At 72.1% G+C, this 114326-nt stretch carries 100 protein-coding genes, 2 tRNA genes and 2 pseudogenes (1 of these 104 only partly in view); 42 read left to right on the top strand and 62 right to left on the bottom strand.

What is annotated here, in order from left to right:
* Positions 1-2076, bottom strand: the 5' portion of a protein-coding gene (gene mfd, locus CP984_RS24385) for a transcription-repair coupling factor (RefSeq protein WP_003986361.1). It extends 1461 nt beyond the left edge of the window; the window shows 2076 of its 3537 coding nt (coding positions 1-2076); its start codon is at positions 2074-2076; the stop codon falls past the left edge of the window.
* A gap of 620 nt (positions 2077-2696) precedes the next feature.
* Here mfd and CP984_RS24380 point away from each other — a divergent pair.
* A complete protein-coding gene (locus CP984_RS24380) occupies positions 2697-4208 on the top strand; it encodes an MFS transporter (RefSeq protein ID WP_003986363.1) in 1512 nt (503 codons plus the stop codon).
* An 84-nt stretch (positions 4209-4292) separates the two neighbouring features.
* Here CP984_RS24380 and CP984_RS24375 read toward each other — a convergent pair whose 3' ends face one another.
* The 4 genes from CP984_RS24375 to CP984_RS24360 form a co-directional block, all read right to left on the bottom strand.
* Positions 4293-5381 (bottom strand): coiled-coil domain-containing protein, encoded by a 1089-nt coding sequence (locus CP984_RS24375; RefSeq protein ID WP_003986364.1) that lies wholly within the window; start codon positions 5379-5381, stop codon positions 4293-4295.
* A gap of 174 nt (positions 5382-5555) precedes the next feature.
* Positions 5556-6515, bottom strand: coding sequence for an LCP family protein (locus tag CP984_RS24370; protein ID WP_003986365.1), 960 nt, complete (start codon positions 6513-6515; stop codon positions 5556-5558).
* Between the two features lie 174 nt (positions 6516-6689).
* Positions 6690-9425 carry an SUKH-4 family immunity protein gene (locus CP984_RS24365; protein WP_030181281.1) on the bottom strand — a complete coding sequence of 912 codons (2736 nt, stop codon included), beginning with the start codon at positions 9423-9425 and terminating at the stop codon, positions 6690-6692.
* Between the two features lie 6 nt (positions 9426-9431).
* Positions 9432-10439, bottom strand: coding sequence for an SMI1/KNR4 family protein (locus CP984_RS24360; RefSeq protein WP_030181283.1), 1008 nt, complete (start codon positions 10437-10439; stop codon positions 9432-9434).
* 343 nt (positions 10440-10782) lie between these two features.
* Between CP984_RS24360 and CP984_RS24355 the strand changes: the two genes are divergently transcribed.
* Both CP984_RS24355 and CP984_RS24350 read left to right on the top strand, forming a co-directional pair.
* Complete coding sequence (locus CP984_RS24355; RefSeq protein WP_003984393.1) at positions 10783-11295, top strand: YwqJ-related putative deaminase; 513 nt, start codon at positions 10783-10785, stop codon at positions 11293-11295.
* 8 nt (positions 11296-11303) lie between these two features.
* Entirely contained in the window at positions 11304-11888 is a 585-nt protein-coding gene (locus tag CP984_RS24350; RefSeq protein WP_003984392.1) for an SUKH-3 domain-containing protein, read from the top strand.
* 90 nt (positions 11889-11978) lie between these two features.
* Here CP984_RS24350 and CP984_RS24345 read toward each other — a convergent pair whose 3' ends face one another.
* Positions 11979-13475: a sensor histidine kinase gene (locus CP984_RS24345; protein WP_078575450.1), complete on the bottom strand. Its 1497-nt coding sequence runs from the start codon at positions 13473-13475 to the stop codon at positions 11979-11981.
* A gap of 156 nt (positions 13476-13631) precedes the next feature.
* On the opposite strand from CP984_RS24345, the gene CP984_RS24340 reads away from it, so the two are divergent.
* From CP984_RS24340 to CP984_RS24310, 7 genes are all read left to right on the top strand, one after another.
* The gene (locus CP984_RS24340) at positions 13632-14495 is read left to right on the top strand and encodes a hypothetical protein (RefSeq protein ID WP_030181286.1); all 864 of its coding nucleotides are present in this window, start codon (positions 13632-13634) and stop codon (positions 14493-14495) included.
* Between the two features lie 6 nt (positions 14496-14501).
* Positions 14502-14575, top strand: a tRNA-Gln gene (locus tag CP984_RS24335).
* A gap of 108 nt (positions 14576-14683) precedes the next feature.
* Complete coding sequence (glmU, locus tag CP984_RS24330) at positions 14684-16141, top strand: bifunctional UDP-N-acetylglucosamine diphosphorylase/glucosamine-1-phosphate N-acetyltransferase GlmU (protein ID WP_003984390.1); 1458 nt, start codon at positions 14684-14686, stop codon at positions 16139-16141.
* Positions 16142-16211: 70 nt separating this feature from the next.
* Positions 16212-17186: a ribose-phosphate diphosphokinase gene (locus CP984_RS24325; RefSeq protein ID WP_003984389.1), complete on the top strand. Its 975-nt coding sequence runs from the start codon at positions 16212-16214 to the stop codon at positions 17184-17186.
* Between the two features lie 221 nt (positions 17187-17407).
* Positions 17408-17992 carry a 50S ribosomal protein L25/general stress protein Ctc gene (locus CP984_RS24320; RefSeq protein ID WP_003984388.1) on the top strand — a complete coding sequence of 195 codons (585 nt, stop codon included), beginning with the start codon at positions 17408-17410 and terminating at the stop codon, positions 17990-17992.
* Between the two features lie 135 nt (positions 17993-18127).
* Positions 18128-18721, top strand: coding sequence for an aminoacyl-tRNA hydrolase (gene pth, locus CP984_RS24315; RefSeq protein WP_003984387.1), 594 nt, complete (start codon positions 18128-18130; stop codon positions 18719-18721).
* A gap of 76 nt (positions 18722-18797) precedes the next feature.
* Complete coding sequence (locus CP984_RS24310; RefSeq protein ID WP_003984386.1) at positions 18798-19346, top strand: hypothetical protein; 549 nt, start codon at positions 18798-18800, stop codon at positions 19344-19346.
* A 17-nt stretch (positions 19347-19363) separates the two neighbouring features.
* On the opposite strand, the gene CP984_RS24305 is transcribed toward CP984_RS24310, so the two are convergent.
* Together CP984_RS24305 and ppc are read right to left on the bottom strand one after the other, a co-directional pair.
* Positions 19364-19963 carry a hypothetical protein gene (locus tag CP984_RS24305; RefSeq protein WP_003984384.1) on the bottom strand — a complete coding sequence of 200 codons (600 nt, stop codon included), beginning with the start codon at positions 19961-19963 and terminating at the stop codon, positions 19364-19366.
* A gap of 58 nt (positions 19964-20021) precedes the next feature.
* On the bottom strand, positions 20022-22796 hold the full coding sequence (gene ppc / locus CP984_RS24300; RefSeq protein ID WP_003984383.1) for a phosphoenolpyruvate carboxylase: 2775 nt from the start codon (positions 22794-22796) through the stop codon (positions 20022-20024).
* A gap of 375 nt (positions 22797-23171) precedes the next feature.
* Here ppc and CP984_RS24295 point away from each other — a divergent pair, with 375 nt between their 5' ends.
* Together CP984_RS24295 and CP984_RS24290 are read left to right on the top strand one after the other, a co-directional pair.
* Positions 23172-24185, top strand: coding sequence for an acyl-CoA desaturase (locus CP984_RS24295; protein WP_003984382.1), 1014 nt, complete (start codon positions 23172-23174; stop codon positions 24183-24185).
* A gap of 7 nt (positions 24186-24192) precedes the next feature.
* A complete protein-coding gene (locus tag CP984_RS24290; RefSeq protein ID WP_003984381.1) occupies positions 24193-24879 on the top strand; it encodes a TetR/AcrR family transcriptional regulator in 687 nt (228 codons plus the stop codon).
* A 31-nt stretch (positions 24880-24910) separates the two neighbouring features.
* On the opposite strand, the gene CP984_RS24285 is transcribed toward CP984_RS24290, so the two are convergent.
* A complete protein-coding gene (locus CP984_RS24285) occupies positions 24911-25279 on the bottom strand; it encodes a VOC family protein (RefSeq protein WP_003984380.1) in 369 nt (122 codons plus the stop codon).
* Between the two features lie 16 nt (positions 25280-25295).
* Positions 25296-26114 carry a trans-aconitate 2-methyltransferase gene (locus CP984_RS24280; RefSeq protein ID WP_003984379.1) on the bottom strand — a complete coding sequence of 273 codons (819 nt, stop codon included), beginning with the start codon at positions 26112-26114 and terminating at the stop codon, positions 25296-25298.
* A 143-nt stretch (positions 26115-26257) separates the two neighbouring features.
* Here CP984_RS24280 and CP984_RS24275 point away from each other — a divergent pair, with 143 nt between their 5' ends.
* From CP984_RS24275 to CP984_RS24265, 3 genes are all read left to right on the top strand, one after another.
* A complete protein-coding gene (locus CP984_RS24275; RefSeq protein ID WP_003984378.1) occupies positions 26258-26755 on the top strand; it encodes a MarR family winged helix-turn-helix transcriptional regulator in 498 nt (165 codons plus the stop codon).
* 71 nt (positions 26756-26826) lie between these two features.
* A complete protein-coding gene (locus tag CP984_RS24270) occupies positions 26827-27732 on the top strand; it encodes an SDR family NAD(P)-dependent oxidoreductase (protein ID WP_003984377.1) in 906 nt (301 codons plus the stop codon).
* Positions 27733-27852: 120 nt separating this feature from the next.
* Entirely contained in the window at positions 27853-29937 is a 2085-nt protein-coding gene (locus CP984_RS24265; protein ID WP_003984376.1) for a beta-galactosidase, read from the top strand.
* A 40-nt stretch (positions 29938-29977) separates the two neighbouring features.
* On the opposite strand, the gene CP984_RS24260 is transcribed toward CP984_RS24265, so the two are convergent.
* The 4 genes from CP984_RS24260 to galT form a co-directional block, all read right to left on the bottom strand.
* Complete coding sequence (locus CP984_RS24260; protein ID WP_003984375.1) at positions 29978-30757, bottom strand: LuxR C-terminal-related transcriptional regulator; 780 nt, start codon at positions 30755-30757, stop codon at positions 29978-29980.
* Positions 30758-31084: 327 nt separating this feature from the next.
* On the bottom strand, positions 31085-32317 hold the full coding sequence (galK, locus tag CP984_RS24255; RefSeq protein ID WP_003984374.1) for a galactokinase: 1233 nt from the start codon (positions 32315-32317) through the stop codon (positions 31085-31087).
* Complete coding sequence (gene galE, locus CP984_RS24250) at positions 32314-33285, bottom strand: UDP-glucose 4-epimerase GalE (protein WP_003984373.1); 972 nt, start codon at positions 33283-33285, stop codon at positions 32314-32316. Before galE ends, galK begins: the two co-directional genes overlap by 4 nt.
* The gene (galT, locus tag CP984_RS24245) at positions 33282-34325 is read right to left on the bottom strand and encodes a galactose-1-phosphate uridylyltransferase (RefSeq protein ID WP_003984372.1); all 1044 of its coding nucleotides are present in this window, start codon (positions 34323-34325) and stop codon (positions 33282-33284) included. Before galT ends, galE begins: the two co-directional genes overlap by 4 nt.
* A gap of 245 nt (positions 34326-34570) precedes the next feature.
* Here galT and CP984_RS24240 point away from each other — a divergent pair, with 245 nt between their 5' ends.
* Together CP984_RS24240 and CP984_RS24235 are read left to right on the top strand one after the other, a co-directional pair.
* On the top strand, positions 34571-36241 hold the full coding sequence (locus CP984_RS24240; protein WP_003984371.1) for a sodium:solute symporter family protein: 1671 nt from the start codon (positions 34571-34573) through the stop codon (positions 36239-36241).
* A 28-nt stretch (positions 36242-36269) separates the two neighbouring features.
* On the top strand, positions 36270-36566 hold the full coding sequence (locus CP984_RS24235) for a hypothetical protein (RefSeq protein ID WP_030181291.1): 297 nt from the start codon (positions 36270-36272) through the stop codon (positions 36564-36566).
* Positions 36567-36576: 10 nt separating this feature from the next.
* On the opposite strand, the gene CP984_RS24230 is transcribed toward CP984_RS24235, so the two are convergent.
* Both CP984_RS24230 and CP984_RS24225 read right to left on the bottom strand, forming a co-directional pair.
* Positions 36577-37293, bottom strand: a complete 717-nt coding sequence (locus tag CP984_RS24230) for a helix-turn-helix transcriptional regulator (RefSeq protein ID WP_030181294.1) — start codon at positions 37291-37293, stop codon at positions 36577-36579.
* A 229-nt stretch (positions 37294-37522) separates the two neighbouring features.
* On the bottom strand, positions 37523-39322 hold the full coding sequence (locus CP984_RS24225) for an ABC-F family ATP-binding cassette domain-containing protein (RefSeq protein ID WP_003979667.1): 1800 nt from the start codon (positions 39320-39322) through the stop codon (positions 37523-37525).
* A gap of 80 nt (positions 39323-39402) precedes the next feature.
* Here CP984_RS24225 and CP984_RS24220 point away from each other — a divergent pair, with 80 nt between their 5' ends.
* Positions 39403-40107 (top strand): alpha/beta hydrolase, encoded by a 705-nt coding sequence (locus CP984_RS24220; protein WP_003979666.1) that lies wholly within the window; start codon positions 39403-39405, stop codon positions 40105-40107.
* A gap of 182 nt (positions 40108-40289) precedes the next feature.
* Here the strand turns inward: CP984_RS24220 and CP984_RS24215 are convergent, their stop codons facing one another.
* The 6 genes from CP984_RS24215 to rsmI form a co-directional block, all read right to left on the bottom strand.
* On the bottom strand, positions 40290-41195 hold the full coding sequence (locus tag CP984_RS24215; RefSeq protein ID WP_003979665.1) for a 4-(cytidine 5'-diphospho)-2-C-methyl-D-erythritol kinase: 906 nt from the start codon (positions 41193-41195) through the stop codon (positions 40290-40292).
* The gene (gene rsmA / locus CP984_RS24210) at positions 41192-42082 is read right to left on the bottom strand and encodes a 16S rRNA (adenine(1518)-N(6)/adenine(1519)-N(6))-dimethyltransferase RsmA (protein WP_003979664.1); all 891 of its coding nucleotides are present in this window, start codon (positions 42080-42082) and stop codon (positions 41192-41194) included. The genes CP984_RS24215 and rsmA overlap by 4 nt, the downstream gene beginning before the upstream one ends.
* 79 nt (positions 42083-42161) lie before the next feature.
* On the bottom strand, positions 42162-43826 hold the full coding sequence (locus CP984_RS24205) for a resuscitation-promoting factor (protein ID WP_003979663.1): 1665 nt from the start codon (positions 43824-43826) through the stop codon (positions 42162-42164).
* A 126-nt stretch (positions 43827-43952) separates the two neighbouring features.
* Positions 43953-44828, bottom strand: a complete 876-nt coding sequence (locus CP984_RS24200; RefSeq protein WP_003979662.1) for a TatD family hydrolase — start codon at positions 44826-44828, stop codon at positions 43953-43955.
* A 56-nt stretch (positions 44829-44884) separates the two neighbouring features.
* Positions 44885-45364 (bottom strand): hypothetical protein, encoded by a 480-nt coding sequence (locus tag CP984_RS24195; RefSeq protein ID WP_003979661.1) that lies wholly within the window; start codon positions 45362-45364, stop codon positions 44885-44887.
* Positions 45365-45534: 170 nt separating this feature from the next.
* Positions 45535-46404 carry a 16S rRNA (cytidine(1402)-2'-O)-methyltransferase gene (gene rsmI, locus CP984_RS24190; RefSeq protein ID WP_003979660.1) on the bottom strand — a complete coding sequence of 290 codons (870 nt, stop codon included), beginning with the start codon at positions 46402-46404 and terminating at the stop codon, positions 45535-45537.
* 114 nt (positions 46405-46518) lie between these two features.
* Between rsmI and CP984_RS24185 the strand changes: the two genes are divergently transcribed.
* From CP984_RS24185 to CP984_RS24170, 4 genes are all read left to right on the top strand, one after another.
* Positions 46519-48243, top strand: a complete 1725-nt coding sequence (locus tag CP984_RS24185) for a dolichyl-phosphate-mannose--protein mannosyltransferase (protein ID WP_003979659.1) — start codon at positions 46519-46521, stop codon at positions 48241-48243.
* Positions 48244-48380: 137 nt separating this feature from the next.
* Positions 48381-48728, top strand: a complete 348-nt coding sequence (locus CP984_RS24180) for a hypothetical protein (RefSeq protein ID WP_003979658.1) — start codon at positions 48381-48383, stop codon at positions 48726-48728.
* A 143-nt stretch (positions 48729-48871) separates the two neighbouring features.
* Complete coding sequence (locus CP984_RS24175; protein ID WP_003979657.1) at positions 48872-50524, top strand: penicillin-binding transpeptidase domain-containing protein; 1653 nt, start codon at positions 48872-48874, stop codon at positions 50522-50524.
* A 195-nt stretch (positions 50525-50719) separates the two neighbouring features.
* Positions 50720-51568 (top strand): EamA family transporter, encoded by an 849-nt coding sequence (locus CP984_RS24170; protein WP_003979656.1) that lies wholly within the window; start codon positions 50720-50722, stop codon positions 51566-51568.
* On the opposite strand, the gene CP984_RS24165 is transcribed toward CP984_RS24170, so the two are convergent.
* The 6 genes from CP984_RS24165 to CP984_RS24145 form a co-directional block, all read right to left on the bottom strand.
* Complete coding sequence (locus CP984_RS24165; protein WP_003979655.1) at positions 51565-52380, bottom strand: SDR family NAD(P)-dependent oxidoreductase; 816 nt, start codon at positions 52378-52380, stop codon at positions 51565-51567. The genes CP984_RS24170 and CP984_RS24165 overlap by 4 nt on opposite strands.
* Before the next feature lie 60 nt (positions 52381-52440).
* Positions 52441-52602 (bottom strand): hypothetical protein, encoded by a 162-nt coding sequence (locus CP984_RS41425; RefSeq protein ID WP_156100299.1) that lies wholly within the window; start codon positions 52600-52602, stop codon positions 52441-52443.
* A gap of 72 nt (positions 52603-52674) precedes the next feature.
* Positions 52675-53880: a serine hydrolase domain-containing protein gene (locus CP984_RS24160; RefSeq protein WP_078586925.1), complete on the bottom strand. Its 1206-nt coding sequence runs from the start codon at positions 53878-53880 to the stop codon at positions 52675-52677.
* Between the two features lie 89 nt (positions 53881-53969).
* Complete coding sequence (locus CP984_RS24155) at positions 53970-54800, bottom strand: energy-coupling factor ABC transporter ATP-binding protein (protein ID WP_078586928.1); 831 nt, start codon at positions 54798-54800, stop codon at positions 53970-53972.
* 77 nt (positions 54801-54877) lie between these two features.
* A complete protein-coding gene (cbiQ, locus tag CP984_RS24150) occupies positions 54878-55639 on the bottom strand; it encodes a cobalt ECF transporter T component CbiQ (protein WP_003979652.1) in 762 nt (253 codons plus the stop codon).
* Position 55640: 1 nt separating this feature from the next.
* On the bottom strand, positions 55641-56786 hold the full coding sequence (locus CP984_RS24145) for an energy-coupling factor ABC transporter permease (protein WP_003979651.1): 1146 nt from the start codon (positions 56784-56786) through the stop codon (positions 55641-55643).
* 150 nt (positions 56787-56936) lie between these two features.
* Between CP984_RS24145 and CP984_RS24140 the strand changes: the two genes are divergently transcribed.
* Together CP984_RS24140 and CP984_RS24135 are read left to right on the top strand one after the other, a co-directional pair.
* The gene (locus CP984_RS24140) at positions 56937-58979 is read left to right on the top strand and encodes an MDR family MFS transporter (protein WP_003979650.1); all 2043 of its coding nucleotides are present in this window, start codon (positions 56937-56939) and stop codon (positions 58977-58979) included.
* 105 nt (positions 58980-59084) lie between these two features.
* Positions 59085-60290, top strand: coding sequence for an EstA family serine hydrolase (locus CP984_RS24135; protein WP_003979649.1), 1206 nt, complete (start codon positions 59085-59087; stop codon positions 60288-60290).
* A 145-nt stretch (positions 60291-60435) separates the two neighbouring features.
* Here CP984_RS24135 and CP984_RS24130 read toward each other — a convergent pair whose 3' ends face one another.
* Together CP984_RS24130 and CP984_RS24125 are read right to left on the bottom strand one after the other, a co-directional pair.
* Entirely contained in the window at positions 60436-62646 is a 2211-nt protein-coding gene (locus CP984_RS24130; protein WP_003979648.1) for an MMPL family transporter, read from the bottom strand.
* A gap of 148 nt (positions 62647-62794) precedes the next feature.
* Positions 62795-63367, bottom strand: coding sequence for a TetR/AcrR family transcriptional regulator (locus CP984_RS24125; RefSeq protein ID WP_003979647.1), 573 nt, complete (start codon positions 63365-63367; stop codon positions 62795-62797).
* Between the two features lie 177 nt (positions 63368-63544).
* Here CP984_RS24125 and CP984_RS24120 point away from each other — a divergent pair, with 177 nt between their 5' ends.
* Positions 63545-66910 carry a S41 family peptidase gene (locus CP984_RS24120; RefSeq protein WP_003979646.1) on the top strand — a complete coding sequence of 1122 codons (3366 nt, stop codon included), beginning with the start codon at positions 63545-63547 and terminating at the stop codon, positions 66908-66910.
* Positions 66911-66941: 31 nt separating this feature from the next.
* Positions 66942-67550: a hypothetical protein gene (locus tag CP984_RS41420; RefSeq protein ID WP_030184231.1), complete on the top strand. Its 609-nt coding sequence runs from the start codon at positions 66942-66944 to the stop codon at positions 67548-67550.
* 79 nt (positions 67551-67629) lie between these two features.
* Here CP984_RS41420 and CP984_RS24115 read toward each other — a convergent pair whose 3' ends face one another.
* The 4 genes from CP984_RS24115 to CP984_RS24100 all read right to left on the bottom strand — a co-directional run bounded on the left by CP984_RS24115 (position 67630) and on the right by CP984_RS24100 (position 71343).
* Entirely contained in the window at positions 67630-67824 is a 195-nt protein-coding gene (locus tag CP984_RS24115; RefSeq protein WP_003979644.1) for a hypothetical protein, read from the bottom strand.
* A gap of 134 nt (positions 67825-67958) precedes the next feature.
* Entirely contained in the window at positions 67959-68840 is an 882-nt protein-coding gene (locus CP984_RS24110; protein WP_003979643.1) for an SDR family oxidoreductase, read from the bottom strand.
* A complete protein-coding gene (locus CP984_RS24105; protein ID WP_003979642.1) occupies positions 68837-69817 on the bottom strand; it encodes an alpha/beta fold hydrolase in 981 nt (326 codons plus the stop codon). Before CP984_RS24105 ends, CP984_RS24110 begins: the two co-directional genes overlap by 4 nt.
* The gene (locus CP984_RS24100) at positions 69817-71343 is read right to left on the bottom strand and encodes a flavin-containing monooxygenase (protein WP_003979641.1); all 1527 of its coding nucleotides are present in this window, start codon (positions 71341-71343) and stop codon (positions 69817-69819) included. Before CP984_RS24100 ends, CP984_RS24105 begins: the two co-directional genes overlap by 1 nt.
* A 362-nt stretch (positions 71344-71705) precedes the next feature.
* Here CP984_RS24100 and CP984_RS24095 point away from each other — a divergent pair, with 362 nt between their 5' ends.
* Positions 71706-72443: a MerR family transcriptional regulator gene (locus tag CP984_RS24095; RefSeq protein ID WP_030184226.1), complete on the top strand. Its 738-nt coding sequence runs from the start codon at positions 71706-71708 to the stop codon at positions 72441-72443.
* Between the two features lie 83 nt (positions 72444-72526).
* Positions 72527-73084 carry a cysteine hydrolase family protein gene (locus CP984_RS24090; protein WP_003979639.1) on the top strand — a complete coding sequence of 186 codons (558 nt, stop codon included), beginning with the start codon at positions 72527-72529 and terminating at the stop codon, positions 73082-73084.
* 17 nt (positions 73085-73101) lie between these two features.
* On the opposite strand, the pseudogene CP984_RS24085 reads toward CP984_RS24090, so the two are convergent.
* Positions 73102-73344 (bottom strand): annotated as a pseudogene (locus CP984_RS24085) (RidA family protein); the annotation flags it as partial.
* Positions 73345-73444: 100 nt separating this feature from the next.
* Here CP984_RS24085 and CP984_RS24080 point away from each other — a divergent pair.
* Both CP984_RS24080 and CP984_RS24075 read left to right on the top strand, forming a co-directional pair.
* Complete coding sequence (locus tag CP984_RS24080) at positions 73445-73846, top strand: winged helix-turn-helix transcriptional regulator (protein WP_003979637.1); 402 nt, start codon at positions 73445-73447, stop codon at positions 73844-73846.
* Between the two features lie 168 nt (positions 73847-74014).
* The gene (locus tag CP984_RS24075; protein WP_003979636.1) at positions 74015-74773 is read left to right on the top strand and encodes an ALF repeat-containing protein; all 759 of its coding nucleotides are present in this window, start codon (positions 74015-74017) and stop codon (positions 74771-74773) included.
* A gap of 58 nt (positions 74774-74831) precedes the next feature.
* Here CP984_RS24075 and CP984_RS24070 read toward each other — a convergent pair whose 3' ends face one another.
* Positions 74832-76010: a methyltransferase domain-containing protein gene (locus CP984_RS24070; protein WP_003979635.1), complete on the bottom strand. Its 1179-nt coding sequence runs from the start codon at positions 76008-76010 to the stop codon at positions 74832-74834.
* A 2-nt stretch (positions 76011-76012) separates the two neighbouring features.
* On the bottom strand, positions 76013-76294 hold the full coding sequence (locus CP984_RS24065) for a hypothetical protein (RefSeq protein ID WP_003979634.1): 282 nt from the start codon (positions 76292-76294) through the stop codon (positions 76013-76015).
* A gap of 389 nt (positions 76295-76683) precedes the next feature.
* Between CP984_RS24065 and CP984_RS24060 the strand changes: the two genes are divergently transcribed.
* Complete coding sequence (locus tag CP984_RS24060; protein WP_003979633.1) at positions 76684-77511, top strand: helix-turn-helix domain-containing protein; 828 nt, start codon at positions 76684-76686, stop codon at positions 77509-77511.
* On the top strand, positions 77508-77726 hold the full coding sequence (locus CP984_RS24055; RefSeq protein ID WP_003979632.1) for a DUF397 domain-containing protein: 219 nt from the start codon (positions 77508-77510) through the stop codon (positions 77724-77726). The genes CP984_RS24060 and CP984_RS24055 overlap by 4 nt, the downstream gene beginning before the upstream one ends.
* Positions 77727-77787: 61 nt before the next feature.
* Here CP984_RS24055 and CP984_RS24050 read toward each other — a convergent pair whose 3' ends face one another.
* On the bottom strand, positions 77788-78069 hold the full coding sequence (locus CP984_RS24050; protein WP_030184222.1) for a hypothetical protein: 282 nt from the start codon (positions 78067-78069) through the stop codon (positions 77788-77790).
* Between the two features lie 129 nt (positions 78070-78198).
* Entirely contained in the window at positions 78199-78549 is a 351-nt protein-coding gene (locus tag CP984_RS24045) for a barstar family protein (protein ID WP_030819483.1), read from the bottom strand.
* 190 nt (positions 78550-78739) lie between these two features.
* On the opposite strand from CP984_RS24045, the gene CP984_RS24040 reads away from it, so the two are divergent.
* Positions 78740-79273: a VOC family protein gene (locus CP984_RS24040; RefSeq protein ID WP_003979629.1), complete on the top strand. Its 534-nt coding sequence runs from the start codon at positions 78740-78742 to the stop codon at positions 79271-79273.
* Positions 79274-79424: 151 nt separating this feature from the next.
* Positions 79425-80189 carry an IS5 family transposase gene (locus CP984_RS24035; protein WP_030184220.1) on the top strand — a complete coding sequence of 255 codons (765 nt, stop codon included), beginning with the start codon at positions 79425-79427 and terminating at the stop codon, positions 80187-80189.
* 13 nt (positions 80190-80202) lie between these two features.
* On the opposite strand, the gene CP984_RS24030 is transcribed toward CP984_RS24035, so the two are convergent.
* From CP984_RS24030 to CP984_RS24010, 5 genes are all read right to left on the bottom strand, one after another.
* Positions 80203-80856: a hypothetical protein gene (locus tag CP984_RS24030; RefSeq protein ID WP_003979627.1), complete on the bottom strand. Its 654-nt coding sequence runs from the start codon at positions 80854-80856 to the stop codon at positions 80203-80205.
* 289 nt (positions 80857-81145) lie between these two features.
* The gene (locus tag CP984_RS42180; protein ID WP_003979626.1) at positions 81146-81289 is read right to left on the bottom strand and encodes a hypothetical protein; all 144 of its coding nucleotides are present in this window, start codon (positions 81287-81289) and stop codon (positions 81146-81148) included.
* Between the two features lie 98 nt (positions 81290-81387).
* Positions 81388-81735: a hypothetical protein gene (locus CP984_RS24020; protein WP_030184216.1), complete on the bottom strand. Its 348-nt coding sequence runs from the start codon at positions 81733-81735 to the stop codon at positions 81388-81390.
* Between the two features lie 192 nt (positions 81736-81927).
* Positions 81928-82731, bottom strand: a complete 804-nt coding sequence (locus tag CP984_RS24015) for an exodeoxyribonuclease III (RefSeq protein ID WP_030184214.1) — start codon at positions 82729-82731, stop codon at positions 81928-81930.
* Between the two features lie 129 nt (positions 82732-82860).
* Positions 82861-83181: a hypothetical protein gene (locus tag CP984_RS24010; protein WP_003979623.1), complete on the bottom strand. Its 321-nt coding sequence runs from the start codon at positions 83179-83181 to the stop codon at positions 82861-82863.
* A gap of 263 nt (positions 83182-83444) precedes the next feature.
* On the opposite strand from CP984_RS24010, the gene CP984_RS24005 reads away from it, so the two are divergent.
* Positions 83445-83981 (top strand): GNAT family N-acetyltransferase, encoded by a 537-nt coding sequence (locus CP984_RS24005; RefSeq protein ID WP_003979622.1) that lies wholly within the window; start codon positions 83445-83447, stop codon positions 83979-83981.
* 64 nt (positions 83982-84045) lie between these two features.
* On the opposite strand, the gene CP984_RS24000 is transcribed toward CP984_RS24005, so the two are convergent.
* The 3 genes from CP984_RS24000 to CP984_RS23990 form a co-directional block, all read right to left on the bottom strand.
* Positions 84046-84549 carry a DUF1269 domain-containing protein gene (locus CP984_RS24000; protein WP_003979621.1) on the bottom strand — a complete coding sequence of 168 codons (504 nt, stop codon included), beginning with the start codon at positions 84547-84549 and terminating at the stop codon, positions 84046-84048.
* A 105-nt stretch (positions 84550-84654) separates the two neighbouring features.
* Positions 84655-86016 (bottom strand): sensor histidine kinase, encoded by a 1362-nt coding sequence (locus tag CP984_RS23995; protein WP_003979620.1) that lies wholly within the window; start codon positions 86014-86016, stop codon positions 84655-84657.
* A 6-nt stretch (positions 86017-86022) separates the two neighbouring features.
* The gene (locus CP984_RS23990) at positions 86023-86496 is read right to left on the bottom strand and encodes a hypothetical protein (RefSeq protein WP_003979619.1); all 474 of its coding nucleotides are present in this window, start codon (positions 86494-86496) and stop codon (positions 86023-86025) included.
* A gap of 358 nt (positions 86497-86854) precedes the next feature.
* On the opposite strand from CP984_RS23990, the gene CP984_RS23985 reads away from it, so the two are divergent.
* Both CP984_RS23985 and CP984_RS23980 read left to right on the top strand, forming a co-directional pair.
* The gene (locus CP984_RS23985; RefSeq protein WP_003979618.1) at positions 86855-87700 is read left to right on the top strand and encodes a MerR family transcriptional regulator; all 846 of its coding nucleotides are present in this window, start codon (positions 86855-86857) and stop codon (positions 87698-87700) included.
* Positions 87697-88944, top strand: a complete 1248-nt coding sequence (locus tag CP984_RS23980) for a glycosyltransferase (protein WP_003979617.1) — start codon at positions 87697-87699, stop codon at positions 88942-88944. Before CP984_RS23985 ends, CP984_RS23980 begins: the two co-directional genes overlap by 4 nt.
* Positions 88945-88988: 44 nt before the next feature.
* Here the strand turns inward: CP984_RS23980 and CP984_RS23975 are convergent, their stop codons facing one another.
* The 6 genes from CP984_RS23975 to CP984_RS23950 all read right to left on the bottom strand — a co-directional run bounded on the left by CP984_RS23975 (position 88989) and on the right by CP984_RS23950 (position 97623).
* Entirely contained in the window at positions 88989-92054 is a 3066-nt protein-coding gene (locus CP984_RS23975) for an alpha-mannosidase (RefSeq protein WP_003979616.1), read from the bottom strand.
* 89 nt (positions 92055-92143) lie between these two features.
* The gene (locus tag CP984_RS23970; RefSeq protein ID WP_003979615.1) at positions 92144-92575 is read right to left on the bottom strand and encodes a hypothetical protein; all 432 of its coding nucleotides are present in this window, start codon (positions 92573-92575) and stop codon (positions 92144-92146) included.
* 172 nt (positions 92576-92747) lie between these two features.
* Positions 92748-93980 (bottom strand): glycoside hydrolase 5 family protein, encoded by a 1233-nt coding sequence (locus CP984_RS23965; RefSeq protein ID WP_003979614.1) that lies wholly within the window; start codon positions 93978-93980, stop codon positions 92748-92750.
* A 119-nt stretch (positions 93981-94099) separates the two neighbouring features.
* On the bottom strand, positions 94100-95035 hold the full coding sequence (locus tag CP984_RS23960) for a carbohydrate ABC transporter permease (RefSeq protein WP_003979613.1): 936 nt from the start codon (positions 95033-95035) through the stop codon (positions 94100-94102).
* Positions 95032-96063, bottom strand: coding sequence for a carbohydrate ABC transporter permease (locus CP984_RS23955; RefSeq protein ID WP_078575457.1), 1032 nt, complete (start codon positions 96061-96063; stop codon positions 95032-95034). Before CP984_RS23955 ends, CP984_RS23960 begins: the two co-directional genes overlap by 4 nt.
* 270 nt (positions 96064-96333) lie before the next feature.
* Positions 96334-97623, bottom strand: a complete 1290-nt coding sequence (locus tag CP984_RS23950) for an ABC transporter substrate-binding protein (RefSeq protein WP_003979611.1) — start codon at positions 97621-97623, stop codon at positions 96334-96336.
* 809 nt (positions 97624-98432) lie between these two features.
* Between CP984_RS23950 and CP984_RS23945 the strand changes: the two genes are divergently transcribed.
* Complete coding sequence (locus CP984_RS23945) at positions 98433-99521, top strand: LacI family DNA-binding transcriptional regulator (protein ID WP_033024540.1); 1089 nt, start codon at positions 98433-98435, stop codon at positions 99519-99521.
* Between the two features lie 117 nt (positions 99522-99638).
* A complete protein-coding gene (locus CP984_RS23940) occupies positions 99639-100172 on the top strand; it encodes a M23 family metallopeptidase (RefSeq protein ID WP_003979610.1) in 534 nt (177 codons plus the stop codon).
* A gap of 128 nt (positions 100173-100300) precedes the next feature.
* Here the strand turns inward: CP984_RS23940 and CP984_RS23935 are convergent, their stop codons facing one another.
* The 8 genes and pseudogenes from CP984_RS23935 to galU all read right to left on the bottom strand — a co-directional run bounded on the left by CP984_RS23935 (position 100301) and on the right by galU (position 107160).
* Positions 100301-101089 (bottom strand): hypothetical protein, encoded by a 789-nt coding sequence (locus tag CP984_RS23935; protein WP_030185844.1) that lies wholly within the window; start codon positions 101087-101089, stop codon positions 100301-100303.
* 242 nt (positions 101090-101331) lie between these two features.
* Positions 101332-101404 (bottom strand) — tRNA-Ala (locus tag CP984_RS23930).
* Between the two features lie 75 nt (positions 101405-101479).
* Positions 101480-102685: a divisome protein SepX/GlpR gene (gene sepX, locus CP984_RS23925; protein WP_003979609.1), complete on the bottom strand. Its 1206-nt coding sequence runs from the start codon at positions 102683-102685 to the stop codon at positions 101480-101482.
* A gap of 151 nt (positions 102686-102836) precedes the next feature.
* Positions 102837-103460: a GNAT family N-acetyltransferase gene (locus CP984_RS23920; protein ID WP_030185841.1), complete on the bottom strand. Its 624-nt coding sequence runs from the start codon at positions 103458-103460 to the stop codon at positions 102837-102839.
* A pseudogene (locus CP984_RS23915) lies at positions 103457-104011 on the bottom strand (MogA/MoaB family molybdenum cofactor biosynthesis protein); the annotation flags it as partial. The pseudogene CP984_RS23915 and the gene CP984_RS23920, both read right to left, overlap by 4 nt.
* Positions 104012-104331: 320 nt before the next feature.
* Positions 104332-104814: a cyclic pyranopterin monophosphate synthase MoaC gene (gene moaC / locus CP984_RS23910; RefSeq protein ID WP_003979606.1), complete on the bottom strand. Its 483-nt coding sequence runs from the start codon at positions 104812-104814 to the stop codon at positions 104332-104334.
* Between the two features lie 122 nt (positions 104815-104936).
* Positions 104937-106253, bottom strand: coding sequence for a molybdotransferase-like divisome protein Glp (gene glp / locus CP984_RS23905; protein WP_003979605.1), 1317 nt, complete (start codon positions 106251-106253; stop codon positions 104937-104939).
* Between the two features lie 4 nt (positions 106254-106257).
* Positions 106258-107160 carry a UTP--glucose-1-phosphate uridylyltransferase GalU gene (gene galU / locus CP984_RS23900; protein WP_003979604.1) on the bottom strand — a complete coding sequence of 301 codons (903 nt, stop codon included), beginning with the start codon at positions 107158-107160 and terminating at the stop codon, positions 106258-106260.
* A gap of 80 nt (positions 107161-107240) precedes the next feature.
* On the opposite strand from galU, the gene CP984_RS23895 reads away from it, so the two are divergent.
* Entirely contained in the window at positions 107241-107834 is a 594-nt protein-coding gene (locus tag CP984_RS23895; protein WP_003979603.1) for a 5-formyltetrahydrofolate cyclo-ligase, read from the top strand.
* Positions 107835-107978: 144 nt separating this feature from the next.
* Here the strand turns inward: CP984_RS23895 and CP984_RS23890 are convergent, their stop codons facing one another.
* Positions 107979-110840 carry a penicillin acylase family protein gene (locus tag CP984_RS23890; RefSeq protein WP_003979602.1) on the bottom strand — a complete coding sequence of 954 codons (2862 nt, stop codon included), beginning with the start codon at positions 110838-110840 and terminating at the stop codon, positions 107979-107981.
* 275 nt (positions 110841-111115) lie between these two features.
* Between CP984_RS23890 and CP984_RS23885 the strand changes: the two genes are divergently transcribed.
* Together CP984_RS23885 and CP984_RS23880 are read left to right on the top strand one after the other, a co-directional pair.
* Positions 111116-112687 (top strand): potassium/proton antiporter, encoded by a 1572-nt coding sequence (locus CP984_RS23885; RefSeq protein ID WP_003979601.1) that lies wholly within the window; start codon positions 111116-111118, stop codon positions 112685-112687.
* 395 nt (positions 112688-113082) lie between these two features.
* Complete coding sequence (locus tag CP984_RS23880) at positions 113083-114303, top strand: MFS transporter (protein WP_100246471.1); 1221 nt, start codon at positions 113083-113085, stop codon at positions 114301-114303.
* Positions 114304-114326: the final 23 nt, after the last annotated feature.

Genomic DNA, 114326 nt, shown 5'->3' with positions numbered 1-114326 from the left:
CTGCACCAGCAGCGTCGTGGGCACCAGCACCGCGACCTGCTTGCCGTCCTGGATGGCCTTGAACGCCGCCCGCACCGCGATCTCGGTCTTGCCGTAGCCGACGTCGCCGCAGATCAGCCGGTCCATCGGGACGGACTTCTCCATGTCCTCCTTGACCTCGGCGATCGTCGTGAGCTGGTCGGGCGTCTCCGCGTACGGGAAGGCGTCCTCCAGCTCGCGCTGCCAGGGGGTGTCCGGGCCGAAGGTGTGGCCGGGCGCCGCCATCCGCGCGGAGTACAGCTTGATCAGGTCGGCGGCGATCTCCTTGACGGCCTTCTTGGCGCGCGCCTTGGTCTTCGTCCAGTCGGCGCCGCCCAGGCGGTGCAGCGTCGGCGCCTCGCCGCCGACGTACTTGGTGACCTGCTCCAGCTGGTCGGTGGGGATGTACAGCCGGTCGCCGGGCTGGCCGCGCTTGGCGGGCGCGTACTCCACCAGCAGGTATTCGCGGGTGGCGCCCTGGACCGTACGCTGCACCATTTCGATGTAGCGGCCGACGCCGTGCTGTTCGTGGACGATGAAGTCGCCCGCCTGGAGGGTGAGCGGGTCGATGGTCTTGCGGCGGCGGGCCGGCATCCGGCCCAGCTCCTTGCTGGCCGCCTTCTGACCGGTGAGATCCGTCTCGGTCAGCACCGCCAGCTTCAGGCCCGGGTCGACGAAACCGGTGTCGATCGAACCGCACGAGACATGGACGACGGACGGCGACAGTTCGCCCAGCTCAGGGTCGAGGCGGGCCGCGATGCCCTCCTCGCCCAGCACTTCGACCGTACGGGCCGCGGGGCCGTGCCCCTCGGTGATGAACACCGAACGCCAGCCGTCCGCGACCCAGCGCTTGGTGTCGGCCAGCGCGCGCTGCGTGTCGCCGCGGTACGTCTCCGGGGCGTGCATCCCCAGCTTGAGGGTGTCCCCGTCCAGCTCCTCACCGGCGGCGAACGGGCTCACCGTCCACCACATCATGCCCAGTTCGCGCGCCCGGTCCCGGACGTCGGCGATGCCCCACAGGGAGGCCGCGCCGACATCGATGGGGGCCTGCCCGCCGCCCGCACTCGCCGCCCACGACGCCTGGAGGAACTCCTGCGAGGTGGCCACCAGGTCGGCGGAGCGCGTACGCACCCGCTCCGGGTCGCACACCACCGTCATGCTGCCCTCGGGCAGGACGTCCAGCAGCAGTTCCATCTCGTCGACCAGCACCGGGGCCAGCGACTCCATGCCCTCGACGGCGATCCCCTCGGAGATCTTGCCCAGCAGCTCGCCCAGCTCCGGGTGCCGCTCCGCGAGGTCGGCGGCGCGCGCCCGCACCTCGGCGGTCAGCAGCAGCTCCCGGCACGGCGGCGCCCACAGACCGTGCTCGGCCACCTCCAGGGACCGCTGGTCGGCGACCTTGAAATAGCGGATCTCCTCGACGTCGTCGCCCCAGAACTCGATCCGCAGGGGGTGTTCCTCGGTCGGCGGGAAGACGTCCAGGATGCCGCCGCGCACCGCGAACTCGCCGCGCTTCTCGACCAGTTCCACACGGGCGTACGCAGCCGCCGCCAGCCCGTCCACGATCTCTTCGAGGTCCGCCGTCTGACCGGACCGCAGGCTCACGGGCTCCAGGTCGCCCAGGCCCTTGACCTGCGGCTGGAGTACGGAACGGATGGGCGCCACGACCACCGAGACGGGGCCCGCGGCCGGGTCGTCCTGGCTGGGGTGGGCCAGCCGGCGCAGCACCGCCAGACGGCGGCCGACCGTGTCCGAGCGCGGCGAGAGCCGTTCGTGCGGCAGCGTCTCCCAGGAGGGGTACTCCACGACCGCGTTCTCCTCGCCGGCCGGCATCAGCGAGCGCAGCGCGGCGGCCAGGTCCTCGGCCTCGCGGCCGGTGGCGGTCACCGCCAGGACCGTACGGCCGCTGCGGCGGGCGAGCGCGGCGACGGCGAAGGGACGGGCGGCCGGCGGGCCCACCAGATCCACATGGGGACGGTTGCCGTCGCCCGCGGCCCGCACGGCTTCGGCGAGCGCGGGGTCCTGGACAACGGCGTCGAGCAGACCGGTCAGGCTCATGAGATCTACGGCTTCCCGTCCTGGTGAGACGAACAACGCGAGCAGCCCGGCACGTGTGACGGGCCGGGTTTCAACAAGCGTACGACTCCCCACTGACACCCGCGTTCCACTCGCCACGGCCGCCGGGCCGCGCCCCGTCGCGAAGCGCCGTTCCGGATACCGCGTCCGCGTGGAAGGGTGTGACGTACACGGAACAGCCGAGGGGGCATGGGCACGTGAACCGCAGCAGAACGGGACGGGACGGCGCGCGGCAGGCGGGGCAGCCAGGGCGCGTGGGGCACTCGGGATCCACGGGGCACGCGGGGCGGGACACGGGTGAGGCGGCGGCGCAGGCGGCGGACGGCGCGCCGATAGCCGGGGCGGGTGAGCCGCCGTCCGGGGCAGAAGGGCCGGGGGCCGGAGCGGGCGTACCGCGGACCGGGGCAGGTGCGCCAGGGTCCAGGGCAGGTGCGCCCAGGACCGGAGCAGGCGCGCCTGGGTCCGGATCGGCCGCGCCGGGATCCGCGGCAGGCGGGTCGGCGTCCGGAGCCGGCGTTCCCGTACGCGCGCCACACGTCCCCGCACCGGCCGCGGTCGACACCCCCGCCCCCACCCACCGCGGCAGGATCGTCGCCGCCCTCATGCTCTGTATGGCGCTGGCCGCCCTCGACTCCACGATCATCGCCACCGCCGTCCCCCAGATCGTCGCCGACCTCGGCGGGTTCGCCGTCTTCTCCTGGCTCTTCTCGGGCTATCTGCTCGCCGTCACGGTCAGCCTGCCCGTCTACGGCAAGCTCTCCGACACCTTCGGCCGCAAGCCCATCCTGGTCACCGGCGTGATCGTCTTCCTCGTCGGTTCGCTGCTGTGCGCGGGCGCCTGGGACATGGGCTCCCTGATCGCCTTCCGCGTGCTCCAGGGCCTGGGCGGCGGCGCCCTCCAGGGCACCATCCACACCATCGCCGCCGACCTGTACCCGATGAAGGAGCGCCCCAGGATCCAGGCCAAGCTGTCCACCGTGTGGGCGACCTCGGCCGTTGCCGGGCCGGGCATCGGCGGCCTGCTCACCGCGTACGCCGACTGGCGGTGGATCTTCCTGGTCAACCTGCCGGTGGGCGCCCTGGCGCTGTGGCTCGTCATCCGGCACTTCCGCGAGTCGCTGCCCGCGCGCGAACGCGACCGGCGGCCCCGTATCGACTGGCCCGGCGCGCTCGCCATCTTCGCAAGCGGCGGCCTGCTGCTGAGCGCCCTCGTCCAGGGCGGCGTCGCCTGGCCCTGGTTCTCCGTGCCCTCGCTACTGCTGTTCGGCGGCAGCGCCCTGTGCGTCGCCGCCACCGTCGTCATCGAACGCCGCGCCGCCGAGCCGATCATCCCGGGCTGGGTCTGGCGCCGCCGTACGATCTCGGCCGTCAACCTCGCGCTCGGCGCCGTCGGCCTGCTCATGGTCGCGCCGACCGTCTTCCTGCCCACCTACGCCCAGGCCGTCCTGGGCCTGGGCCCGATCGCGGCCGGGTTCGTACTCTCCGCGATGACCCTGAGCTGGCCGGTCTCCTCCGCCCTGAGCAGCCACGTCTACAACCGGACCGGCATCCGGGCCTGCGCCATGACCGGCATCGGCGCCGCCACGCTGATCCTGCTCGCCTTCCCGCTGCTGCCCTACCCGGGCGCCGCCTGGCAGCCCGCGCTGATCATGCTGGCGCTGGGCGCGGCCCTCGGGATCTTCCAGCTGCCGCTGATCATCGGCGTGCAGTCGTCCGTCGGCTTCGAGGAGCGCGGCACCGCCACCGCGTCCATCCTCTTCTGCCGCCAGGTCGGCCAGTGCGTCGGCGCCGCCCTCTTCGGCGCGGTCGCCAACGCCACGCTCAACGCCCGCCTGGCCGACGCGCCCGCGGACATCCGGCCCGGCCTGCCCGGCGACCTGGACTCCGTCTCGCACGCCCTGGCCCGCGCGGGCGCCCTCACCGACCGCGCGGCGGACTACCTGCGGCGCGCGGTGGACGTCGCCGTGGAACACGTCTACATCGGCGCCGCGGTCGCCGCCGCCCTCGCGTTCCTGATTCTGCTGCTACTCGCACCGCGCCGCTTCCCGGTGCATGGGGAGGCGGCGTCCGGTACGGCCGTACCGAACACGCGCGGCGAGGGCCTCAAGGGCTGACAGCCCCCGGTCAGGGCGGCCGCCGGGGAAGGATGCGGCGCCCCTCGGCGCCCGCGCCCCTCCCCGTCCACCCGAGGGCGCGTATCACTGCTGCTCGGGCGGGCGCGGCAGCTGGTTCTCCAGGGTGTCCTCGTTGTCGGGGTCCACCGGCGCCCGCGTGTCGGACGGCGCCTCGTCAGCGGCTCCGTCCGGACCGGCCGCCGCCTCCCCGGCCGTACCGGCCTCGGTCGTACCGGCCCCGGTCCCGTCCGTCTCCGCACCGCCGGGCTTCTCCAGCAGCACCGTGCCGCCCTTCGCATGCGACGTGGCCCCCGCGCCTTCGACGCTCCCGGCGTCCTCCTCCGTGGCCGCATCGTCCTCGTCCGGGGCCTTGCCCGTCAGCGCGGCGAGGGTGTTGCGCACATGCGTCATGTGCTCGCGCACCTTCTCGCGGCGCTCCGCGTGCTCACGCAGTATCCGCTCCGTGGCCCGCTCGATCCGTTCGACCTCGACACGGGCCTGCGCCAGCAGGTCGGCGGCGCGCGCCTCGGCGTCCTCGTCGCGGTGGCGCGCCGCCTCCTCGGCCTCCGCGCGGAACCGCTCCGCCTCGGCGACCTTGGCCCGGCCCAGCTCCTCCAGCTCCGCCACCCGCTGTTCGAGGTCGGCCTCCTGCGCGGCGAGGTCCCGGCCGAGCGCGTCCCACTGCTCGGTCTGCTCCTCCTCCTGCTCCCGCAGCATCTGCGCCGTACGCCGCTCCATCTGGCGCAGCGCCTCCGCCGCCTCGGACCGCCACTGCTCGGCGTCCTTGGCCGCCGCCGCCTCGATGCCGTCCGCCTCGGACCACGCCGCCGCCACCCGGCGCCGCGCCCAGTCCTCGGCTTCGTCGCGCAGCTCCTGGGCCGCCCGGTCCGTGGCCTCGGTGATCTGCCGCTCGTACGCCTCGGCCTCCTCGCGCGCCCGCTCGGCCGCCTCCTCGGCGTCCTTGCGCAGCCGCGCCGCCTCGGACTCCGCGGTCGTCAGTATCAGCCGCGCCTGGTCGCCCAGCGACTCGTACGTCTGCGGCGGCAGCTGCCGTACGTACTCCCGCAGCTCCGCCAGCTCGGCCGTCATCTCATTGGCGAGGACCGTCAGCCGGGCCGCGCGCTCCCAGCAGGAGTCGCGGTCGATGGAGAGCCCTTCCACCCGCCGGTCCACGTCTTCGGGACGGTAGCCACGCCCTCGTACGATCTCGAACCCGTGAGGCGAAACCGATGCACTCATCCCTCAAGCCCCTTCCCGGCGTGCGGCGCGTTTGTGCGCACATCTTTCTGGATCGATTCGAAGCGACCGTTACGCGACACTCCGCCCCTCTCAATGCTCCAGGATGCGTTAATTGTTGCCAGAAGTCGGAATCGGGACATCTTCGCGAAGAGCCCAAAAGAGTCGCCGTGCTCCCTGCTCGTCCCACTCCACCACATCTCCGACACCTCCCAGGTCCACCCCGGGACGAGCCACCGGAACGGTGGTAGCCGCGCCCTCGCCGTCCGCGATGTTCTTCATCGACCAGCCCAGACGCGCCAGGTCCGGCACCCCGGCCGCCCGGTCCACCGTCAACGCCGACAGCCCCGCGTCCAGCGCCGGCACCAGAGCGAAAGGATTCAGCAGCACACCGGCCCCGAGCATCTTTTCGCCGAGCGCGCCGATCAGCTGCCGCTGCCGCCGCACCCGGCCCAGATCACCCTCCGGGTCCGTATAACGCGCCCGTACGTACGCCAGTGCCCTCACCCCGTCCATCTCCTGGCACCCGGCCCGGAAGTCCGCCCCTGACTTCTCGTCCTTCAGCGGCTTGTCCAGACACATCCGTACGCCGCCCAGCGCGTCCACCACCTGCACGAAGCCCAGGAAGTCGACCTCGGCGTACCGGTCGATCCGCAGCCCCGTCACCTGCTCGACGGTACGGGTCAGCAGCTTCGGGCCGCCCTCGGCGAACGCCACGTTGACCTTGTTGCGGCCGTGGCCCGGCACCGCCACATAACTGTCCCGCGGCAGGCTCACCAGATACGGGCCGCTGTCCCCACGGTGCAGCACCATGATCGTGTCGGTGTTCAGGCCCTCCTCGTTGCCCACATGCAGCCGCTTCCGCTGCTCCGGCGTCAGGCTCTGCCGGCTGTCCGAGCCGACCAGCAGCCAGTTCGTGCCCTTGCCGGACGGCGGTCTGCCGGAGTAGTCGGCGAGCGCGTCCGTACGGCGCACCTGGCCGCCCGCCCATACGTACAGCGCCACACCGCCCGCCACCACCAGCACCACCAGGATCAGCAGCACCAGCGCGATCCGCCTGGGCCAGGACATCGGCCGCCGGCCGCGCGGCCGGCGGCCCCGCCGCCCGGCGCGGTACAGCGCCGACGTACCCTCCGGCGACGGCGGCGATGACCAGGATGGCTGACCCATATACAGAGGATCATGGTCACCCGGCCGTCCCGCAGGTCGAGCGCCGCCACCGGCGGCACACCGGGTGAACCGCGCCTACAGCAGCCCGTCCCACATCTGTTCGAGCAGCACCGACCACCACGACTCCGGCGACCCCAGCGCCGGCGCGTCCAGCGCCACCAGCTGCGCCTGGAAGTCCACCGTCCAGCGCCCGGCCTGCTCCGGCGTCAGCCCGTACCGCAGCCGCCACATCCGGCCCAGCATCGCCATACAGCGCACGAACTCCGGCAGCCCGCTGTTCACGAACTGCGGCACGGCAGGCTGACCGCCCGGACCCGCCTCCAGAGGCACCGCCACGATGTGCGCCGTCCCGTACTGCACACACAGCTGACGCCCGAAGTCATTGCCCATCACCAGGTACGACCCCGCGTCCGCCGCCGGACGCACCCCGCGCTCCGCCGCCAGCTCCGCCAGCGTCGGCACCGGACGGCCCGGCTGCGCCTGCGCCCAGAAGAACGGCCCGAAGTCCACCGGCAGCCCGGCCCACACCAGCGTCTGCGCCACCACGTCCGGCACACCCTGCCGGGACACCGCCCGCTGATCGAAACGGAAGACGCCCTGCGGCCCGAAGGACTGCTCCAGCTCCTGCCCGAGCGCCTGCGGCGGCACCGGCGGAACCGGCTGCACCTGCGACGGATGCGGCAACGGCACCCGCACCGGCGCCGGCCGCGCCGGACCGTCCGCCACCTGGTGCAACTCCCCGTGGTGCGCCAGGAGATGACGCATACCCTGCTGCCGCGACGCGTGCTCCGTCCCGTACGGCGCGGTGTGACTGATCCGCACCTGCGGCCACGTCTCCCGCACCATCCGCGCGCAGTAGCCGCCCGGCAGGTCGCACGACTCCAGCTCCGTGTGCAGCTCCACCACCTGCTGTGGCGGGACGTTCATGGCGCGCAGCTCGTGCAGCAGCTGCCACTCCGGATGCGGCGCACCCGGCGCGGAACGCCGCACGATCTTCTGCTCCGAACCGTCCGGCGCCCGGTAGCTCAGCACGGCCATGTAGCCGGGGCCCACCGTCGGCTGCCCGGACGGCGCCTGCGGATAGCCGTACGAGCCGGGGCCCGGCGGCTGCTGTACGGCCGGGCCGGACGCGGGCGGACCCGGAACGGCGGGCGGCGGCATGCCGGGGCCCGGCGCGGCCGGACCGCCCGCGCCGTCGGCGAGCATCGTCGCCGCCGCGTGCACACCGCCACCGGGCGGAGCGGACGGCGGCGGGGGCGGGCCGCCCGCGTCAGCGGAACCGGACGGCTTGCCGGACGAGCCGGACGCCTTGGGGGCGCTCGGCGGGCCGGGGGGCGCGGCGGGCGGTCCGGGCGGGGCGGCCTGAGGCGCCGAGGGCGGAGCGGAGGGCGGCGGCACGCCGGGGCCGCCTGTTTCCGGGCGGAGGACGGCGTCACTGGCGAGCATCGTCGCGGCGGCGTGCACACCGCCGCCGGGACCGCCGGACGCGCCGTGGCCGCCCGGACCACCGGAAGGCGGCGCGGGCGGGCCCGGCTCCGGCCTCGGGGACGCCGCATCCGGGCCGTCCACCGCGCTGAGGTCCACCTCGTCCGCGTCCAGCTGCGAGACGAGCTGCGTCGGGATGTACCCGCCGGCGGGCGCGGCGGCAGGCGGCTGCGCGGCGGCACCCTTGGCACCGCCCTCGGCGCCCGGCGCCGCCGCGTCCGTACGGTCACGGCCCTCGTCACGGGCGCCGGGCACACCGGGAGGCGGCGGCGGACCACCGGCGTTCCCCGGCAGCGCCGAACCGTCGGCCAGCATCGTCGCCGCGGCATGCACCCCGCCGACCGGCGGCCCGGACGGCGGCGGAGGCGGCACACCCGGCCCCTCGGAACCGCCCGGCGCACCGGCCCCACCGCCGGGGCCCGCATACGCAGGTGGCGGCGGCACATCGGCGATCGGCGATCCGGACGGCGGCGGCAGATCGGCCAGCCCGGCCGCATCGGCAGGCGGCATCGGCCCGGCGGGCGGGCCGGGCGGCGCGGGAGGCGGCGACGACGGCATCGGCGGCGACGCCGGCCCGCCGGTCCCCGGCTCCTCGACCGCCGGAGCCAGCATCGTCCGCGGCAACTGGCTGCCGCCCGCGATCAGTTCGGTCTTCGCCTCGGGGCGCGTGCTCGGCGGCGGCGTGTCCTGCTCGTCGAACCCGGCCAGCGGCGGCGCGAAGACGGTCTCCGGCAGCCCCACCGAACGGTCGTCACCGCCCTCGTCGGCCCGGACGTCCGTACCGGACCAAGGAGTGGCCCCGTCCGGGACCCGGTCCCGCACGGGCAGCTCGCCCTGTATGGGCTGCTCGTTCCATACGGGCGGCTCGTCCCGTACAGGCTGCTCGGCTCGTACCGAGGCAGCCCCCGACACCCCGGACGCTCCCCCAGCCGTCTGCCCCGACCGCCGGTCCGCCAGCCCGATCTGGTCCGCGGCCTCCTGAAGCCACTCCGGCGGCGTCAGCAGAAACGACGTCGCCTCCAGGTCGATGCGCTGCGGCGGCGACTCCGCCGGGACGGCGTCCGCCACCGCGCCGTACTCCTCCTCGTACCGCCGGATCACCTCACCCACCGGCAGCCCCGGCCACAGCGTCGTCTCCCCGCTGTCCCGAGCGATCACCAGCCGGGCCCGGCCCCCATCCGTCCTCGGACCACCCTCGCGGTCCTCAGCCCAGGCCACGAACCCCAGCTCGAACTCCCGCACCCGTACCTCACGCTGGAACGGACCCGGCACGTCACCGTTGACCCAGCGCTCCGCGCGCTCCTGCGCCTGCGCGAACGTCACCACCGCGCCTCACCCCTCCACCGGAACGGCACGCGCGAAGCCGCCGTCCACCATCAGGTTCGCCACCGTCTCCAGCTCCGGCGGACTGCCCGCCAACTGCTGGAGGAAATCGTCGAAATCCGACCCGCACGGCAACAGCAGCCGCTCCGTCCGCTCCTGCACCGGCCAGCCGTCCCGGTCCCGCGCGTCGTCGTACGCGCAGAACCACACCGAACCCGGCGCGTCCCCCCGCACCTTCACCGCGATCACCCCACCCTGCACGAACCCCACACCCAGAAAGTCCTTGGTGAAGTGATCGCGCAGACACTTGTTGACGTACACCAGATCGTTCATCGCGGCCTCGTCCCGCACCGTGAAGAACGGCTGGTCCACCAGCAGCCCCAGATCCGCGTGCAGCCCCACACCCACCGGCGCACAGCCGCCCGCCGCCTTCAGGAACGCCCGGTACGCACCCGGCAGCCGGTACCCGAGCGACTCCTCGGCCTGCTGCACCTGCTCCTCCGCCACCGACAGCTCCCGGTGCGGCAGCCCGAAGTGCACCGGCCGGGTGTCCTGCAACGGCCGCGTACCGCGCCTGCCGTGATCCACCGACGCCGTCGCCAGCCCCCCGTGATGCCGCAGCAGCGCCTTCACATCGACCGGCACCAGCTCCATCCGCCGCGTACCCGCCACGTGGTGCCACGTCCAGCCGTGCGGCGTCGCCACCGGCGCCACGTCCTCCCACAGCTCGTGCCCCTCGGCGTGCAGCGCCACATTCGCCGACACATAGTCCGTCAGCCGCAGCTCGTCCACGCCGAAACCCTCCGGCGGCTCCGCGATCTCCGCGGCCGCCCGCGCGTACGACGAGAAGTCCGGGAACCCGCGCCCGTCCACCGGCACACCCCGCGGATACCGGGCGGCCCGCACCGGATCCGGGAAGTGCACGACCTGCCCGGCATAGGCCGAGTTCGGTGGTGCGGCGTGGCCCGCGGCCTGAGGGCCGGGAGGTGCCCCCAGCCCGTGCCGACCTGACGTCATGGCGGTGCTCCCTGGCTGATTCCGGCTACTGGGCACAGCCTATGCCGTGCCGCGACAGACTCTCCCGCGCACGCCGGCCCGGCACCCGCGGCCCCGCACCCAACACCCGCCGCCGACCGCACACTTCACCGCACACCCCCACCGCACACCCCCACCGCGCACCCACCCGCCGCCCGCCCCCGTACCGGTGCCCGTAACGCGACCGGACGTGGACACAACCGTGACATCACCGACAGCCCATCCGACTTCCCCAAGACCCGGGGCATTTGGCAGGCTGATCTCCCCCTACCCTTGCGGGGGACCTCCGGCGTCCCGGGGATTCGGGGAGGGAAAAGCACTGACCATGCGCACCACGGCACACCAGAAGACCGCCGCCACGGGAGACCCCCGCGTCGGCTGGAGCGGCACCGCCGACGACGACCGTCCGCCTGCCCTCCGCCACCGCCGCGACGGCATCCTCCCCACCGTCGGCGCCGCACTGTCCGTACGCGGACGCACCCTCACCTGCACCGCGAGCAAGGCCGAACAGCCCCCCGTGCTCCACCACCTCGTGCAGGACTTCCTCGACACGCTCGCCACCGCCCAGCGCGAACGCTTCACCGGGCGCTGCCCCGAAGCCGTCCTGCTGAGCCGCCACCTGACCGCCGTCGAGGCCAACCGCGGCAAACGCGCCTCCCGCAAACCCCTCACCAACGGCGAGGCCCGCCGCTCCCTGAAACACTCCAAACTCACCGCCCGGCACATCCGCGAGGACGGCGACCCCCTGCACGGCAGCTACGCTCCCCCCTGTCGCTCCTGCGACGCCCTCCTCGCCTTCTTCGGCGTCATGCCCATCGGCACGCACGCAGGGAGCTGATTAGCACCATGCCCCCCACCGCACCGTCCGCGGACTCCGCGGCACCCGTCGCACCGATCTACGACCACTCCCGCAGCGCGGCCACCCGCTTCCCCGTCGCCGTCGACGCGGCCCTCCAGGACGCCGGCTGGCGCCCCGGCCGCTGGGACATGCAGCAGGCCGAACACTGGGCCGACGCCCTGCGCACCCACACCTCCCCCGCCGGACACCGGCACACCGTCTTCCCCGCCGCCGTCGAGGCGTGGGCCGAGTTCGGCGGCCTGGACATCAACCCCACCGGGCCCGGCCGCCACATCGCCCCCACCCCCTTCACCCTCGACCCGCTGCACGGCCTCCACCTCGCCCGCACCCTCGGCGACCTCGGCCGCGCCCTGGAGACGGACGTCGCCCCGCTCGGCCAGGAAGCCGGCGGCCAGGCCGTCCTCGCCATCGACGCCGAAGGCCGCGTCTACAGCCTCGACCACACCGGCGACTGGTACCTCGGCCCGGACATCGACCAGGCCCTGAACACCCTCGTCCTGGGCGTCCGGCCGGTACGGCTGAGCGCGGCGGGGGCGGACTCCGGCTCAGGGACGGGAGAAGAGGAGCACTGAGGGGGCGGGGCCGAGCCTGGATCTGCTCCTGGCCCCGGACCCGCTCCTGCGGCTACGGGACCCGTACGAAACGGAGCCGCCTCAGCCCCCTCACCCCTCCACCTGCCGCCCCGGCAGCACCGCCGACACCCGGAAGCCGCCCGCCTCCGTCGGCCCCGACACGAACACCCCGCCCAGCCCGGTCACCCGCTCCCGCATGCCGACCAGGCCGTTACCGCCGCTCGGCAGCCCGACATCCACCGCGCCGCCCGCCGACGGGCCGTTCTCCACCTGTACGGCGACCTCACCCTCGCGATACGCCAGCCGAACCCGGGCCCGGGCGCCCGGCGCGTGCTTGTGCACGTTCGTCAGCGCCTCCTGCACCACCCGGTACACCGTCTGCTCCACCCCCGACGGATAACCGCTCTCCACGGCCGCGCCGTCCACCGACAGCTCCACCGCCATCCCGGCCGCCCGCGACTGCCCCACCAGATCACCCAGCTCCGCCAGCGACGGCCCCTCGCCACCCTCCGGCTCCGCCGTCACCACCGCGGCACCGCCCCGCGCCCGGTCACCGGCACCGGCCTCCGCCACCCGCGCTCCGGACCGCGGCCCGGCACCTCGCACGCCACCGGACCCCACCGGCCCCGCCGCCCGCGCGTCCGCACCCGAGGCCGCTTCCCCGGCCTCCGCGTTCGCCTTCACCTTGGACGCAACCGCCACCAGCCGCTCCGGCTCACCCGACACCGGCGCCGACGACCGGCCCGACGCCCCCTCCCCGTTCCGCAGTACGCCCAGCATCTCCCGCAGCTCGGTCAACGCCTGCCGGCCCATGTCCCCCACCAGGCCCGCGTTCCGCGACGCCTTCTCCGGATCCTTCAGCGCCACCGCCTGCAACGCCGCCGCGTGCACCACCATCAGGCTCACCCGGTGCGCCACCACGTCATGCATCTCCCGCGCGATCCGGGTCCGCTCCTCGTTACGGGCCCACTCCGCCCGCTCCTCCGCACGGTCGGCCAGCAGCGACAGTTCCCGCTCCAGCCCGTCCGCCCGCTCCCGCAGGCTCTCCACCAGGCGGCGCCGGGCACCCACATACAGGCCCCACAGCACCGGCGGCGCCGTCACGATCAACCCCACCGCGACCGCCATCACCAGCATGAACCACGTCGGCGGCCGGAACCCGGGCTCGTTGAGCAGGTCCTGCCGGAGCGAGAAGAAGCTGCTGACCAGCGTCCCGATCACCGACATCCCGGCCAGCAGCCCGAGCGCCCGGCGCGGCACGTCCGAGACCGCCAGCGAATACAGGCCCACGATGCTCAGCAGCGCGCCCATCTGCGTCGGCGTCACCGCGATCGAGACCAGCACCACCGCCACCGGCCAGCGGCGGCGCAGCAGCAGCACCGGGCCCACGACCAGGCCCAGCAGCAGCCCGGTCCACGACGGCAGCCCGGCGTCCCCGGCGAAGTCCAAGCCCTCGACCACGGTCTCCAGCGTCGAGACGACGGCCAGCGACACGTCCAGCACGGCGCTCCGCCGCCGTGGCCACCACCACGGCCCGGCGGGCGCGTCCCTGGCACCCGTTGCTTCGATTGCCCCCGTTGCGGTCATACCGACCAGCCTACGGGCGCCCGCACGCGTTTTTCCGTCGAGCGCTCTGCACGCGAGTGCACCGTTACGGACGGGTACCGGCTCGCATTCCCTCGAACTGTTGAATCGCCCACATTTTCGACAGCTTTGTACAGCGCCCGGCTCGAAGCTGAGCGCATGCACCGCCACACACAAGCGGACTTCGAGTCCCTGCGCGACCAGGCCGTCACCCTCCGCCGCGACGGTTTGAGCCGCCGCCAGATCCGCGACCGCCTCCACATCCACAACAACGACATCCTCAACCGCCTCCTCCAGGGCGAACCCCCACCGGACTGGACCCGCCGCCCGAACGCGAAGGATGACCTTCGGGCGCGGGCGCGAGAGCTGCGGGGGCGGGGGATGACGTACGACGCGATCCAAGTCGAGCTGGGCTGCTCGAAGAGCTCCATCTCCCTGTGGGTCCGGGACATGCCCAGGCCCCCGAGGCGCAGCAGCGAGCAGGCGTCCGCCATCGCGAAGCGCGGCTGGGAGACGACGCTGCTCCGCCGTGAGGAGGAGCGGCAGCGGACGAAGCGCGCTGCGGCCGACGAGATGGCGGGCCTGAGCGATCGCGAACTCCACGTGGCCGGGGTGTCGCTCTACTGGTCCGAAGGCACCAAGAGCAAGCCACACAGCCCCCAGGAACGCGTCACTTTCACGAACAGCGATCCCAACATGATCCGGCTCTTCCTCGCGTGGCTCGCACTGGTCGACGTCGCGCCGGAGCGGCTGCAGTTCCGCGTCCACATCCACGAGTCGGCCGACGTCGGCAGGGCCGAGCAATACTGGGCGGATCTCGTCGGTGTGGATGTCGCCACCTTCGCCAGGACGACGCTGAAGAAGCACAATCCGAAGACCGTCCGCAAGAACGTGGGCGAGAGCTACCACGGCTGCCTCGTGGTCCGAGTTCGCCAAAGTGCCGACCTCTACCGTCGCATCGAAGGCTGGTGGTACGGCATAGTAGGGGGCGTCCGCGGCAGCCAGGAGGCGAACCGGACATAACGGTGATCCCGGGTCGTCTAAGGGCAAGACCGCTGATTTTGGTTCAGCAGATGGGGGTTCGAGTCCTCCCCCGGGAGCCATGCCAAGTTCGGGTCCCGACCTCCGGTCGGGACCCGCCCGCGTTTCGCCCGCAAACCGCACCGGTATCCTTCGGGTGTCCACCACCCGAAGAAGCCGAAGGGCATCCCGTGAGCGCCAACCGCCCGGCCGCCGTCGTCGTTCTCGCAGCGGGTGAGGGCACCCGCATGAAGTCGTCGACCCCCAAGGTTCTGCACGCGATCTGCGGACGCTCCCTCGTGGGGCATGTCGTCGCCGCCTCCCGAGAGCTGGACCCCGAGCACCTCGTCGTGGTCGTCGGTCACGCCCGTGAGCAGGTCGGCGGGCATCTCGCCGAGATCGACCCGGATGTGCGCACCGCGGTGCAGCACGAGCAGAACGGCACCGGCCATGCCGTCCGCATGGGTCTGGAGGAGCTGGGCAACAGCGGTGTCACCCTCGACGGCACCGTGATCGTCGTGTGCGGCGACACTCCGCTGCTGACCGGCGAGACCCTCAAGAAGCTCGGTGACACCCATGCCGCGGACGGCAACGCCGTCACGGTGCTGTCGGCCGAGGTGCCGGACTCGACGGGGTACGGCCGGATCGTGCGGGACGAGAACACCGGCGCGGTCACCGAGATCGTGGAGCACAAGGACGCGACGGACGCGCAGCGCGCGATCCGGGAGATCAACTCCGGGGTGTTCGCGTTCGACGCGCAGCTGCTGACGGACGCGCTGGGGAAGGTGCGTACGGACAACAGCCAGGGTGAGGAGTACCTCACCGATGTGCTGGGGATTCTGCGGGAGGCCGGGCACCGGGTGGGCGCCGCGGTGGCGGATGATCACCGGGAGATCCTGGGCATCAACAACCGTGTGCAGCTGGCGGAGGCGCGCCGGCTGCTGAACGAGCGGCTGTTGCACCGGGCGATGCTGGACGGTGTGACGGTCGTGGATCCGGCGACGACGTGGGTGGATGTGTCGGTGACGTTCGAGGCGGACGCCACGGTGCACCCGGGTACGCAGTTGCTGGGTGCGACGCATGTGGCGGCGCACGCCGAGGTGGGTCCGGATTCGCGGCTGAAGGACACGTCGGTCGGTGAGGGCGCGTCGGTGTCGTTCACGGTCGCGGACGGTGCGAAGGTCGGTCCGGGGGCGAGTGTGGGTCCGTACGCGTATCTGCGTCCGGGTACGGATCTGGGCCCGAAGGCGAAGGCCGGTACGTATGTGGAGATGAAGAACGCGACGATCGGTGAGGGCACGAAGGTGCCGCATCTGTCGTATGTGGGTGACGCCACGATCGGTGAGTTCACCAATATCGGCGCGGCGAGTGTCTTCGTGAACTACGACGGTGAGTCGAAGCACCACACGACGGTCGGGTCGCACTGCAAGACCGGCTCGGACAACATGTTTGTGGCTCCTGTCACGGTCGGGGACGGCGCGTACACCGCTGCCGGCTCGGTGATCACCAAGGATGTGCCCCCGGGTTCGCTGGCGGTCGCGCGCGGCCAGCAGCGGAATATCGAGGGTTGGGTCGCCCGTAAGCGTCCCGGAAGCGCCGCCGCGCAGGCTGCGTCTGCTGCTGGCCAGGAGTCCGACGGCGAGCAGTGATCGTGCTCGGGTGCGCCGTGCGGGGCGTACCGTGATAAGTGCACGCAAACAGGATTCGAGGAGATTTGCTGTGACCGGGATCAAGACGACCGGCGAGAAGAAGCTGATGCTCTTCTCCGGCCGCGCCCACCCCGAGCTGGCTGAGGAGGTCGCCCACCAGCTGGGTGTCGGGCTGGTCCCGACCAAGGCGTTCGACTTCGCCAACGGCGAGATCTACGTCCGTTACCAGGAGTCGGCGCGTGGTGCGGACTGCTTCTTGATGCAGAGCCACACGGCTCCCATCAACAAGTGGATCATGGAACAGTTGATCATGATCGATGCGCTGAAGCGGGCCTCGGCCCGCAGCATCACCGTGGTCATCCCGTCCTACGGCTACGCCCGCCAGGACAAGAAGCACCGCGGCCGCGAGCCGATCTCGGCGCGGCTGATCGCGGATCTGCTGAAGTGCGCGGGTGCGGACCGAATCGTCACGGTCGACCTGCACACGGACCAGATCCAGGGCTTCTTCGACGGCCCGGTGGACCACCTGTTCGCGCTGCCGGTCCTGGCGGACTACGTGGGCGCGAAGGTGGACCGCGAGAAGCTGACGGTGGTCTCGCCGGACGCGGGCCGGGTGCGGGTCGCGGACCGCTGGTGCGACCGGCTGGACGCGCCGCTGGCGATCGTCCACAAGCGCCGGGACAAGGACGTGGCGAACCAGGTCACCGTCCACGAGGTCGTCGGTGACGTCAAGGACCGGGTCTGCGTCCTGGTGGACGACATGATCGACACCGGTGGCACGATCTGTGCCGCGGCGGACGCGCTGTTCGCGAACGGCGCCGCGGACGTCATCGTGACGGCCACCCACGGCATCCTGTCCGGTCCGGCGGCGGACCGGCTGAAGAACTCGAAGGTCAGCGAGTTCGTCTTCACCAACACCCTGCCCACCCCGTCGGAGCTGGAGCTGGACAAGATCACGGTGCTGTCGATGGCGCCGACGATCGCCCGGGCGATCCGTGAGGTGTTCGAGGACGGCTCGGTGACCAGCCTCTTCGAGGAGCAGTGAGCCGGATTCCGTAGCCCGCGAGGGGCCACGGAGATCGACTTTGGGGGCGGCCTCCCCGCCGGGTAGACTCATGGAGTTGCTCGGCGAGGGAGGCCGCACTTTTCTGTGGTGCGGCGGTCCGTTATCGACGCGCTCTTCGTAGCAGGTCTGTCGTGGGCCGGGTGACGCCCCACAGATCCGTCCGGTCGTTGTCCGACCGTGCCGACTACGAGGAGTGCCACATGGCCGAGGTCAAGCTCGACGCCAAGATCCGTACCGACTTCGGTAAGGGTGCCGCCCGCCGTTCCCGCCGCGAGAACATGGTTCCCGGCGTGATCTACGGTCACGGTGACGCCCCGAAGCACGTCGCCATCCACAACCACGCGCTGATGATGGCCCTGAAGACCCCGAACGCGCTGATCCGTCTGGAGATGGACGGCGAGAGCATGCTGGTCATCCCGAAGGCCGTGCAGCGTGAGGCCATCCGTGGCTTCCTGGTGCACGTGGACTTCCTGGCCGTGCGCAAGGGCGAGAAGGTCACCGTCGAGGTGCCGATCCACACCGAGGGCGACCTGGCGCCGGGTGCCAACCTGCTGGAGCACCTGCTGAACACCCTGCCGCTGGAGGCCGAGGCCACCCACATCCCGGAGTCGGTGACCGTCTCCGTCGCGGGCCTGGACGCCGGTGACTCGGTGCACGCCAAGGACGTCACGCTGCCGTCGGGTTCGACGCTGGCGATCGACGAGGAGACCGTGCTGCTGCAGGTCGTCGCGGCGCAGGCCGAGGCGCCGGCGGAGGCCGAGGGCGACGAGTCCGCCGAGGGCTGATCGCTTCCGTAACTCGGGTTACCGTCTCGACCGCCGCTCCGCACCGTGCGTGCGGGGCGGCGGTCGAGCCGTTTCACGGGGCCGGCCGGGGATCGGCCGGTCCGGCCGGTCCGGTTGCTGCAAGGAGACATGAGGATGACGACGGACGCTGAGGGTCCCTGGCTGGTCGCGGGGCTGGGCAACCCGGGCCCGGAGTACGCGGCCAACCGCCACAACGTGGGGTTCATGGTGGCGGATCTGCTGGCGGAGCGGATGCGCGGGCGGTTCAAGGCGCACAAGGCGCGGGCGCAGGTCGTGGAGGGCCGGATCGGTCCGCCGGGGCCGGGCAGCCGCCGGGTGGTGATCGCCAAGCCGATGACGTACATGAACCTGTCGGGTGGTCCGGTGACGGCGCTGCGGGACTTCTACAAGGTGCCGGTCGGCAACATCGTCGCGGTGCACGACGAGCTGGACATCGATTACGGGGCGCTGCGGCTGAAGCTGGGCGGCGGTGACAACGGCCACAACGGTCTGAAGTCGATCACGAAGTCGCTGGGTGCGGAGTATCACCGGGTGCGGTTCGGTATCGGGCGTCCGCCGGGCCGTATGCAGGTGGCGGATTTCGTGCTGAAGGACTTCTCCGGCGCGGAGCGCAAAGAGCTGGACTATTTCGTGGACCGGGCGGCGGACGCGGTGGAGGCGCTGATCGTGGACGGTCTGGAGCGGGCGCAGAGCGCGTACAACTCGTGACGGCGGGGTGGCGCGGTCCGTGCGGTGCGCCGTCCGAGGTTGACCGCGGACAGTCATATGCCCAAGGATCGCCGCCATGCCCAAGAGCAGTCCGAGTACCAAGACGCGCACCCGTACCGGCCGTACGGCCAAGAAGCGCAGCCGTTCCCGTCGGCTGGGGGAGAGCGCCTACGGGCTGCTGTTGGTCGCGCGTACCGGGCTGATGGCGGTGCTGGCGCTGTTGCTGCTGGTGGCGGGCGTGTGGACGTCGTGGCACACGGCGCAGTACGCGATGTTCGTGAAGGGGCGCGAGCACGGCACGATGACGGTGGCGGACTGCCGTGACGACCGGTGTTCGGGCCCGTACCTGCCTTCGGGGGGTGACGGCCGGCGCCGGGCGCGGGTGTCGTTGGCGGCCGCGGCGGCGCCCGGTGAGGGTGAGCGGGTCGAGGTGATTCTCAAGCCCGGTACGGACCGTGCCGTCCGGACCGGCCCGGCCGGCATCCTGCACGCGTGGGTGCCGTTCGCGGGTTCGCTGCTGCTGGCGGCGCTGGTGGTGGCGGGCGGCATGAAGCTGCGGCGCACGGCGTGGGTGATGGGGGCGCTGGGGGCGGTGTTGCTGGGGGCTACGTTCGCGGCGCTGTGAGGGCTGCGGGCCGGGGTTCAGTGCCGGTGCCGCATCTCCCACATGCCGAGTTCGCCGTCGTGGGCGCGCAGCCGGGTGACGGCTTCGGTGAGGGTGCGCTGTTCGGTGAGTTCGTAGAACAGGAACAGCGGGGCGAAGACGCTGGCGTAGCCGAACGGGGCGCCGCTCGGTGCGATGTAGGCGCTCGCTCCGGCGTCGAGGAAGGCTTCGGCCAGGCGGGGGTCGCCGGTGTCGCAGCCGTTGTTGATGACGACGCTGCCCGGCAGGCGGAGGTGCGCCCGTACGTCCTCGGGTCCTGCGGAGCCGTTGAAGGGCTGGTGGGCGGCGATTTCCGGGGCGAGTTCGTCCAGCAGGACGCGGCCTTCGTCGCCGTGGCAGCAGAGGATGACGTACGGCGCGACGGTGCGGCTGCCGTCGAGGGCGGCGACGAAGTGGCGGGGCTGTCCGATGGGCAGGTAGTTCACCTGCACGCCAAAGCTTTCCAGTGCGTCCCGCAGCGGCCGGCCGTCCCCGCCCTCCAGGTCCAGCACATCGACGGAGGTCCAGGACAGCCGTCCGGCCTGGACTTCCCGTATGCGAGACGGCCGCTGTGTGGCCGGCCAGGTTTCTTCGTCCATGCCCGCCCCTTCATGGATACGGGCCGGCCGGGGCGTGTGCCCCGGCCGGCCCCTGGGTTCAGCCCGTGTTGCGCAGCCCCGCCGCCACGCCGTTCACGGTGAGCAGCAGTGCCCGTGCCAGCACCGGGTCCGCCTCTTCGCCGCGCTCCGCCGCGGCGCGCTGCCGGTGGAGCAGCGAGACCTGGAGGTAGGAGATCGGGTCGAGGTAGGCGTCGCGGATGTGGAAGGTCTGCTTCAGCACGGGGTTGGAGTCGAGGAGTTCGCTCTCGCCCGTGATGCGCAGGACTTCCTGGACGGTCAGTTCGTGTTCGGCCTTGATCGTGTCGAAGACGTGCTTGAGCTCGTCCGGTACGAGGGTGTCGACGTAGTGCCGGGCGATCCGCAGGTCGGTCTTGGCCAGCGTCATTTCGACGTTGGACAGGAAGTTGCGGAAGAAGTGCCAGTGCTCGTGCATCTCGTCGAGGACGACGTCGAGTCCGGCCTCGCGGGCGGCCTTCAGGCCCGTACCGACGCCGTACCAGCCGGGGACGATCTGGCGGGACTGGGTCCAGCCGAAGACCCACGGGATGGCGCGCAGGCCGTCGAGGCCGGCGCCGGAGTCGGGGCGGCGGGAGGGCCGGGAGCCGAGGTGGAGGTCGGCGAGCTGGTCGACGGGGGTGGACGCGAAGAAGTACGCGGGCAGGTCGGGGTCCTCGACCAGCTTGCGGTAGGCGCCGTGGGCGGCGTCGGAGACGGTCTCCATGGCGGCGTCCCAGCGGGCGAGCGCCTCGTCGGACTGGCGGGGCGCGGTGTGCAGCGCGGAGGCCTGGAGGGTGGCGGCGACGGTCAGTTCCAGGTTCTCCCGGGCGAGGGAGGGGACCAGGTACTTGTCGGAGATGACCTCGCCCTGTTCGGTGACCTTGATCTCGCCTTCGAGGGTGCCGTAGGGCTGGGCGAGGATCGCGTCGTGGGAGGGGCCGCCGCCGCGGCCGACGGTGCCGCCGCGGCCGTGGAAGAGGCGCAGGCGTACGCCGTGCCGGTGGGCGACGTCGCGCAGCAGGCGCTGGGCGCGGTGGATCTCCCACTGGCTGGTGGTGATGCCGCCGAACTTGGAGGAGTCGGAGTAGCCGAGCATGACTTCCTGGACGTCGCCGCGCAGGGCGACCAGGCGCCGGTAGGAGGGGTCGGCGAGCATTTCGTCCAGGAGCTGGTCGGCGATCTTCAGCTCGTCGGTGGTCTCCAGGAGCGGCACGATGCCGATCTTGGCCCAGCCGGCGTGCAGGTCGATCAGGCCGGCCTCGCGGGCCAGGACGGTGGCGGCGAAGACGTCGTCGGAGCCCTGGCACATGGAGATGATGTAGGACTCGACGACCTCGGGGCCGAAGGTGTCCTTGGCCTTGCGGATGGTCTCGAAGACGCCGAGGGTCTTGGCGCCGGCCTCGTCCAGGGGGGCGGGGCTGGGGGCGAGGGGGCGGCGCGAGCGCAGTTCCTTGGCGAGGAGCTTGCGGCGGTAGTCGCGCGGCATGTCGGTGTAGCGCCAGGATTCCTCGCCGAGGCGGTCGAAGAGCTGGCCGAGGGCGTGGTGGTGGGCGTCGGCGTGTTCGCGGACGTCCATGGTGGCGAGCTGGAGGCCGAAGGCGGAGATGGTGCGGATCGTGCGCTCCAGGCGGCCGTCGGCGACGAGGCCGCCGCGGTGCTCGCGCAGCGAGGTCTGGATGAGGGTGAGGTCCTCGATGAGTCCCTCGGTGCCGAGGTAGTCGCGGCCGGGGACGTGCGGGGTGTCGTTGGCCAGGCGTTCGCGGGTGTTGACGAGCTTCTGGCGGATGCAGGTGGCCTTGAGGCGGTAGGGCTCCTCGGCGTTCAGCCGCTTGTAGCGGGGGCTGATCTCGGGGAGCGCGTCGAGGTCCTGCTGGAGGGAGGCGAGGAGTTCTTCGGTGGCGCCGCAGTTGCGGATGGAGTTGGACAGGGCGCCGCGCAGCTCGTCGATGTGTTCGAGGGCGTCGGTGATGCCGTGTTCGTGCTGGAGGATCAGCACGTCCCAGGTGACCTGGGGGGTGACGTTGGGGTTGCCGTCGCGGTCGCCGCCGATCCAGGTGCCGAAGGTCAGCGGGCGGGTGCCGGGGGGCAGCTCGGTGCCGGCGCGTTCCAGTTCGGCGGCGAGGTCCTCCAGGACGTCGCCGACGGCGCCGCGGCCGAGTTCGTCGAGGTAGTAGATGGCGTTGCGGGCCTCGTCGGTGGGCTCGGGGCGGGCGACGCGCAGTTCATCGGTCTGCCAGATGAGGTCGATGTTCTCGGCGAGGCGGAGGTCGGCGCGGCGGCGTTCGGTGGCGTCCGTGCGGTCGAGGAGTTCGGCGACCTTGCGGAGCTTGGTGAGGACGGAGCGGCGGGCGGCCTCGGTGGGGTGGGCGGTGAAGACGGGGCGGACGCCAAGGTTGGCGGCGGTGGCGCGCAGGTGCTCGGGGTCGGCGTCCTTGAGCATGTCGGCGGTGCGGGCGAGGATGCCGCCTTCGGCGGCGCGCCTGGCGCGCAGTTCGCGGCCGCGGTGGACCTGCTCGGTGACGTTGGCGAGGTGGAAGTAGGTGGAGAAGGCGCGGACCAGCTTGGCGGCGGTGGCCAGGTCGGTGTCGCCGAGGAGCCGGGCGGCGGCCTCGCCGTCGGAGCGGGTCAGGGCGCGCACCTGTTCGACGAGGTCGAGCAGCTCCTGGCCTTCCTGGCGGACGAGGGTCTCGCCGAGGAGGTCGCCGAGGCGGCGGATGTCGGCGCGCAGGGGCCCGTTGTCGCGGGCGGCGTCGGCGGCGGCCGGGGTGGCGGTGCGCTCGTCGTTCGCGGCGGGGGTGATGTCGGCACTGCTCACAGGTGCGGCTCCTTGCAGTGATCTTCGTGATCTGAGCACGTCCGGGCTTGCAGGGGGTACTCCCTGCCGGTGGTGGGCGGGGAGGGTCGCGGACCGCGCTGTCCGACGTTCCCCAGGATAGGTCTCCGCGCGGTCGGCGGATCACCCTGTCCGTTCTGTGGGACCTACCTGCCACGGGTGGCGCTCACACCTGCGCAATGACCGGATGTGACGGAACTTGCACCGCTCGACTGGCGTGTTCTGCCGCAATTCGGTCACTCGTTACCGACCTGTCGGACCCTTGCCCGCGCCGGGGGCACTGCCATACTTACGAGACCGTAGGTTACGGTCCCGTAGCCGTAGCCGTGCCCCCGAGCCCCCGACGAGGGACGCCATATGACCGCTAGCCCCGAAGTCATCGAAGAAACCCCCAAAGCAGCCGAAACCGGAATCCCGCTGCCGTCCGCGACGCTCGGCGGCGACAGCAAACGCTCGGTCGAACAGATCACCCTGCTGCTGTTCATCACCGTGCCCTTCCTGGCGCTGGTGGCCGCGGTGCCGCTGGCCTGGGGCTGGGGGGTGAGCTGGCTCGATCTGGCGCTGCTGGCGGCGATGTACTTCATCGGCTGCCACGGCATCACGATCGGCTTCCACCGGTACTTCACCCACGGCGCCTTCAAGGCGAAGCGCCCGCTGCGCATCGCGCTCGCGATCATGGGGTCGATGGCGGTGGAGGGGCCGCTGGTGCGCTGGGTGGCGGACCACCGCAAGCACCACAAGTTCTCCGACGCGGAGGGTGACCCGCACTCGCCCTGGCGGTTCGGCGAGACGGTGCCGGCGCTCATGAAGGGCCTGTGGTGGGCGCACGTCGGGTGGATGTTCGACGAGGAGCAGACCCCGCAGCACAAGTACGCGCCGGACCTGATCAAGGACGACGCGATCCGCCGCGTCTCCCGCCAGTTCGTCCTGTGGACGGTCGTCTCGCTGCTCGCCCCGCCCGTGATCGGCGGCCTGGTCACGCTGTCCTGGCAGGGCGCGCTCACCGCGTTCTTCTGGGGCTCCCTGGTGCGCGTCGCGCTGCTCCACCACGTCACCTGGTCGATCAACTCCATCTGCCACGCGGTCGGCAAGCGGCCCTTCAAGTCCCGCGACCGGTCCGGCAACGTCTGGTGGCTGGCGGTGCTCTCGTGCGGCGAGTCCTGGCACAACCTGCACCACGCCGACCCGACGTGCGCGCGGCACGGCGTGCTGCGGGGACAGCTGGATTCCAGCGCCCGGCTGATCCGCTGGTTCGAGAAGGCCGGCTGGGCGTACGACGTGCGCTGGCCGAACGCCTCCCGTCTCGACGCCAAGCGCCTGGACGGGGCCGCGAGCGGGGCGGCCGGGGGGCGGTGGCCGGGGAAGGCATGATGGACGGGTGGCGATCGACGGCAGCAGCGTGAACGACAAACAGGGCAAGGCCCCCTCCGGCGCGGGCACCCGGCGTGCCCGCAGGGTGCGGATGACGGGCGCCGAGCGCCGTGAGCAGCTGCTCGACATCGGTCGCACCCTCTTCGCGGAGCGCGGCTTCGAGGGCACCTCGGTCGAGGAGATCGCGGCGAAGGCCGGTGTCTCCAAGCCGGTCGTCTACGAGCACTTCGGCGGCAAGGAGGGCCTGTACGCGGTCGTGGTGGACCGCGAGATGCGCCAGCTGCTGGACATGGTCACCGGCGCGCTGACCGCGGGACACCCCCGCGAGCTCCTCGAACAGGCCGCGTTCGCGCTGCTCGACTACATCGAGACGTACACGGACGGTTTCCGCATCCTGGTCCGCGACTCCCCCGTCGCCCAGTCCACGGGCACCTTCGCGTCGCTGATCAGCGATATCGCCACCCAGGTCGAGGACATCCTGGGCCTGGAGTTCAAGGCGCGCGGCTTCGATCCGAAACTGGCCCCGCTGTACGCGCAGGCCCTGGTCGGCATGGTCGCGCTGACCGGCCAGTGGTGGCTGGACGCCCGTAAGCCGAAGAAGCCGGAGGTGGCCGCCCACCTGGTCAATCTGGCCTGGCACGGGCTGGACGGCCTGGAGCCGAAGCCGCGGCTGATAGGCCACCGCCGGTCCTGAACCGGTCCGAACCGGCCCGGCCAGGGCCCGGTCACCCGCCGCCGCGCCGCTCCAGGAACTCCAGGCGGTTGCCGACCGGGTCGTACGCGTAGAACCGGTCGTGGCCCGGAAGATCGTCGTTCCAGCTCACCTGCACCCCCTGGCCGGCGAGGCGCTGGGCGTACGCGCGGAGGCCGGCGACGCGCAGGGCCGGGTGGGCCTTGCGGGCAGGGTGGAAATCGGGATCGATTCCCAGATGGAGCTGCCCCTCACCGGCCTCGAACCAACATCCCCCACGTTCGGTGAGCGACGGCGGCTTCGGAATCTCCCGAAGCCCGAGCACACCCCCGTAGAACGCGCGCAGAGCGGCTTCGCTGCCCGGCGGGGCGGCGAGCTGGACGTGGTCGAGGCCGGTGATCATGGGCTCACCTCAGGGGTCATCGCTCCTTGTGGGCCACCACGAAGATGCGCCGGAACGGGAAGACCGTGCCGTGCGGACCGGGTGGATAGGACTTGCGGAGCAGGTCGCGGTACTGGGACAGGAATTCGTCGCGGGCGGCCGGGTCGTCCTCCAGAGCGGTCAGCACGGGCCGCAGGGCGGTGCCCTTGACCCAGTCCAGGACCGGGTCCTCGCCCTGGAGGAGCTGGACGTAGGTCGTCTCCCAGGCGTCGACGGCGCAGCCGAGCGCGGTGAGGCGTTCCAGGTAGCCGGCGGGGTCGAGGATGTGTACGAAGCGGCGGCCGTGGCCGGCGAGGCGGGCGCGCCACTGGGGTTCGTCGCACAGCTCGCCGAGCAGCGCGTGGCTGGGCGCGGTGAAGTTGCCGGGGACCTGGAAGGCGAGGGTGCCGCCGGGGGTGAGGCCGTCGATCCAGGCGGGCAGGGAGTCGGGGTGGTTGGGGACCCATTGCAGCGCGGCGTTGGAGACGATCAGGTCGAACGGCTCCTCGGGGCGCCAGCGGGTGGCGTCGGCGGGCCCGAAGTCGAGGTGGCCGCCGCCGGGGGTGGGGCCCGCGTAGGTCTCGGCCTCCTTGAGCATCTCCGCCGAGCTGTCCAGGCCGGTGATGTGCGCGTCGGGCCAGCGGTCGGCGAGCTGGACGGTGACGTTGCCGGGGCCGCAGCCGAGGTCGGCGATGCGGGCGGGGCGGTTCCGGTTGGGCAGCTCGGGTATGCGGGCGAGCAGATCGTGGAACGGGCGCGTGCGGTGTCCGGCGTGGCGCAGGTACTGCTGTGGATCCCAGGTTGGTGCGACGTGCATGTTCGAACCCCTTCAGCGGATACAGGGTTGGTCCAGGCCACGCGGGCACAGCGTGAGCCCTCGCCGACGATGCCCAATAGTCCACGCAAATATATCTTGACGTCAAGAGACTTCACATCGACAGACCAACTACACTGATCTCCATGGAGGACGAGGTCGACCGACTGGTCGCAGCATGGCGCCGGGAGCGCCCGGACCTCGACGTGGAACCGCTTGAGGTCCTCAGCCGCATCAGCAGGCTGGCCAGACACCTCGACCGCGCCCGCCGCCTCGCCTTCTCCGAGGTGGGCCTGGAGCCCTGGGAATTCGACGTGCTCACCGCGCTGCGCCGCGCGGGGGCGCCGTATCAGCTCTCCCCCGGCGCGCTCCTGACGCAGACCCTGGTCACCTCCGGCACGATGACCAACCGCATCGACAGGCTCGCGAAGAAGGGCCTGGTCGAGCGGCTGCCCGACCCCAGCGACCGGCGCGGGGTGCTGGTGCGGCTGACGCCGGAGGGGCGCGAGGCGGCGGACGAGTCGCTGGCCGGGCTGCTCACCCAGGAGCGCGCGATCCTGGCCGAGCTGTCGCACCAGCAGCGCGGCGAACTGGCCCGGCTGCTGCGCCAGTTGACGGCCCCCTTCGACAACACGCCGGGCTGATCCCACGGGGCCGCGCCAGGACCGCCACGTCCCCTTGCCCGACCCCCGCCCGGTGGGCTTGGATCGCCGCCATGAGCCAGCACGGCCCGCGGGGCCAGCAAGGGCACGAGGGACGGCAGGGACACGAGGGGCGGCACGGGCGTGAGAGCCGGCCGGGACACCGCGAGCAGCAGGACCCGTACGGACGGCACGGCCACCGGCGGCCCTCCGGAGCGCCGGACGGCGCGCGCTTCCCCGGGCGTACGGTCCTGGTGACCGGCGCCGCCGCCGGGATCGGCGCCGCCACCGCCGACCGGCTGGCCACCGAGGGCGCGCAGGTGCTGCTCCTGGACATCGACGACGAGCTGGGCGAGCGCACCGCCCGCCGCATCCGCGCCGCGGGCGGCCGGGCCTCCTACGAACGCTGCGACGTGGCGCGCGAGGAGCACTGGCAGCGCGCCGTACGGGCCGCGCGCCAGCGGTACGGCCCGGTGGACGCGCTGGTCGGCAACGCCGCCCTGCAGGGGTCGCACGCGCCCGCCGACCTGACCGCCCCGGCGGACTGGGACCGGCAGCTGGCGGTCAACCTGACCGGCGCTTTCCTGGGTGTGCGGGCCGTCCTGCCGGATCTGCGGGAGCGGCGCGGCGCGGTCGTGCTCACCTCGTCGGTGCAGGCCCGCTTCGGACTGCCGGGCCGTCCCGCCTACGCCGCGTCCAAGGCGGGGCTGACCGGGCTGACGCGCCAGCTGGCGGTCGAGTACGGGCCGGAGGTACGGGTGAACTGCGTCCTGCCGGGCCCCGTGCTGACCGCCGCGTGGGACGACGTCGGCGAGGCGGACCGGCGGGCCAGCGCGGCGGAGACGGCGGCCGGGCGGCTCGGGCGCCCGGAGGAGGTGGCGGCGGCCGTCGCGTTCCTGCTCTCCGACGACGCGTCGTTCGTGACGGGGACGGAGCTGGTCGTGGACGGCGGCTGGAGCGTGCGCAAGAACTCGTCCTGAGGCGGCCGGTTGTGCGCCCGGCGGCGCCCGCGGGCGGGAATCATGGCGTACGGGCGGCCGTGCCCCGTGTGCCCGCCGCCCGCAGCTCGTGCCGGTACACGTCGCGATCCGGGAGACCCGATGGGCATCCATTTCGGTGCGGACTACAACCCCGAGCAGTGGCCCGAGGAGGTGTGGGAGGCGGATCTGCGTCTGATGAAGCAGGCGCACGTCACGCTGGTGACCGCCGGGATCTTCTCGTGGGCGCGGGCCGAGCCCCGGCCCGGCGCGTACGACTTCGACTGGTTCGACCGGGTCATGGACGGCCTCGGCGGCGCCGGCGTGCGCGTGTGCCTGGCCACCATGACCGCCTCCCCGCCGCCGTGGCTCACCCGCGCGCACCCGGAGGTCCTGCCGCAGGGCCCGGACGGGCAGCGCCGCTGGCCGGGCGGGCGGCAGCACTACTGTCCGTCCAGCCCCGTCTACCGCGAGCACGCGGTCCGCCTCGTCAAGCGGCTCGCCGCCCGCTACGCCGGACATCCCGCGCTGGCCCTGTGGCATGTCGGCAACGAGTACGGCTGCCACACCCGCCAGTGCTACTGCGATGTGTCGGCCGCGGACTTCCGGGACTGGCTGCGCGCGCGGTACGGGAGCGTGGAGCGCCTCAACGACGCGTGGTCGACGGCCTTCTGGTCGCAGGCGTACACGGATTTCGAAGAGGTGCTGCCGCCGCGTACGGCCCCCACCTTCCCCAACCCCGCCCAGCAGCTGGACTATCTGCGCTTCAGCGATGACGCGCTGCGCCGGTGCTACCTGGCGGAGCGGGACGTGCTGGCGCGGCTGAGCCCCTCGGTGCCGGTGACCACGAACCTGATGCCGTTCCACAAGCCGGTGGACGCCTTCGCGTGGTCGCGGGACATGGACATGATGGCGCTGGACTTCTACCAGGACCCCTTCGATCCCGGTACGCATCTGACGGCCGCGTACACCTTCGACCTGATGCGGTCGGCGCGCGGCGGGCAGCCCTGGCTGCTGCTGGAGCAGGCGCCCGGCGCGGTCAACTGGCGGTCCCGCAACGGCCCCAAGCCGCCGGGCGCGATGCGCCTGTGGAGCTGGCAGGCCGTCGCGCAGGGCGCGGATGCCGTCCTGTACTTCCAGTGGCGGCAGTCGCGCGGCGGTGCGGAGAAGTTCCACTCCGCGGTGGTGCCGCACGCCGGTACGGACACCCGGATCTTCCGCGAGGTCTCCGAGCTGGGGCGGGAGCTGGCGTCCGTACCGGAGATCGCGGGGACGCGGGTGGCGCGGCCGACGGCGGCGCTGGTGACGGACTGGGACAGCTGGCGGGCCTTGGAGCTGGACTCGCACCCGTCGACGGCGCTGCGCCTGCCGGAACTGGCGCTGGGGCACTACCGGCCGCTTTTCGAGGCGGGTGTCGCGTGCGACGTGGTGCCGCCGGACCGCGACCTGTCCGGCTACCGGCTGGTCGTCGTACCGAACCTGTACCTGCTGACCGAGCGGGCCGCGGAGCGGCTGACGGCGTACGTACGGGGCGGCGGGCACCTGCTGGTGTCGTTCTTCTCCGGTGTCGTGGACGCCTGCGACCGGGTGCATCCCGGCGGCTGTCCGGGGCCGCTGCGGTCGCTGCTGGGCCTGCGGGTGGAGGAGTTCTGGCCGCTGGACGAGGGGGCGACGGTGGGCGTACGGGGTGTCGCGGCCGTACGGAGGCCGGGCGGGCCGGGGCGCGCGGAAGCGGCGGCGGGTGCCTGGGAGCTGCCGTCCGGTACGGCCGATCTGTGGTCGGAGGCCATCCTCCTCGAAGGCGCCGAGCCCGTCGCCCGGTTCGCGGACGGCGAGTTGGCGGGCAGCCCGGCCGTCACCCGCCACGGCTACGGCACGGGCACGGTCACCTACGTCGGCACCCGGCTCGAACCGGCCCTGATGCGGGCCCTGATGGACGGCGTACGGGCGGCGGCGGGCGTGCGGCCGGTGCTGGCCGGGCTGCCCGAAGGCGTGCAGGCCACCGTACGGGAGGGCGACGGCGGGCGCTTTCTCTTCCTGCTCAACCACGGTGCGCGGGCGGCCGACATCACGCTGCCCTGCCCGATGGCCGACGCGCTCGCCGGGGCGCGCGGGGAGCGGTCGGAGCACACCTACCGGATCGCGCTGCCGGCCCGTGGCGTGGCCGTGCTGAAGGACCCGCGGAGGGCGGTGTCCGCAAGCGGCTGACCGGTGCCGGGCGCGGCGCGGGCGGTCCCCGCGCCGCGCCTCAGGTGAGCGCGGAGGCCGCGGCCGTGGCCGGTTCCAGCTCCACGGGCCCCACTCCGGCCCGCCGCGCCAGCGCCACGGCGGCCAGCGTCGAGTGCACGCCGAGCTTGCCGAGCACGTTCTGCATGTGCGTACGGACCGTGTGCGGCGAAAGGAACAGCCGCTCGGCGACCGCCTTGCGGCCCAGCCCGGCCACCATGCAGCGCAGCACCTCGCGCTCGCGCGGTGTCAGCGACTCCACCAGGCGCTCGCTTTCGGTGCGGTGCTTGCGCGCCGCCGTCAGCTCGCGCAGGACGCCGGTGAGCAGCGCGGGCGGCAGGTGCGTCTCGTCGCGCAGCACGCCGCGGATGACGGCGAGCAGGCGGGAGAGCGAGCAGTCCTTGGCGACCCAGCCGCCGGCGCCCGCCTGGAGCGCGAAGGCGGCCCGGCGCGGGTCGTCCTTCTCGGCGAGGACGACGGTACGGACGTACGGATAGGCCGTACGGACGCCCGCTACCAGCGAGATGCCGTCCAGCGGGCCGCCGTCGGCGTTGCCGTCGCGGCCCGGCGCGGGCTGGGACGGCACGGATGCCAGCGGTGCCGTGACGGTGCCGAGATCGGCGTCGATGAGCATCACGTCGAAGCGCCGGCCGTCGGCGGCCGCCCGCTCCAGGCTGCGCAGGGCAGCCGGTCCGCTGCCGGCCGCCGCCACGTCCACGTCCTGTTCGGCCGCGAGCGCGGCCGCCAGGGACTCGGCGAAGATGCGGTGGTCGTCGACCACCAGAACCCGGATGCGTTGCACTGAGACCCCCTGTCTCGGGGAACGGACCAAGTGGGCACGACGCCCGGGACCAAGGCCGACGCAGCCGCACGGCCGCCGCCGTGCCGCATGACCACCCCACCCCCGGGCGTCGTACCCGACTGTCTCGCCCCCTGATCAGCACCGGCCCCCACCGGTGCTGGGACTCAGATTACGGACGGGGTGCGGCAACGGAAGGCTATTGGCAAAACTGCCCGGCCCAAGTGTTCAGGGTGGGGCCCAGCGGCCGTCGAGGGGCGGAAGTCGACAAGGTTCGTCTCAATTCGATCGGCCGTGGGCGGGCCGTGGCCCCGGTCCCGCCCCCGTGCCTCACACCAGCCGCCGCGCCCCCGCGCTCGGCACGGCCGGGAAGATCCGCGGCGCCGTGTGGCCGGCCGCGGCGAACGCCTCCGTGATCCGTACGGCGACGGCGTCCGCGTCCGTCTCCTCCACGAGGACGATGGCCGAGCCGCCGAATCCGCCGCCGGTCATCCGGGCCCCGAGCGCGCCCGCCGCCCCGGCCGCCTCGACGGCCAGGTCCAGTTCGGCGCAGGAGACCCGGAAGTCGTCGCGCAGCGAGGCGTGTCCGGCGGTCAGCAGCGGGCCGATGGCGCGGGCCTCGCCGGCGTCCAGACGGGCGATGACCTCTTCGACGCGCCGGTTCTCGGTCACCACGTGCCGGACCACCGCCGCCGTGCCGGGGCCGCCGTCGCCCTTCCCGCCGCCCGGCTCCTCGTCCGTCGCGGCCAACTTGTCCAGTGCCTCGGGCAGATGCGCGTACGGCACATCGCGCAGCGCGTGTACGCCGAGCGCCCGCGCACCGCGCTCGCACATGGCGCGCCGTTGTGCGTACGCGCCGTCCCCCAGCTCGTGTTTCACCCGGGTGTCGACCACCAGGAGCCGCAGCCCCTCCCCCGCCAAATCGAACGGAACCTGCCGCTGGGCAAGGTCGCGGGTGTCCAGGAACAGCGCGTGGCCGTCCGTGCAACAGGCCGCCGCGGTCTGGTCCATGATGCCGCAGGGCACGCCCACGAAGGCGTTCTCCGCGCGCTGGGCGAGCTGCGCCAGGCGCTGCCGGGTGAGCCCGAGGCCGTACAGGTCGTCGAGGGCGAGCGCGGTGGCGACTTCCAGGGCGGCCGACGAGGACAGGCCGGCGCCGACCGGGACGGTGCTCTCGTAGTGCAGGTCCGCGCCGCCGACGGGCAGCCCGGCGTCCCGCAGGGCCCAGGCGACGCCCGCCGGATAGCCCGCCCAGCCGCCGTCAGCGGCCGGGCGCAGGGCGTCCAGGCGCAGTTCGACGGTCTGGCCGCCGCCGCTGCCGTCGCCGGAGTGCACCCGCAGTACGCCGTCGGTACGGGGCGCGGCGGCGGCGAGGGTGGTGTGCGGCAGGGCCAGCGGCATCACGAAGCCGTCGTTGTAGTCGGTGTGTTCGCCGATGAGGTTGACGCGGCCGGGCGCCGCCCACACACCGGCGGGGGCGGCGCCGTAGACCTCGCGGAAGCGGTCGGCGGTGTGCCGGGCCCGCGCCGCGTCGTCCGCCGTCAGGTGGTCGGTGTCCGTCATGGCGTGCCGGTCTCCCTGCTGCGGGCGAACTCCCAGGCGTCCGCGACGATGTCGGCCAGGTCCGTACGGCTGGGGCGCCAGCCGAGCCGGTCGATGGCGGTCCGTGCGGAGGCGACCAGGACGGCGGGGTCGCCGCCGCGGCGGCCCGCGGTGATCTCGGGTACGGGGTGTCCGGTGACCTTGCGGACGGTCTCGACGACCTCGCGTACGGAGAAGCCGTTGCCGTTGCCGAGGTTGCAGATGAGGTGTTCGCCAGGAGCCGCGGCATCGAGGGCGAGCAGATGCGCTTCCGCCAGATCGGCGACGTGGATGTAGTCGCGTACGCAGGTGCCGTCGGGCGTCGGGTAGTCGTCGCCGTAGACGGAGATGGCCGCGCGCTTGCCCTGGGCTACCTGGAGGACGAGCGGGATCAGGTGCGACTCGGGGTCGTGGCGTTCGCCGTACGCGCCGTAGGCGCCCGCGACGTTGAAGTAGCGCAGCGAGACGGCGGCCAGGCCGTGCGCCGCGCACTCGCCCGCGATCATGTGGTCGACGGCGAGCTTGGTTGCGCCGTACGGGCTGGTGGGCGCGGTGGGCGCGGACTCGGTGATGGGGGTGCGCTCGGGTTCGCCGTAGGTGGCGGCGGTGGAGGAGAAGACCAGGGTGCGCACGCCCGCGCCGCGCATCGCGGCGAGCAGGTCCATGGTGCCGCCGACGTTGTTGCGCCAGTACTTCTCGGGGTCCGTCACGGACTCGCCGACCTGCGAGAAGGCGGCGAAGTGCAGCACCGCGTCGTAGGAGGCGTCCAGGTGGCGGGCGGCGTCCTGGACGCGGCCCTCGATGAAGCCGGCACCCGCCGGGACGCCTTCGCGGTGTCCGGTGGACAGATCGTCGAGGACCGTGACGGTGTGCCCGGCCTCGACCAGGTGCGCCGCCACAACGCTGCCCACGTATCCCGCTCCGCCGGTGACCAGGTACTTGTTGCTCACTCGCTCGCTACCTCTCGCAGTCGCTCGGCCGCAGCCTCCGGCGGCACGTCGTTGATGAACACGTTCATGCCGGATTCGGAACCCGCGAGGAACTTCAGCTTGCCGGAAGTCCGGCGGACGGTGAAAAGCTCCAGATGGAGCGCGAACTCGCCACGGTCCGCGGCGTGCAGCGGCGCCTGGTGCCAGGCGGAGATGTAGGGGGTCGGTGGCTCGTCGGGGCCGAAGATCCGGTCGAACCGCCGCAAGACTTCCAGATAGACCTGTGGGAACTCTGTGCGCGCCGCCTCGCCGAGCGCGAGCAGGTCGGGGACCCGGCGCTTGGGGTAGAGGTGGACCTCGTACGGCCAGTGGGCGGCGTACGGGACGAAGGCGGTCCAGTGCTCGGCGTCCAGCACGATGCGGCGGCCGTCGGCGCGTTCGTCGGCGAGCACGTCGTCGAAGAGGTTGCCGCCGGTCTTCTCGCGGTGGGCGGCCAGCGAGGCCAGCATGCGCTCGGTGCGCGGGGTGACGAAGGGGTAGGCGTAGATCTGGCCGTGCGGGTGGCCGAGGGTCACGCCGATCTCCGCGCCGCGGTTCTCGAAGCAGAAGACCTGCTGGACGGCGGGGTGCTGGGAGAGTTCGGCGGTGCGGTCGGTCCACGCCTCCAGGACGAGCGCGGCCTGTTCCGCGGTGAGGTCGGCGAAGGACGCGTCGTGGTCGGACGTGAAGCAGACGACCTCGCAGCGGCCGGTGTCGCCGGCCAGGGAGGGGAAGCGGTTCTCGAAGACGGCGACGTCGTAGTCGGCGGCGGGGATCTCGGTGGCGCGGCCGTCGCGGGAGGGGCACAGCGGGCAGGCGTCGGCGGGCGGGAGGTAGGTACGGCCCTGGCGGTGCGAGGCGATGGCGACGGAGTCGCCGAGCAGGCGGTCGTGGCGGATCTCGGAGGCGGTGGAGACCGGGTCGAGCGGCCGGTGGTCGGCGTCGTCGCGTACCACGTCGTCGCGCAGGTCGTAGTAGATGAGCTCCCGGCCGTCGGCGAGCCGGGTCATCGTCTTCTTCACTGGAGCACTCCTTGGCAACACTGCCACACCCACCAAACACAAACACACACAATGAAGCACAACTAAACAAGCCCGTCAACGCCGGACAGCGCCGCACCGCGGCCGGATCTCCACCCGGAGATTCCGCCACAAAGCGCGCGCCCCCATCACGATCCCACCACGGGAACGAACAAAAGTCTTCAGTTTCTGAACGACCGCGCGTAGGTTCCTGTGCGTTCATCACGCACAGAGAAGTGAGTGCCCCCATGATCACCTTGGCCGCAGGGCTACGGCTGCCCACCAACGGGCTCGATTACGCGATTCTGGCCATCTACTTCGTCGTCGTCCTCGGCATCGGCTTCGCCGCCCGGCGCAGCGTGAAGACCAGCCTGGACTTCTTCCTGTCCGGGCGGTCGCTGCCCGCCTGGGTCACCGGCCTCGCCTTCGTCGCCGCCAACCTCGGCGCGACCGAGATCCTCGGCATGGCCGCCACCGGCGCGCAGTACGGCGTCGCCGTCGTGCACTGGTACTGGATCGGCGCCATCCCCGCCATGGTGTTCCTCGGCCTGGTGATGATGCCCTTCTACTACGGCTCGCGGGTGCGCTCCGTACCGGAGTTCCTGCTCCAGCGCTTCGACAAGTCGGCGCACCTGCTCAGCTCGGTGCTGTTCGCCTTCGCCGCCATCCTGATCGCGGGCGTCAACCTCTACGCGCTGTCGATCGTCGTCGAGGCGCTGCTGGGCTGGCCGCAGTGGGTGGCCATCGTCGTCGCCGGGCTGTTCGTCCTCGCGTACATCACCGTCGGCGGCCTGTCCTCGGCGATCTACAACGAGGTGCTGCAGTTCTTCGTGATCCTGGCCGCGCTCATCCCGATCTGCGTCATCGGCCTCAAGCGGGTCGGCGGCTGGGACGGGCTGAGCGCTTCGCTGGAGAAGAGCCACGGGCACAGCTTCCTGACCGCGTGGGACAACACCGGCATCGGTGAGCCCAACGCGCTCGGCGCCAACTGGCTGACGATCATCCTGGGCCTGGGCTTCGTGCTCTCCTTCGGCTACTGGACCACCAACTTCGCCGAGGTGCAGCGCGCGCTGTCCGCGAAGAACCTCTCCGCGGCCCAGCGCACCCCGCTGATCGCCGCCTACCCGAAGATGTTCATCGCCTTCCTGGTGATGATCCCCGGCCTGGTCGCCGCGGTCGTCGTGCCGCAGATCGGCCACGACGGCTCCGGCCTGACCTACAACGACGCCATTCCGCTGCTGATGCGCGACCTGCTGCCCAACGGCGTCCTCGGCATCGCGGTCACCGGCCTGCTGGCCGCCTTCATGGCGGGCATGGCGGCCAACGTCTCGTCGTTCAACACGGTCTTCACCTCCGACATCTGGGCGAAGTACGTCAGGCCCGGCCGCGAGGACCGCTACTACCTGCGGTTCGGCCGTATGGTCACCGCCGTCGGGGTGCTGTGCAGCATCGGCACGGCCTTCCTGGCCGCCACCTTCAACAACATCATGGGCTACCTCCAGACGCTGTTCTCGTTCTTCAACGTGCCGATGTTCGTGGTGTTCATCATCGGCATGTTCTGGAAGCGGGCGTCCATGAAGTCCGGCGTCTGGGGCCTGGTCGCGGGCACCACGGCGGCGATGGTCAACTACTTCTGGATCTACAAGCAGGGCATCATCGCCATCCCCACCGACCAGGGCGCCAACTTCGTCTCCGCGATCGTCGCCTTCGTCGTCGGCGCCGTGGTGATGGTCGCCGTCACCCTGTTCACCGAGCCCAAGCCGGAGGCGGAACTGGCCGGCCTGGTCTACGGCACCCGGTCCCCCGGCCTGGAGGAGCCGCCCGCCAAGGGCGACGACGCGTGGTACCGCAAGCCGGCCCTGCTCGGCTGGGGCGCGATCATCCTGGCCGCGCTCTGCTACGTCCCGTACTCCTTCTGACCGCACCCCTGCCGAAGGAACCAGCACCATGAGTGACTACCAGCACGAGGTCGAACTGGAGCGCAAGTCGGCCACGGCCGCCCGGCTCTTCGACATCCGGCTCATCATCGGCGGTCTGTTCACCCTCTACGGCGTCATCGTGATGATCGCCGGGTTCACCGCCTCCGACGCGGACCTGAAGAAGGCCCAGGACATCAACATCAACCTCTGGACGGGCGTGGGCATGCTGCTGCTCGGCCTGTTCTTCCTGGCCTGGATCAAGCTGCGCCCGGTCGTCCCGCCGACCGCCGAGGAGATCGCGGCCCTCCAGGAGGACACCGACTGAGCGGCGCCCGTCACGGCGGCGGAGCGGCCTCGGCCCCCGCCGCCGCGCGCGCGTCCGCGCCCCGCGTCGCCGCCCGGTCCAACAGCCCCGTACGCGCCGCCAGCGCCGCCGCCTCCAGCCGCGAGCCGACGCCGAGCTTCATCAGGACCCGCTGCACATGCGTACGGGCGGTACTCGGCGCGATGCCCATGCCCGCCGCGATCAGCCGGGTGTCCTCGCCCTCGGCGACCCGCACCAGCACCTCCACCTCGCGCGGAGTGAGCATCTGCAACAGCCGGGCACCCTCGTCGTCAGGCTGCGCTGCCGGATGCAGCAGTTCCTCGAAGGCTTGCTGGAGCAACTGCGGCGCGATCGCCGCCTCGCCGGCCCGCGCCTTCATCATGGCGCGTTCCACGCCCTCGATCCGCTCGTCGTGCCGTACGTATCCCGAAGCACCAGCGGCGAACGCGGCGGCGATACCGCGCGGATTGGGCACCGGCCCGAGCACCACCACCGCGACCTGCGGCCGCTCCTTCTTGATCCGTACGACCGGGTCGAAGGCGCCCGGCTCGGCCGGGGTGGCGGTGCCCAGCAGGCACACTTCGGGCGCGCGGCTCACCACCAGATCCGCCGCCCCGGCGCTCGGGGCGGCCGCCGCGAGCACGCGGTGCCCGCGCAGTTTCAAGGCCGAGGCGAGTGCCTCGGCGAGCAGTCGGTGATCGTCGACCACCATCAGCCGCACGCCCATTGCAGCAACCCCCCAATTCCCCGGCGAGCCCAGCCCCCCGGCCCTCGCCGGGCCCCTTGTCCCCGGAAGCTACACGCTTGTTCGACGTTGCGCTCCCCCTAAGGGGAAGAAGCCTGCCGCAACGCTGAAATCCCGGCCAATCAGGCCCACTTACCCACGCCTTCCTGTCCGTATGTGACAAGAAGAGCACCGAAGCGGGCCTTACCGGGCCGGCGGAACGGGCCGTACGCTACGCGTCCTCGGCCAGTTCCAGCCACCGCATCTCCAGTTCCTCCCGCTCCCCCGCCAGCTCCCGCAACTGCGCGTCCAGCCCCGCGACCTTCTCGAAGTCCGTGGCGTGCTCCGCGATCTGCGCGTGCAGCTTCGACTCCTTCTCGCCGATCCGGTCGAGCTGCCGCTCGATCTTCTGCAGCTCCTTCTGCGCGGCACGCGTCACAGCGGCCGGCTTCTGCTTGGGCGCGGCCTCGGCCGGAGCCGCGGGCGCGGCGGCCTCGATCACCTTCTGCCGCCGCTCCAGATACTCGTCCAGCCCGCGCGGCAGCATCCGCAGCGTCGCATCGCCCAGCAACGCGAACACCCGGTCCGTGGTCCGCTCGACGAAATACCGGTCGTGGCTGATAACCACCATCGTTCCGGCCCACCCGTCGAGCAGGTCCTCCAACTGCGTCAGCGTCTCGATGTCGAGATCATTCGTCGGCTCGTCCAGGAACAGCACATTCGGCTCGTCCATCAGCAGCCGCAGAATCTGCAGCCGCCGCCGCTCACCACCCGACAGATCACCGACCGGCGTCCACTGCTTCTCCTTGGTGAACCCGAACTTCTCGCACAGCTGCCCCGCGGTCATCTCCCGGCCCTTGCCGAGATCCACCCGCTCCCGCACCCGCTGCACGGCCTCCAGCACCCGCCAGGTGGGGTCGAGCTCCGCGACTTCCTGCGACAGATAAGCGAGCTTCACGGTCTTGCCGACAACAATCCGCCCCGCCGCGGGCTGCGCCTCGCCCCCCGTACGCGCGGCATCGGCCAGCGCCCGCAACAAGGACGTCTTGCCCGCACCGTTCACCCCCACCAACCCGATCCGGTCCCCCGGCCCGAGCTGCCACGTCAGATGCTTCAGCAGCATCTTCGGCCCGGCCTGTACGGTCACGTCCTCCAGGTCGAAAACCGTCTTGCCCAGCCGCGAGTTGGCGAACTTCATCAGCTCGGCGGTATCCCGGGGCGGCGGCACATCGGCGATCAGTTCATTGGCGGCTTCAATACGGAACCGCGGCTTACTCGTCCGCGCCGGAGCCCCCCGGCGCAGCCAGGCCAGCTCCTTCCGCATCAGATTCTGCCGCTTCGCCTCTTCACTGGCAGCGATCCGCTCCCGCTCGGCACGGGCGAAAACGTAATCGCTGTATCCACCCTCGTATTCATGGACATCACCGCGCTGGACGTCCCACATACGCGTGCACACCTGGTCCAGGAACCACCGGTCGTGCGTGACACAGACCAGCGCGGACCGCCGGGCCCGCAAATGCCCCGCGAGCCACGAAATGCCTTCGACATCCAGATGGTTCGTCGGCTCGTCCAGCACGATCAGGTCCTGCTCGGCGATCAGCAGCTTCGCCAGCGCGATCCGCCGCCGCTCACCACCCGACAGCGGCCCGATCACGGTGTCCAGCCCCTGCCCGAGCCCCGGCAGGTCCAGCCCGCCGAAGAGCCCCGTCAGCACATCCCGGATCTTGGCATTGCCCCGCCACTCATGATCGGCGAGATCACCGATCACCTCATGGCGCACCGTCGCGGCCGGATCCAGCGAGTCGTGCTGGGTCAGCACCCCCAGCCGCAGCCCGCTGTTGTGGGTGACCCGCCCGTCGTCGGGCCCCTCCAGCTTGGCGAGAATCCGGATCAAGGTGGTCTTGCCGTCGCCGTTACGCCCCACGACGCCGATCCGGTCCCCCTCATTGACACCCAGGGAGACACCGTCGAGCAGCGCACGCGTCCCGTACACCTTGCCCACGGCTTCCAGATTGACGAGGTTGACGGCCATAACGCTCCTGCACTTCGATTCGGTCGACTCCCCACCCTAGTCGGCAAGCCGCCGCACCCCCGTACAGATACCGTGCGCCCATGGACATACGGACCTACGGCCCGAGCGGCAAATCCCTGGACATCCACCGCCCCGACGGGCCGCCCACCGCCACCGTCCTCCTCTGGCACGGCACCGGCCCCGACGAACGCGACGTCCTGCGCCCCCTGGCCCGTACGGCCGCGGACCACGGCCTGACCGTCCTCGTACCGGACTGGCGCTCGGACGCCGCGGACAACGGCCGCACCCACCTCCTGGAGTCCCTGGCCTTCGCCCGCACCTTCGCCCAGGACGAAGCAAACGGCACCTTCCTCCTGGCAGGCTGGTCCGCCGGCGCAGGCGCCGCAGTAGGCACAGCCCTCCACCCCCACCTCACCGCAGGCCACCCCCCGACCGCCGTACTGGCCCTCTCCGGCCGCTACGACGTCCCGGCCCGCACCACCGGCACCCCACCCCTGACAGACCTGGAGAAGGGCATGACACCCACCGCCCCCATCCACCTCCTGCACGGCACAACCGACACGGTGATCCCCACGACCCACTCCCGCACCATGGCCGAGGCACTACGCAAGGCCGGCCACACCACCACGTACACGGAATGCCCCACAGACCACGCCGGCACGATCATGACCGAGTACGACCCAGCAACAAACCGCTGCCGCCCCACCGAGGACGAGGCGGCGGTAGCGGCCGGGGAAACGGCGGTGCAGATCCTCGCGAAGAGCGCCACAACCACAGGTCTGTAAGACCCCAGCCACGGCGGCGGGAAAGCCGCCCACGGCGCGGGCTCGGGGACACGTAGGGGTCTCCCCGCAGGCGACCGAAGCCCCGGTTGCGTCCAAACTATTCGGCCGCTCCAGGCAACGAGGAGAGACCCCTGCGGGGCCCCGAGCCCCCACCCACCGAACCGAAGGCGCCAAGGCGCACCCTAGACGACAGTCGCCCCAGGAACCGGCCCAGCAGCCACCCGAGCAACCCGACACGTCCCGGACGCCATCAACGCCGCAGCCACCCCCGCAGCCGCATCCGCATCCTTCGCGAGAAACGCCGTCGTAGGCCCAGACCCGGACACCAACGCGGCCAACGCCCCCGCACCGCCCCCCGCCTCCAACGTGTCGACCAACGACGGCCGCAACGACACCGCAGCAGCCTGAAGATCATTCGACACCGCACCGGCCAACGCCACCGCGTCCCCCGCCGCAAGCGCCTCCACCAACGCCCCCGACGCCACGGGCTCCGGAACGGACACGCCCTCGTTCAACCGGTCGAACTCCCGGTACACAGCCGGCGTCGACAACCCCCCGTCGGCCACCGCGAACACCCAGTGAAACGTCCCGCCAACCTCCAGCGGCGTCAGCAGCTCCCCGCGCCCACGCCCCAGCGCCACCCCACCCACCAGCGAGAACGGCACATCACTACCCAGCTCGGCACAGATCGCCAGCAACTCGTCCCGCGACGCACCGGTGCCCCACAGCGCATCACACGCCACCAGCGCCCCCGCCGCATCCGCACTGCCCCCCGCCATGCCCCCCGCGACAGGAATGTCCTTGGCGATATGCAGGTGCACATCAGGCGCGAGACCGTACCGCGCCGCCAGCAGCTCCGCAGCCCGCGCAGCCAGGTTCGTACGGTCGAGGGGAATCCGATCGACATCCGGCCCGGCAGCGGTGACGCGGAGCGACTCGGCAGGCGCCGCCGTCACCTCGTCATACAGCCCCACGGCCAGGAACACATTGGCCAGGTCGTGGAACCCATCCGCCCGCGCACCCCCCACAGCCAGCTGAACGTTGACCTTCGCAGGCACACGAACCGTAACGGCGGACCGACCGGTCACGCGGCACCCCCCTCACGACCCGGCTTGTGCTCGGCGATACGCGCGAACTCCTCCACCGTCAGCGCCTCCCCCCGCGCCTGCGGCGAAACCCCCGCGGCCACCAGCGCCGCCTCGGCCGCCGCGGCCGACCCGGCCCACCCGGCCAACGCGGCGCGCAGCGTCTTGCGGCGCTGCGCGAACGCCGCGTCCACGACGGCGAAGACGTCAGCGCGGCTCGCGGTGGTGGCGACCGGCTTCTCGCGGCGGACGAGCGAGACCAGCCCGGAGTCGACGTTGGGCGCGGGCCAGAACACGTTGCGTCCGATCGCCCCGGCCCGCTTCACCTCGGCGTACCAGTTGGCCTTGACCGACGGCACGCCGTAGACCTTGTTGCCGGGCCGGGCCGCGAGCCGGTCGGCGACCTCGGACTGAACCATGACCAGGGTGCGGTCGATGGTCGGGAACGTGGCGAGCATGTGCAGCAGCACCGGCACCGCGACGTTGTAGGGCAGGTTGGCGACCAGCGCGGTGGGCGCGGGCCCGGGCAGCTCCCGTACGAGCATCGCGTCGCTGTGCACGAGCGCGAAGCGGTCCGCGCGGCCGGGCAGCCGCGCCTCGACCGTGGAGGGCAGCGCCGCGGCCAGCACGTCGTCGATCTCGACGGCGGTGACCCGGTCGGCGGCCTCCAGCAGCGCCAGGGTCAGCGAGCCGAGCCCGGGGCCGACCTCGACGACGACGTCGTCCGGCCGTACCTCGGCGGTGCGCACGATGCGCCGGACGGTGTTGGCGTCGATGACGAAGTTCTGGCCGCGCTGCTTGGTGGGGCGTACGCCCAGCGCGGCGGCCAGTTCGCGGATGTCGGCGGCGCCCAGGAGGGGGCCGGGCTCATCGGTGGTGCTGTTGCTCACCCGTGCAGCTTACGGCGCCCGGCCCCCGGCCCGGCCACACCGGCCCGCCGGGCCCTCCCGCCCGCCCCCCGCTCACCCCTCACCCGTGCAGCCGCCGCCCGCACACCGGCCACGGACTGGCCCCGCGGCTGATGTAGAGCTTCTTCGCCCGGAAGGTCTGCTCCCCGGCGGGCGCGTCCTGCGGCCGCCCGCTGCCGCCCAGCCCCTGCCAGGTGCCGGTGTCGAACTGGTAGAGCCCGCCGTACGTACCGGACGAGTCGACCGCGTCCGGCCGTCCGCCCGCCTCGCACTCGGCGAGCGCGTCCCAGTTCAGATGGTCGGCGCCGGCCACCCGCTCCGGCACCGGCTTGGTGCCGACGTGCACGATGCGGTCGCGCGGCTCGCGGACGACCTCGGAGCCGACCTTCTTGGGCTTCTGCTGGACGCCGTTGACCGTGCGCACCTCGTACGTCAGGCGCCGCACACCGGGCCGGCCCTGCCGTACCACCGTCTCGGTGCCCTTGAAGAGCGTCGGGTCGGCCTTCTTGACCGTCTCGAACGCGATGGTCTCCTCGCGGACCTTCTCGGCCCCGGTGATGCGCAGGACGGAGACGGTCTGCCCGTCGCGCGGGAAGGAGTCGGGCGCGACGGAGGTGGTGTCCTCGCCGCGCAGCGCGATGCCCGCCTGGTCGAGGGCTTCTCGGACGGTGGCGGCGTTGGTGCGCACGGTGTGCTCGCGGCCGTCGGCGACGAAGGTGACGCTGCGCTCGGTGCGGACGTCCAGGTCGAGGCCGTTGCGGCCGATGCGCCGGGCGGGGTCGGCGGACAGGTGGGCGCCTTCGGCCCGGACGCCGAACTGGCGCAGCGCGCCGCCGACGGTCTCGGCGGTCGTCCAGACGTCGCGGCGCTGGCCGTCCAGGGTGAGCCGGACCGGCCGCCCGTAGCGGATGACGACCTCGTCGCCGCTGGTCAGCTCGGCGTCGGCGGCGGGCTGGACGGAGTCGTGTTCGCCGACCCGCACGTCCTCGTCGGCGAGCAGGTCGCCGACGTCGGAGGCGAAGGTGTGCAGGGTGCGCGGTTCGCCGTCCACGTCGATGCGGACGGCCTTGTCGTGGGCGATGAACGCGGAGGTGCCGCCGGCGAGGAAGGCCACGACCAGGGCCTGCGGGAGCAGCCGGCGGCGGGTTTCGGTGCTGTCGGTGCTGCGGCGGTCCACGGTGCCGAGGCCGGTCATGCCGCGGCGGTGGGCGGTGCCGCGGGCGGCCCGGCGGGCGGCGGCCCGGCCCTGGTGCGGCGGCAGGCCGGGGGTGGACACCCCGGCGAGGTCGTCGCGCAGCGGAACGAGCGGTCCCTGGTGCGGCACCCGCCCCGGCGGCACCGCGGGCATCTCGGAAGCCCCGGCCTCCGGGGCACCCGCGCCCCCGCCAGGTTCCGCGGGCCCACCCGGCGCTTCCTGGAGCTGCGCTTCGTAGCGCGGCGCCGGGTCGAGGGCCGGTACGGGGTCGCCGTGCTCATAGCGGTCGTACGTCCCCGCACCGTAGGTCTCGTACACGTCGTACGGCCCGTTCTGCCCGTACGCCGCGTACGTCCCGTACGAACCGTAGGCGCCGTACGCCTCGTACTCCCCGTACTCCCCGTACTCCCCGTACGGCGCGTACCTCCCGTACGGATCGGGTGCCTCGACCGCTCCGGTCCGCGGCTCGGCGCCCGGTCCGCGTCCGGCGTGCGCGGCGCGGTGGCTTCGACTGCCCTGCGAATGAGTCACGGCGCTCCACATGCCACGAGTCGGGGTTGTCGGGCCGGAATGTAGCGGAGCACCGGTGACTCAACAAAGCGGACCCGCTACGCAGTGTCGCCGCGCTATCCTGCCGCGCCGACCGCGTGGCACCGCTCAGTAACCGAAGGCGCGCGCCGTATTCGCGGCCACGGCGGTGGCCAGCGCTTCCTCCGTCATCCCCTTGACTTCGGCCATGGCCCGCAGCGTGACCGGAATGAGATACGGCGCGTTAGGCCGTCCGCGGTACGGCGCGGGCGTCAGGAAGGGGGCGTCGGTCTCGACCAGCACCAGCTCGGGCGGGGCGACGGCCAGCGCGTCGCGCAGCGGCTGGGCGTTCTTGAAGGTGACGTTGCCCGCGAAGGACATGTAGTAGCCGGCCTCGGCGCAGATCTTGGCCATCTCGGCGTCGCCGGAGTAGCAGTGGAAGACCACGCGCTCCGGGGCGCCCTCTTCGCGCAGGATGCGCAGCACGTCGTCGTGGGCCTCACGGTCGTGGATGACCAGGGCCTTGCCGTGCCGCTTGGCGATCTCGATGTGGGCGCGGAAGGAGCGCTGCTGTGCGGCCATGCCGTCAGGGCCGGTACGGAAGTGGTCGAGACCGGTCTCGCCGACGCCGCGGACGTGCGGCAGCGCCGCGAGGGCGTCGATCTCGGCGAGCGCCGCGTCGAGGGCGGCATCCCCGCCGGGCTCGCGGGCACCTTGCCGCGACCAGCCGTCCGGGTCCCCGAGGACAATCCGCGGGGCCTCATTGGGGTGCAGCGCGACCGTCGCATGCACCGCTTCGTACGCGGCGGCGGTCTCCGCGGCCCAGCGCGAGCCGTTCACGTCACAGCCCACCTGCACGACGGTGGTCACACCGACGGAGGCGGCCTTGGCGAGGGCGTCCTCGACCGTCCCGTCCTGCATGTCGAGGTGCGTGTGCGAGTCCGCCACCGCCACCCGAAGCGGTTCGGGCAGTGGCGGCGGCGTGTCCTTGGTCGTACTGCTCATGGCCGCGATCCTACGAGGGCCCGGTGACACCCACCGGCCCGGACCGCGGCCCCGGCTCACCTGCGGTGGTGCTGGAAGGGGTGCAGCAGGTCGGAGAGGTGCCAGTGGTGGCGCTCGCGGTGTCCGTCCTCCGCGGCCGGGTCGGCGTCGTCGGTGTGCTCGCCCTGCTGGGGTACGGATCCCGCGCCCGCCCCCGCCTGGCCTTCGGCGGCGCCCGCCGACGGCTGGCTGTGCAGGCCGGCCATCACCTTGGAGACCATCGAGACCTGTCCGGCCCGCATGATGCGCACGACGTGGCCGCCGCAGTTCAGGCAGGTGGGCCGGGTCAGCGGCGACGGTACGCGCTCGCCGTCCGCGTAGTACACACAGTGCGCGCGCCCGTCCGCGTCGACGTGGTGCGTTATCTCGTACGACTGCTCCCAGCCGTGGCCGCAGCTCATGCACGCGAAGGCGTATGCCTCGTGTGCCGGGGGGTCCGTCTGGGGGGTGGGGTGGGCGCCGGTGGTGGTACCCGGCGTACGCGCGATGTCACTCATAGCCGCTCCTCTTGCCCGCTGGACAAGGTCTCCGGGGACGAACGTCCCACCTCCCAGGGAACGCCTTTCCCGGCGGTGGCGCAGCAGGGCCTCCGACCTGTTGGCACAGATTTGGCGGGGTGTAGAGAATGCGCCCGGCTGCGCGGCCCACGTTTTACTTTCAAGGCTAGTCATTTACCTCCCGCTGGTCCCGTTCGCGCCGCATTCTTTGCCGCCACGACGGCATCGAACACCTCGCGTTTGGGCAGGCCGGTCTCGGCGGCGACGGCCGCGATGGCTTCCTTGCGGCGCTCTCCGGCCTCTTCCCTGACGTGTACGCGACGTACGAGTTCTTCGGGTCCGAGGTCCTGCGGGCCGGTCTCGGGGGCGCCCTCCACGACGATGGTGATCTCGCCGCGTACGCCGTCCGCCGCCCACGCGGCCAGCTCCTCGAGCGGGCCGCGGCGCACCTCCTCGTACGTCTTGGTCAGCTCGCGGCAGACCGCGGCGCGGCGGTCGGCGCCGAAGACCTCGGTCATCGCGGCGAGGGTGTCGTCGAGGCGGTGCGGGGCCTCGAAGTAGACGAGGGTGCGGCGCTCGTCGGCGACCTCGCGCAGCCGGGAGCGGCGCTCGCCGCCCTTGCGCGGCAGGAAGCCCTCGAAGCAGAACCGGTCCACGGGCAGCCCGGAGACGGCGAGCGCGGTGAGCACGGCGCTGGGTCCCGGCACCGCGGTGACCTTGACGCCGCGCTCGACGGCGGCGGCGACCAGCCGGTAGCCGGGGTCGGAGACGGAGGGCATGCCGGCGTCGGTGACGAGCAGGACGCGGGCACCGGCTTCGAGGGCGTCGGCCAGCTCCGGGGTGCGGGCGGCCTCGTTGCCCTCGAAGTACGACACGATCCGGCCGGTCGTGTGCACGCCGAGGGCCTGGGTCAGGCGGCGCAGCCGCCGGGTGTCCTCGGCGGCGATCACCTCGGCCGCGGCCAGTTCGGCGGCGAGCCGCGGCGGCGCGTCCGCGACGTCGCCGATGGGCGTCCCTGCAAGTACCAGCGTTCCAGTCACGCCCCCATCCTCCCAGCCGTACGGTCCCGGCATTCCCCGGCGGCGTCCGCGCGCCGTGCGGACCGGCCGTGCCGCCCCCACGTCCCGCACAGGGTGCTTCCCTACGATGGGCCGGTGACGAGTGACACCGCGACAGACGCCGACCGCGCCGAGGAGAGTGCCGGGCAGTCCGGCCGGTGGCAGCGCAGGCTGCGCCGGTTCGGTTACGCCGGGGCGTCCGAGGCCGACGCCCGTGAGCGCCTGGTGCCGGCGTTCCCCGAGCCGGGGACGCGGTGGTGGTCGGTGCTCGGGCTGGGCCCGGCCGCGGCGGGCCGGCTGGCGCGCTGGTCGGGCTGGGGCGGGCCGCTGCTGGTCGCGCTCTTCGCCGGTGTGCTGCGCTTCTGGAACCTGGGCAGCCCGGCGAAGGTGATATTCGACGAGACGTACTACCCGAAGGACGCCTGGTCGCTGCTCCGGTACGGCTACGAGGGCACCTGGGCGAAGGACGCCAACGACGCGCTGGTCGCCCACCCGCAGCAGATCCTGCTGTCGCCCGAGCACTCTTACGTCGTCCATCCGCCGCTGGGCAAGTGGATGATCGCACTGGGCGAGTGGGCGTTCGGCATGAACCCCTTCGGCTGGCGGTTCGTGGTGGCGCTGCTCGGCACGCTGTCGGTGCTGATGGTCTGCCGTATCGGCCGCCGGCTGCTGCGTTCGACGGCGCTGGGCTGCCTGGCGGGCGTGCTGCTGGCGGTGGACGGTCTGCACTTCGTGATGAGCCGTACGGCGCTGCTGGACCTCATCGTCATGTTCTGGGTGGTGGCGGCGTTCGGCTGTCTGCTGGTGGACCGGGACCATACCCGGGCGCGGCTGGCGGCGGCGCTGCCGGTGGGCCCGGACGGGCTGGCGCGGCCGGACGAGGAGGTCGGCGACCGGCTGCGGCTGGGGTGGCGGCCGTGGCGGCTGGCGGCCGGGCTGTGCCTGGGGCTGTCCGCGGCGAGCAAGTGGAACGGCCTGTACTACCTGGCGGCGTTCGCGGTGCTGATGGTGCTGTGGGACGTGGCCGGGCGGCGCACGGCGGGCGCGCGGCATCCCGTACGCGCCGTGCTGCGCCGCGACCTGCTGCCCGCGTTCGTCTCGACCGTCGTGGTGGGGATGGCCGCGTATCTGGCGACGTGGACCGGCTGGCTGGTCACCAAGGGCGGCTACTACCGGGACTGGGCCACCGCCACCCCGGAGGGGCGTGCGGGCAGCGGGTCGTGGCTGCCGGACTGGCTGCGCAGCCTGTGGCACTACGAGACCGAGGTCTACGACTTCCACAAGGGCCTGTCCACGCCGCACACCTACCAGTCGAATCCGTGGAGCTGGCTGGTGCAGGGCCGCCCCGTCTCGTACTTCTACGAGGACCCGAAGATGGGGCACGACGGGTGTACGGCGGCCGAGGGCTGTGCGCGTGAAGTGCTCGCGCTGGGTACTCCCCTGCTGTGGTGGGCCGGGTGTTTCGCGCTTCTGTATGTGCTCTACCGCTGGCTGTTCAAGCGGGACTGGCGGGCGGGCGCCATCGCCTGCGGGATCGCGGCGGGCTATCTGCCGTGGTTCCTGTACCAGGACCGGACGATCTTCCTGTTCTACGCGGTGGTGTTCGTGCCGTTCGTGTGCCTGGCGCTGGCCATGATGACCGGCGCGATCCTCGGCCCGCCGGGGTCGGGCGAACGGCGGCGCGCGGTGGGCGCGGTCGGCGCCGGGGTACTCGTCCTGCTGATCGTCTGGAACTTCATCTACTTCTATCCGCTCTACACCGGGCAGCCGATCCCCAAGAGCGCCTGGCACAACCGGATGTGGTTCGACACCTGGGTCTAGCGTCACGACACGAACGGGGCCCGTCCGCCGAAAGCGCCGTCCGCGCAGCGGCGGCGGTCATACTTGGGCGCCGTCGGAGGATGCCGGTCAATGCCGATCGCCGCCTTGGGGGCACGGACACCGGGGAGGGACCGTAATTGAGCACGCCACAGGTCGTGTACGTCATCGAGCACAACAAGCCGGAACAGGTCGAGGACCACGGTGCGCTGCGTACGGTCGCGCCCGCCTGCAAGGAGCTGGCCCTCGCGGCGTTCACCGACATCGAACAGGCCAGGGAAGAGGCCGAGGTCTGGGCCGAGCGGCAGCACTATCCGGGCCTGACCTGGCAGGAGAGCAACAACCCGCTGATCGGTGACGCGGTGGGGCTGACGGCCACCACGGAGGTCGACGGGCAGAAGACCGTGGTCTTCCGCGTCAGCGCGTTGGTGGTGGTCGAATCCCGGACCTGGTCCCCGCTGTCCCTGCAACGGGCGCAGCGGCGCTGAGGCGTCACCGGCACCGGCCGGGCGGCACGGCGTCGCCCGTATCACAGGGTCGAGACTCACCCCCGTACCCCGTGTCCCATAGAGTGCGCTGCACGTTCTTGTGTGCGTGCGGAAGAACGAGGATTCGGGAGGGGATCGGCGACATGCGCCGTGAGGTGAGGTACGGGCTGATCGGCGGGGCGGTGGCCCTGGTCGCGGGCGGTGTCGGCGGCTACACGCTGCTGGGCGGCTCCGGTGACGACGAGCGGCCCCAGCAGGTCCGCGCCGCCCAGGACGGCAAGCCCGCCGGCGCGCCCGCGGTGAAGTCCGGCCCGCTGTCCGCCGCCGAAGTGTCCGGCACCGCCGGGAAGTTCCTGGACGCCTGGAAGGCGGGGGCCGCCGACAAGGCCGCCGCGCTCACGGATGACGCGAAGACGGCGGCGGCCGCCCTGACCGCGTACCCCAAGCAGGCCCACTTCACGGACCTGAAGGTCACGCCCGGCAAGGCCACCGGCGACAAGGTCGCCTACACGGTCAGCACCCAGATCGCGTACAAGGACATGAAGGTGCCGTTCTCCTACGGCACTTCACTGACCGTCAAGCGGGACGCGGAGACCGGCGAGCCGCGCGTCGCCTGGGCGCCCAGCGTCCTGCACCCCAAGCTGGGCAAGGGCGACGTGCTGCGCACCGGCGAGTCCGAGGCGCCGCCCATCAAGGCGGTGGACCGCAACGGCGCCGAGCTGACCAAGGAGGCGCACCCGGCGCTGGCCGGGGTGCTGGACAGCCTGCGCGACAAGTTCGGCAAGAAGACGGACGGCAAGCCGGGCATCGAGGTGTTCGTCGACCGGCCCGACGGTGACAAGGCGCAGCGGCCCGACGAGACGCTGAAGGTGCTCTCCAAGGGCAAGCCCGGCACGCTCAAGACCACCCTGGACGCCAAGGTGCAGGCGGCGGCCGAGAAGGCGGTCAAGGGCAAGCCGAAGGCGTCCGCCGTCGCCCTCAAGCCCAGCACCGGCGAGATCCTCGCCCTCGCCAACTCCCCGGAGAAGGGCTTCAACACCGCCGCCCAGGGCTCGCTGGCGCCCGGCTCCACGATGAAGATCGTGACGGCCTCGATGCTGATCGACAAGGGGCTGACGGCGCCGGACAAGCCGCACCCGTGCGAGAAGTTCGTGACGGTCGGCGGCTGGAAGTTCCAGAACCTGAACGAGTCCGAGATCAAGAACGGCACCTTCGCGCAGAGCTTCGCCGCGTCCTGCAACAACGCGTTCATCTCCATGGCGCCCAAGCTCAAGGACGACGACCTGACGAAGCAGGCGCGCGACGTCTTCGGCATCGGCCTGAACTGGCAGACCGGCATCCCCACCTTCGACGGCGCGGTGCCGGTGCAGAGCGACGCGCAGATGGCCGCCTCGCTGATCGGGCAGGGCGGGGTGCGGATGAACCCGCTGACCGTCGCCTCGCTCGCGGCGACCGTCCAGAACGGCGGCTTCCACCAGCCGTACATCGTCGCGCCCTCCGTCGACGGCCGGTCGCTGGCCAAGGCCCCGCGCTCGATGAAGCCGGACACCGCGTCGGCGCTGAAGTCCCTGATGAAGCTGACCGCCACGTCCGGTACGGCGGCGGAGGCGATGTCCGGGCTCAGCGGCGACATCGGCGCGAAGACCGGGTCGGCCGAGGTGGACGGCCAGGAGAAGCCGAACGCCTGGTTCACCGCCTACCGCGGGGACATGGCCGCTGCGGCCGTCGTCCCGGCCAGCGGCCACGGCGGCTCGAACGCCGGGCCGGTCGTCCGCTCGATCCTGTCGGCGGGCTGAGGCGCTTCCGGGCCGGGACCGCGGTCCCGGCCCCGGGGTGATCTGTCACACCCCTCCCGCCGACCATCGCGTGGCCCGTACACCTGGAGCTAGCGTGCGGGCCATGCGCCATTTCCCGTACGGTCACCCGGCTCCCCGCCCGCCTGCCCCGCACGCCCGCGGCCGGACGGCCGGCATACGTGAGCGGACGGCCGGATGAGCCCCCTGGTCGTCGCGGCGGTGCTGACCGCCGCCGTCACGCACGCCGGCTGGAACGCGATCGCCCACCACATCAAGGACCAGCTGCTCGCCTTCACCCTGGTCGGTGGCGGCGGCGCGCTCTGCGGGGCCGTGCTGGCCTGCTTCGCGCCGCTGCCCGCGGCCGGCGCCTGGCCGCCGCTCCTCGCCTCCGTCGTCCTGCACATCGTCTACCAGGTGCTGCTGATGCAGTCGTTCCGGCTGGGCGAGTTCGGGCAGATGTATCCCATCGCACGCGGCACCGCGCCGCTCGTGGTCACGGTCCTGGCCGCCGTCTTCGTCGGCGAGGTGCCGGACGTGTGGGGCGTGGCCGGGGTCGCGCTCGCCTCGGCGGGCCTGGTCGGCGTCGCGCTCTGGGGCATCCGCGGCTCGGGGACGAAGCCGCACTGGCCCGCGCTGGCCGCCGCGCTCGCCACCGGTCTGGCCATAGCGTCGTACACCACCGTCGACGGTGTAGGCGTCCGCGCCTCCGGCACCGCGCCCGGCTACATCGCCTGGCTGATGATCCTGGAGGGCCTGGCCATCCCCGTCTACGCCCTGGCCACCCGCCGCCGCGCCCTGCTCACCGAGCTGCGCCCGGTGGCGCTGCGCGGGGCGGCCGGCGGTGTCCTGTCCGTCTTCGCCTACGGCCTGGTCCTGTGGGCCCAGACCCAGGCCCACCTGGCGCCCATCGCCGCCCTCCGCGAATCCTCGATCATCGTCGGCGCCGCCATCGGCACCCTGTTCTTCAAGGAGCGCTTCGGGGCCCCGCGCCTGGTGGCGGCGGGGCTGATGGTGGCCGGGATCGCGTTGATGATGCACGCCTAGGGCGTCGGTGCGGGGCCCCCGCGCAGCGCCTCGCGCATCGTCGCGTTACTGGTCAGGATGCCGCCGTCCACGGGGAGCGTGATGCCGGTGATCCAGGCGGCGTCGGTGGAGGCCAGGAAGGCGACGGCCGCGGCGATGTCGTCGGGGCGGCCGACGCGGCCCAGGGGGTAGGCGGACGCGGCGCGCTTCAGGGCGTCGGGGCGGTCGGCCCAGTTCGGGGTGTCGACGGTGCCCGGGGCGACCAGGTTGACCCGTACGCCCCGGGCCGCCGCCTCGCCCGCGAGGGTACGGGTGAGGGAGGCCAGGCCCGCCTTGGCGGCGCTGTAGGCGTGGTTGCCGAAGTCCTGCTCGCCGTTGACCGAGCCGACGCTGACGATCGCGCCGCGGCCGCCGGCCGCGGCCAGGTGCGGCAGCGCGGCGCGGGCGCAGCGGAAGGCGCCGCCGAGGGTGATGTCCAGGTCACCGGCCCAGTTGTCGTCCCCGTAGTCCTCGAAGCGCGGTGGGTCGGGACGGCACCGGCAGGCGTTGTTGACCAGCACGTCGAGGCCGCCGAAGCGGTGCGCGGCGTGCGCGACGGCCGCCTCGACGGCGGCCCGGTCCGCCACGTCGCAGGCGAGCGCCTCGGCGGTGCCGCCGCTGTCCCGTACGGGAGCGCTCTCGCGGATACGGGCGGCCGCCTGCTCGGCGCGGTCCCCGTCCAGGTCGGTGACCAGGACCCGAGCGCCCTCGGTGGCGAGCCGCTGTGCGGTGGCCTCGCCGATGCCCCGGCCGGCGCCGGTGATCAGTACGCTGTAGCCGTCGAATCGCCTCATGCGCACACCTTGGCGCATGAGCCTCAGGAGCAACAGACCGTGTCGCCCCTGCCCGCCCGGTCAGTACCGCTTCGGCGCGGGCTTCGGCTTCTCGCCGCGCACGGACGGCTGGTCCGCGTTGACCTCCTCGGCGCTGCGGTCCCGCTCGCTCCGGTGCGGCTGCGGCTTGTCCTGGGCCGGTCCGGCTTCCCGGGGGTCCTTCATCTTCCGCTCGTCGGCCATGTCGGCTCCTTCAGGTGGGGTGTCAGGCGTACGGGTGCCCCACCCGCCACCTACGACACGTCCGCCCCGGGCTCAGGCGTCGAGCGCCGCCCGCACCGCCCGTACGAGCGCCTGCGCGCGCGGGTCCGCCGTTACGTTCTGCTGCATGCCGTTGGTGACGTAGCCGAAGGCCGTACCGGACTCGGGGTCCGCGAAGGCCAGGCAGCCGCCGCGGCCGGGGTGGCCGAAGGAGCCGGGGGCCAGCAGCGGCGAGGCGGGGCCGTGCAGCATGTAGCCGAGGCCGAAGCGGGTGTTGACGACGAGGGTGCGGTCCGGGCCCGCCGACTCCTCCGTACGGGCCAGGGTGAGCGTGGCGGGCGCGAAGAGGCGGGGGTGGCCGTCGACGGGGCCGATGAGCGCCGCGTAGCAGCGGGCCAGGGCGCGGGCGGTGGCGATGCCGTTGGAGGCGGGGAGTTCGGCGGCGCGGTAGGCGTCGGCGTTCTCGTCGGGGGCCGGGGCGATGGCGCCGAAGGCGCGCCGGGTGAGGGAGGCGGGGTCGCGGTAGGCGTCGGCCACGTCGCGCTTGGGGCGGACGCGCAGCCCGGCCGCCGCGGGCGGGGCCGGGGCTTCGACGTCGGCCAGGCGGCCGGCGCGGGCGAGCGCGTCGGCGGGGGCGCCGACCCACAGTTCGAGGCCGAGCGGCCCGGATATCTCGTCGGCTATCCAGGTGCCGATGGTGCGGCCGGTGACCCGCCGTACCAGCTCGGCCAGCAGCCAGCTGTAGGTCTGGGCGTGGTAGCCGTGCTCGGCGCCGGGCGTCCAGGCGGGGGCCTGGGCGGCGAGCGCGTCGGGGCCGCTGACGCCGTCGAGGGCCTGCTCGGGGGTGAGCGGGGTGTCCAGTACGGGCAGGCCCGCGCGGTGTGAGAGGAGGTGGCGGACCAGGACGCGGTCCTTGCCGGCGGCCTTGAACTCGGGCCAGTACGTGCCGACGGGCGCGTCCAGGTCGAGCAGGCCGCGCTGGTGCAGCAGGAGGGGCACGATGGCCGCGACGCCCTTGGTGGCGGAGCGGATGACCTGGGCGGTGTCCGCCTCCCAAGGGGCTCCGCCGTCCTCGGGGCCGTCCGCGTCCCGGCTCCCGCCCCACAGGTCGACGATCTTGCGCCCGTGCCGGTAGACGGCGACAGCCGCGCCGCGCTCCCCGCGCCGCGCGAAGTTGGCCGCGAAGGCGTCGCGGACCGGCTCGAAGCCGTCCTCGACCGTGCCCTGGACGTCCACCACTGTTTCCCGCTTCCCACTCATCCGTCGCGTTTGTGACCTATCAATGGTGCAACGCGCGGATCAGTGCTGGTGACCAGGGGCGTCGGCGAACGCGGTGTCCAGGGGTGCGCTCAGGACGTGGGGATCGTCACAGAGCGCGGGTCGAATCCGAAGGGGAGTTCGAGTCGGTGCGCGGCCATCAGGTCCGCGTCGCTCAGCAGTTCCTGCGTCGGCCCGTCGGCGGCGATGACGCCCCCGGACAGGACGACGGCGCGCGGGCACAGTTCGAGCGCGTACGGCAGGTCGTGCGTGACCATCAGCACCGTCACGTCCAACACCCGCAGGATGTCGGCCAGTTCGCGGCGCGAGGCGGGGTCGAGGTTGGACGACGGCTCGTCCAGGACGAGGATCTCCGGGCGCATCGCGAGCACGGTCGCGACCGCGACCCGGCGGCGCTGCCCGAAGGAGAGATGGTGCGGCGGGCGGTCGGCGAAGTCCGCCATGCCGACCCGGCCGAGCGCCTCCGCCACCCGCGCGTCGAGCTCGGCGCCGCGCAGCCCGGCCGCGGCGGGCCCGAAGGCCACGTCCTCGCGGACGGTGGGCATGAACAGCTGGTCGTCGGGGTCCTGGAAGACGATGCCGACGCGGCGGCGGATCTCGGCGAGGTGGCGCCGTTCGACGGGCAGCCCGGCGACCGTGACCGTGCCGGCGCCGGGCACGAGGATGCCGTTCAGATGCAGGACGAGCGTGGTCTTCCCGGCGCCGTTCGGGCCGAGCAGCGCGACCCGCTCGCCGCGGGCCACGGTCAGATCGACGCCGAAGAGGGCCTGGTGGCCGTCGGGGTAGGCGTAGGCGAGCCCGGCGATCTCCAGGGAGAGCGTGGAGGCCGCCGGGGCCGCAGCGGGAGACGCCGGTACGGGTGCGGTGGTGCGGGCGGTCGCGGGGCTGTTCAAAGGTTCCATCCCAGTCAGAGGGTCCATCCCGGTCGAAGGGGCCGTCCCGGTCGAAGGGGCCGTCCCGGTCGAAGGGGCCGTCCCGGTCAGAGGGTCCACCCCAGCAGGCATACGGCGAGGGCGGCGGCGGGCAGGGCGGCGGCGCGCGTCCACTCGGCGGCGGTCGCGGCGGCGGCGTCCGGTGCGGGCAGGGTGCCCGTGTAGCCGCGGCTGACCATGGCGAGGTGGACGCGTTCGCCGCGCTCGTAGGAGCGGATGAACAGGGCGCCGGCGGATTTCGCGAGGACGCCCCAGTGGCGTACGCCGCGCGCCTCGAAGCCGCGGGAGAGGCGGGCGATGCGCATCCGCCGCAGCTCGTCGGCGATGACGTCGCCGTACCGGATCATGAAGGAGGCGATCTGGACGAGCAGTGGCGGCATCCGCAGCCGCTGCAGGCCGAGCAGCAGGCCGCGCAGTTCGGTGGTGGCGGCGAGCAGGACGGAGGCGGCGACGCCGAGCGTGCCCTTGGCGAGGATGTTCCAGGCGCCCCAGAGCCCGGACTCGCTCAGCGACAGCCCGAGGACGTGCACCCGCGGCCCGGTGGCGACGAACGGCATCAGGACGGCGAACGCCACGAACGGCACCTCGATGAGCAGCCGCTTGAGCAGGAATGCGGCGGGCACCCGGGCCGCCGCGGCGACCGCGGCGAGCAGCAGCGCGTACAGGGCGAAGGCCCACAGGGCGGTGCGCGGGGTGGCGACGACGGCCAGGACGAAGCACAGCACCGCCGCGATCTTGCAGTGCGGCGGCAGCGCGTGCACCGGCGACCGCGCGGGCCGGTAGAGCTTGTGGGCGTGCCCGGCACCCATGTCAGGCCGATTCCGGGGAGTGGCGCGGGGACGCGGCGTCCCCGGCGGCTTCTGGGACGGCGGTGTCCCGCGCAGAGGCCCGCCGCCTCCGTACGACGACGAAGACCCCGGTGCCGACGGCCAGCGTCGCCCCCACCCCGATCACCCCGGCGAGCCCGCCCGCGATCCGCGGGTTGGCGATGTCCTTGACGCTGTAGTCGGCCAGCGGCGAGTCCTTCGCGGCGTGCTCCTCGGCCTTGGCGTCGATGCCCTGGTCCCGGGCGACCTTCTCCAGGCCGTCCGGGCTGGTCGAGGCGTAGTAGCTGAGGCCGCCCGCGCAGACGAGCGCGGCGGCGACGCCGGCCAGCCAGACGCGCCGGGTGGAGCGCCGGGCGGCGACAGGACGCGCCGGCTCCGCCGGTTCCGGCTCCCGCTCCCCCGCTGCCGCCGCGGGCCCGGCCAAGGGGGAAGTCCGCAGTTCGAGCGGCTTGGCCAGCCCGCGCGCCCCGTACACGAGGTCGGGGCGCACGGCGAGGACCGCACCGACGGTGAGTGCGGTGATGGCGGCCTCGCCGAGGCCGATGAGGACGTGCACGCCGGTCATGGCCGCGAAGACGGTGGCGATCGGTACGTCGGTGGTGCCGCCCAGCGCGTACAGGCCGGTGAAGGCGACGGCGGCGGCCGGTACGGAGACGGCCGCCGCCACGAAGGCAGCGGCCGTGACCGCGCGGCGTCCGCGCGGCAGTACCTTGACCAGGCCACGGAAGATCCCGTACGCGACGAGGACGGTCACCACCGCCATGTCGGTGATGTTCACGCCCAGCGCGGTCAGCCCGCCGTCCGCGAAGAGCACGCTCTGCATGAGCAGGACGACGGAGACGCAGAGCACGCCGGTGTACGGGCCGACGAGGATCGCGGCCAGCGCGCCGCCGAGCAGGTGTCCGCTGGTCCCGGCGGCGACGGGGAAGTTGAGCATCTGCACGGCGAAGATGAAGGCGGCGACCAGCCCGGCGAGCGGCGCGGTGCGCTCGGCGCCGAGCCCGGTGTGCGGGCCGGTGCCGCCCAGTTCGCGGCGGGCGCCGCGCAGGCTGACCGCGACGGCGGCAGCGGCGAGGACACCGGCGGCGGCCGAAACGGGGGCGTCGATGAATCCGTCGGGTACGTGCATCAGGGTCTCCGCTCAGCCGCGCATTCCCCTCATCGTGGCCGTACTGCAAACGGGTCGCAAGAGCCCACAGGCCGCGAAAGGGCGCCGGTACGTCACCCCCGCGGCAGCAAAAGGTGGCGAAGCGGGCCATTGGCGCAAAGGCTGGGACGCATGACCACGGCCGCCGCGCACGCCCCCGCCCCCGAAGCGCGCAGCGCTCCGCCCGCCCTCGGCCGCCGCCGTACCAACCTCGTCTTCACCACGATCGTGCTCGGCATGCTGCTGGCCGCGCTGGACCAGACGATCGTGTCCACCGCGCTGCCCACGATCGTGGCCGATCTGGGCGGCGGCGGGCACATGGCATGGGTGGTCACGGCATATCTGCTGGCGGAGACCGTCTCGACGGTGCTGGTCGGCAAGTTCGGCGACCTCTTCGGCCGGAAGATCATCTTTCAGGTGAGCGCGGTGGTCTTCGTCGGCGGCTCCGTCCTGGCCGGTGCCTCCACCTCGATGCTGATGCTGGTCGTCGCCCGCGCCGTGCAGGGCGTCGGCGGCGGTGGCCTGATGGTCACCGCGATGGCGCTGATCGCGGACGTCATCCCGCTGCGCGAGCGCGGCAAGTACCAGGGCGCGCTGGGCGCCGTCTTCGGCGTGACCACGGTCGTGGGCCCCACCTTGGGCGGCCTGTTCACCGACCACGCGTCCTGGCGCTGGTGCTTCTACGTCAACATCCCGATCGCCATCGTCATGGTCGCGATGGCGGCCCGGACGATCCCGGTGGTGCGGGCCGCGGTGCGCCCGCTGATCGACTACCTCGGCATCGTGCTGGTGGCGCTGGGCGCCTCCGGGCTGGTCCTCGGCCTGGAGTGGGGCGGCAACGAGTACGCGTGGGGCTCGGCGGTGATCATCGGCCTGTTCGCGGGCTCGGTGGTGCTGCTGGCCGCCTTCGTCGTGGTGGAGCTGCGGGCGAGGGAGCCGATGCTCCCCATGCACCTGTTCCGCAACCCGGTCTTCACGATCTGCTCGGTGCTCAGCTTCATCGTCGGCTTCGCGATGCTCGGCGCGATGACGTACCTGCCGACGTACCTCCAGTTCGTGGACGGGGTCTCGGCGACCATGTCGGGGGTGCGGACGCTGCCGATGGTCGCCGGGCTGCTGGGCACCTCGATGCTCTCCGGCGTCGTCGTCAGCCGCACCGGCCGCTACCGCGTCTTCCCCATCATCGGTACGGGGGTGATGGTCCTCGGCCTGTATCTGATGTCCACCATGGGCGCGGACACCGGCGTATGGCTGGAGTCGCTGTACATGTTCGTGCTCGGCCTCGGCATCGGGCTGGCCATGCAGGTGCTGACGATCGCCGTGCAGAACACGGTCAACTACCACGAGCTGGGCTCGGCGACCTCCGGTGTGACCTTCTTCCGTACGCTCGGCTCGTCGTTCGGCACCGCCGTCTTCGGCACGCTCTACAGCAACCGCCTCGAACCCAACCTGAAGGCGGCCCTGGCGAAGTCCCCGGGCGTGCCGCCGGAGGCCGCCGCGAGCCCGCAGGCATTGCACCGTCTGCCCGACGCGCAGGCCAGGCCGGTGATCGACGCGTACGCGGACACCGTCAACCATGTCTTCCAGTGGGTGGTGCCGGTCGCGCTGGCCGGGTTCCTGGTGGCGTGGTTCCTCAAGGAGGTGCCGCTGCGGGACAGCGCGCGGGCCGCCGCCGGCGACCTGGGCGAGGGCTTCGCCGCGCCCGACTCCACCGACTCCGACCAGCAGTTGGAGCGCGCGGTGGCCCGGGTGATGCGCAAGGCGGAGGGCCCGGTGAGCCTGGAGGTGCTGGCCGCGTCCGGCAGCCCGATCACGCCCGGTGAGGCGTGGGCGCTGGGCCAGATCCACTGGCGTACGCGCATCCACGGCGAGACCTCGCTCGCGGCCATCGCCCGGGCCCACCGCATGCCGGAGGAGGTCCTGGAGCCGATCTTCACCCGCGTCGTCTCCGCCGGGTACGCGCGCCACGACGGCGGCCGGCTGGTGCCGACCGAGGCGGGCCGCACCGAGATCGACCGGCTGATCGTCGCCTGGCGCGACTGGCTGGACCACCGCCTGGAGGGCTGGACCGCCGAGGACCCCGAGGACCGCGCCCGCCTGGCCCGCGCGCTGGACAACATGGCGGCCCGGCTGCTGGACGAGGACTCCTCGCACCGGGAGCGGACGGCGGTCTGAATCCGGAGCGCTCCCGGGCCGTCCAACTGTTCGGAAGCGGCCTGGACGGGGCCACTGCCCGGAGTTAGGTTGCCAGGGCACCCATCCCGCCCGTGTGAGGAGTCGGTGACCGTGGCACCCACCGTTCAAGGCACCTGCGCCTCCGAATTCGAGAACGTGCGGGCCGAGTTCGCGCGCAATTTCGCCGAGCGCGGCGAGGTGGGCGCGGCGCTCGCGGTGACCGTGGACGGCGAGACGGTCGTCGACCTGTGGGGCGGGCACGCGGACGCCGACGGCACCCGGCCGTGGGAGCGCGACACGCTGGTCAACGTGTACTCGACGAGCAAGGGCATGACCTCCTTGTGCGCCCATCTGCTCGCCGACCGCGGCGAACTGGACCTGGACGCGCCGGTCTCCCGCTACTGGCCGGAGTTCGCGCAGGCCGGCAAGGGCGACGTACCGGTGCGCTGGCTGCTCTCGCACCGCGCGGGCCTCATCGGGCCGCGGGAGCGTCTGACGCCGGAGGACGTCCACGACTGGGAGAAGACCTGCGCGGTGCTGGCCGCCACCGAGCCGTGGTGGGAGCCGGGCACGGCCCAGGGTTACCACGCCGTCAGCTTCGGGTTCCTGGTCGGCGAGGTGGTGCGCCGGATCACCGGCGTCTCGCTCGGCACCTTCCTGCGTACGGAGATCACCGAACCGCTCGGCGCGGACCTCTACATCGGCACCCCGGCCGCCGAACACCACCGCTGCGCCCAGCTGATCGGCCCGGACGGCGACGGCACCCTCAGCAGCGCGTTCCCCGGGGTGCCGGACGGCACCATCCGGTCCCTGGACGCCCACCCGTTCGCCCCGCTGGCGCTCGCCATGCGCCATCTGCCCACCGGCGACGTGAACAGCGCCGCGTGCCGCTCGGCCGAGATCCCCGCCGCCAACGGGAACGCGACCGCGCGCGGTCTGGCGGCGGTCTACCGCGCGCTGATCGACGGCGAACTGGTCGGCCCCGACACCCTCGCGTCCCTGCGGGAGCGGCAGAGCCGCCCCGGTGAAACCGACCTGGTGCTCGGCGCGTTCGCGCCGGATTCCGCCTTGCCGTTCGCCTGGGCCTGCGGCTACATGCTCAACACGGCCGGCTTCTTCGGCCCGAACCGGGCGGCCTTCGGCCATGGCGGCGCGGGCGGCTCGCTCGCCTTCGCCGACCTGGAGAACCGGCTGGCGTACGCGTATGTGATGAACAAGTTCGAGGGCGGTACGACGGGCGACGACACCCGTAACCTCGCGCTGGTCAACGCGGTGTACGCGGCACCGGGACTGGCCGGACGCGCCGCCTGACCCCGGGAACGCGGCACGGCCCGGCGACCGGCCCCGTACCGTACGGGACCCGTCGCCGGGCCGTGCGTCGCGCGCCGCTCCCCGTCCCCACGGGGCGGCGCGGGCCGGGACGGCCGCGCCGCTCACACGGCCGCCCCGGAGCGGATCACACCTTGGCGAGCTCCGGCCGCTCCCCGGCCGGCTCGGGGGCCAGGTGCTTCTGGAGCTGTTCGCCCTCCACGTCCACGTTGGGCAGCGCCCGCTGGAGCCACTTGGGCAGCCACCACGCGGCGCGGCCGAGGAGCGCGAGGACGGCGGGAACGATGGCCATGCGGACCACGAACGCGTCGAAGAAGACCGCGACGGCGAGCCCGAAGCCAATCATCTTGATCATGGATTCGGAGGAGCCGATGAAGCCCGCGAAGACGGAGATCATGATGACCGCGGCGGCCGTGACCACCCGCGCGCCGTGCCGGAAGCCGGTGACGACCGCCTGGCCCGGCCGCTCCCCGTGGACGAACGCCTCGCGCATCCGGGTCACGAGGAAGACCTCGTAGTCCATGGCGAGGCCGAAGACCACGCCCACCATGAAGATCGGCATCATGCTCATGACCGGGCCGGTCTGCTCGACACCGAACAGATCCGCCAGCCAGCCCCACTGGAAGACCGCGACCACCGCGCCGAGCGCCGCGACGACGGAGAGCAGGAAGCCGAGGGCGGCCTTCAGGGGGACGAGGACCGAGCGGAAGACGACCATCAGGAGCAGGAACGCCAGGCCGACCACCAGCGCCAGGTAGGGCAGCAGCGCGTCGTTGAGCTTCTCGGACACGTCGATGTTCATCGCGGTGGTGCCGGTGACCAGCGCCCGCGCGTCCGCGTCCCGCGCCGCGTCGCCCGCCTTGCCGCGGATCTCGTGGACCAGGTCCTCGGTCTCGGTGCTGCTCGGCTTGGACTTCGGTACGACGTTCAGCAGCGCCGTGTCGCCCGCCTGGTTGAAGGTGGGCGGGGTGACGGCCGCGACGCCGTCCAGCTTGGAGACGGTGGCGGCGACCCCGGCCGCGGCGGCCTTCGGGTCCTTGCTGCCCTGCCCGTCCACGACCAGCATCAGCGGCCCGTTGAAGCCCGGACCGAAGCCGTCGGAGAGCAGGTCGTACGCCTTGCGCTGGGTGGTGCTGGTGGGCTGCGCGCCGTCGTCCGGCAGGCCCATCTCCAGCGAGCTCGCGGGTACGGCGATGATGCCCAGGCCGACGACACCGGCCAGCAGCACGGCGACCGGCCGCCGCAGCACGAACCGCGCCCAGCGGGTGCCCATGTTCGGCTTGCCGCCCTCGGCTTCGCTCGCGGCGACAGCGCCCTTACGGGCCTTGCGGCTCAGGACCCGCTTGCCCGCGAAGCCCAGCAGCGCGGGGATGAGGGTGAGTGCGACCAGGACGGCGATGACGACCGTGCCGGCCGCCGCGATGCCCATCTTCGTGAGCATCGGGATGTTGACCACCGACAGGCCCACCAGCGCGATGACGACGGTCAGCCCGGCGAAGACCACCGCGGACCCGGCGGTGCCCACCGCGCGCCCGGCCGCCTCCTCACGCTCGCGGCCCTCGGCCAGTTCGGAGCGGTAGCGGGAGACGATGAACAGCGCGTAGTCGATGCCGACGGCGAGGCCGATCATCATGGCGAGCGTGGATGTCGTACTGGACAGGTCCAGGACGCTGCCGAGCGCGGTGATCGACGAGACGCCGATGCCCACCCCGATCAGCGCCGTCAGCAGCGGCAGTCCGGCGGCTATCAGCGCGCCGAAGGTGATGACGAGGACGACGGCGGAGATGACGATGCCGATGACCTCGGTGGCGCCGGTCTCCGGCATGGCCTGGAGCGCGTTGCCGCCGATCTCGACGGTCAGCCCGGCGTCCCGGCCGTGCTGGGCCGCTTCCTTGAGCGCGTCCCGCGCGTCGTCCTTCAGCTCGAAGCCGGAGACCTTGTAGGTGACCTGCGCGTAGGCGATCGTGCCGTTCTTGGCCACGCCCTTGGCCAGGTACGGGTCGGAGACCGAGGCGACCTGCGGCGAGGACGACTTCAGCTCGCCGACGACCTTCTCGACGGCCTGCTTCTGCGCGGGCGCGGTCACCTGCTGCCCGTCGGGCGCCTTGAAGACCACGCGCGCGGTGGCGCCGTCCGCCTTGGTGCCGGGGAAGCGCTCGCCCAGCAGGTCGAAGGTCTTCTGGGACTCCGTACCCGGTACGGAGAAGGAGTCGGCCGCGGGCGAGGAGGCGGTGGCGGCGCCGACACCGGCGACCGCCAGCAGCGCCACCCATATCAGGGCGACGAAGCGGCGTCGCCGGAAGGCGAACCGTCCGAGTTTGTAGAGGAATGTAGCCACGAGAAGGGGCGCTCCCGTCGGGATGAAGGACGTACAAGGGCGTGTGGAGCCGGCCCGACGACGAGAGCGGCGCGTCGAGTGCTGCCGTTGTGGGGGGGTGCGGGGAGTGGGGGTGGGGACGGGGCTCCGGCCGGGCGGGCCGGAGCCGTCAGACGCCGAGGGCGGGGAGGACCACGGCGTCGATGTAGTCGGCGAGGAACGCCCGGTCGGCGGGCCGGTCCTCGATGAGCTGCCGGGCGACGAAGGCACCGATCAGCATGTGCGGTACGAAGCCGAGCGCGGGGCGGTCCGCGGGGATCTCGCCGCGGTCCACGGCGCGCGCGAGCATCGCGTCCAGCCCGCTGATCTCGGGCCCGATGAGCAGCTCGCGCAGCGCCCGGTGGAGGTCCGGGTTGTCGTGCGCGGCCCGCGCCAGGCCCCGGATCAGCGCGGAGTCCTGCTCCATCCGGCAGTCGTCGTCGCGGGCGACCATCGCCTGGAGGTCGCCGCGCAGGCTGCCGGTGTCGATGTCCGCGACCCGTACGGGCTTGTAGTGGTCCAGCGCCCTGGCGACCAGCTCCGGTTTGCCCTGCCACTGGCGGTACAGGGTGGCCTTGCTGGCGCGGGTGCGGGCGGCGACGGCGTCCATGGTCAGGGCGTCGTAACCGACCTCGCGCAGCAGGGCGAGCACGGCCGAGTACAGCTCGGCCTCGCGCTCGGGGGTCAGCCGGCTGCGGCCCATCGCGGCACACCTCCTCGGCGATTCTCAGCGGAACGAAACGGTTTCGTACAGCTTGCGTACGGCTCGACCGTACCCCCGGCTCCAGCGAAACGGAAACGTTTCGATGGTGGTCTGTGTCACGGAAACACGGGCCCCGGCCGAGTTGCCTCGTCCCACCCGCGCCGAAACCATGGGTGCGTGAGTGACGGCGCGTATCTCCGGTTCCCGCATCTCCACGGCGAGATGCTGTGCTTCGCCGCCGAGGACGACCTCTGGGTGGCACCGCTGACCACGGACGGCGGCGATGCCCCCCGGGCCTGGCGGCTGACGGTCGACCGCACCCGGGTCAGCCACCCGCGGTTCTCCCCGGACGGCAGACACCTCGCCTTCACCACCTGGCGCAGTCTCGACCCCGAGATCCACCTCGCCCCGGTGGAGGGCGGCCCGGCCCGCCGCCTCACCTATTGGGGGAGCACCGACGCCCGCGTCTGCGGCTGGACCCCGGACGGCCAGATCCTGGCGGTCTCCTCGCACGGCCAGCCCTTCTCGTACTACTCCTGGGCCTACAGCGTCCCGACGGACGGCAGCCCCGGCGGGCGGCTGCCCTGGGGCCCGGTCTCGGACATCGCGGTCGCCGACTTCGCCGCCGACGGGCACCGGCTGGAGGGCGACGGCCATCCGTACGGGAACGTCGCCGACGGCGGCCCCGACGGCAACCACGACGACACGGTCGAGCGCCGCACGCTGCTGCTGACCGGCAAGCCGCCGCACGAGCCCGCCTCCTGGAAGCGCTACCGCGGCGGCGCGATGGGCCGGATGTGGCTGCACGGCACCCGGCTGCTGCCGGACCTGTGCGGGCACCTGGACGCGGTGATGTTCGTGGGTGACCGGATCGCGTTCCTCTCCGACCACGAGGGCGTCGCCAACGTCTACTCCTGCAAGCCGGACAGCACGGACCTGCGGCGGCACACCGACCACGCCGACTTCTACGCCCGGCACGCGTCCACCGACGGGCAGCGCATCGTCTACCAGTGCGGCGGCGACCTGTGGCTGGTGGACGGCCTGAGCCCGACCGGCAAACCGAGCCGCCTTCAGGTGCGCCTGGGCGGTCCGCGGGCCGGGCGCCGTACGTACCAGGTACCGGCCGGTTCGCACATCACCTCCCTCGCGGTGGACACCACCGGACGGGCCAGCGCCGTCGGCGTGCGCGGCAGCCTGTACTGGCTCACCCACCGCGACGGCCCGGCCCGCACCATCCACGACGAGCCGGGGGTACGCGTCCGGCTGCCCGAGATGCTGGGCTCCACCGGGCGGATCGCCTATATCACCGACGCCGAGGGCGACGACGCGATCGAGATCGCCGACCTGCCCAAGGCCGGCATCCCGCGCGAGCCGCGCCGCCTGGCGGCCGGGCGGCTGGGCCGCGTCCACGAGCTGGTCGCGGCGCCGGACGGGGAGCGGCTGGCGGTGGCCGCGCACGACGGGCGGCTGCTGCTCGTCGACGCCTCGGACGGCGACGGCGAGGGCCGGGTCACCGAGCTGGTCAAGTCGGTCAACGGCCCCGTCCGCGACCTGGCCTTCTCCCCCGACTCGGGCTGGCTGACCTGGTCCCACCCGGGCATCGGCCGGACGCTGCGCAGCATCAAGATCGCCCGGCTGACCGGTACCGACGGAGCCGGGGACGGCGAGGGCGCCGGCACCGTCGTGGACGTCACCAACGGCCGCTTCGAGGACGAACAGCCGGTCTTCACCCGGGACGGCCGCTACCTCGCGTTCCTGTCCTGGCGCGGCTTCGACCCGGTCTACGACGTGCACACCGGCGACCTGTCCTTCCCGCTCGGCTGCCGCCCCTACCTCGTACCGCTGTCCTCCGCGACGCCCTCCCCCTTCCAGCTGTCCGCCGACGGACGCCCCGCGGCGGGCGGCCTGGACCCGGCGGAGGCCCCGGTGACGGCCGAGGGCACGGCGCTGGTCGAGGTGGAGGGGCTGGCGAGCCGGGTGACGCCGTTCCCGGTGTCGGCGTCCAAGTACTCGGCGCTGCGCCCGGTCGCCGGGGGCGGGCTGGTCTGGCTGCGCTGGCCGATCTCCGGCGCGCTCGGCGAGACCTTCGCCAACCCCGACAACACCTCGGGCCAGCCGACGCTGGAGCACTTCGACCTGGTCAAGGCCAAGCGCACCGAACTGACCGGCGCCATCGACTCGTACGCGCTCAGCGGCGACGGCACCCGGCTGGTCGTCAACGACGAGGGCGACCTGCGGGCGGTGCCCGCGACCGAGCCGCCGGACGCCGACTCCACGGTCCATCTGGACCCGCGGCGCATCCTGCACGACGTGGACCCGCCCGCCGAGTGGCGCCAGGCGTACGACGAGGCGGGCCGGATCATCCGCGCGTACTTCTGGGACCCGGGGCTGTCCGGCGTGGACTGGGACGGGGTGCTCGACCAGTACCGGCCGCTGGTCGAACGGGTCGCCTCCCCCGACGGGTTCGCCGACCTGCTGCGCGAGGTGCTGGGCGAGCTGGGCACCTCGCACGCGTACGTGACGGCCGGCAAGCGCAACGAGGGCCCGCCGCACTACCAGCGCGCGATCGGCCTGCTCGGCGCCAACTTCGTCCTCAAGGACGGCTACTGGGTGGTGAGCCGCATCCTGCCCGGCGACTCCTCCGACTCCCGGGCCCGCTCCCCGCTGGCCGGTACGGGCATCCGCGAGGGCGCAGCCCTCACCCACGTGGACGGCCGCCGGGTCGATCCGGTGGCCGGTCCGTACGCCCTGCTGGCCGCGGCCGGGGGCACCACCGTGGAGCTGACCTTTGCGCCCGAGGGCGGCGGCCCTTCACGACGGGTGGCCGTGGTCCCGCTGATCGACGAACGGCCGCTGCGCTACCAGGACTGGGTCGCCAAGCGCCGCGCGGTCGTACGGGAACTGAGCGACGGCAAGTGCGGCTACCTCCACATCCCCGACATGGGCGGCTCCGGCTGGGCGCAGTTCAACCGCGACCTGCGCATGGAGGTCTCCCGGCCCGCGCTGATCGTGGACGTACGGGGCAACGCCGGCGGCAACATCTCCGAGCTGGTCGTGGAGAAGCTGACCCGCACCATCGTCGGCTGGGACCTCACCCGCGACGCCCAGCCGGTCAGTTACGCCAGCAACGCGCCGCGCGGCCCGGTCGTCGCGGTCGCCGACGAGATGACCTCCTCCGACGGCGACATGATCACCGCCGCGTTCAAACTGCAGGGCATCGGCCCGGTCGTGGGCCTGCGCACCTGGGGCGGCGTGGTCGGGATGACCGGGCGGCACCGGCTCGGGGACGGTACGTACATCACGGTGCCGATGAACGCCGCCTGGTTCGACGCGTACGGCTGGGGCGTGGAGAACCACGGTGTCGAGCCGGACATCGAGGCGCCCCGCTCGCCGCTGGACTGGGCCGAGGGTCGCCACCCGCAGCTCGGCGTCGCCGTCCGTACCGCACTCGACCTGCTGGAGCGCCACCCCGCCACGGAACCGCCGGACCTGTCGGACGTACCGGACCGGCGGCGCCCCGAACTGCCGCCCCGCAGCGGCTGAGCACCGACCGCACACCGACAGGAGTTCCTGCATGGGCACGCGCATATGCACAGCGTCACTGGCCGCCACCGCGGCGTTGACGGCCGGGCTCACCACGACACCCGCCCACGCCACCGGACCCACCGGACCCACCGCCCCCTCCGCCCGGGACGGCGGCACCCACCTGCTCTTCGACAAGAATCACCGCGACCCGGCCGATTCCCGGGTCCGCCTCGTACAGTCCGGCACGGGCAAGGTGCTGGCCGACTACCGCGCCGGTTCCGGGCAGGGCGGTACGGCGGGCCGCGACGAGTGCGCGCGGAACAAGGGCTGGGTGCCGGACGGCACGTACCGCATCCTCGGGCACACCACGCGCAAGAAGGGCGGGCGCGACGGCATCAACGGATACGCGATCCGCCTCGCGGACAAGACGTGCCGGGACGGCCGGACCCGGCGCACCGCGCTGTTCCTGCACAGCGAGATGCGCTCGGACGGCACCCAGGGCATCGCGGTGCCGGGCCGCGACAGCCCGTTCCGCTGGGACGGCGACAGCGACTACCACTCGCTGGGCTGCGTCAAGCTGGCCCCGGCGGACGTGAAGCACTTGTTCGCGGCGGCGGAGCGGTACGGGTGGCCGGCGACGCTCAAGGTCGTCAAGTAGCCCGGGATGTACAGGTTGAGGGGTGCACCCGACGCTACGGGTGCACCCCTCAGGACGCGCGCAGCGTGCGGTACGCGCGTCAGCCCTTGAACGTGTCCCGGGCGTCCTGCTCGGCGTCCGCGACCTGCTGGCGGGCCTGCTCCTCTCGGTCGCGGGCCTGCTCACGGGCCTGCTGCGCGCGCCCGCTCGCCTCCTCCCGGCCCTGCCGGCCGCGCTGTTCCGCCTTCTCCCGAAGCTGCGCTTTCCTATCCTCGGACTGATCCTTGATGCCCATGCTGTTCCCTCCTGGAGGGTGCTCGGGGTGGGCCCCGACCAGCCTCGCACGCAGGGACACCGCACGCATTTCGATCAATTCACGGCGTTACGGAACGGCTGCGGCGCAGCGCTACGGAGCACCGCGCACCGGCCTCAGCGGTTCGTACGGGCCTTCTCGTCCGCCTCCCCGCCCGCGCCGACCAGCCCCACCCGCAGCCCTTCGATCCGGCTCCCGAAGCGGCGCATCTCGCGCTGCCCCATGGTGCCGATGACGGACGGCAGACAGCCGCGCACCGCCTGCATGCCGCGCAGCCACCACTGCCCGTACACATGCGGGGAACGGCGCTCGATGCCCGCCACGAGCCGGTCCACGGCCGGGCTCAGCGGATACGTCTTGTTCGACGGCCAGGGCAGCCGCTGGCGCAGCTCGCGCATCACGTCGTCCGCGTCCGCGCCGCGCACCATGTCCGTATCGGTCCAGCTCAGATAGCCGACGCCGACCCGTACGCCCTTGTGGCCGACCTCGGCGCGCAGGCTGTGCGCGAACGCCTCGACGCCGGACTTGGAGGCGCAGTACGCGGTCATCATCGGCGCCGGGGTGACGGCGGCGAGCGAGGCTATCTGGAGGAAGTAGCCGCGCGACTCCATCAGGACCGGCAGGAACGCCCGCCCGGTGACGGCGCCGCCGATCAGGTTCACCTCGATGACCCGCCGCCAGGACACCGGGTCGGAGTCCACGAACGGGCCGCCGGAGGCGACCCCGGCGTTGGCGACCACGATGTCCACCTTGCCGAAGCGCGCCTTGACCTCGCGCGCCACCTCGGCCATCGCCTCGTGGTCGGTCACATCGGCGTGCCAGTGCGCGGCCTCGCCGTGCAACGCGGCGGCCACCCGCGCCAGTTCCTCCGGCTCCAGGCCGACCAGCGCGAGCGTGGCGCCGCGCGCGGACAGCTTGCGGGCGAGGAGTTCGCCGACCCCGCGCGCCGCGCCGGTGACGACGGCGACCTGCCCCTCCAGGCTCCTGCGTACGCTCATGCGGTCTTCTTCTCCTCGGCGGTGGGGTGGGCAGGCGTGTTCGTCTCGGCGGCCGTCGCCCCGTCGTCCCGGAGGTGGTCCCGGACCAGCTCCCGGATACGGCCGATGACCACGTCCGGCTCCTCGATCGGCGTCATGTGTCCGGTGCCCGGCAGCTCGGTCAGCCCGAGGAAGTCCGGCAGTACGGAGGCCAGCCGGCGGGACTGCACGATCGGGGTGAGCCGGTCGGCGGTGCCCGCGATGACGGCGGTCGGTACGTCCAGCCGCGCCGCCTCACCGGTCAGTTCGAGTCCGGCCAGGACCTTGCCCCACCGGGACCGCACCCCCGACGGGCAGGCGTGCACGATCCGCGCGCACGCCTCGACCTGCTCGGGGGTCGCGGCCGGGCCCATCGTCGCGTACTTCAGGATCCGTTGGGCGAGCGCGGTGACCGGCCCGAGCGGCGCCCGCGACCCGAGGATGACCTGATGCGCGACGCGCCGCCCGCCCGGCGAGCGCAGCGGGATGACCAGCGACTCCGCCGACAGGTTCGCGCTGCCGGTGTTGCACAGCAGGACGGCGGCGGCCCGCTCCCGGAACTCCGGGCGCCCGGCGGAGGCCATCATCGTCATGCCGCCCATGGAGTGCCCGGCCAGCACGGCCCGCTCCCCCGGCTCCAGCGCCGCGCCGAGCACGGCCACCAGGTCGTCGGCGAGCGCGGTGGTGGTGTAGCCGCGGGGGCCGACGGCAGGGGTACGGCCGTGTCCCCGCTGGTCGTAGACGATGACCTTGTGGTCGGCGGCCAGGTCCCGTACGACGGGGGCCCAGAAGGCGGTCGAGCAGGTCCAGCCGTGCGAGAGGACGACGGCGGGGGCCTCGGCGCCGTCCGGCCCGTGGACCTCCACGTACAGCCGGGACCCGTCGGCCGAGGCCGCGGTCAGCTGCCGGCGCGGCGCGGGCGGCGCGTACGGTCCGGCGGCCATGGGGGTCGGTGCCATTACGCCACCGCCTTCACGGTCTGCGCGGACCGCTCGCCCCTGCGGGCCGCCGGGACGCGCAGCACCTCGTACTCGGCGAGGTCCACCTGCCGCGTCACCTTACGGAACTCGGCCGTGGTGCCGGGCCAGGCGGTCGTGTTGCGCCCGTTGGAGTCCAGGTACCAGCTGTCGCAGCCCCCGGTGTTCCACACGGTCCGCTCCATCCGCTTCTGGACGCCGCGCGTCCAGGCGTGCACCGCCGAAGGACGGGCGTTCAGCGCGATCTTCCCGCCCAGTACGTCCAGCTGCCGCATGAAGTCGACCAGGTAGTTGAGCTGGGACTCGATCATCAGGATCATCGAGCTGTTCCCCAGCCCCGTGTTGGGCCCGATGATGGTGAGGAAGTTGGGGAAGCCGGCGGCGGTCGTGCCGCGCAGCGCCTCCATGCCGTCCTTCCACTCCTCGGCGAGCGTGGTGCCGTTGGCGCCGGTCACGCGGTGCGCGATCGGCATGTCCGTCACGTGGAAGCCCGTACCGAAGACGATCGCGTCGGCCTCGGTCTCCGTACCGTCCGAGGCGACCAGCACCTTGCCCCGGACCTCCTTCAGACCGCTTGCCACCACGTCCACATTCGGCTGCGTGAGCGCCGGGTAGTACGAGTTCGACAGCAGGATGCGCTTGCACCCGATCCGGTAGTCCGGCGTCAGCTTCGCCCGCAGCACCGGATCCTTGACGGAGCGCTTCATGTGCCCCTTGGCCAGGCGCTCGATCAGGCCCAGCTCGTTCGGCCGCTTGGTGAACGCGCTGACCTGCAACTCCCTGATCCCCCACAGCAGCCCGCGGCGCGCGGCCCGGGTCGCCGGCACCTTGGCGTGCAGCCAGCGCTCCAGGCCGCTGATCTTCCGGTCGGCGCGCGGCAGCACCCAGGCCGGGGTGCGCTGGAAGAGGGTGAGCCGGTCGACCGTCGGTTGTATGGACGGCACGATCTGGATCGCCGAGGCGCCCGTACCGATCATCGCGACGCGCTTGCCGCGCAGGTCGTAGTCGTGATCCCAGCGCGCGGAGTGGAAGACCTTGCCCGGGAAGGAGTCCAGCCCCAAAACGTCCGGCACCTTGGGGTCGGACAGCGGCCCGGTCGCGGACACCACCACATCGGCGGTCAGCGACCCGCTGGCCGTCTCCACCTCCCAGTACAGCTCCTCCCCGTTCCACCGCAGGCTGCGCACCTCCGAGTCGAAGCGGATGTGCGGCCGCAGCCCGAAGGTGTCGGTGACCCGCTCCAGGTACGCGCGGATATGCGGCTGCCCGGAGAAGTTGCGCGGCCACTCGGGGTTGGGCGCGAAGGAGAACGAGTACAGGTGCGAGGGCACGTCGCACGCGCATCCCGGATAGCTGTTGTCACGCCAGGTGCCGCCCACCGAGCCGGCCCGCTCCAGGACCACGAAGTCGGTGATCCCCTGGCGCCGCAGCCGTACGGCCGCCCCCAGACCCCCGAACCCCGATCCGATCACCGCCACCCGTACGTGCTCGTGTTCGCGCTCGGCCATGCCGCCGCCTCCCGAGTTCGACCGTCGATACTGTGAACCTTGGCCTCAACCGCGCCAGCAATCACTGGCACGATTGGAGGGTAGGACACGGACGTACCGAGCGGTAGGGGGTATGCGGCGGGAAGTTACCGCTGGTTGCACCTCGGCCCGGCCCCGGTGGGGCGACATAGGCTGAGCTCGTGGCAGAGAACAGGAACGGCGTAGCCAGGCCGGAGGGTGTGAGCCCGGAGACAGCCGGGGCGGCCGGGGCAGCGGCGGCGGAGCCGGGGTCGGGGTCGGGGGAAGCCTCCGGCCCGGCCGAGGCGGACCCGCGCGCCGGCGACGCGACCGGCGCCCCCGCCCCCTCCCCCCGCGAATTCCGCATGGCCGACCTGGCCAGAGAGGCCGGTATCACCGTCCGTACCCTGCGCTTCTACCGCGAGCGCAAGCTCATCCCGCCACCGCGCCGCGAAGGCCGTATCGCCTGGTACAACGAACACCACCTCGCCCGCCTCCGCACCATCGCCGGCCTCCTCGACCGCGGCCACACCCTCGGCGGCATCGCCGAACTGCTCTCCGCCTTCGACAACGGCCGCGACGTCGGCGAACTGCTCGGCCTGGAGGGCACGCTCGTCGCCCCCTGGTCCGAGGAAACCCCCGTACGCCTCACCCCCGAGGAACTCGCCGACCACTTCAAGGACGACGTCACCCCGGAAAACCTCTCCGCCTCCCTGGACATCGGCTACCTGGCCGTGGACGGCGACGAGTTCGTCCACATCAGCCGCCGCCTCCTCGACGCCTCCACCGAACTCGTCGCCAACGGCGTCCCCCTGACCGCCGTCCTGGCCGCCGGACGTGAGGTACGCGCCCACGCGGACGCCATGGCCGACCTGTTCATCTCGGTGATCCGCACCCACGTCCTGAACGACGTCCTCACCCGAGCCGCCGCCGGCGAACCCCTGGCCCCCACCGAGGTCGCCCGCATAACCCAGACCATCGAAAAACTCCGCCCCATCTCCAAGGGCATCGTCGACGCGGAACTCTCCATGGCGATGGACCGGAGGGTGCGGGCGGAGCTGGAGTCATGGCATCGGGGGCGGGGGGACGAGGGCGAGGCGTGAGTCACCGCCCGGACACTCACGTACGATCCAACGATCAGAACCCGGACCGACCTGCCCCCGAACCGATCCCGCCCGGAGGCGAGATGAGCAGTGCCCTTCTCGTGATGGACGTCCAACAGGCCATCGTGGACATCGCCGACGACGGCTCCGGCTATCTGCCGCGCCTGCGCCGGGCGATCGAGGGCGCCAGGGCGGCGGGCATTCCCGTGGTCTACGTGGTCATCGGGCTTCGCCCCGGCTACCCGGAAGTCGGCACGCGCAACAAGCCGCTCGCCGCCATCGCCCAGGCCGGCCTCTTCGTCGAGGGCGCCCCGGGCACCGAGATCCATCCCGAGGTCGCGCCCCGGCCGGGCGATGTGGTGGTCACCAAGCGGCGGGCGAGCGCGTTTTCGGGAAGCGACCTCGACGTGGTGCTCCGGGCGCGCGGTATCGACAGCCTCGTACTCACCGGCATCGCCACCAGCGCGGTCGTCCTGTCCACCCTCTGCCAGGCCAACGACATGGACTTCGGCCTGACCGTCCTCTCGGACGCGTGCCTGGACACGGACCCCGAGCTGCACCAGGCCCTCGTGGAGCGGCTGTTCCCGCAGTGGGCGGACGTCCCCACCGTTGAGGACTGGCTGAAGACGCTGCCTCGTTAGGCGGGCAGCTTGGTGTCGACGAGGAAGCTGATCTCGATGACCTGGTTCCGGGTGACGCCGTAATGGTTCAGGACCTTGTCCATGTTGGCGTAGGTCTGCCGGGCCTGAGCGGTGAAGTCGTCCGCGTACCGGAACTCGCCCGTCTCATCGAGCGAAAGCTGTCCCGATACGTGGATCAGCTCGCCGGACTTGATCGCCTGCGCGTAGCCGAAGTCGCGCTCGGCCGGTACGTCATGGTGAAAAACATCGACGGAAGTCACCGTGTCCCCTTCCCGGCACACTCTCTTGCGGTGACTTGAAAACCGTAGGAGAGTGGCGGCTGACCTGGAAGAACGCACTTTTCCGTGACTGAGGAACCCGATGGTGACCAAGCATCTGCTCAAGGGCCTGCCCGAGAACGCGGACCTGCGGCGCGCGGACTCCCTGGCCCGGGAGATCTTCTCCGACGTCGCCAACAAGTGGGCGCTTCTGATCATCGAGGCACTCGGCGAGAGCACCTTGCGCTTCAGCGAGTTGCGCGACGAAGTCGAGGGCATCAGCCACAAGATGCTCACCCAGAACCTGCGCATGCTGGAACGCAACGGCCTGGTCGACCGCAAGGTGCACCCCACCGTCCCGCCGAAGGTCGAATACACCCTCACCGCCCCGGGCCGGGACCTGCGCGCCACGGTCGACGCGATGTGCGGCTGGACGCACCAGCACCTCGGTCGCATCGAGGAAGCACGCCGCCGCTTCGACACCGCACCCGGCGCTTCGCAGTAGCGCATGAATTGAGCCAGATGCCGGTGCCGCATTGACCGGACCATCACTTACGGAGTATTCGGACGCCACCAACAGCCCCCGAACGTTGCCGACTTCCGGCAATGCCCTCAGGGCGCACCGTAGAGATGATCACTGCATCGGCAGTTCACCTACGGAGGCACCACGCCCATGAGACCGACCCGCGCTGCCCTGATCGTCGCGGCCACCGCCCTGACGCCGGCCCTGCTCCTCGCGACCCCGGCGTCCGCCACCGCAGCGGCGGCCGCGCCGGCATCCGCCCCGGTCACGCAGGCGACCGCCGGGAACGACAAGCCCGTCGACGAGATGTCGGAGGACGACCTCCGTGTCGCCGTCCTGCGCATCCTGGGCGGCAAGAACGTGGGCGTTGGGGTCACCCGAGAAGCCAACGCGGCTCTCAACGGCACCCCCGATGACCTGCGCGCCTTTTTGAAGACCGGCTACCGCCTCGCCCAGGCCGAGGACGACCGCGTCGCCCTCTTCACCATCCTCGGCCGCAAGGACACCGGCCGCGGAGTCAAAGAAGCGATCTCCAGACTTGTCGGCGACGGCACACCCGAAGAACTGCGTGCCTTCCTCGAAACCGGTTACCGACTGGCCCGATTCGAAGACGACCGCGTAGCCCTCTTCACCATCCTCGGCCGCAAGGACACCGGCCCCAGAGTCAAAGAGGAAATCAACAAGCTCCTCAACAACAATGGCTCGCCCGAAGAGTTCCGTGCCTTCCACGAAACCGGCTATCGCCTCGCCCGAGCCGAGGACGACCGCGTAGCCATCGGCAGGATCCTGGCCAAGCCGAATATCAGCAAGGCTCTCCGAAAGGCTGCCGAGAACGCCCTCGTCGACGGAACGCCGGAGACACTGCGGCACTTCCTGGAGGTCGGACAGTACGAGGCCGGCGGCAAGTGACCTAAAGCCCCCAACCGCGCGGCCGGCGCTCGGCACCGGCCGCCGCGGCGGGCCCACCTCACAGCCCCCACGACTCCCCTGCCCCGTCCAGCCACACCCGCTCGCCCTCCGCCGTGACCGTCAGCCCGAACCGTTCGTGACCGGGCCGGTCACGCGCCACCCACCACCGGTACGCGGCCTCCACCTCGTCCCAGAGCCGACGCGGCCCGTACTGCCAGACCCGGGCGTCCGCACCGTCCCGGAACAGCACACAGGCCCAGGACCGGTCCCGCAGCCCGTAGAACCACACCGGCCGGGCCCCGTCCCGTTTCTCCGCCCCCACTTGCAGGCAGTCCCGCACCCGCAGCCCCACCACGAACCGCTGCGGAGCGAACCCCTCCCCGAGGAATTCCGCCTCCGTAATTCCCGTCGAGGACTCCCATCCCTCGGCCACACTCCCCCGTACGTACTCGCCGTGTACCACCCCCGGCAGCCGTTGCCCCCGCAACTTCATGAATTCCACCGGATCGGTGAACCGCCCCGAAGCACTCCGCCCGTCGGCCGCGACCACCAGCCGGGCCACGGCGTCTCCGTTACCGAAGTACGTCCCCCAGGGCGCCACGATGATCCCGCCGGGACGACACTGCTCCACCCAGGCCCACGGAAAGCGCCGAAGCCCGCAGGTCCCGATGATCCGGTCGTACGGAGCGCCTTCTGGCCACCCCTCGAACCCGTCACCGCGCACGACACGAGCCGAGCTGCCGAACCCCTCCAGGCTCGCTCGGGCCCGCTCCGCCACCCCCTCGTCCACCTCCATCGTGATCACGCGGCCGTCCCCGGCTCCGGCCCGGTGGTCCAGGAGGGCGGCATTCCACCCCGTCGCCGTGCCGATCTCCAACACCCGGTCACCGGCCCGTACGTCGAGGTCCCGAAGCATCCGGAACACCACCGACGGCATGGAGGCGGAACTGGTGGGGACCGCCCCCGGCTCCGCCCCGGTGTGCTGCCCGTCGTCCCACTGCGTAACCACCGGGCAGTCGGAATCGGCGTAGGCCCGCCACCGCTCCGGATCACCCGTACGGGAGACGGGCACGCTACGCCCGGCCGCCATGTCCCAAGGCCACATGAGCTCGGGCAGAAACGCCGCCCGGGGTACGTCCGCGAACGCACCGGCCCAGTCCGCGGACAGCACCCCACCCGTCACGAGCGCCCGCCCCAGCTCGGCGTGGCCGGGGCTCACCTGTCGTACGTACGCCATGTTCACGCTTCCTTCGGCGGGTTGGGTACACCGGGGCCGCCGTCGGGGGTGGGCGGCAGATGCGGTCCGGGATAGGGCTCGCCGGGCAGCTTGTCACCGCCGTGGCTGTGCAGGAGGTGGCCGGCGGGACTTGTCGCGTGATCCGGGTGCCGGCGGATCAGGACTTGGCAGTCCGTTGCCCTGGACTGGTCGCCGGCTTTCAGCGCGGCCACCAAGGCGCGCGCCAACTCCAGGCACCCCGTGCACTCCGAGGTGCCCTCGTACGTTCGGGGCGAGATCGTCATGTCCGGCCCCCTCGCCCGTGCGGGTGCCCGGCGATGACTCCGTTGCAGCTCAGCACGGCGAGCGAGCGCCCCTCGGCCCGGGCTGGTTCCCGGACCCCGTACGCGGACGCGCACACGTCGCAACCGGGCACCGGCACCGGGTCCGTGGGCCGCCTTTCACCGATCACGCCCAGCTTTTCACTGATTCCCATGGAAGACCCTTCGCCTGTTCCCGATCCGCACATTTACTCAATGCGTCCAACCGGTTACAGAGTGGCGCAACACTCAGTAGTCTGGGGACCGTTCGGGCGCTCGATCTGAGGGTTGAGTGTCGCGGCATATGCGCGCGCCGTTGACCACGGGAAACGACCCGAACAAGAGCCATGACCAGACCTTGAGTCGGGGGAATCGTGGACGAAGAAACCGACAGCCCGGAAGACCCACGCCGGGAATTCGCCGAAGAGTGCCGCAGCGCGCGGGAACTGCACGACCCGAAGGCGCTGACACAGGAAGACCTGGCCAGGCTGGTCCGCACCTCCAGAAGCACGATCTCCCGAGTGGAGAACTGTCAGGGGGCGATCCCGCCGGAGATTCCGCCACGGCTGGACGAGGTGTTCGGCACGGACGGAAAGTTCAAGCGGCTGCACGAGGAGGCAGTGGCATCGTCGTTCCCCACGCTCTACCGGCGACGTATGGCCATGGAGCGCGCCGCCGTAGCGATCCGGGAATGGTCTCCCACCCTCGTCCCGGGGTTGTTTCACACTGCCGACTACGCACGCTGCCTGTACAAGGGCGGCTTCCCGCGAGCCAGTGCGAAGGAAACCTCGGCGTTCGTGAACGACCGGCTGGCGAGGAAAGCCGTGTTTGACGGAGACATGCCGCCGGACGTCCGTCTAGTGCTCTGTGAGTCCGTCCTGTACCGCCGATTCTGTCCTCCCGACGTCATGCGACGGCAGTTGAAAGCCCTGCTGGATGCCGGGGAACGGCCCACCGTCCGGGTGCAGGTCCTTCCCCTGGATGCCCCCGGCCACCTGTTCAGCGACTGGCCGGTGTCGCTCATCACCTCCCCAAACCACACCGTTTCCGTGTGTGTTGAGAATTTTCGCACCGCTGGCATCGTGGACGATCCGGACTATGTTCGAACAGCGCTCCGGACCTACGATGAACTGACCGGCGACGCCTTGTCCGCCCGGGAGAGCGCGCATCTGATCGCTGAGCAGATGGAGAAACTGACGTGAAGATCGGTCCCACTCGGTGGGTCAAGTCGAGCTACACCAGCGCGGAGGGCGGCAACTGCGTGGAGTGGTCACCCTCGACCGCCGAGGCGATGGGCATCGTCCCTGTCCGAGACAGCAAGGCCCCGGCAGGCCCCATCCTCACCTTCCCCGCCCACTCGTTTGCCATATTCATCGCGGGCGTCAAGGCCGACGCGTTCTCACGCCGCCAACGGTGAACACAAACAAGGCCCCGACCGGCAATGGTTGCCGGTCGGGGCCTCATTGACGCCCGAGTCCTCAGCCGCCGAAGTGGCCCGAGTTGTGCTTCTCGGAGTCCTGGCACTGGGCGATCCGCTTCTCGATCGCGCGGGCCTTCGCGCGCTCCTTGTTGGCCGCCTTGTGGTGGCCGCTGCGGTCCAGCTTCGCGGCCTTGGACTTGTGCTGGGCGGCCTCCTCTGCCATCTGGGAGATGTGGCAGGTGACCTGGCCGGCGAAGGCGGTCTGCGCGGGGACGGCCGCGAACAGGACGCCGCCGGCGAGGGCGGTGGACACGGCAAGGCTGGTGAGACGTCGACGCATGGAACTCCCCGTTCTGCCGACGGTTATGGCGCCCCGTCGGCACGTACTGACAACAGCTGATCACTGTATCCGAAGAGAACGGCATACCCGGCGCCAGTCAAATCACCGCTTAGCCTCCAAAAGCCCGCCCTATTCCACCAGTACGACCTCCACCCGCTTCTCCTCCAGAAAGCCGATCACTTCGTCGAAGAGGCTGTACACCGCGCCGTCGGGCGCCAGGCACCGGCCCACGTTGCGGCGGGCCACGTCGGGGTGGTGCCAGCGGAGGGTGAAAGGGGCGGTGGCGCCGAAGCGGCCGTTGAGGCAGTCGGACAGGGCGTTGAGGCAGCCGCCGAAGTAGCCGCCGGGGCCGTTGATCGCTTCGCCGAGTGCGCAGTACAGGCCGATGTCGTCGGTGATGTGGCGGCCGTCGAGGTCGTAGACGCGGCCGGCCGGGCGGTCCGGGGCGTGAAGGAAGCGGCGGCAGCCTCGCTCTCGCACGATGTCGAACCACTGAGCGTTTTCCAACCTCAGGCTGATGGGGCCACGGGCCAAAGGCGGGGTCTGGAGCAGCGCGAGCAGTCGTGAGATAGCACTGGTTGCGACCAAACTCACTGCTGTCTAGGACAGAAACTGACCTAGTTCGCGCCTATCGTCGCTGCCGACCACCAGCGTCAGCGAAAGGACCGCGATGCCCGAGCAGATCAGCCCCGCGCCGGAGGGCTACACCACCGTTGCGCCCTGGGTCGTCACCGACGACACGGGCGCCTTCCTCGACTTCGTCGCCCAGGCGTTCGGGGGCGAGGAACTCGCGCGGGTGGCGACCGAGGATGGTTTGATCGGTCACGCTGAGATCCGAGTCGGCGACACCGTCGTGCTGGCCTTCGACCGACACGCGGACTGGCCCACCATGCCGAGCCTGCTGCGTGTATTTGTCGCCGATGCGGACGAGGCGTTCTCACAAGCCCTCGCAGCTGGCGGCCATGTCGTCACTTCCCTGGCCGACGACGCCTTCGGACAGCGCGGAGGGCGTATCAAGGACCCCTTCGGCAACATCTGGTGGGTGGTCAGCTGCGTTGAGGACGTCTCTGAGGGCGAGATGTGGAAGCGGCTGCGGGACCCCGTATACGCCGAGGCCATGCGCGTGGCTCAGGAGACACTCGACGCCGAGCTCGGCGGTCGACACCACGGGCGCAGCAGCGCACCCGTCAGGACAACCAGCTAGACCCACGATGTCGGGGTTCGCCAGCGCCAAACCGGTAGCCACGGAGCGTTTTCATTCTGCTTCGGCAGTCTGCCAGTTGGCCTGACACAGGGGTGAAGCCCCTGGTAGATGGGTTTTCGCCCAAGAAATCCGTCTCTACTAGAGGCTTCACGTGCTTGTTTACCCATCCGGGCTGGACGTGTCCAGTTCTGCCCTCCGCTTCCTCTCCGCCCGTCTGCGGGAACACCGCCGGGGTCTCGGCACCCGGTGGCGGCGACTGAGCGCAGGTCGGCAGGCTCTGCTCGCCCTCGCCCATCTCCGCAACGGTCATCCGTATATGCAGCTCGCGGCCGGGTTCGGCGTGGGCACCACCACTGCCTACCGCTACGTCACCGAGGCGGTTGAGGTCCTGGCCACCCTTGCCCCGACGCTCGCCGAGGCGGTACGGGCGGCGTCGATGAAGGCGTTCGTCCTGCTGGACGGGACGCTGCTGCCGGTCGACCGAATCGCCGCCGACCGGCCTTTCTACTCTGGCAAGCACAAGAAGCACGGGATGAACGTGCAGGTGATCGCAGATTCTTCCGGCCGCCTGCTGTGGGCCTCGCCGGCCCTGCCCGGGGCCGTCCACGACGTCCGCGCGGCCCGCGAGCACGGCATCATCGACACGCTTGCCGAGGCCGGCGTCAACTGCTGGGCCGACAAGGGCTACCAGGGCGCCGGAGGCACAGTCCGTGTTCCCTACCGCGGCCGATGGGAGACACTTTCTACAGGGCAGCAGGCCGTCAATCGATCCCACGCCAAGATCCGGGCGCTCGTCGAGCAAGCCGTCGCCACCCTCAAGTCCTGGCGACTCCTCCGTAAGCTCCGTTGCTCGACCACCCGCATCACCGTCCTCGTCCAGGCCGTCCTCTGCCTGCATCAGGCCAGCTCAGCTTGAGGATGGAAAACGCTCACTGCTCCCGTTCGCGGGCCGGGTAGGCCGCCCAGAGGTTGGGCTCGGTGGGCGGGCCGGTGAGCCAGCGGTTCCAGACGGGGCGGGCCCAGACGGGAATCTGCGGGTAGGGACCGTCGGTGAGGTCGATGTCGAGCAGGCCGTCGCCGAGGGGCGACGGGCGCCAGCCGGATATCTCGGGAGCGGATACCAGGCGGTCGGCCAGCCTCGCGCCGGTGCGGTCGAGGATCTGGAGTTCGGCTTCGTCCAGGCGCAGCGAGCGGCGGGTGCCCGTCGCCAGGGCCGCGCTGAGCGCTTCGCTCGGAGCGCAGCCGAGGAGCTGGAAGGGCGGGCCGGACGGTTCGTCGTCCGGCGGGAGGATGATCGAGAGGTCCCGGCAGTGGCCGAGCCAGGTGCGTTCGTCGTGCAGGCTCACGCCCGCTTCGAGGTACGGGTCGTCCGGTTCCCCGTAGAAGTCCTCGACGCCGTCGAGGGTGATGTCCCAGCGTTCGGCGTCGGCGGGGCTGCGGCGGCTCCCGGTGACGCGTACGTCCACCAGGCGCCACGCGTCCAGCCGCTCGGAGCCTTCGGGACACCGGTCGTCCGCCTCGGGCCGCAGCCAGATGTCCCCGAGCCGGTCGGCCCCGTCCCCCGTGCCCGCGGCGCCCCGCATCGCGTCGAGCAGTGGCCCGGCCGGGGCGCAGCCGAGGAGTTCGTACGAGCGGCGGGGCGGGTCGGCGTACAGGCCGGTGACGTCTGCGCAGACTCCCCAAGCGGCGTCGTCATCCGTGCTGACCAGCGCGTATGCCGGTATGTCGGTACGGGCGAGGCCGGGCGGCCAGTGGTGGGTCGGCTGATGGTTCAGCGGTGTTCCACTCCTGTGGTCATGGTCGCGCCCGGCCCGTGCGGCTCAGGCGTCAACCATGATCGTAGCCAGCGCTCACCGGCCGAGTGCCGACCGGTCACTGCCAGAAGATCTCTTCCACGACGATCTGCGGGTCGTCGGTCCGCCCTACGAATGTGTACTTCAACCAGCCGTGGCCGTTGTCGAAGTGCAGAATGCGAGGGCCCTTCGGAACGCTGGACCTGGCGGGCTCGACAAGCATGCCTTCGGGCAGGTCGTCATCCGCGTCGATCCCGCGGAAGTACGGGTCATTCGCCGTGACCAGCTCTGCACAGACTGCGTCGTTCGTCTTACGCTCGCTCAGGCAGCGCGGCGCGCACGCGCCGCCATGTGGCGAATGTTGGACGCTTCCTCAAGGAGTGCCTTGGCTTCGGCCGGGTCGGCGCACTCGTGGGCGGCGCGGTGTTCGAGGCCGGTGACGTGGGCGTCGAGCTGCGGGTCGCGGGCGATCGCGTACTCGCCCCACCACCGGGCCATGAAGGCGGGCACGGTGCTGATGTCGTACGCGTCGGCGACGTACCGCTTCCAGTGCGCGTCGAAATCGGGCAGGAGCTTGGGGGCATGCTGGGCGATGGCTTCGCGGAGGGCCTTCGGGGTCCTCTCCGGCATGGGCGGGATGCCTGGCTCACCCACGGCAGATGTGGTCATTGCGCCCCTCCTCCGTCCGGCCTGCGCTTTCTGGTTTCCCGGTGCGGGCACCGCCTGTCAGCCTATCGCCGTGCGGGCCTTTGGCGAGGGTGTACAGGGCGAGTCCGAAGCCGGGCCCCGTCCGTGCGCTGTCTGCCACGTGGCGCGTGGGCGAGCTGTCACGTGGCGCATGGGCGAGGCTCTCCGGCCGGACTAGAGCTCGTAGGCCACCGTCACCGGCGCATGATCCGACCACCGCGTGTCATACGAGGCGGCGCGCTCCACGAAGCCCTTGACCGCGCGGGTCGCGAGGCCGGGGGTGGCCATGTGGTAGTCGATGCGCCAGCCCGCGTCGTTGTCGAAGGCGCGGCCTCGGTAGGACCACCAGGAGTACGGGCCCTCGGTTTCCGGGTGGAGGGTGCGGATCACGTCCGTGTAGCCGCCGTCGTGCTCGTCGAGGACGCGGGACAGCCAGGCGCGCTCCTCGGGGAGGAAACCGGCCTTCTTCTGGTTGGCCTTCCAGTTCTTCAGGTCGGCCTCCTGGTGGGCGATGTTCCAGTCGCCGCAGACCAGGACCTCGCGGCCGGACGCGGCGGCCCGCTCGCGCAGCGCGGCGAGGTAGGGCAGGAACTCGGCCATGAAGCGTTCCTTCTCGTCCTGCCGGTCCGTGCCCACGTCGCCGGAGGGGAGGTAGAGGCTGGCGACGGTCACGCCGGGCAGGTCGGCCTCGACGTACCGGCCGCTAATGTCGAACTCCGCGGACCCGAATCCGACCTGTACGCGCTCGGGCTCGCGGCGCGTGTAGAGGGAGACGCCGGCCCGGCCCTTGGCCGCCGCGGGCGCGTGCACCGTGTGCCAGCCGTCGGGCTCGCGGGCACCGGCGGGGAGCTGGTCCGGCTCGGCGCGCACTTCCTGGAGGCAGATCACGTCGGCGTCCGTCTCCGCCAGCCACGGCAGGAAGCCCTTCTTGGCCGCGGCGCGCAGGCCGTTCACGTTCACGGTTGTCACAGTTAGCACTACTTGCTCCCTCATCGCGCTGGCGGCAGCGCAGCCTACGCGATGGCGGGGGGCCGGGACGATTCGGCGCTACGCGCGCGGGTGCCCGGCGCGGTGAGCGCCGGGCACCCGGTGAGCGGTCCCCTGCCGTCAGTGGCAGATCGAGGAGGCCGGGGTCGCGTACAGGTCGCGGTAGCAGGTGGGCAGCCGGTCGCTGTCGGTCTTGTTGACCGCGGTGATCACGTACCTGCCGTTACGGTCGCCGAGCAACTGGTACGGCTTGTGGCCCCACCCGATCGTGCCGGGGTAGTCGAGGTCGCCGCGGCCGTCGCCGCTCATGCCCTCGTTGCCCGTGGTGTTGCCGAAGGTGACCGGCGGCGCGGGGTCGGCCGCGAGGGCGGTTCCGGTCAGGCCGGTGGCGGACAGCGAGAGTACGGCGGCGGCGGTGGCCAGCACAGGACGCAGACGCATGGCATTCTCCTTCGGTTCAGCGTCAGTGGCGCAGCAGCCGTTCCCCGCCACCGGCCCGGTTTGTCCCATTCCGTACCGACACACCCCCATCGGGTGCTTTGGCTCCGCCGAACCGCCGTATGCGACGGGAGGGCGGGGAGGGAGTCCGGTAGAGGAGCGGGAGGGGCGGAACGGGGTCCCGGGGCGCTGCCCGATGCCGGGCCCGGCCCCGTTCTCACCTGTGACTCTCGCCCCGGCGGCCGGACATCCGTACGATTCGGCGGATGGAGATCCGTCCCGTCCCCTACGACCACGCCGACGCCGTCGCCCTCGACCGGCTGGTGCAGCGGGAGTACGCGCAGCGGTACGGCGAGGGCGACATGACCCCGCTCGACCCGGCGATGTTCCGGCCGCCGCACGGCACGTACCTGCTCGCGTACGAGAACGGCCGCCCGCTGGCCACCGGCGGCTGGCGCTCCCAGGACGCCAACCCCGAGGGGTACGCGGACGGCGACGCCGAGATCAAGCGGATGTTCGTGGTCGAGGAGGCCCGCGGGCGCGGGCTGGCCCGCCGCATCCTGGCGGCGCTGGAGGCGGACGCCCGCGCGGCGGGCCGCGTCCGGATGGTGCTGGAGACCGGCATCAAGCAGCCCGAGGCCCTGGCGCTGTACGCGTCCTGCGGCTACCGGCCGGTGCCGAAGTTCGGCCTGTACCGCACGTACGAGGACAGCCGGTGCATGGGGAAGGCGCTGGTGAGCGACGGGGTCGGGGTGCAGCGTGGTGCGGGGGCCCGGGAGGCCGGGAGCGGCGCTGGGGTGTAGGGGGCGCAGGGGGTGTAGGAGGCTGTAGGGGCCATGGGGGTCGTACGGGAAGCCGTACGGGCTCTCAGCTTCCCTCCGCGATCGCCTCCTCCACGTACTTGCGGACCGCGGCGGCCGGGTAGCGGGCGGCCTCGCCGCCGATGTCGGCCAGGGCGGCGTCGACCGGACCCCGGGACGGTTCGGAGACCTCGGCGAGCAGGACGGTGCTGCCCGGCGGGACCTCCGCCGCCAGCATGTCGACGGCCGCGTTGTCCGCGCTGGCCCGGCGGGCGTCGTGGGCGCCGCCGAGGAGGCCGCCGGCGCCGAAGCCGACCAGCATGCCGAGCGGGCCGCCCAGCAGGCCGACGAGACCGCCGACCAGGCCGCCGACGGCGAAGCCGCGGGCGGTTCCGGTGTGGTCCTCGCTGTCGGGGAAGGTGAGGTTGCCCTCGGCGTCCCGGGCGATCACGGTAGCCTCGCGCAGCACGATCCGGTGCTCCGCGTCCTCGTGGCGCAGTGCGTCCAGCGCGCGCCGCGCCGCGCCCTCACCGGCCTGGGTGAGGTCCATGAACAGCACGTTCTCGTCCATTGCGGCGACTCCAGCGGTCTGCTCGGAAAGGGTCGGTCCCTGGGACGCCTCTCCGGACACGGGGCGTCCCACACCACTCTTGGGGCGAGTGGGGCGGGGCGCACGTCAGGGACGGTCGGAGGGGGTGCGGCCGTGGCCCTGTTGCTGGCTTTGGCCTTGGTCCCGGTCCGTGCCGTCACCGCCTGCCTTCTCCTCGGTACGCCCGGACTCCGCCCCCACCCGCAACGCCCCGCTCAGATCCAAGGTCGCCTCCGCCCCGCCGCCCTCCGGGTTGGCGAACGTCAGGCGGGCGCCGAGCACCCGCGCCTGGCCGGACGCGATGGTCAGGCCGAGGCCGAGCCCGTGGCCGTCCGAGCCGCCGCCCGTGCGGAAGCGCTGCGGGCCGTGGGCGAGCAGCGCTTCCGGGAAGCCGGGGCCGCCGTCGCGGACGCGCAGTACGCCGCGTTCGACCTCGACGGTCACCGGGGCGGCGCCGTGCCGCAGCGCGTTGCTGATCAGGTTGACGAGGATGCGCTCGACGCGGCGGGGGTCGGTCTCCACCAGGCCGTCGGAGAGCACGCGTACGTCCACGGCCCGGCGGGCGGCACCGTCGCCGTCCCCGCCCGCGAGGCCCGGCGCGACCCCCGCCCCCATCGCGCCCACCGTCCGCCGTGCCAGCTCGCCCAGCGCCCGCAGCTCCGTGTCGGCCTGCTCGGTGCGCGCGTCCAGGCGGGCCACTTCGAGTACGTCCTCCATCAGCCCCCGTACGTGCTGCGCCCGGTCCTGGACCAGCTCGGTGGGGCGCGAGGGCGGCAGCAGGCCGGCTGCCGCGACCAGCCCGGCGACGGGGGTGCGCAGTTCGTGGGCGATGTTGGCGGTCACGTCGCGTTCGGCCTGGAGGCGGGCGGCCAGCGCGTCGGCCATGGTGTTCACCGCGGTGGTCAGCTGGGCTATCTCGTCCTTGCCGCCCAGCGGCAGCCGCGCGGTCAGATCGCCCTCGGCGATCCGCTGGGCGGTGCCGGCCGAGGCGGTCAGCCGCCGCCCGAGCCGGTGGGCGACCAGCAGGCCGACCACGCAGCCCAGCGCGGTGCCCGCGATGCCGGCCATCCACAGCACGCGGTCCAGGCTGCGCAGGGTCTCCTGCTCGCGCAGGTACGGGCGCTTGAGGGCGATGATGTCGCCGTCCAGCTCGGTCGCGGCCCACAGGTGCGGCTTGGGGCCGTCCGGTTCCAGGTAGACGCCGCGCTTGCCGTGCTGGACCGCGGCCTTCAGCGGGGCGGGGAGGTCCGGCGGGTTGACGATGGCCCGGCCGCTGTCCACGCCGGCCGCCCGGTCCTGCACCAGGCTCTGCAGCCGCCCGTCGATCGATTCGGCCGCCAGGTCGAACTGGGCGTCCACGGTCCGGTTGTGTACGAGCACGCCGATGAGCACCGCGACCACGGCGGCCGTGGCGGCGATGGCTATGCCGATCTTCGCGCGCAACCCCATGACGGCCTAGAACTCCGGGGTGTGCAGGCTGACCCTGCCCAGCTCGGCGGCCTTCTCCGGCGGCAGGCGGTCGGAGACGAGCGTGGCGCGCGAGTAGAACCTCACCCGGTCCTGCCCCTCCTGCTTGGTCAGCCCGCTGAGCGTGACCTTGACCGGGTACGGCTGGTTCTCGCACTCGGGTCGGCACCAGCCGCCGCTCAGCCCGCCGGTGGCTTCGGCGGTCGCCTCGCCCCAGTGCAGCCAGCTCAGGCCGGTCAGGCTGACCGACTCCTTGAGGACGAAGGAGGCCGGGCGCTGCAACGGCCGGCGCGCCGCGTCGGAGACGTACACCGGGTCGGTGACCTGGGCCGGGCCGCTCGGCGGCGAGGGGGAGACGGCGGGGCCCGCCACCCGCAGGCCACGCGGGTCGGAGCAGCCGGACAGCAGCAGCACGGCCGCGGTGAGCGCGGCGGCGCAGGCGGTCGCGGTGAGTGAGCGCACGAGATCCTCGGTGTCCGGTAATGGGCTTTTACGACAAAGGTATCCGTCTCCGCCCAGATTGCCCCCACGCTAAGCAGCCCATTTCACGGCACCCGCACGGCCGTGTAACAGCGGCCCATCGTTGGCCGCGTGCCCGGGCACTGTCCGCCGCACGCCGGTCACTGTCCACGGTGCACGGTCCGGCCTCGGCCATCCACCCACCGGGCCCCACCCGTCCCTGGCTCCTCGCCTCGCACTCCCCGCGTGCCCGCCCCCGGGACCCCGCTTGACCCTCACCCCACGTCAGGCCACAGCCTTGCCCCGTACGGCGCGGGCCGTACGGCGGCCCGCGGGCCGTGGCACGGAAGAAGGCGGTTCCATGGCGTACTCGGTCGGGCAGGTCTCGGGCTTCGCGGGCATCACGGTCCGCACCCTCCACCACTACGACAGGACCGGCCTGCTCTCCCCCAGTGCCCGCAGCCCCGCCGGCTACCGCCTCTACAGCGACGCCGACCTGGCCCGCCTCCAGCAGATCCTCTTCTACCGGCAGCTCGGCTTCGCCCTCGACGAGATCGCCGCCATCCTCCGCGACCCGCAGGCCAACGCGCTGGACCACCTGCGCGCCCGGCACCGCCTGCTCACCGAGCAGATCGGCGAGCTGCAGCGGCTGGTCGAGGTCGCCGAGCGGGCCATGGAGGTGCAGCGTACGGGGGTGGAGTTGACGCCCGAGGAGCGCTTCGAGGTCTTCGGCGAGGTCGCCTTCGACCTCAGTTACGCCACCGAGGCGCACCTGAAGTGGCAGCACAGCGAGGGACACCGGCGCTCCATGGCACGTGCCGCCGCGCACACCAAGGAGGACTGGGCACTGATCATGGCCGAGGCCGGCGCGTGGCGGCACCGGCTGCTCGCCGCGTTCGACGCCGGGGAGGCCGCCGAAGGCGACCCGGCCATGGACCTGGCCGAGGAGCACCGGTCGCACATCACCCGCTGGTTCACGCCGTGTCCCACCGACATGCACTGCCGCATCGCCGAGGACTTCGCCGCCGACGCACGGGCCTTCGCCCTGGTCGTCCCGCCGTCCCAGCAGCGGCCGGGCCTCGCCGCGTACCTGCGGACGGCGGTGCTCGCCAACGCGGTACGCCAGAACGCCGGCCCCGCACAGACCGACCACGCACAGACCGGTCCCGCACAGGCCGGTCCCTCCGCCACCCCGGAGCAGTCATGAAGATCCTCATCGCGGCGGCCGGTTCGTACGGCGATGTCGCCCCGTACACCGGTCTCGGCGCCCGCCTCCGGGAGGCCGGGCACACCGTCGCCCTCGCCGCCGATGCCTCGTACGCGCAGCTCGTACGGGCCGCCGGGCTGGAGTTCCGGTCGCTGCCCGCCGATCCCCGGAGAGAAGGCAGCGGAGCCCCCGGCGGAAAGCGGGAGCTGATGCGCCGGGCCGCCGCCTTCGTCCGCGAGCTCGGTCCTGGCATCGCCGGCGCGGCCGCCCCCGGCACCGACCTGCTGCTCCTGTCCGCGACCACCGCCCCGCTCGGCCGCCATGTCGCCGAAGCCCTGGGCATCCCGTCGCTGGACCTCCCCCTCCAGCCGAACGCCCCCACCGGCGCCTTCCCGCCCGTCGTCACGGGCACCCGCTCGCTCGGCCGCTGGGGCAACCGCGCCGCGGGCCGCCTCTCCCTGCGGATCGTGGACCGCCTGTACGCGGACGGGGTACGGGACCTGCGCGCGCAGCTCGGGCTGCCTCCCGCCTCGGCGCGTGCGGTACGCCGGCGCCGGAACGCGGACAGCCGCCCGGTACTGCACGGCGTCAGCCCGGCGCTCGTCCCCCGGCCCGCCGACTGGCGGCCCGGCCTGGAGCTGGTCGGCAACTGGTGGCCGTACACCGCGCCGGACGCCACCCTGCCGCCCGAGCTGGAGGACTTCCTCGCCGCCGGACCGCCGCCCGTCTTCGTCGGATTCGGCAGCATGGCGGCGGGCGCCCGGGACAACGGAGGCTCCGAACGGCTCGCCGCGACCGTCGTCGGCGCCCTGCGCCGCGCCGGGGTCCGCGGCGTGATCCAGTCCGGCTGGGCGGGGCTGAGCGGCCCGGCGGACGGCGCCGACATCCTGACCGTCGGCGAGGTCCCGCACGCCCTGCTCTTCCCGCGTACCGCCGCCGTGGTGCACCACGCGGGCGCGGGCACGACGGCCGCAGCGCTGCGGGCCGGGGTCCCGGCGGTCCCGGTCCCGGTCACCGCCGACCAGCCGTTCTGGGCCGCCCGGCTGGCCGCGGTGGGCGCCGGTACGGACGCGGTGCCGTTCCGTGCCCTGGCGGCGGAGGGTGCCGTGGAACGCTTGGCCGAGGCCATCGGGCGCGCCGTACGGGAGCCGTCGTACCGCGATGCCGCCACCGCCGTCGCGCGGCGCATGGAGGCGGAGGACGGTGCGGGGGAAGTGATCAAGGCGGTGGAGAGCGCGGCGTGAGGAGGGGCGGGCCGAAAGCACCGACGGCCCGCCCCTCGCCCGTCTCAGCCCGCCGCTCCCCGCACCAGCCGTACGGTCACGACCTGGAAAGGCCGCAGTGTCAACGCCACCCGCCCGTCCCGCACCTCGCCGACCGCCGAACCCTCCATCGCCCGCTCCAACAGGTCCGTCTCGACCGCTTCCGCCACCGGGAACCCGGCCGTCAGCGTCGCCGACGCCCGCCCGCCGTGCGACTCGTACAGCCGGACCACGACATCGCCGCTCCGGTCCTCGGCCAGCTTCACGGCCTCGGCCACCACCGCGTCGTTGTCCACGCCGACCAGCGGCGCGACCGGGCCGCCGCCCCGCACCGTGCGCTCCGGCAGGTTGATCCAGTGGCCCTCGCGCACCGCGTCCGCGATGTCCGCGCCGGGGGCCAGCGCGCAGCGCAGCCGGTGGAGGCCCTGGTCGGTCTCCGGGTCCGGGTAGCGGGGCGCGCGGAGCAGGGACAGCCGTACGGTCGTGGTCTGGCCGCCGTCCGGGCGGATGTCGCGGGTGACGTCGTGCCCGTACGTGGAGTCGTTGACCAGCGCCGCGCCCCAGCCGGGCTCCTCGACCTGGATCCAGCGGTGGGCGCAGATCTCGAACTTGGCGGCCTCCCAGGACGTGTTGGTGTGGGTGGCGCGGAAGACATGCCCGAACTGGGTCTCGGACGCGGACCGGTCGGCCTTCACGTCCAGCGGGAAGGCGGCCTTGAGGAACGTCTCGGTCTCCCGCCAGTCCACCTCGGTGTCGATGTCCAGCACCTTGGCGCCCGCCCGCAGCGTGAGCGTCTGCTCGACGGTGGAGCCGTGACCGAAGGAGCGGGCGACCTTGATCCGTACTTCTTCCGGTCCGGCTTCGGCGACCGTCAGCTCGTCGACGGCCACCAGGTCGGTGACGTTGTGGCGGTAGAACTCGTCCACGTCCCAGGCGTCCCACATGTTGGGGAAGTCCGGGTGGATCTGGAGCAGGTTGGCCGCCGCGCCCGGTGCCACGGCCTCCCGTTCGGCCTCGATGTCATATGCCGACACGACCAGCCCGCGTGCGTCGACGTCGATGCGCAGCCGGTCGTTGGCGAGGCGGTAGCCGCCGGTGGCCCGGCCGTCCACGGTCAGCGGCTCGACGGTGACCGGGCGTACGGCGACGGGCGTGCCACCCTGGCCGGGCGCGGGTTCCGCGCCGCCCGCCGGGACGCCGCCGCGCGCGTGCGGGGCGGCATTGAAGACGATCTCCTGGTCCCCCGGGCCCGCCAGCGCGGTCTGCGCCGCGACCACGATCGCGGTCAGCTCCTCGCGGACCCGCGCGTACGTCTCGCGGGCCTCCCGGTGCACCCACGCGATCGATGAACCGGGCAGGATGTCGTGGAACTGGTGCAGCAGCACCGTCTTCCAGATCCGCTCCAGGTCCTCGTACGGGTACGCGTAGCCCGGTACCCGTACGGCGGCCGTGGCGGCCCACAGCTCGGCCTCGCGCAGCAGCGACTCGCTGTGCCGGTTGCCCTGCTTGGTCTTGGCCTGGGAGGTGTAGGTGCCGCGGTGCAGCTCCAGGTACAGCTCGCCCGCCCACACCGGCGCGTCCGGGTACTCCGCGTGCGCCTTCTCGAAGAACGCCTCGGGCTTTTCGATCTCGACCCGCGGCGAGCCCTCCAGGTCGCGCAGCCGGGCGGCGCGGGCCAGCATCTCGCGGGTGGCGCCGCCGCCCCCGTCACCCCACCCGAAGGGCGCCAGCGACCGCGAACCGCGGCCCTTTTCCCGGTAGTTGCGGGCGGCGTGCGCCATCTCCTTGCCGCCGAGGTCGGAGTTGTACGTATCGACCGGCGGGAAGTGGGTGAAGACGCGGGTGCCGTCGATGCCCTCCCACCAGAAGGTGTGGTGCGGGAAGCGGTTGACCTGGCTCCAGGAGATCTTCTGCGTCAGGAACCAGTCGGCGCCGGACAGCTTGACCAGCTGCGGCATGGCCGCGGTGTAGCCGAAGGAGTCCGGCAGCCACACCTCCTTGGTCTCGATGCCGAACTCGTCCAGGAAGAACTTCTTCCCGTACAGGAACTGCCGGGCCATCGCCTCGCCGCCGACCATGTTGGTGTCCGACTCCACCCACATGCCGCCGACCGGCACGAACTGCCCCGCCTCGATCTTCGCCTTCACCTTGGCGAACACCTCGGGCCGGTGCTCCTTGATCCAGGCCAGCTGCTGCGCCTGCGACATGGCGAAGACGAACTCGGGGTGCGCGTCCATCAGGTTGACCATGTTCGAGGACGTACGGGCCACCTTGCGGACCGTCTCGCGCAGCGGCCACAGCCAGGCGGAGTCGATGTGCGCGTGGCCGACCGCGCTGATCCGGTGGGCCGAGGCGTGCGCCGGGGACGCGAGCACGTCCGCGAGCTGTGCGCGGGCCCGCGCGGCCGTGCCGGGGATGTCCTTCAGGTCCACCGCGTCCAGGGCGCGTTCGACGGCGCGCAGGATGCCGTGCCGCCGCGCGTCGGCCACGTCCAGCTCCGGCATCAGGCCGCCCAGCACCTCCAGGTCCTGGACCAGCTCCCAGACCTCGGTCTCGAAGACGACGAGGTCCATCCGCCGCACCCGGTACAGGGGCGCGTGGCTCGCGGTGAGCCGGTCGCCCTCGTAGGTGGGCCGGTGATCCGCCAGTACGGGGTTGGAGGCCGCCTCCACGTACAGCTCGACCTCCTCCCCGCCGGCCGCCGGGTCGGCGACGCGCACCCAGTCGTTGCGGGGGTTGAGGCCCTTCACGGCCTCGCCGTCCCGGCGGTAGACCAGGCCCTCGCACTGGAAGCCGGGCATGTTCGCCTCGAAGCCGAGGTCCAGTACGGCTTCGACGGTGCGCCCGGCCCAGTCCGCCGGGATCTGCCCGGTCACCCGGAACCAGGTGGTGCCCCAGGCGGGCCCCCACGCCTCCCCGGCCTTCGTCGGCTCGTAGTCGGCGGCCAGGCCCTCGGCGGGCGGCACCGGTTCGCCCGGCGCCTCCCAGCGCTCGATCGTCAGCGGCACGGACCGGCTGCGGACGGCGGGCACGATGCGGTCGGTCAGGACACGGCGCAGGCGGTGTTCGACGATGCTGCGGTCGTCGTGCATGGGGGCGGCTCCGGTGGGTGCGAGACGGGTACGGGATGACGTGGCTGTGGGTGGGGTACTGCGGGGTTTCTGCCCGGTGTGCGGGCGGCCTACCAGGTGAATACGGACGCGGCGGATGCCGACGCGGTGTGCGGTTCGCCGGCCGCGCGCCCGTCCAGCCGGGTTCCGGGCCCGCCGGGCGTACGCCGCGGTGCGGGCAGGAAGAAGGCGGCTTCGCAGGTGCCGCCGAGGTAGCGGCGCTTGCCGTCGGGGAGGGGTGGGTGGATTTCGTAGTGGCGTACGGGGGTGCGCTCAGCGGGCGGCTTCCCGTTGAGGCGGAGTTGGGCCGGGCCGGGGGCCGTTACGGTCGTGGCGGGGGCGGCGGGTGCGGCGGGTGCGGCGGCCGTGACGGTCGCGCCGGATGCGCCGGCCGTGACCGGTCGTACGGGCGCTCCGGCGTCGGCCGCCGTCAGCGGGGGCGCCGGGCCGGCTCCGGCGGCTCCGGCGGCTGCGGCACCGGTCATCAGGCCGCGGCGGGGCATTCCGTGTGCGGTGCCTTGTCCACCGTCATGTCGTACGTCTACGTCACGTCTCGCATCCACTGCGTCTTCCGCCTCTCCGCCTGTCGACTGGTCGTGCCGCCTGGTCGTGTCGCTGGTGCTGGTGCCCGGCCTCGGCGCGCCGGTCGTCTCCGCGCCCGTACCGCTCCGTTCCTCACTTCACGTCCGAGGGCCGGACCACCTCCGTGATCCCCCGGCTCTCCAGGTACACGGCGTCCCGTACCCGGCCCGCCAGGACGGCTGCGGCCCGTACGCCCTGGTCGGCCAGCCGTACCCACGCCTCGAAGAAGGGGCCGCCCGGCGCGCACACCGACCGGTGCGGGGCCGTGGCCTCCTCCCCCGCGTCCAGCACGAGCGCGGTCGTCCGGCGCACCGGCCGGGGCGGCTCGGCCCGCAGCCGGGCCGCCGCCTCGGCCAGCGCCCGGCCCGCCGGCTTGACCTCGCCGTCCGAGGTGAGCAGGCCCAGCCCGTACTCCAGCTCGGGGAAGTCCGCCAGCTCCCGTGACACGTCGTGCGAACACCACCACGTGATGCCGGAAAGCCGTTCGCAGGTCAGGGCGTTGCCGACGGTCGCGGTGGCGAACGCGGCGGCTTGCTCGGGCGGGACGAGCGGGGCGGGGGCGCCCACCTCCTGGAGCCAGACCGGCCGCGCCGGATCGTCCGCCCAGGCCGTGGCCAGCTCGATCAGGTACTCGGCCAGCCGTACCGTGGCGGTCCCCTCGTACCCGTGCCGCTGGGCGGTGCCGTTGAAGACCCAGGAGTGGATGGTGGTGGCCCGCCCGAGCCGCGCGGCCTGCGCGGGCGTGAAGGGGTGGCCGTCCTGGAACCACACCGCGTCGTACTCGGCGTGGGTGTGCAGCCGCCCCGGCGCGGCCCGCTCGCAGACCTCCAGCAGCCGTGTCAGCCACTGCCCGGCCTCCTCGTACGTACACGGGTCGGGGTCCGGGTGCGGCGGTCCGGAGAACTGGTTGACCTCGTTGCCCAGCGTCATACCCAGGAAGTTGGGACGTCCGGCAAGTGCCGAGGCGAGCGTCTCCAGATAGCGGGCCGCGCCGTCGACCGCGTCGGGGTCGGTGAACAGGTTCCGCCGGTGCCAGGTGCGCAGCCAGGACGGTACGAAGTCGAAGCTCGACAGGTGGCCTTGGAGCGCGTCCACCGCGACGTCGAGGCCGCACTGCGCGGCGGCGTCCACCAGCTGCCCGAGCTGTTCGACGGCGCGCGGGCGGACGAAGGAACGGTTGGGCTGGAAGACCGGCCAGAGGGCGAAGACACGGACGTGGTCCAGGCCGAGCGTGGCGAGCGCGTCCAGGTCGCGGCGTACGTCGTCGAGATCGAAGTCGAGCCAGTGGTGGAACCAGCCGGTACGGGGCGTGTAGTTGGCGCCCATGCGGGGCACCGAGTCCGGGCCGGTGGGCCAGAGGGGCGACGGGCTGGAGGCCGTACCGGCAGACGTCGTCACATCGCTCCCCTTCACATTTTCCCTCACGTCGTTCCCCACGTCTTCCCTCACGTCTTCAGCGCCCCCTCGCCCACGCCGCGGAAGAAGTACCGCTGGAGGGCGAAGAACAGCGCCATCATCGGGATCAGCGCGGCCATCGCCCCCGCCGCGATGAGCCGCTGGTCGTTGACCGTGGTGGCTCCGGCGAGCGATTTCAGACCGAGTTGCAGCGTGTAGTGATCGCTGTTGGTCAGTACGATCAGCGGCCACAGGAAGTCGTCCCAGGCGCCCATGAAGCTGGTCAGACAGACCACCGCCAGCGCGCCCTTCGCGGCCGGCACGAACACCCGCGTGAAGCGCTGCCACTCGTTGGCCCCGTCCAGGACGGCGGCCTCCTCCACCTCCTTCGGTACGGCGAGGAAGGCGGCCCGCATGATCATCAGGTTGAGCACGGAGACGGCGCCGGGCAGCCACACCCCGATGAGCGTGTCCACCAGACCCATCGACCGCACCGTGAGGAACATCGAGATCATCACGGACTCGAACGGGAACATCAGCGTCGCGACCAGCACCGTGAAGACCGTCCGCCGCCCGCGCCACCCGGCCCGGGACAGCGCGTAGCCGCCCATCGCGGCGAACACGCAGTTCGAGGTGACGGCCAGGGCGGCGACGATCAGCGTGTTGCCGACGTACTGGACCAGGGGGAACGATTCGGCGACGCGTACGTAGTTGTCGAGCGTCGGCTGGCTGGGCAGCACGCCTCCGTAGACGTTCTCCCCACGGCCCTTCAGCGAGGTCAGGAACTGCCAGACGATGGGGCCCAGCATCACCACCAGCATGAGGCAGAGGGTGAGGTAGCGGCCGGTGAGGCCGAGGGTTGCTTTGCGGCTGCGACCGTGGGGGCGGAAGTGGCGGCGGTCGCGGCTGGGGCGGTGGTCGCGGCTGCGGCCCGTGGCCGGGGCGCGCGGGGCCTGCCGTACGCCTGGGGAGGACAGTTCGGTCACCTCTCGTCTCCCTTCGACAACCGGTGCCCCAGCAGGCTGAACACCAGCGTCAGCAGGAACAGCAGGATCGAGATGGCCGCCGCGTACCCCGTCTCCCCGGCGAAGCCCAGCCCGACCTGGCGGATCAGGAACGGCAGCGTCCGGGCGCCGCCGCCGGGCCCGCCGCTCTCCCCGCCGAGGATGTAGATCTCGGTGAACACGCGCAGCGCCGAGATCGCCGACAGCGTTCCGACCAGCAGCATCATCGGTTTCACGCTGGGGATGGTGATGCTGAGGAAGCGGCGTACGGCCCCCGCGCCGTCGAGTGCGGCCGCCTCGTACAGCGACGTCGGCACGTTCCCCAGCGCCGCCAGGTAGAAGACCATGTAGTAGCCGAGGCCCTTCCAGATCGTGACGATCATGGCGGAGACCAGCAACATCGTGGAGTCGGTCAGAAACGGAACCGGCCCGGATATCAAGTGCAGCTTCTCGAACACGGTGTTGACCAGTCCGTCACTGCGCAGGACCCACTGCCAGATCAGCCCGACCACGACCGCCGAGGCGATGACCGGCGTGTAGAAGGCGGAGCGGAAGAAGCCGATCCCGGGGATCTTGCGCTGGACGAGGACGGCCAGCGCCAGCGGCAACAGCACCAGGCAGGGCACGACCACGGCCAGGTACACGACGCTGTTGACCGTCGCCGTCCAGAAGTCGGGATCACCGAGCGCCCGCCCGTAGTTCTCCAGCCCGACGAACCGCCCGCCCTTGAGGATCTGCGCATCGGTCAACGACAGGATGACGGTGTTGACGAACGGCCAAAGGCTGAACAACACCACCATGACCAGGCCGGGGAGAAGGAAGAGGTACGGGGTCCACCAGCGGCGATGGGGGAGGCCGGGGTCCGTGTCGGGGGATTTGGCGCGGCGGGGGGCGGGGGCGGTGAGTGCGGCGGGGGCCGGTGAAGGGGCGGGTACCGGTGAGGGGGCGGGTTCCGGTACATGTGGCGCGGCTATCGGTGCCTCTTCGCGGCGTCGCACGGTGTCATCCATGTCCGGGCCCTCGGTGCGTGCCGTGTGCGGGGCCCCAGTGCGGGTGACGTCCGTACTCTCGGAGGGGGCCACGTCCGTGCCGTCGGAGCGAGATGCCCCCGTACTCTCGGAGCAGGCCGCGCCCGTACTCACGGAGCGGGCCGCGCCCGTACCCCCGATGCGGGCTGCCTCCGTACTCACGGAGCGAGCCGCGCCCGTACCCCCGGCACACGCCGCATCCGGCCCCTCGCGACGCGCCACCCCCGAACTCCCGGTTCGCGCCATCGCCCATCACTGTCGCTTCTTCTGCTGCGCGAGGATCTTGTTGGCCGCTTCCTGCGCGTTCTTGACCGCGGCCGTCGCGTCCTCTTCCCCCCTGATCCCCTTCTGCATCTCCCGCACCACCGCGTCACCGACCTGCGTGGTCCACTCCACGGGCGTATTGGCGTCCAGCTGCGCGGACTTCAGCTCCTCGGCGCCGACGGTGCGCGCCATCGTCTCGGGGTCCTTGCCGTCGCCCTGGTCCGCGAAGTACGGGTCGGCCAGCCCCTTCGCGTTCGACGGGTAGATCGTCACCTGCTTGGAGAACGCGACCTGGTTGGGCCCGTTGGTCACCCACTTCGCGAACTCCGCCGCCGCGTCCGGATGCTTGGTGTCCTTGCGTACGCCCAGCGACTGCGTGTAGATCCCGATGTGCCCGAGCTTCCCCGTCACGGCCTTGGCGACCTGCGTCTTCCCGTACGCCGCCGGCGAGTTGCGCTTCACGTCCTTGAGGATGCCGGGGGACCCGGGCCCGAACACCAGCTTCCCGGCCCCGTAGAGCTGCGCGAGATCGTCGGCCTTGGTCAGCGACTCCTTCGGCATCGCCCCCATCGCGTACAGCTTCTTCATCCGCTGCACCCACTCGACGGCCTTCGGCGTGTCGAAGACGAACGCGTTCTTCTCCTTGTTCAGGATCGGCACGCCCATCTTCTGCCAGTCCCCGGGCAGCCGCCCCTTCGGGTCCGCCATGAACGCCGTGTACCGGCCGCCCGAGGCGCCCGCGATCCGCTCCGCGTAGTCGAAGAACTGCTCGACGCTCGTCGGCGGCTTGTTCACGTCCAGCCCGGCGTCGGCGAAGAGTTCCTTGTTGTACGTGAGGATCTCGGGCGTCACGTACCAGGGGTACGCGTACACCCCGTCCCTCTTGCCCGGCAGCTTGTACTGGTCCCAGGCGCCGGGCACGTACTCCTTGGCGACCTTCGGGTCCAGCTCGGCGACGTCCGCGAGCATGCCCCGGTCGCCGAGCAGCTGGAACGAGTCGGTGTTCAGGTTGACCACGTCCGGCAGCCCGCCGGCCTGCGCGTCCGCGACGAGCTTCTCGTTGTAGCCGTCGCCCGGCACGTCCTCCCAGGTCACCTTCACGTCCGGGTACTTCTTCTCGAACGCGTCGATGACACCCTGCACATACGCGGTGAAGTTCGGCTTGAGCTGCAACGTACGGAAGGTGATCTGGCCGGACACCTTGCCGGTCCGCTTCGGCTGCCCCTCCGCGGCCGACCCCTCGGCACCGCCGACGCCGCAGGCGGCCGTGACGGACATCAAGGCGACGGTCAGCGCGGCGGCCAGGACAGGGAGAGGGGTGCGGTTGCTGCGGGCGTCTCGGGGGACGAGGGCGTCACGGGTGTCACGGGTATCACGACCGGAACATAGGGGGTCTGGGTCCAAGTGTCTGCGCGTCATGGTCACTCCTGCGTCGGGGAAACGCTTCTGCCCGGGAAGCACCTCCGCGACGAAGAGCGCTTCCACGGAGGAAAACCGCGAGGAAACAGCAAAGAAGACGGTGAAGAGGACAGCGAAGAACCACGCACGGTCCGGCACACGACCGGCCGCGCCGCCGGATGGCGATGCCAACGTTGTCGCCCACCTGTGCTCCCGTCAATGCACAACCCCCAACTCCGCCCTGCACCACCCCACTTCCCAGCGGCCCTACGCAACCCGCCCCCCTTACCGCCCCCACCCGACCACCATCCCCCACCTGCACTAATGCGCTAAAGCCAAGCCCACCGGAACCCGCCGTCTCAATTCCATAACAAAGACCGCGACTTCGGCTCTCACCGCATCTTCCGCACAGCGATTGACTTCTCACCGACCCCCCGTGATCCTGAACGCGCTAAAGCGCATTAGCAGTACGGACTAATGCGCTTTAGCGCACGCCCCCGCCACTGCCCCCCACGGCGACCGACCGATGAATCAACCAACCCCCGGGCTGCCCAGGCCAACCGGAGGAGCTGACGCGCGACATGACCACCGGCACTGGCACCGGCACCGGCTCTCCAGCCGCGAACGCCGACGGCCCCCGCCCCAGCAGCCCCCGCCACCCCACCACTCCCCCACGCCGCCGTCCGACCATGAAGGACATCGCCGAGCGCGCCGGCGTCTCCCCCTCGGCCGTCTCCTTCGCCCTCAACGACCGTGACGGCGTCTCCCCCGACACCCGCGCCCGGATCCGCGAGGTCGCCGAAGAACTGGGCTGGCAGCCGAACAGCGCCGCCCGCGCCCTGTCCGGCGAACGCTCCGGCTGCGTCGGCCTGGTCCTCGCCCGTCCCGCCCACACCCTCGGCGTCGAGTCCTTCTTCCTCCAACTGGTCTCCGGCATCCAGGAAGCCCTGGCCGCCCAGCGCGTCGCCCTCCTGTTCCAGGTCGTCGAGGACCTGGACGCCGAGTGCGCGATCTACCGCCGCTGGTGGGCCGAACGCCGCGTGGACGGCGTCCTCGTCGTCGATCCCCGAGCCGAAGACCCCCGCCCCGCCCTCCTGGCCTCCCTGGCCCTGCCCACCGTCGTCATAGGCGACACCAGCACACCGTCGGCCCCAGGCCCCACCAGCCCCTCCGCTCCCCTCTCCCCCGCCGCTTCTCCCTCTCCTCCGGCCCCCCCGCCCCCGCCCCCCTCCCCCCTCTCCACCATCTGGGCCGACGACGCGGCCGCGATGCGGTCGATCATCGATCACCTGTACGAACTGGGTCACCGCCGCATCGTCCACATCGCCGGGCTGCCCGGCCTCGCGCACACCGAGCGCCGGGTGGCCGCCCTGCGCGCCGAGGCCGCCCGTCTCGGCCTGGACGCCGCCGAGGTCCGCTCCGTGTCCACGGACTACTCCGACGAGCAGGGCGCCGAGGCCACCCGCCGCCTGCTCGCCGCTCCCCGCCCGCCCACCGCGATCGTCTACGACAACGATGTGATGGCCGTGGCAGGCGCCGCCGTGGCCGCCGGACGCGGCGTTCCCGTACCCGCCGCCCTGTCCATCGTGGCCTGGGACGACTCACCCCTGTGCCGGGTCACCCACCCACGTCTGACCTCCCTCGTACGCGACACCGCCGGCTTCGGCCGCCTGGCCGCCCAGGAACTGCTCTCCCTCCTCGACGGCGCCCCCACCCGCCGCCTCCAGGCCGAACTCCCCCATCTCGAACTCCGCGAAAGCACCGCCCCCGCTCCCTGAGACCGCGTCACCCAACACACTCGGTTACCACTCCGTACGGGGAACCTCTCGGCCGTTCGGGCGCCCACCGGGCGTTTCCGGATGCGTCCGCCCGGCGTAGGGCGTGTCCTCACAACTATGAACTGGCTCCGCAGACGACTCCTGCTGCACGGCGTGGTGCCGACAGCCATCGGTACCGTCCTCGGCCTGGCCGCGACCGAGGCGGTCCCGGCCGTGGCCGCGGGCCCGTGGACCCGCCCGATCGCCGCCCATGCCCGCATCAGCTCGCCCTACGGCGTCAAGGGCGACTGGGCCGCCGGCCACCACACCGGGGTCGACTTCGCCGTCCGCACCGGCACCCCCGTCTCCTCCGTCGGCTCCGGCACCGTCATCCTGGCCAAGCGGTCGGGCGACTACGGCCTCGCCGTCACCATCCACATGACCGACGGCTACTACACCCTGTTCGGGCACCTCTCCCGCATCACGGCCCGCGTCGGCCAGCACGTCCGCGCCGGCACCCGTATCGGCTACAGCGGCGCCACCGGGCGCACCACCGGCCCCCACCTCCACTTCGAGGTCCGCAGAACCCGCCACTACGGCTCCGACATCAACCCCCTCTCCTACCTGTCCAACCGAGGCATCCGCATCACCAAACGCACCCACCCCCGCTGACCGACCCGCATCCCAGGGCGGCCGTCCCCCTAACCGGCTCGCCCCCGGGGCTACCGTCCTCCCCCCGACCGGCCCAGCCCCGGGGCTACCGCCCGCCCCGCTCCACCGCCGACCTCGCGCGAGAGCCCCTACTCCCTCCCCGGCAACCCCTCCACCGCCGCCCGGTCGTACCGGCCGAGCCGCCCCGGCACCAGCCCGTTCCGCTCCGCCGTCACCTCGAACTTGCCGGCCGGCCACCCCAGCAGCACCGCGGCCTCCTTGGCCGTGACGCTCCGTTCGATCCACCGCTGCCGCTCACCCACCACGGCCGCGACCCGCTCCCGGTCGAGCCCGTCCAGGCTCTCCAGGCTGAACATGGGGTACCCCCGGAACTCCCCCACCGGCCGGAGTATCCCCTCCTCGGCCAGCACGCGTACGTCCTCCCGCTCGACCTCCAGCTCCATACGCTCCGCCAGCCGCTTCGCCGCGTCGATCGAGCCCAGCCCGGGGTGATCACCGAGCGTCTCCCTGATCCGCTCCGCCTCACCCCGCAGGCCGTCGACCACCTCCCGCGACCAGCGCTTGCCGTCCACGTCCGGCGCCGGGATCAGCCCCCGCTGCTCGGCCCGCCCGACCTGCCACCGGTGGAGCCCCAGCTCACTCGCCAGCTGATGCGGCCCGTACGCGTCCCCCGTGACCGCCTTGCGGCGGCCGGCCTTCCCGGCGTCCTGAGCCATCGCGTAGTTCTCGTCCCCCACCACGGACAGGATCTCCTCGACGCGGTCCGGCAGCGTCTTGGCCACCCCCTCCGACCACCGCTCGTCCCCCACGTCCGGGGGCGGAATCAGCCCCCTGGTCTCCGCCCGCCGTAGGTGCCGCGGCTCGATCCCCAGCCACTCCGCCAGCTGATGCGGTCCGAACGCCCGTTCCTTGGCCATGTGCCCTCCCGTTGCCACCGCCATCGGATACCCGATCACGTACCCATGACGAAGCCCACCGGCCCCGCGAAAACCAACTTTAGGGCCCAGCACCGACACTCAACTCGCCCTGTGGACAACCCCGTTCCCACATCACCGATCAGGCGGTTGAGCTGGGAGGACCCGCGCACCCGCCCTACTTCACCGAGGCGCGACACGAAAAAGCCCCCACCGGATCTCTCCGGTGGGGGCTTCGATGTCTGTGGACCTGAGGGGATTCGAACCCCTGACCCCCTCGTTGCGAACGAGGTGCGCTACCAGCTGCGCCACAGGCCCTTGCGACGAGTGAAACTCTAGCATCCCTGTCGGGGTGCTCAAAAATCGCTTCTGCTGCTGGTCAGGTGCGGGGGGTCACTCGTTTGCCGCGCGGGGGCGGTCGTCGTCGGCGTACTGGTCGAACAGGGGGGTGCGGCCGCGGCGGCGGGACGTCGTCGGGTGGGGGCGCGGGTCGGCGGCCGGTGTCCGGCGGCGGGACTCGGTGGCGGGGCCGGACCGGGCGGAGCTCCAGGCGTCGTCGGCGTCCAGGTCGACGTGGCTGGTGGCGCGGGGGGCCACCGGGGCCGTGACGTACGTCGGGAGGGGGACCGGGACCGGGTCCCAGCCGCCGGGCTCGGTGCGGTCGCGTTCGCGCTGCTGGTCGACCCACTCGGCGTGGTCGGTCTCCTCCACCAGGGCGCGCCGGCCGGCCGTGGACGCCGGCTCGGGACGGGCGGCGGGGGCGGCGGAGTGCGACGGGTCGGGGAGCGGGGCGGCGGCGTCCTCAGCGGGGGGTTCGTCGGCGACGGGCTGCTGGGACGCCTGCGGAGGGCGTGGCCTGCCCTCCCGCAACCTCTGGGCCGCCGCCTCCGCCTGGCGCTGGTCCATGGTGAAGGTGAAGCGGCGGCGTTCCTGGGCGCGGAGGTAGACGATGTACGCACTGAGGAGTATGGCCGGGATGGCCGGTGCCCAGAGGAAGGCGAGGCCGCCGACGGCGGCGACGATCGCGCCGACGGTGAACGTGAGGAAGAGCACCGTGATGGTGCGCCGGCGGCGGGCCAGGACCTTGGCGCGCTTCATGCGCTCGGCGGTGGAGGGCAGGCGGGAGCCGGGCTTCTTGCGGGAGCGCGGCACGGCGCCGGACGGGGCCGGGGACCCGGCACCGGGCAGCACGCCACCGGACGGACCGGACGGGGACGACGCCCCGCCACCGGACGACGAGGCGGCAACCGCGGCCCCCGAACCGGACGGCGCGCCCTCGGAGGCAGCCACGTGCTGGCGCTGGGCGGCGGGCGGCGCTTCGTCCGCGGGCGCGTCGAAGTCCCGGACGTCGGCCGTCCCGGCCGCCGCGTCCGGCTCCCGCGCGTCGCTCGCATCGTCGGTGCGGCCGCCCTGTGCCGCCAGCCCCTTGGCGTAACGGCGTTCCATGGCCGCACGCCCGGACAGGAGCCGGATGGCGGTACTGAAGCGTTCCGTCGGCCGGGCTTCATTGAGCTCGTCCTGCCTACGGAGCCACATCGGCACCAGGTAGGCGGCCCAGGCCCCGACGATGACTGCGTAGATGAGGCCGCTGCTGCTCACGCCTCACACGGTAGAGGGGTTTGCGTGGGGCCATCCGCCAATTGAGCCGGTGTGTCGCACGATCTGGCTGATATCTCGAACTTTTTTTGTGATTGTTGAGATCAGCCGTATGCGGTTGTGAGCAATTGGTGAAATAATTCGAACACTTATTTTATTTGTGGGGTGTACTGGGCTTCTCCCGGTGCCAGCGGTTGAGCAGCCCCTCGGGCACCTCCTCCGCGGTCAGCGCGAATACGAGGTGATCGCGCCAGGCGCCGTCGATGTGCAGATAGCGCGGGCGCAGTCCCTCTTCGCGAAAGCCGAGTTTCTCCACGACCCGGCGGCTGGGCAGGTTCTCCGGGCGAATGCAGACCTCGATGCGGTGCAGGCCCACCGTCCGGAAGCAGTGGTCGACGGCGAGCGCGACCGCGGTCGGTATGACGCCCCGGCCGGCCACCGCCTCGTCGACCCAATAGCCGACGTGTCCGGAACACATCGAACCCCAGGTGATCCCGGCCACCGTCAGCTGTCCGGCCAGCCGGCCCCGGTGCTCCACGACGAACGGCAGCATCCGGCCCGCGTGCGCCTCGGCGCGCAGGTGGCGGACCATCTGACGGTACGTGGGCCGGTGCGGCGAGGGGATGCCGGGCGGGGGCGGCGGGATGGTCGCTTCCCAGGGGCGCAGCCAGTCGCGGTTACGGCGGTTGACCTCGCGCCAGGCCCGCTGGTCGCGCAGCTTTATCGGGCGGAGGGCGGTGTCGCCGTCCGCCAGTACGACCGGCCAGGGGGCGTTCAGTGTGCGCTCCCGGTCGGTCCCGGCCGCCCCGTATGCGGGGCCTTTTGCGCTGTCGCGCCGGTGTCCGGGCGCGGGTGGTCGCCGCCGCGCAGCTGGTCCACCGCGTGCGGGAGGAGGTCGGCGAGTACGGCGAGGCCGTCGCGTACGCCGCCGGTGGAGCCGGGCAGGTTGACGATCAACGTACGGCCGGCGACACCGGCCAGGCCGCGGGAGAGCGCGGCGGTCGGCACCTTCGCGCGGCCCGCGGCCCGGATGGCCTCGGGGATGCCGGGGACTTCGTGGTCGATCACTCGGCGGGTGACGTCGGGGGTGCGGTCGGTGGGCGAGATGCCCGTACCGCCGGTGGTCAGGACCACGTCGTACGCGGCGGTGACGGCGGCGCGCAGGGCGGCCTCCACGGGGTCGCCGTCCGGCACCACCTGCGGCCCGTCGACCGCGAAGCCCAGCGCGGTCAGCCCCTCGGCGAGCACCGGCCCGCCCTTGTCCGCGTACACACCGGCGGCCGCCCGGTTGGACGCGGTGATGACGAGGGCGCGGGGTGGGTGGGCGGGGGAAACCGTTACGTCTGCGTCCCGGGCCGCGGGCGCGGGGGCGTGGGCAGCGGCGCCCTCAGTGGCGCCCGGGCCCGGATTGGCCGGCTTCCGAACGTCCCGGTCCGCGCGCTCGGATGCAGCCGCCTTCCCCGCGGCCCCCGGCCCCGGATTGGTCGCCGCGTCCGAGGGCCCGCCCTGCCCCGCCGCTGCGGGTGCGTCGGAGGCCGTCCCCGGCCCCGGGTTCGCCGTCGTCCGCCGCGCGCCGTCGCCCGCCGCGTCCGGCCCCGGGTTGGCGGTGGTGTCCCGTACGTCCTGCTCCGGCTCCCGGTCCCCGGCGGTCACGACCGGCTCCAGCTGCCCGACTTGCCGCCCGTCTTCTCCTCGACGCGTACGTCGGTGACGACGGCGCCCTTGTCGACGGCCTTGACCATGTCGATCACGGTGAGGGCGGCGACCGAGACGGCGGTCAGGGCCTCCATCTCGACGCCCGTGCGGTCCGTGGTGCGGACGGTGGCCGTGATCTCCACCGCGTCGTCGGCCACGTGCAGGTCGACCTCGACGCCGGAGACCGCCAGCGGGTGGCACAGCGGGATCAGGTCGGGGGTGCGCTTGGCGCCCATGATGCCCGCGATACGGGCGGTGGCGAGCGCGTCGCCCTTCGGGACGCCCTCGCCGCGCAGCAGCTCGATCACGCGCGGCGCGACCAGCACACGGCCGCTGGCGCGGGCCGTGCGCGCGGTGACGTCCTTCCCGGACACGTCGACCATGCGGGCCGCGCCCGACGCGTCGAGGTGGGTGAGATCTTGCTGGCCGCTGCTCATCGTTCTCCCGGTCCGGACCGTGCCGCCTGTGCGACGACACCGTACCCGCAGGCGTCGGGCGTCACCCGGCTACCCGGCGAGGAGGGCGCACCCGTCTCCTCGCCCGTCTGCTCCCCGGCCCCTCACCCCAGCAACACCACCTCCACCTCCGCCCCCGCCGCGACCTCCGTCGTCTCCTCCGGGATCACGATCAGCGCGTTGGCCTGGGCCAGCGCCTTGATCAGATGGGAGCCGGAGCCGCCGACGGGCGTGACGGTGCCGGTGTCCGCGTCGTGGCGGCCGCGGAGGAACTGCCGCCTGCCCTTCGGGGAGTCGGCGATGGCGGCGCCGCACGTGGCCAGGGAGGTGTGGCGGTGCACGTCGGGCAGGCCCATGAGCGTACGGATGGCGGGGCGTACGAACAGTTCGAAGGAGACGTACGAGCTGACCGGGTTGCCGGGCAGGGCCAGCAGCGGGGTGCGGTCGGGGCCGATGAGGCCGAAGCCCTGCGGCTTGCCGGGCTGCATGGCCAGCTTGCGGAACTCGACCACGCCCTCCTCGGCGGAGAGGTCGGCGAGGGTCTCCTTGACCACGTCGTACGCGCCGACGCTCACGCCGCCGCTGGTGACCAGGATGTCGGCGCGGATGAGCTGGTCCTCCAGGGTGGCGCGCAGCGTCTCGGCGTCGTCGGCGACCGCGCCGACCCGGTAGGCGATGGCGCCCGCGGCGCGCGCCGCGGCGGTGAGCTGGAAGCTGTTGGAGTCGTGGATCTGGCCGGGCGCCAGGGCCTCCCCGGGCTGCACCAGTTCGCTGCCGGTGGACAGGACCACGACCCGCGGGCGCGGCCGGACCCGGACGGTGGCGCGACCGATGGCTGCCAACAGGCCGATCTGGGCGGGGCCGAGGAGGGTGCCGGCCGACAGGGCCAGTTCGCCGGCCGCGACGTCGCTGCCCCGGGCGCGGACGTGCTGGCGCTCGGTGACCGGGCGGTGGACCAGGACCTCGCCGCCGGCGGCCTCCGGCGCGGCGCTGTGCGCGCTCATCGCCTCGGCGGGGCCGCGGCCCGTACCGCCGTCGGTCCACTCCACGGGGACGACGGCCTCGGCGCCGGGCGGCAGCGGCGCGCCGGTCATGATGCGGGCGGCCTCGCCGGGGCCGACGGCGGGGAGTTCGGCGCTGCCCGCCGCCACGTCGCCGATCACGGTCAGCGCGGCGGGGAAGTCGGCGGTGGCGCCCGCGACGTCGGAGACGCGGACCGCGTATCCGTCCATGGAGCTGTTGTCGAACGGCGGCAGGGCGGCGGGGACGGTCACGTCCTCCACCAGGACGCAGCCCTGCGCGTCGAGCAGATGCAGGTCGATCGGCTCCAGCGGGTGGATCTTGGAGAGTACGTCGTCGAGGTGGTCGGCCACCGACCAGACGCGTTCCTGGTGGGTGGTCCGGCCGGTGGTGGCGCTCACGGTGTCACATCTCCTCGCTGACGAAGCTGCGCAGCCAGTCCCGGAACTCCGGGCCCAGGTCCTCACGTTCGCATGCCAGTCTGACAATGGCACGGAGGTAGTCGCCACGGTCGCCGGTGTCATAGCGGCGCCCCTTGAAGACCACGCCGTGCACGGGACCGCCCAGCTCCGGATCGGCGGCGAGCGCCTGGAGGGCGTCGGTCAGCTGGATCTCGCCGCCGCGGCCCGGCTTGGTGGTGCGCAGCACCTCGAAGACGGCCGGGTCGAGGACGTACCGGCCGATGATGGCGAGATTGCTGGGCGCGTCGGCCGGATCGGGCTTCTCGACCAGGTCGGAGACGAGCACCACGTCGTCGTCGCCGTCGGGGGCGGCGGCCGCGCATCCGTAGAGGTGGATCTGCGCGGGGTCGACCTCCATGAGGGCGATGACGGAGCCGCCGTGCCGCTCCCGCACCTCGATCATGCGCTGGAGCAGCGGGTCGCGCGGGTCGATCAGGTCGTCGCCGAGCAGCACCGCGAAGGGCTGGTCGCCGACGTGCGGGGCGGCGCACAGCACGGCGTGGCCCAGGCCCTTGGGGTCGCCCTGGCGGACGTAGTGCATGGTCGCCAGGTCGCTGGACTCCTGGACGCGGGCGAGCCGGGACTCGTCGCCCTTGCGGTCCAGCGCCTCTTCGAGCTCGTAGTTGCGGTCGAAGTGGTCCTCAAGGGGACGCTTGTTGCGTCCGGTGACCATCAGGACATCGCTGAGCCCGGCGGTGGCGGCCTCCTCCACGACGTACTGGATGGCGGGTTTGTCGACGACCGGCAGCATCTCCTTGGGCGTGGCCTTGGTCGCCGGGAGGAAGCGGGTCCCGAGACCGGCTGCCGGAATGACAGCCTTGGTGATCCGAGTACGCGATGGAGTCATGCGGATCACGATAACCGGCGCTTTGCGCCGGAAGATGGGGTCCTGAGAACGGGTCACAGGAGCGGGAGCGGCGGCGCATCATGGGCGGTTACGACGGTACGAAGTACGGGTTGCGGCGCGCCCTCCTGGACGTGAGGGCGCAGTTGCCGCCGGATGAAGTCCGGGCGACGGGGGCGGTGCTGGCGCGCCGCGCGCTGGCGCTGCCGGAGTTGGCGCGGGCGCGGACGGTCGCCGCGTACGTGTCGGTGGGGCGCGAGCCGTCCACGCGCACCCTGTTGGACCAGCTGCGCGCCGCCGGGACGCGGGTGCTGCTGCCCGTACTGATGCCGGACAACGACCTGGACTGGGCCCCGTACGAGGGCGCCGACGGCCTCGTACGCGCCGGACGCGGGCTGCTGGAGCCCGCGGGGCCCCGGCTGGGCCCGCAGGGCGTCACCGAGGCCGACGCGGTGCTGCTGCCGGGGCTGGCGGTGGACCGGCGCGGGCTGCGGCTGGGGCGTGGCGGCGGTTCGTACGACCGGGTACTGGAGCGCCTGGAGAAGGCGCGGGTACAGCCCGCACGGGTGGTTCTGTTGTACGACACGGAGGTGCTGCCGGAGGTACCGGTGGAGGAGCACGACCGGCCGGTGGATGCGGCGGTGACGCCGGGGGGTGTGCACCGGTTCGCCACCTAGGGGGCGGTACGGCCGGTACAGGAACGTACGTACCCGGCGCGCATCTCCCCCGTACGCGCACCTCCCCCGTAAAAACCACCGGGCGGGCCCGAAGATCTTCGAGCCCGCCCGGCCTACGAGGTCAGCACCCCGTCACGGGGTCCGTCACGGCGACAGCGTCAGCGTGTCCTTGGCCGCCGCCTTCACCGCCTGCTGGGAGAAGGCCCACGGGAGCAGTTCGCCCTTGGCCCACTTGTCCGTCTGGTCGTAGTAGTGCGCGTTGTACGCGTGGCCGGAGGCGCCGGTCAGGTTGATCCAGCGCGACTTGTCCAAGTCGGCCAGGTTGACGACCATCCGCATGGACGGGACCCAGGTGACGCCGTAGCCGCCGGCCGCGTTCCAGCCGGTGGCGTCGACGGCCGCCTCGCCGCCGCCCATGTTCCAGGGGCCGCGGTTGAACAGGCCCTGGAGCAGGCCCGGGCCGCTGGTGCCCAGGGTCTGGTTCTTCAGGGTCATCTGGTGCAGGCGGCCCCAGCTCCAGTTGTCGACATTCTTGCCGAGCTTGCTGGTCAGCTCGTAGCGCGCGTCCTTCATGGCGTGCCGGAGGAGCTGGTCGCGGTTGGCGTCGAGGACGCGGCCGGGCCGGGACTCGGTCTTCCACCAGTCGTTCTTCGGGTCCTCCAGGATGGACCGCACGACCTCGAACCAGCGGTCGCCGCCGTCCGGCTGCGCCTGGTCGGGATCCCGCTCGCCGCACTCGCGCACCAGCTTGTCCTGGTCGTCGACCGGGCCGGTGTCGTTGGCCGCGCGGACGTTGAGGCACTGGCCCTTGACCCGCAGTTCCTTGGGCATCTTGTTGCCGAAGGCCAGCTTGAGGGTGTTGCGCCAGACCGCGTTGAAGTACGCGGCCGCCGCCGAGTCGGGCTCCTGGGTGTAGTCCCAGCCCTCCAGCAGCTTCTGCGCCTCGCGGACGTACGCGTCGTTGACGTCGATCTTCAGCAGGTAGGGCGTCAGCAGCTTGGCGATCTCGCTGCTGTTGTCCTTCTGCATGGTCTGCATGTCGTCGGTGGAGACCTTGCCGCCGTCCTTGATCTTCGACTGGATGAGGTCGTTGATCCGCTGGCTGCGGGCGCCGTAGCCCCAGTCCTTGGTCAGCAGGTACGGGTACTTGTCCGGGTCGATGACGGCCTGGTTGGCGGTGACGATGTAGCCGCGCGCCGGGTTGTACTCGTTGGGCAGCGCCGACTGGGGCACGTCGCCGGTCCACTGGGCCTTCGGGTCCCAGCCGGGGGCGGGCAGCGTGCCGTCGTAGCCCTTGCCGCGCATCGGGATCCGGCCCGGCGCCTGGTAGCCGATGTTGCCCTTGGTGTCGGCGTAGATCAGGTTCTGCGACGGCACCTCGAAGTGCGCGGCGGCCTTGCGGAAGTCCGTCCAGTTCTTGGCGCGGTTCAGCTCGAAGACCGCGTCCATGGAGCGGCCCGGGTCCAGGGCGGTCCAGCGCAGCGAGACGCCGTAGCCGTCGCCGCGGTCCGGCGCCGCGTTGCCGACCGGGGCCTGCTTGCCGACCCGGGTCATCTCGTCGTCGCGGTCGGAGATCAGCGGGCCGTTGTTGGTGGAGCGGACCGTGATCTCACGGCTCGCGCCGCCGGCGACCTTGATGGTCTCCTTGCGGGTCTTGAAGGGCTCCAGCTTGTCCTTGAACAGGTACCCGTTGGAGTTGATCTTCTCCAGGTACAGGTCGGTGACATCGGCGCCGAGGTTGGTCATGCCCCAGGAGATGTCCTGGTTGTGGCCGATGACCACGCCGGGCATGCCGGAGAAGGTGTAGCCGGCCACGTCGTAGTTGCACTTCGCACTGGTGGTGCGGCAGTGCAGGCCCATCTGGTACCAGAGCGACGGCATCTGGGGGGCCAGGTGCGGGTCGTTGGCCAGCAGCGGCTTGCCGGTGGTGGTGTGCGCCCCGGAGACGACCCAGGAGTTGGACCCGATGCCGTTGCCGTTGGGGCCGAGCAGCGCCGGGATCTTCTCCAGGGACTTGGAGACGGAGGAGAGCTGGGACTTCAGGCCCTGGGTGGCGGCGGAGGCGGAGTTGGTTCCGGTGCCGGGGTTGGTGCCCGTACCCGTGCCGGTGCCGTTGCCCGTGCCATTACCCGTACCGGCGCCGTTGCCCGTACCGGCACCGTTACCCGTGTTCGTACCCGAGCCGTTCGGCGACTGCGCGTTGCCGCTCGGGGTGGCCTTGGGGTCGAACTCCTTGGTGGCCGGGTTGACCGCGCCGCCCTCGACGATCGGCTTGTTCCGCTGGGCCGGGTACTTCGGGTAGAGCTGGTCGATCTGGGTCTGGCTGAAGCGGCTGGTGAGCAGGGCGCGGTCGATCTCCTCCTGCATGTTGCCGCGCAGGTCCCAGGCCATGGCCTTGAGCCAGGCCACCGAGTCGACCGGGGTCCACTTGCCGGGCTTGTAGTCGTTCTGGAAGCCGAGCGCCGCGTACTCCAGGGAGAGCGCCGAGCCCTCGTGGTCCTTGAGATAGGCGTTGACGCCGTCGGCGTACGCCTGGAGGTACTTCTTCGTCTGCGGGGAGAGCTTGGTGTCGAACTCCCGCTGGGCGACGTCGTGCCAGCCGAGCGTCCTGAGGAAGGCGTCGGTGTCGACCTGGCTCTGGCCGAACATCTCGGAGAGGCGGCCGGCCGTCATGTGACGGCGTACGTCCATCTCCCAGAAGCGGTCCTGGGCCTGTACGAAGCCTTGGGCGCGGAAGAGGTCCTCGTCGGTGTCGGCGTAGATCTGCGGGATGCCGTTGGCGTCGCGCGAGACGTCGACGGGGGCGCTCAAGCCGGCCAGCTTCAGTGAACCGGTGGTCTGCGGGTACGAGGCGCGGACGGTGCTGACGCCCCAGTACGCGCCGTAGCCGATGCCCGCCACGAGCAGAAGCACGACCGTGATCGCGACGAGGCGGCCGCGCCGCCCCTTCTTCTTGGGTTTCTTCACAGCCTTGTCAGGGGCGGGGGCGGACTTGTTGGCGGGCATCTCTGTCCTTCGAGGGGCAGGGTGGGAGTGCTGGAGCAACCATAGGCGCACGGGTCCGCCGAGCCCTACGCGGTGTAGCCGCCGGCACCTCGAAGATTCAAGCAATGGTAAATTGTTAGTCTCAGTAACTAGATACAGTAAGGAAAGACCGACCGCTCCACCCCTGTGCCCGACCCCCGTGCCCGATCCGGCCCGCCACGAGGAAGGACCAGCTCCTGACTGTCGACCACCTCAACGAACTCCTGCTGATCTGCGCCCTCGTCCTGCTGGTCGCGGTGGCCGCGGTCCGCGTCTCCTCCCGGAGCGGGCTGCCCAGCCTCCTCATCTATCTGGGCATAGGCATCGCCATAGGGCAGGACGGCTTCGGCGGCGTCGTCTTCGACAACGCCGAACTGACCCAGATACTGGGCTACACCGCGCTGGTGGTGATCCTGGCCGAGGGCGGCCTCGGCACGAAGTGGAAAGAGATCAAACCGGCGCTGCCCAGAGCCGCGGTGCTGTCGACGTTCGGCGTCGCGGTGAGCGTGGGGGTCACCGCGGCCGGGGCGCACTACCTCGTCGGCCTGGACTGGCGTCAGGCGCTGCTGATTGGCGCCGTGGTGTCCTCCACGGACGCGGCGGCGGTCTTCTCCGTACTGCGCAACGTGCCGCTGCCCGCCCGGCTGACCGGTGTCCTGGAGGCCGAGTCCGGCTTCAACGACGCCCCCGTCGTGATCCTCGTCGTGGCCTTCTCCACCGCGGGACCGGTGGACCACTGGTACGTCCTCATCGGCGAGATCGCGCTGGAGCTGGCGATCGGCGCGGCCATCGGCCTGGCCGTCGGCTGGCTGGGCGCGTACGGCATGCGGCACGTGGCGCTGCCCGCCTCCGGTCTGTACCCGATCGCGGTGATGGCCATCGCCGTCTCCGCCTACGCGGCCGGCGCGCTGGCGCACGGCTCCGGGTTCCTCGCGGTCTACCTGGCCGCGCTGGTCCTCGGCAACGCGAAACTGCCGCACTCGGCCGCCACCCGCGGCTTCGCCGAAGGACTCGGCTGGATCGGCCAGATCGGCATGTTCGTGCTGCTCGGCCTCCTGGTCACGCCACACGCGCTGTACGACGACGCCGTACCGGCCCTGATCATCGGCCTGATCCTGACGATCGTGGCCCGGCCCACCTCGGTCTTCCTGGGGCTGCTCCCCTTCAAGGTGCCGTGGCGCGAAAAGGCGCTGCTCTCCTGGGCCGGACTGCGCGGTGCCGTACCGATCGTGCTGGCCACCATCCCCATGGTGGGCGGCGTGCCCGGCAGCGACCGGGTCTTCAACATCGTCTTCATCCTGGTCGTGGTCTATACGCTCATCCAGGGCCCGACGCTGCCCTGGCTGGCCAGGAAGCTGCGCCTGGGGGACGACGAGGAGGCCGCGGATCTGGGGATCGAGTCGGCGCCGCTGGAGCGGCTGCGCGGCCATCTGCTGTCCACCACGATCGCCCCCAAGTCGCGGATGCACGGCGTGGAGATCAGCGAGCTGCGGCTGCCGCCGGGCGCCGCGGTCACCCTCGTCGTACGGGACGGGACCAGCTTCGTACCGTCGCCGACGACCGTGCTGCGGCGCGGGGACGACCTGCTGGTCGTGGCCACGGACCCGGTGCGGGACGCGGTCGAGAACCGGCTCCGGGCGGTCTCCCGGCACGGCAAGCTGGCCGGCTGGCTGGCGCCGGGCACGCCCGGCGGGCGGCGGCCCGTCAAGAAGCCGGGAGTACGGCCGGGCGACCGGTCCGGCGAACGGCCGCCGGGGAAGTCCGGCAAGCCCGGCAAGCATCCGGACGGCAGGGCCGGAGGGCGGCCGCCGCATACACCGGCACGGTGAGCGAGGCGGCGGGAAAGCAACGGGAAGCCCTGGTCGATACCAGGGCTTCCCGCGTATCGGCCTGTACTATGGCATGGCAATCAAAGGAACCAACTCTGCCTGACGCAGAGCTGGCGCGACCGCTCGGCGGCCGCGGTCCCCTGCCACACGCAGCCACCTCTTCCAGGTGCGGACCACGCGGTATCACTCGGTCCAGCGCGAGAGGACAGCTCTCGGCGCGCACCCCGTGACAATCTCGCGGGCAGCGCGCTACCAGGCGGCAGAAAGGCTCGGCCGTGGCATCCGCGGTCAAGGACAACTCGGGCAAGGGGACCCGGGGCGAGACGACCCAGGACACGACCACCCCTGCCCAGCAGACTCCGGTCAAGGAAGCCCGCCCCGGTTACGGGCAGCTGCTGCGCACCCCCGGCGCGTGGGCGTTCCTGCTGCCGGGTTTCCTGGCCCGTCAGCCCTTCGCGATGCTGACGTTCAGCATCCTGCTCCTCGTCCAGCACACCACCGGCTCGTACGGCACCGCCGGTGTCGTCTCCGCGGTGACCGGCGTCTCGATGGCGCTGTTCGCGCCGCAGAGCGGCAAGCTGGCGGACCGCTTCGGGCAGCGCGCGGTGCTCGTGCCCGGCGTACTGGTGCACGCCGCGGCGGTCACCGCGATGATCACGCTGGCGCTCTCGCACGCCCCGCTGTGGGCGCTGCTGGTCATCGCCGTACCGACCGGCGCCTCGACGCCGCAGATCGGCCCGATGGTGCGCTCCCGGTGGGCGGCCAAGCTGACCGGCACTCCTCTGATGCCGACGTCCACCGCCTTCGAGTCGGTCACCGACGAGTTCACCTTCGTCATCGGCTCGGTGCTGGCGACCGCGCTGTGCACCGGCATCCACCCGGCGGCCGGCCTGATCGCCGAGGGCGCCCTGACGCTGGGCGGCGGCCTGCTCTTCGCGGCGCAGCGGCGCAGCCAGCCGCCGGTCCACCGGTCCGCCGACAGCTCCGCCAAGCGCGTGTCCGCGCTGTCGGTGCCGGGCCTGCGGGTCCTGATCGCGGCCCTCTTCGGTATCGGCACGGTCTTCGGCGGCATGCAGGTCTCCCTCACGGCCTTCACCGAGGACATCGGGCAGCCCGGCATCAACGGCCTGCTGTACGGCGTCTTCGCGGCGGGCAACATGCTCGCCGGCATCGTCTGCGGCGCGATCGCCTGGAAGGTCGGCCCCCGGCGCCGCCTGCTGGTCGCGTACGCGCTGCTGGTGCTGATGACCACCCCGCTGTGGGCGGTGGCCGTGGCGCCCCTGATGGGTGTGGTGGGCCTCCTGGTGGGCCTGTGCATCGCGCCGGCGCTGATCACCGGCTACACGCTGATCGACTCCCTGGTCCCCGCCGCGGCCCGTACCGAGGCGTTCACGTGGCTGACCGGCGCGGTCGGTCTCGGTCAGGCGGCGGCGTCCACGGTCGCCGGCCTGATGGCGGACCACTTCGGTCCGCATGCCGGATTCCTGGTGCCGCTGTGCGGTACGGGACTGGCGCTGGTGGTGCTGGCGGTGTTTCGGGGACACCTGGTGCCGCGCTCCGAAACCCGGGTGGTCGGACGTGGGGTCGGTCACCGAACCCCGGCAACAGTGGACTGACGGGCCGGAATACTGCACTATGG

The organism is Streptomyces rimosus (assembly GCF_008704655.1).
In the GTDB taxonomy this organism is placed as follows: domain Bacteria; phylum Actinomycetota; class Actinomycetes; order Streptomycetales; family Streptomycetaceae; genus Streptomyces; species Streptomyces rimosus.
This window is presented reverse-complemented; position numbering and strand designations above follow the sequence as displayed.

Bases quoted from the DNA above. Each gene is read 5' to 3' on its own strand.
- CP984_RS24380 (WP_003986363.1), top strand. From the start codon at position 2,697: ATGCTCTGTATGGCGCTGGCCGCCCTCGACTCCACGATCATCGCCACC.
- CP984_RS24370 (WP_003986365.1), bottom strand. From the start codon at position 6,515: ATGTCCTGGCCCAGGCGGATCGCGCTGGTGCTGCTGATCCTGGTGGTG.
- CP984_RS24360 (WP_030181283.1), bottom strand. From the start codon at position 10,439: ATGACGTCAGGTCGGCACGGGCTGGGGGCACCTCCCGGCCCTCAGGCC.
- CP984_RS24355 (WP_003984393.1), top strand. From the start codon at position 10,783: ATGCGCACCACGGCACACCAGAAGACCGCCGCCACGGGAGACCCCCGC.
- CP984_RS24350 (WP_003984392.1), top strand. From the start codon at position 11,304: ATGCCCCCCACCGCACCGTCCGCGGACTCCGCGGCACCCGTCGCACCG.
- CP984_RS24345 (WP_078575450.1), bottom strand. From the start codon at position 13,475: ATGACCGCAACGGGGGCAATCGAAGCAACGGGTGCCAGGGACGCGCCC.
- CP984_RS24340 (WP_030181286.1), top strand. From the start codon at position 13,632: ATGCACCGCCACACACAAGCGGACTTCGAGTCCCTGCGCGACCAGGCC.
- CP984_RS24320 (WP_003984388.1), top strand. From the start codon at position 17,408: ATGGCCGAGGTCAAGCTCGACGCCAAGATCCGTACCGACTTCGGTAAG.
- pth (WP_003984387.1), top strand. From the start codon at position 18,128: ATGACGACGGACGCTGAGGGTCCCTGGCTGGTCGCGGGGCTGGGCAAC.
- CP984_RS24310 (WP_003984386.1), top strand. From the start codon at position 18,798: ATGCCCAAGAGCAGTCCGAGTACCAAGACGCGCACCCGTACCGGCCGT.
- CP984_RS24305 (WP_003984384.1), bottom strand. From the start codon at position 19,963: ATGGACGAAGAAACCTGGCCGGCCACACAGCGGCCGTCTCGCATACGG.
- CP984_RS24295 (WP_003984382.1), top strand. From the start codon at position 23,172: ATGACCGCTAGCCCCGAAGTCATCGAAGAAACCCCCAAAGCAGCCGAA.
- CP984_RS24285 (WP_003984380.1), bottom strand. From the start codon at position 25,279: ATGATCACCGGCCTCGACCACGTCCAGCTCGCCGCCCCGCCGGGCAGC.
- CP984_RS24280 (WP_003984379.1), bottom strand. From the start codon at position 26,114: ATGCACGTCGCACCAACCTGGGATCCACAGCAGTACCTGCGCCACGCC.
- CP984_RS24275 (WP_003984378.1), top strand. From the start codon at position 26,258: ATGGAGGACGAGGTCGACCGACTGGTCGCAGCATGGCGCCGGGAGCGC.
- CP984_RS24270 (WP_003984377.1), top strand. From the start codon at position 26,827: ATGAGCCAGCACGGCCCGCGGGGCCAGCAAGGGCACGAGGGACGGCAG.
- CP984_RS24265 (WP_003984376.1), top strand. From the start codon at position 27,853: ATGGGCATCCATTTCGGTGCGGACTACAACCCCGAGCAGTGGCCCGAG.
- galK (WP_003984374.1), bottom strand. From the start codon at position 32,317: ATGACGGACACCGACCACCTGACGGCGGACGACGCGGCGCGGGCCCGG.
- CP984_RS24240 (WP_003984371.1), top strand. From the start codon at position 34,571: ATGATCACCTTGGCCGCAGGGCTACGGCTGCCCACCAACGGGCTCGAT.
- CP984_RS24235 (WP_030181291.1), top strand. From the start codon at position 36,270: ATGAGTGACTACCAGCACGAGGTCGAACTGGAGCGCAAGTCGGCCACG.
- CP984_RS24230 (WP_030181294.1), bottom strand. From the start codon at position 37,293: ATGGGCGTGCGGCTGATGGTGGTCGACGATCACCGACTGCTCGCCGAG.
- CP984_RS24225 (WP_003979667.1), bottom strand. From the start codon at position 39,322: ATGGCCGTCAACCTCGTCAATCTGGAAGCCGTGGGCAAGGTGTACGGG.
- CP984_RS24220 (WP_003979666.1), top strand. From the start codon at position 39,403: ATGGACATACGGACCTACGGCCCGAGCGGCAAATCCCTGGACATCCAC.
- CP984_RS24200 (WP_003979662.1), bottom strand. From the start codon at position 44,828: ATGAGCAGTACGACCAAGGACACGCCGCCGCCACTGCCCGAACCGCTT.
- CP984_RS24195 (WP_003979661.1), bottom strand. From the start codon at position 45,364: ATGAGTGACATCGCGCGTACGCCGGGTACCACCACCGGCGCCCACCCC.
- CP984_RS24175 (WP_003979657.1), top strand. From the start codon at position 48,872: ATGCGCCGTGAGGTGAGGTACGGGCTGATCGGCGGGGCGGTGGCCCTG.
- CP984_RS24170 (WP_003979656.1), top strand. From the start codon at position 50,720: ATGAGCCCCCTGGTCGTCGCGGCGGTGCTGACCGCCGCCGTCACGCAC.
- CP984_RS24165 (WP_003979655.1), bottom strand. From the start codon at position 52,380: ATGAGGCGATTCGACGGCTACAGCGTACTGATCACCGGCGCCGGCCGG.
- CP984_RS41425 (WP_156100299.1), bottom strand. From the start codon at position 52,602: ATGGCCGACGAGCGGAAGATGAAGGACCCCCGGGAAGCCGGACCGGCC.
- CP984_RS24160 (WP_078586925.1), bottom strand. From the start codon at position 53,880: ATGAGTGGGAAGCGGGAAACAGTGGTGGACGTCCAGGGCACGGTCGAG.
- CP984_RS24155 (WP_078586928.1), bottom strand. From the start codon at position 54,800: ATGGAACCTTTGAACAGCCCCGCGACCGCCCGCACCACCGCACCCGTA.
- cbiQ (WP_003979652.1), bottom strand. From the start codon at position 55,639: ATGGGTGCCGGGCACGCCCACAAGCTCTACCGGCCCGCGCGGTCGCCG.
- CP984_RS24145 (WP_003979651.1), bottom strand. From the start codon at position 56,786: ATGCACGTACCCGACGGATTCATCGACGCCCCCGTTTCGGCCGCCGCC.
- CP984_RS24140 (WP_003979650.1), top strand. From the start codon at position 56,937: ATGACCACGGCCGCCGCGCACGCCCCCGCCCCCGAAGCGCGCAGCGCT.
- CP984_RS24125 (WP_003979647.1), bottom strand. From the start codon at position 63,367: ATGGGCCGCAGCCGGCTGACCCCCGAGCGCGAGGCCGAGCTGTACTCG.
- CP984_RS41420 (WP_030184231.1), top strand. From the start codon at position 66,942: ATGGGCACGCGCATATGCACAGCGTCACTGGCCGCCACCGCGGCGTTG.
- CP984_RS24115 (WP_003979644.1), bottom strand. From the start codon at position 67,824: ATGGGCATCAAGGATCAGTCCGAGGATAGGAAAGCGCAGCTTCGGGAG.
- CP984_RS24110 (WP_003979643.1), bottom strand. From the start codon at position 68,840: ATGAGCGTACGCAGGAGCCTGGAGGGGCAGGTCGCCGTCGTCACCGGC.
- CP984_RS24105 (WP_003979642.1), bottom strand. From the start codon at position 69,817: ATGGCACCGACCCCCATGGCCGCCGGACCGTACGCGCCGCCCGCGCCG.
- CP984_RS24100 (WP_003979641.1), bottom strand. From the start codon at position 71,343: ATGGCCGAGCGCGAACACGAGCACGTACGGGTGGCGGTGATCGGATCG.
- CP984_RS24095 (WP_030184226.1), top strand. From the start codon at position 71,706: ATGGCCGACCTGGCCAGAGAGGCCGGTATCACCGTCCGTACCCTGCGC.
- CP984_RS24090 (WP_003979639.1), top strand. From the start codon at position 72,527: ATGAGCAGTGCCCTTCTCGTGATGGACGTCCAACAGGCCATCGTGGAC.
- CP984_RS24080 (WP_003979637.1), top strand. From the start codon at position 73,445: ATGGTGACCAAGCATCTGCTCAAGGGCCTGCCCGAGAACGCGGACCTG.
- CP984_RS24075 (WP_003979636.1), top strand. From the start codon at position 74,015: ATGAGACCGACCCGCGCTGCCCTGATCGTCGCGGCCACCGCCCTGACG.
- CP984_RS24070 (WP_003979635.1), bottom strand. From the start codon at position 76,010: ATGGCGTACGTACGACAGGTGAGCCCCGGCCACGCCGAGCTGGGGCGG.
- CP984_RS24065 (WP_003979634.1), bottom strand. From the start codon at position 76,294: ATGACGATCTCGCCCCGAACGTACGAGGGCACCTCGGAGTGCACGGGG.
- CP984_RS24050 (WP_030184222.1), bottom strand. From the start codon at position 78,069: ATGCGTCGACGTCTCACCAGCCTTGCCGTGTCCACCGCCCTCGCCGGC.
- CP984_RS24040 (WP_003979629.1), top strand. From the start codon at position 78,740: ATGCCCGAGCAGATCAGCCCCGCGCCGGAGGGCTACACCACCGTTGCG.
- CP984_RS24030 (WP_003979627.1), bottom strand. From the start codon at position 80,856: ATGCGGGGCGCCGCGGGCACGGGGGACGGGGCCGACCGGCTCGGGGAC.
- CP984_RS42180 (WP_003979626.1), bottom strand. From the start codon at position 81,289: ATGCTTGTCGAGCCCGCCAGGTCCAGCGTTCCGAAGGGCCCTCGCATT.
- CP984_RS24020 (WP_030184216.1), bottom strand. From the start codon at position 81,735: ATGACCACATCTGCCGTGGGTGAGCCAGGCATCCCGCCCATGCCGGAG.
- CP984_RS24010 (WP_003979623.1), bottom strand. From the start codon at position 83,181: ATGCGTCTGCGTCCTGTGCTGGCCACCGCCGCCGCCGTACTCTCGCTG.
- CP984_RS24005 (WP_003979622.1), top strand. From the start codon at position 83,445: ATGGAGATCCGTCCCGTCCCCTACGACCACGCCGACGCCGTCGCCCTC.
- CP984_RS24000 (WP_003979621.1), bottom strand. From the start codon at position 84,549: ATGGACGAGAACGTGCTGTTCATGGACCTCACCCAGGCCGGTGAGGGC.
- CP984_RS23995 (WP_003979620.1), bottom strand. From the start codon at position 86,016: ATGGGGTTGCGCGCGAAGATCGGCATAGCCATCGCCGCCACGGCCGCC.
- CP984_RS23985 (WP_003979618.1), top strand. From the start codon at position 86,855: ATGGCGTACTCGGTCGGGCAGGTCTCGGGCTTCGCGGGCATCACGGTC.
- CP984_RS23980 (WP_003979617.1), top strand. From the start codon at position 87,697: ATGAAGATCCTCATCGCGGCGGCCGGTTCGTACGGCGATGTCGCCCCG.
- CP984_RS23975 (WP_003979616.1), bottom strand. From the start codon at position 92,054: ATGCACGACGACCGCAGCATCGTCGAACACCGCCTGCGCCGTGTCCTG.
- CP984_RS23970 (WP_003979615.1), bottom strand. From the start codon at position 92,575: ATGCCCCGCCGCGGCCTGATGACCGGTGCCGCAGCCGCCGGAGCCGCC.
- CP984_RS23965 (WP_003979614.1), bottom strand. From the start codon at position 93,980: ATGGGCGCCAACTACACGCCCCGTACCGGCTGGTTCCACCACTGGCTC.
- CP984_RS23955 (WP_078575457.1), bottom strand. From the start codon at position 96,063: ATGGATGACACCGTGCGACGCCGCGAAGAGGCACCGATAGCCGCGCCA.
- CP984_RS23950 (WP_003979611.1), bottom strand. From the start codon at position 97,623: ATGTCCGTCACGGCCGCCTGCGGCGTCGGCGGTGCCGAGGGGTCGGCC.
- CP984_RS23945 (WP_033024540.1), top strand. From the start codon at position 98,433: ATGAAGGACATCGCCGAGCGCGCCGGCGTCTCCCCCTCGGCCGTCTCC.
- CP984_RS23940 (WP_003979610.1), top strand. From the start codon at position 99,639: ATGAACTGGCTCCGCAGACGACTCCTGCTGCACGGCGTGGTGCCGACA.
- CP984_RS23935 (WP_030185844.1), bottom strand. From the start codon at position 101,089: ATGGCCAAGGAACGGGCGTTCGGACCGCATCAGCTGGCGGAGTGGCTG.
- moaC (WP_003979606.1), bottom strand. From the start codon at position 104,814: ATGAGCAGCGGCCAGCAAGATCTCACCCACCTCGACGCGTCGGGCGCG.
- galU (WP_003979604.1), bottom strand. From the start codon at position 107,160: ATGACTCCATCGCGTACTCGGATCACCAAGGCTGTCATTCCGGCAGCC.
- CP984_RS23895 (WP_003979603.1), top strand. From the start codon at position 107,241: ATGGGCGGTTACGACGGTACGAAGTACGGGTTGCGGCGCGCCCTCCTG.
- CP984_RS23890 (WP_003979602.1), bottom strand. From the start codon at position 110,840: ATGCCCGCCAACAAGTCCGCCCCCGCCCCTGACAAGGCTGTGAAGAAA.